Origin of the sequence: Rhodococcus sp. WS3 (assembly GCF_003797085.1) — a bacterium.
GTDB lineage: Bacteria > Actinomycetota > Actinomycetes > Mycobacteriales > Mycobacteriaceae > Rhodococcus_F > Rhodococcus_F globerula.
The window spans coordinates 801,194-916,536 of the sequence record NZ_RKMA01000003.1 but is presented as its reverse complement, the minus strand read 5'-3'; the positions used below and the strand labels follow the sequence as shown (position 1 = coordinate 916,536).

Genomic DNA, 115,343 nt, shown 5'->3' with positions numbered 1-115,343 from the left:
CGATGCACTGCTGCTCGTCGTCGACCCCCCAATGCAGTGGCTGATCGGCGATCGCTTCACCTTCTGCCAACAGATCGGCGTACTGCCCGGTGACGATTCCGGTGGGAACCTCCGGGTACGGGACGGTGGAGTCCGGGATCTCGATGATCTCGCGCAGGCTCTGCACGTTTGTTTTCGACGACGCGACGGAACCGACGAACTCGGAGTCTACGAACAGGATCGTGGTTCCCGAGTGATCGAGAATGTACTCGAGTTCAGGTCCGGCGAGGCGCGAGTTGAGGGCGATCAGGATTCCGCCGGCCAGAGGCACGGCAAAATGCGCAAACAGCATTTCGGGAATGTTCGGCGCCAGGTAAGCGATGCGATCGCCGGGCTGGATACGGTCCCGCAAAACACGTGCCAGAGCGGCTACCTCGTCGCCGAACTCGCGGTAGGTGTACGTCCGATCACCGTGAATGACGGCGGTGCGATCTGGGAACACCGACGCGCTGCGTTCGAGAAAGCGCAGCGGGCTGAGCGGGGTGTTGTTGGCTGTGAGTGCGGCGGGTGCAGACACGGGTTCCTCCGAGGTTCGCGTGGTCGGACGTTGCAGCTCACCCGTCACGGTGAATGTGATCGGCGCTACAAACGCTCGTGTTGGACGATATTGGGCTAGCCCACCAGCCGCTACCCTACGAAGTGGGTATCCGCGTTTTCCCGACCAGGAGTGCACGTGAACAGGGTTTTAAGGCCGAGCGACGACGACGCGTTGCGGGCGGCGCTGCGCCGGCTGCAGCCGCAGACGGAACTGCCGGTCCTGTTCGGTGGGGGAGTGAGCGGCAACTCCTTGACCATCACCAGCTACGTCGGGACGCACAGCACTCTGCTGCGCAACCTCGAGATCAACGCGGCATGCGGACTCGGTGGGCGGGCTATCGCCGAGCAGCGCACAGCTGTGGTGCAGGACTACGCCAATTCGTCTCAGATCACCCACGACTACGACTACGAGGTCGGCACCGAGCGAATCGAATCGTTGATGGCGGTTCCCGTGGTCGTTCGAGGGAAAACCCGCGGCGCGCTCTATGGCGGACTGCGCGCCAACCTGCCGATCGGAGATGTTGTTGCAGACAAGATGATGCGTGCGTCGTACTCGTTGGCACGCGAAATCGAGATCCGCGACGAGGTTGATCGTCGTGTCGCGATGATCGACACTGCTGCGGTGGAACAGGTTTCGAGCCGCGAGGCAAAAATATCGGAGACGTTGACGGAAAGTTTCCTCGCGTTGGGTGAGATCGCGGCAGGTCTGCAGGACGAGAAACTCAGTGCGCAGGTTCACGCCGTCGAGGCAAAACTTCGGGCCTTGACGGCGCCTGCAGAGATCGCGAGTGCGATAGTGCTGTCGCCGCGTGAAACGGACGTGATGAGGTACGTCGCGTTGGGGCTGCGCAACGCCGAAATCGCGGAGCACCTGTCCTTGAGCGTCGAAACCGTCAAGACGTACATGCGCAATCTCATGGCCAAACTCGATGTGCGAAGTCGTCATGAGGCGGTTGTCGAAGCTCGTCGTCACGGTCTGATTCTGTGATCACTCACAAATAGAGGTGCAAAGATACCGGCATGGGGCGTCGCATCATTCTGAATACCGAACGGCTGACGTTGACGACTTGGTTCCCGTCCGACTTCGAGGACCTCGCTGCGCTACACGCTGATGCCCTGACCATGCGGTTCATCGGGTACGGACGACCAGATACTCGGGACGAGGCGCAGTCGCGGCTGGACGGGTATCTCGATGAACAGAGAACTCGGGGTTGGACCAAGTGGCGCGTGGAGAACCACGGCGGCGACATGATCGGTCGGGCGGGTTTCGGTGAGTTCGACTCGAGTCGCGAACTGGCGTACGCCTTTCGGCGAGATCAGTGGGGGAATGGTCTCGCTACTGAGGTTGCCTCGGCGTTGGTGGACTGGCACTTCGAATATCCGGCGTTCGACCTGCCGTCGCGTAGCCTGTGCGCGCATGTAGAGGCCGGACATCGAGCGAGTATGCGGGTGCTCGAGAAGGTTGGCTTCGATTTTGTGGACATGCGCGAGTACAAGGGTGTTACCTGTGCGTTCTTTCAGTTTCCCGTCGTAGTGCTGCCCGGGCCGGCCGGGAAATCCGACGCGTAGCCGATCTGGGACGTGAAAGTTATTTTCGGCCTTCACGAACCCTTACCGGCGATGGCCTGCTTGATTGCGATCCGCCATCGCGCTTGTCCCGGTAAGCGGAATCCTCGAGACCCGCCGCCGTTGTGGTTGATATGACGGACCTCACAATCGCACAAGCAGCACACGAGTGATGAGGGCATCGATGCAGGATTTGTTCGACAACAGTGACATGACGGGCCTGGCCGGGGCGATTCGCAAGGGGGACGTATCCGCCAAGGAGGTCCTGGAGTTCAGCCTTGACCGGCTCGACGAGCGGAACCCGGCCGTCAATGCAGTGATCAGCGAGCGCCGCGACGAAGCTCGGAACGAGGTCGCTGCCGGTCTTCCCGAAGGCCCACTGCAGGGTGTGCCGTTCGTGATCAAGGACCTCGGACTTGATGTCGCGGGTCTGCCGAGTACCAACGGATCTCGTTTGTTCGCCGATGCTGTGGCGCAGGAGGATTCGACGCTCGTCGAGCGATACCGTCGTGCGGGTCTGGTGATTGTCGGTAAGACGAACACTCCGGAGTTCGGCAAGAATGCGAGTACCGAACCTGCACTGTTCGGCCCCACCCGCAACCCGTATGCACTCGATCGCTCACCCGGTGGGTCGTCGGGAGGCACGGCTGTAGCTGTTGCGGTGGGAATCGTGCCCGCGGGCCATGCCAGTGACGGCGGCGGCTCGATCCGCATCCCGGCGTCTGCGTGCGGCCTGGTTGGTCTCAAGCCGAGCCGTGGTCGTACCCCGACGGCGCCGGCACGAACTCTGTTTGCGTCGCCGATGGGTGTTCACCACGCGCTTACTCGCAGTGTGCGCGACACCGCTCTGCTCCTCGATCTTTCCGCTGGACCCACTGTGGGCGATCCGTACGTGATCCTGGCGCCGAAGCGGCCGTACGTCGAGGAAGTGGGCGCGGATCCCGGACGCTTGCGGATTGCTCTGAGCAACGCGCTACCGGACGGCACGCCGGTGGACCCGGAGTGTGCGGCCGTCACCTCGAGCGTCGCCGGTCTGCTCGAAGAACTCGGCCACCATGTTTCCGAAGGCGCCCCGGACTTTCCGCTCGATGCACTGACTTCCGGGCTTTCCGTGTTGATGGGCATACCGATGACCATCGAGGTCGATGCACGACTCGAGGCCGTGAACCGCGCAATCCGCGACGACGACCTCGAACCGATGGCTCGGATGATCTACGACCGCGCGAAGTCCGAAACCGCGACCAACGTAGTCAAGGCGCTGCAGGAACTCGAGCGAGCAGCGCAGGTGATCGGTGCGTTCTTCGTCGATCACGACCTGTTGCTGACCCCGACGATGGCTCGCCCGGCCGCTCCGCTTGGTCTCCTCGATACGGCAAATCCCATGTCGATCTGGGAGCACTCGGCCGGATACAGCGGATTGACCAGTCCGTTCAACAGCTCTGGTCAGCCGGCGATTTCGTTGCCGATGGGTCATGACTCGGCCGGTGTGCCTATCGGCGTCCAGTTGGTTGCCGCCTTCGGGCGCGAAGATGTGCTGATTCAGGTTGCGTCGCAACTCGAAACGGCGCGCCCGTGGTCCATCGCTCCGGTGTGGCCGCCGACCCAGGGATAACAGTGCGCAGTAGCGGTCCGGCGGTGGTTTCATGCCCGCTGCCGGGCCGCTTTGTCGTGTGTGGAGGCGTTCGACAAGCCCGTGGAAATTCAAAAAGTATTTCTAATCGAAATATCGCATATCGAACGACTTTTCTGCGTAGTATCCACAATGAGCGGTGGTGAGTAGTTGCGTCGGTGTGGAGCGAACAGGCTCCGATCCACACGGACGGGGCCGCCCAGCGCGATCGAACTGCGTTGTCACAGAAATGGATCAAGGATGGTCGTTCAACCGGACATGGCATATCGGCGCTCTCTGGCCGTGGCAGAACTGACAGGCCCGGGGCAGTTGTTCGAGGTGGCTGAAGAACCCGTGCGCGGGCACGTCATGCCGGTGTTCAAGAATCGTGCGCACACGCTCCGTGAGCTTCTGGCGGCGTCGGTCGAGCACGGCGACACCGAGTATCTGGTGTGCGACGAACTGCGGATTACCTTCACCGATCACTTCGCTCGTGTGGCATCACTGGCAGAGGAGTTGCGAAGCGCGTATTCGATCGGCAAGGGCGACCGCGTGGCGATTCTGTCTGCGAACAACGCACAGTGGATCATCACCTTCTGGGCGGCGACGTCCCTCGGGGCGATAGCGGTCGGGATGAACTCGATGTGGTCGGCTCCCGAGATCGACTACGGCATGCAGCATTCCACTCCGAAACTTGTTGTCGCCGATGCAAAACGACGAGAACTGCTCGGTGAGGTCGGCGTGCCGGTGCTGTCCACCGAAATCGACGTACCTCGCTTGTCCACACTGCATGCCGATGCAGCACTGTCGACCTGCGCCATCAACGAGGACGACCCTGCCGTCATCCTGTACACCAGTGGCACAACCGGGCGGCCGAAAGGTGCGACGCACTCGCACCGGAACATCATCACGGCAAACGACTTTCACCGATTCAACGATGCCTTGGCAACGCATTTCGGAAACCCACCCGCGAACCGTCGGTTTCTGCTGTCGAATCCACTGTTCCACATCGCGTCACTGCACAACCTTGCCGTGCCACGATTGTCGATCGGGGACACCGCAGTCATCTACAGCGGGCGATTCGAGATCGAACGCGTGCTGCGATTGATCGAGCGCGAGCGGGTCACCAACTGGGGTGCTGTGCCGACCATGGCGAATCGCCTTGTTTCACATGGTGATCTGTCTCGATACGATCTATCCTCGCTCAAGACGATGTCACTGGGATCGGCGCCGTCGTCAACCGCTCTGAAGGAGAAGGTTCGCGAACTGCTGCCGGTGGCGGGGCGTTCGTTGGGGACGACGTACGGGCTCACCGAGTCGTCGACCGGAGCCACCTTGGCGACAGCCGCCGATCTGGAGGAGTACCCGGATTCCGTGGGCCGCCCCGTCGTCACGATGAGCGTCGAGATCCGGGACGACAACGGTCATCGACTCCCGGACGGTTACGAGGGTGAGATCTGCCTGCGCGGACCGCACGTGATGGTGGGCTACTGGAACAACGATGCGGCGACGGCCGCCGCGCTCGACGATGAAGGATGGCTGCGTACAGGCGATTTGGGATTCATGGCCGATGGTCACCTCCGCGTCAGCAGTCGTAGATCGGACTTGATTCTGCGTGGTGGGGAGAACGTCTACCCCGTCGAAGTGGAGAACGTCCTGAGCGAGCACCCGTCGGTGCAGGAATGCGCGGTGATCGGAATTCCCCACGCGGACTACGGCGAAGAAGTGGCCGCAATTGTTGTGGTCGAGGAGCCGGGATCCGTCTCGGAGGCAGAGTTGCTCGGGTACGTGCGGGAGCGTCTCGCTAAGTACAAGGTGCCTTCCCGATGGCGACTGACCACAGAACCGTTGCCGCGCAATGCAACCGGAAAGGTCGTGCGTAAACAACTCGACGTTGACGGCGAACCGGCGATAGTCTCGGAGAATCGTCACGCGTGGACTTCGCTGCTGACGGCACTCGACGAGCGTCGTCGGGCTGCACAGGAGATGGGTGGCCCCGACAAGCTACTGCGGTACCGGCGGTTCGGGCGCGTTGATGCGCGCGAACGAGTATCGAAGTTCCTGGACGAGGATACATTTCAGGAAATCGGCGTACTGGCCGGCGACGCGTCGATCCCGTCCGACGCCTTCGTTGCGGGGTCCGGACTTGTCGACGGCCGTCCGGTGCTGGTCGGTTCGGAGGATTTCACGGTTGCCGGCGGATCCATCGGAACGGCAGCGGCCACCAAGCGCGCCCGGATCGCAGAACTTGCCAAGCGCGAGCGCACTCCACTGGTGATGATGCTCGAAGGTGCCGGGCACAGGGCAACCAACGCACTGCACCCACACCGGCCGGCGCCCAACGATCTGCAGGCAATGGCCGAGCTTGCCGGATTGGTCCCGACGGTTTCGATTGTGTGCGGACCCTCGGCTGGGCACGGAGCTCTTGCTGCACCGATGTCGGATTTTGTCATCATGGTCAAAGACCACGGCGCGATGTTCACAGCCGGCCCGCCGCTGGTGGAGGCGTCGCTCGCCGAGAAGGTGACAAAGGAAGACCTCGGCGGTAGCGCCGTGCACGCTGAAGTGAGCGGAATCGCCGACAATGTTGCGGCGGATGTAGACTCGGCGCTCGAGTTGACGCGTAAATACCTGTCCTATTTCCCGTCGAACGCGTGGAGTCGCGCGCCACTGGCGGATCCTGACACTTCGGTTGCGGCGCCGCGCTCCCTCGATTCTCTTCTCGACGTAGTTCCGCCGAATCCTCGTATCCCGTACGACATGCACGACGTGTTGTCCGTGATGGTGGACGAGGGCACCCTGTTCGAGCTGCAACCGCAGCACGGTTCTTCTGTCATCACAGTGCTGGCAAGGATGGGTGGCCGGGTCGTCGCCGTTGTCGCCAATCAGCCACTGGTGCTTGCCGGTGCGTTGGATGTGGCCGCGGCGGAAAAGGCATGCCGGTTCATCGAGATGACCGGAGCTTTCCATATCCCGTTGATCTTCCTGGCCGACAACCCGGGAGTTCTTGCGGGAAGTAAGTCCGAACGGGACGGCATACTGCGGGCGAGCGCTCGAATGTTCGCGGCGCAGCATCGGTCCACCGTGCCGAAAATGCATGTGACAGTGCGCAAAGCCTTCGGATTCGGGGGCTCGGTCATGGGTCAGAATGCTTTCGACAATCAAACCGTGTCGTTGTCGTTCCCGGGAGGGATGCTGGGAGGTATTCCGGCTGCCGTGGGTGGGAGCACCTCGAAGGCGGACGAGCGGACACAGCGTGCATTGATCGAGAACGAGGCTGCAGGTCCGTGGCGTCTGGCAAGTTCGGTGACGTACGACGACGTCATCGATCCACGCGAACTACGCAACGCGCTGCTCGGTGCGCTGAGGCTGTCGAGTGGGCGAGATGCGGAGCCGGTTGCCCCGGTGGTGCACACCGGATACTTGCCCTAGTGAAATCCGACGTGCCACCGGGCTTTCGGACCAGATTCGGAGCTCGACTGCGGATTCCGCTGATCGCCGCACCCATGCTGAGAGTGAGCGGGCCGGACCTCGTGTCGGCAGCCTGCGCGGCGGGCGTCGTCGGCGCCTTTCCGACGGCAAACGCGCGCACGGCAGAGGAACTCGATTCGTGGCTGGCGACATTTGATCGTGCCAATGAGGAGAGCGGCGGAGAACTGGCACCGTACTGCCCCAATCTGATCATGAGAGCGCCGCGACTGGCAGACGACGTTGAGTGCTTGGTTCGCCGCCGAGTGGAAATGGTCATCGCGAGCGTAGGCTCACCGGCCCCGATCATCGGACCGCTCCACGATATCGGCGCTGCGGTCTTTGCCGACGTCGGCACGCTTCGTCATGCCGAAAAGGCAGTTGAAGCCGGTGCGGACGGACTCGTGCTGCTCTCGGCCGGAGCGGGTGGGCAGACGGGGTGGATGAACCCGTTTGCCTTCATCCGTGGTGTCCGTGAGTTCTTCGACGGCACAGTGATTCTCGCGGGCGGAATCTCCGACGGGCAGGCGTTGTGGGCTGCCGAGGTGGCAGGCTTCGACGCGGCGTACATGGGCACACGTTTCATCGCGAGCGACGAGAGTTCGGCGTCGGCGCAGTACAAGGACATGTTGGTCGAGAGCACGATGGATGACGTGGTGTTGACCAACGCTTTCACCGGACTGCGGACGAACATGCTTGCTCCGTCCATCAGAGCGCAGGGGCTTGATCCCGACACACTGAACGAGCAGATCTCCGTGAAAGAATCGGCCGAGCTGTTCGGACCGGGGTCATCAGAACCGGGGCCGAGAAGGTGGACCGACGTCTGGAGTGCGGGCCATTCGGTGTCGGGAGTGAAACGACGCAGCCCCCTTTCGGAAGTAGTTCGCGAAACAGTCGCAGAGTACGAGGACGCCCGAGCGAGAACACGTTCGGTGCTGGAGCAACGACGAGCAGCGAACGCAGACTCCTGAGCAGACGTTTTTCGATAGTCACCTTCCCGGTGATCGGGACAAGGATGGATAACTCCTGTGCAGGTTGCCATTGTCAAAACTAGTTCCGAAAAAACGTATACCTAATAGACATATCCGGGTTAGTCTGCCTGTGAGCCGAAGAGACCGTGTGCGTGGGGTTTCTCGCCGACTTTGATCTATCTCGAGAGGGAATTCGATGAGCGGAAAATGGAACGGCAAAGGCAAAATTGCCGCAGTGTCGCTGGTGGCTGCCTTGGCCGTCGCGGGATGCGGCGGGGGCGGCGGCACCAGCACTGCAGGCGGCTCCACTGCATCGGCCGCAGATATCGACCGAGCGGCCGTACTTCGCGTCACCGCGTCTGCACCGACCAGAAACCTCGATCCGTACCTCCAGACCAGCTACGGCGGTTGGGGCTACCTGACTCCGATGTTCGATCGCTTGACCATGGTGGACAAGGAGGGAAATCTTGTTCCGGGACTTGCGGAGTCGTGGGAGTTTTCCTCTGACGGAGGGTATCTCGAGCTGAAGTTGCGAGACGACGTCTCGTTCCACGACGGCACCAAGTTCGACGCCGCCGCCCTCGCCGCGAACGTCCAGCGTGGAAAGACGATGGCAGGCAGCACTGTTGTCGCCGCGCTCGACGACATTACGTCCGTCGATGTTGTCGACCCGACTACTGCCCGGCTGAACCTGACCAAGGGTTCCGGTGTGGAGCTACCCGGGCTGTTCAGCACCAATGTCGGCATGATGGTCAGCCCCAAGACCATAGAAGCCGGCACGGACATCCGAAACGATCCGGGCCAGAGCGGATCCGGACCGTACACCGTCACCAACTACGTACCCGAGGAATCTCTCGAGGTTACTCGTGCACAGGGCGACTACTGGGATCCAGCGGCCGGACTGCTCGGTGGAATCAGCTTCAAGACCATGCCGGACGCGACAACGCGTTTGAACGGAATGCAGACCGCCGCCACCGATATCAGCTGGGTGAGCTCGGCCAACGAGATCGTTCAGGCGCAGTCGCTCGCGGACCGCAACGTGCTGGGTATCGACAAGGTGAAGTTCCGCAATGTGCTTGGTGTCTTCATGCGAGCACGTGACGACCTCGCGAAACCCGAAGTGCGCCAGGCTGTTGCACACGCCATCGATCCCGAGGCCATCAGCGCGCTCTTCTCGGGAACCTGCACCCCGTACCGACAGATGTATCCGGAATCGAGTTGGGCGGCCGACCCGTCGTACCAGTACCCGTACACCTTCGACGTGGACAAGGCCAAGAGCCTGGTCTCCAGTGCCGGTGGAGCCAAGATCACACTGACATTCGGTGCCGGAACAAATACCGAAAAGCCTGCCAACGTTATTCAGTCCTCGCTGGCAGCAGCAGGATTCGAGGCGGAGCTCAATCCCGTTCCGAATACCCAGAACGAGCCCGGCTACATCGCCGGCACCTTCCAGTCGATGGTGTCGAACAGCTTCAGCCCCAAGGTAGACCCCGCTGAGACCGTCAATACCTTTGTCGTGGGTCCCTACGACTTCGGTAACGGCAATCCCGAGATCGCCGCACTGGCGACAAAGGCTGCCAACCCGACGTTGTCGCAGGACGAGCGGGCCGGGCTGTACCACGAGATCTGGTCGAAGACACTGGCCGAGGCCATGTTCGTCCCGATCTGCAATCAGACGAACGCGACGATCTTCAGTGACAAGGTAGTCAACGCCGACAACATCCCGTGGGTTGACACCGGAATCTTCGATCTGCGCTACGTCGGAATGACCAAGTAGCACTGCAGATTCAGAAATCTTGCTGATAGACCGATCTGCTTCGCAGGTGATGCGACAAAGAATTCACGCAGACGCATCACCTGCGAAGGGGAACCGCCGACAAGACCGGCTGTAAGCGCCGGTGAGGGGTGCTTATGTTGCGTTACGCGGGGCGACGGCTGCTGGCGGCGGTGCCGCTGTTGTTGATTGTGCCTTTGATGATTTTTCTGTTGATCGATTTGGCGCCGGGGGATCCGGCTGCGATTCTTGCCGGCGATGATCCGACTCCGGAGCGGTTGGCCGAAATCCGGTCGACACTTCACTTGGACGACAACATCTTTCTGCGGTACGTCCGGTGGGTGGGCGGTGTTCTGCAGGGTGATCTGGGTACGTCGTTTCTGTCGAATCAGTCGGTGACGGAGCTGATTTTCCGCCGGATGGCGACGACGTTGTCGCTGGTTGTTTTTGCGATGGTGCTTGCGGTGACGATCGGGTTGATCTTGGGTGTTGTCGCCTCGCTTCGTCCCGGCGGAATTGTCGATCGTCTGGTGAATGTGGTGGCGTCGATTGCGATCGCGATTCCCGCGTTCTGGTTCGGTCTGGTGCTGGTGTCGGTGTTCGCAGTGACCAATCAGATCTTCCCGGCCTTCGGGTATGCGCCACTCTCAGACGGGTTTGTGCCGTGGATTCAGCACCTCATTTTGCCGGGTACTGCGTTGGCGTTGTTGCCTGCGGCGGAGGTGACGTTGCAGCTGCGGTCGTCGCTGGGGCAGGTACTCAAGAGCGACTACATCCTCAACGCGGAGGCGAAGGGTCTCGGGCGCGGACGTGTCGTGTTCAAGCATGGACTCAAGAACGCGTGCATCCCGGTGGTCACGGTGCTCGGTTTCCGTGTCGCGGAAGTGTTGGGCGGGGCGGTGACCATCGAAATCATCTACAGCATGCCGGGGTTGGGCTCCCTGGCCGTGAACAGTGTCCAGAACCACGATATTCCGGTGTTGCTCGGGTTTGTCCTGTTCACCACCGTGGTGGTGGTGCTGGTGAACCTGCTTGTCGACATTTCCTACGGCTACTTCAACCCTAAGGTTCGCGCATGACTGATCCGAAGGTAGTGACCACATCCGAGACGGCGGAGCGGCCTGCGAGGGGCCAAGGCTTGAAGGCTGTTCTGCGTAAGCCTGTGACGATGGTCGCGGGTATTTTCATCCTGCTTCTGGTGATCATGGCGGTGTTCGCTCCAATTCTGGCGCCGCACGATCCGTACGTGCAGGACCTGGTCAACCGATTGCAGCCGCCGAGTGCAAATCATCTGCTCGGCACAGATGATTACGGCCGAGATGTGTTGAGCCGGTTGATCTACGGCGCGCGGATTTCGTTGACGGCGTCGTTGCAGGCGGTGAGTGTGGCGCTGATCCTGGGACTTCCACTCGGTGTCATCGCCGGTTATCGCGGCGGCTGGGTCGATTCGCTGATCACCCGGGTGATGGATGCGTTGATGTCGGCTCCGTCACTGGTGCTGGCGATCACGATCGTCGCGGTCCTCGGTTCGGGAATCACCAACGCGATGCTCGCCATCGGTTTGGTCATGGCGCCCAGGTTTTTCCGGGTTGCGCGGGCGTCGACGATGGATGTGCGGCACGAGACGTACATCGAGGCCGCAATCGCGTTGGGCTGCCGTCCGGGCAGAACCATTATCAGGCATATCCTTCCGAACGTGATGCCGCCGGTGGTGCTGGTCATCTCCGTCTCTCTCGGTGCTGCGGTTGCGGCGGAAGCGAGCCTGAGTTTCCTCGGCCTCGGGGCGAAGGCTCCGGCGGCGAGTTGGGGTTCGATGCTCAGCACCGCGGCGTCGAATATGCAGTTGGCGCCGTACCTGGTGTGGCCTCCCGGCGTGATGATTTTCTTGACGGTCCTGTCCTTCACCTATCTGGGCGACGGTGTTCGCCGATCTTTGCTACGGAGTCGTAATGGTGACAATGACTGATCTGATGCGTAAAGAGCAGTTCGATGCGAGCACTGAACCACTGTTGCGGGTTCGGGATCTGACCATCGAATTCCCCAGCGGTGGAGGCGGTTGGCAGACGACGGTCGAAGGTGTCTCGTTCGACGTCGGTGCCGGCGAGTCGGTGGCGTTGGTCGGTGAGTCCGGATCAGGCAAGACGGTGTCCTCGCTTGCGGTGATGGGTTTGACGCAGGCTACCGGCGGCCGGATTTCGCGGGGTTCCATCGAATTCGACGGTCGTGATCTGACGAAGGTTCCGGAACGGGAGTGGCGCAAGCTCCGCGGTACCGGGATGGGCATGATTTTTCAGCAGCCTATTCGCAGTCTCAATCCGGCCTACACGGTAGGTGATCAGATCGCTGAATCCGTGCGCAAGCACTTGGGTTTGAGCCGCAAGGAAGCAATGGCTCGGGCGGTGGAGATGCTCGAGTTGGTGCAGATTCCCCGGGCGAAGGAGCGGGTAGGCGATTATCCGCACGCGTTCAGTGGTGGCATGTGTCAGCGTGTGATGATCGCGATGGTGATGGCATGCAATCCGCGGTTGCTGATCGCGGACGAGCCGACCACTGCGCTGGATGTGACGGTGCAGGAGAAGATCCTCGATCTGTTGCGGGATTTGCAGGAGCAGACCGGTGTGGCGTTGCTGTTCGTCAGTCACGATCTTGCGGTGGTGGCGGAATTGTGTCAGCGGGTGGTGGTGATGTATGCCGGTGAGATCGCGGAAAACGCTGCGGCAGAAGAAGTGTTCTTCCGTCCCCAGCATCCGTACACGTCGGGTTTGCTGGCTTCGATTCCTCAGCCGGGACTGAATGCGGATCGTCGGCTGCATGCGATCCCGGGCGGGATTCCCGCGGCGGCCGATTGGCCGACAGGATGCCGGTTCTCGCCGCGGTGCCCGCATGTGGCGCCGGGACTGTGCGATGTGGAGCATCCTGCGATGGCGCAGGTTCCGACCGGAGAGGCGCGATGCCTGCGTGTGCAGGACCTCGATCTGCAGGGAGTGAGTGTGCGATGAGTCTTCTCGAAGTGAAGAACGTGTCGAAGTCGTTTGCATCGGGCCGCGATTTTCTGGGCCGTCGCACCAAGTGGTCGCATGCGGTCAAGGACGTCAGTTTCAGTCTCGAAGCCGGTGAATGTCTTGCCGTGGTCGGGGAGTCGGGTGCTGGTAAGTCGACGGTGGGCCGGATTGCCTTGCGGTTGATCGAGCCGGATACCGGTTCGATCACGTTCGATGGCGTTGACGTGCGAGCCGCAAAACCTGCCGAGTTGCGTTCGATGCGCCGCGGTATGCAGATGATTTTCCAGGATCCGCACAGTTCTCTCAATCCGCGGATGACCGTTGTTGATGCTGTGGTGGAACCGCTGATCGTGCATACCGACATGGGTCGGGGTGAGCGTGAGAAGTTGGCGACGGCGATGTTGGACAAGGTGGGGATCGGTTCGCGTTATTTCGGCCGGTATCCGGCGGAGCTTTCCGGTGGTCAGCTTCAGCGTGTTGCTATTGCTCGGGCGTTGACGTTGAATCCGAAGATGATCGTCTGTGATGAACCTGTTGCTGCGCTGGATGTTTCGGTGCGTGCTCAGGTGCTGAACTTGTTGCGGGATCTGCAGGAGGAGTTGGGTCTTGCGTATCTGTTCGTGTGTCATGATTTGGCGTTGATCGAAGTGATCGCCGATCGTGTGCTGGTGATGGCGCGCGGTGAGGTTGTGGAAAGTGGGTCGGTGGAGGACATCTTCCGTCGCCCGCAGCAGGAGTACACCCGAACATTGCTCGACGCTATTCCGGTACCCGTTCCACGATCTGTCCGTGGGCAGGAATTCGAGGGCGTCCGAGCCGAACCTGTCAGTTGAGGAGAATTCGATGACATCGGCACCGATGGCAGTGGCACCCGCACAGTCTCGAACCATATTGCGTACCACGGAGTCCGGCGACTTCCTGATGAGTGACTATCTAGGTGAGCACTCCGACGGTTCGGCAACCGGGGGCTTTCAGGCGTATCTTGTCGGCCAGAAGGCGGAAAAGCTTCGGCCCCACTATCACGAGGTGGATCAGTTTCAGGTAGTTCTCGACGGCAGTGGACGCCTCGGTAGGCACGCCATCGGCGCGGGCACTGTGCATTACAGCGATGCGTACACGGTGTACGGGCCGATCTTCGCCGACGCTCCCGACGGTCTGTCGTACTTCACCCTTCGGCTCGACCCCGCCGCTGGATTGAACTACATGCCGGAATCACGCGTCAAAGGTGAGACGCGAGCCGGCGAACATTTCACCTGTGCGATCGACGACGCCGCAGGAGAGACGGGAAAGCTGGATCTACTGGCCCGTACCAGACGTGGCGCCGCAGCATTCGGTGTTGCGCTCGACCTCGGTGGGGTATTGACCGCCGATGCACTCGCTGAATGTGTGGGTCGGGGGTATGCAGTTGTGTTGTCCGGCAGTGTTGCGTTCGGCGACCGTACATTGCCGTCGGGAAGTCTCATTCCGTTCGTGTCTGCTGTTGCACTGGAGGGGCTTTCGGGACAGTCCGATCGCACGAACCTGGCCCTGGTTGTCTTCGCGACGCTGAGTGAGCCCACTCAGTAGGAGCCGCCGAGTTGATCCGCCGCCGATCGGAGCAGCTCGCCGTACCGCGCGAAGTACTCCTCGGTGAGTCGAGTCGCCGGCCCACTGATCACGATCGCAGCCAGTGGCGATCCCGACGCATCCAGCACCGCTGCGGCGAGGCTGGTTGATCCTTGCTGGACGGCTTCCTCGCTTGCGGCCCATCCACGCCTGCGGATCTCCTGGTACTCGGCATCTGCGAGGAGGAGATCGGGCTGACCCGAGCTGTTCATGCGTTCTTCCTGCGACTGGTACGCGTGGATGACCCGTCCCGCTGCACTTGTCTCGGGTACGTGTATCTCCCCGGGCTTCAGGCCTGTCCGAACCATGTGGGTACCTTCAACCACCCCGAGGACGATCATGTGTTCTTCCTCCGCGACAGCGAGATGTACTGTCTCGCCGGTTGTATCCCGAATCTTGGTCATGACGGGTTGTGCTCGGGCAGCCAGCGACGAGCCGTTGTAGACCTGTCCGGCTACGACAACACAACGGGTGGAGAGCTCCCAGCGGGGTGGAGCCTCGCCGACAGGGTGGATCCATTGCGCTTCATGGAGGGTTGCCAGGGTGCGTTGCATGGCGCTTTTGTCGACCTCGAGTAGCCGTGAAAGCGCGGTCAAGCCGATTGGCTGATGGGCAGCAATGGCTTCGATGACGCGGAGTCCGCGCGTGAGTCCACTGATTGTCTTGACTGCGATCTGAATCACCCCTACTCTGATTAAAGAATTGATACACAGTATCACATAGAGATACTTGCCGTGAAGGCGATCTTCCTGAAAGTTCGCACTTTCCTTCCCGCTGGCGGTCCAGTGCACTACCGAGAGGTTGCTGTGAAGAAGTTCAAACCCAGTGTCGATCAATTGATCCCGAACCTGACGCCGGCGGAGGAGATAGTTCTGCTTGCACGCGCCCTGTGGGCGGAGGGATACCGGGATCATCTCGCCGGGCATATCACGTACAACCTCGGTGACGGCACCATGCTGTGCAACCCGTGGCTGCTCACCTGGGAGGAGATCCTCCCCGCCGACATCATTCGCATCGACATCGACGGCAATGTCCTACAGGGTGATTGGCCTGTCCCACTGGGAATTCCTCTGCACCTTGCGCTTCACCGAGCACGTCCCGATGTCGGCATTGCGCTACACAATCATTCGGAGTTCGGAACGGTCTGGGCTGATCTGGGCGAGGTTCCACCCGCTTACGATCAGAGTTCCAGCCTCGGCGGCGGCGAGGTAGTGCTGGTCGACGAGTACGACGGCGGCGTCGACAACATGGAGGCAGCCGAGGCCGCGATCCGGTCGATCGGGCCCGCTGATCGCGCACTCCTGGCAGGACATGGCGTTTTTGTCACCGGAAGTACCGCCGCAGCAGTCTATTTGCGGGCGGTCGCTCTCGAACAACGTTGTAAGAATGCCTGGATGATCCGGGTGGCCGGTGGACCGGAGAAGACAGCTCTGCCCGACTGGTGGCTCGATCGAATGGCCGGTAGTGACGGAAACAGCTACCACGGCTTCTGGGAGGCTGCGGTGCGCGCTGCGTTGCGCTCGGATCCTGAACTGGCCGAGAGCCTTCAGGCCTCCCAATGAACAACCAAGGCTCTGCGGCCATCAGCCACTCCGGAACGGATACCCATGGATTTTGAACTAGACGCAGATCAGCGAGCGTGGCGAGAGGAGATACGCACGTTCCTTCGCGACAATGTCACACCGGAACTGCGCGCGGAGATGGCCGAGCACGATCTCGAGTTCATCGGCGGCGAGCTCACGGCCTTTCGCCGGAAGATCGGGGCAAAAGGGTGGTTCGGGCTCAATTGGCCCAAGGAGTTCGGTGGGCTTGGTCTCGGTGCGGTGTATCAGCATCTTCTGGTCAGCGAATTCGAGTACTGGGGCGTGCCGGGACCGGACTTGACCGTTACGTCGGTGGCTCCGATGATCATGCGCCACGGCACGCAACAGAACCGGGAAGAATTCCTGCCGCCCATTGCACGCGGTGAACTGACCTGCGCCGTCGGTTATTCCGAACCCAATGCCGGAACAGACCTTGCGAGTCTGAAAACCCGGGCGGTGCGTGAGGGTGACGAGTGGGTGATCAACGGTTCCAAGATCTGGAACAGTATGGCGCAGCGCGTCACTCACGAATGGCTGTGTGTTCGCACCAATACCGAGGTGCCCAAACACAAGGGTATCTCGGTGATCATCGTGCCGATCGACGCTCCCGGTGTTGTGATTCGTCCGATCACCGCGTGGTCCGGATATCGAACCAACGAGACGTTCTTCGACAACGTCCGTGTTCCAGCGACCAACCTGATCGGTGAAGTCGACAAGGGATGGAAGTACATCACCGGTGCACTGGATCTCGAACGTGGTGCCCTCACGAATGCAGGCGACCTGCGCAGAGCCGTCGACGATCTGTTGATTCTCGCGCGGGAGATCCGAGAAGACGGAACACGTCCGCTCGACAACGCAGATGTACGACGCAAGCTCGCTCAGTTGGATGCGGATGTCGAACTCGCGCAGCTCATGGGATTCGAGGCGTCGTCGCTGCTGGAAAGTGGAACCATTCCGTCGGTGCTCGTCAGCGTCGAGAAGATTTTCTCCAGTGAACTCAGACAACGGATTGCCGATGTCGGCACGGCGATGCTCGGTCCGGCAGGTTTGATCGCGGGATCGGACCCTCACGCAGTGATGGCAGGAAAATTCGAGCGACTGTACCGCGCCGCGCCACTGCTGCGATTCGGTGCCGGAGCCAACGAAGTTCTGCGAGATGTTATCGCCCAGCGCGGGCACTCTCTACCGAGTTACGGACGCTGACATGATTCCGACCTTCCTTGACGGCGTAGGAGTTTGCCGATGAAACTTGTTGCTAACCAAGACCAACTCGATCTGCAGGCAATGTCGGCTGCCGTCCTGGCCAAACAATGCCCGATCAGTGTGGTACGAGAACTGGCAGAGCCGATGTCCGAAAGCAGCCCGGACAAACTGATGACGGCGCTTGCCGAGGTTGGTGTACTTGGCCTGGCGATCGATGAAGAATACGGCGGCGGTGGAGCCAGCCTGTACGAACTCGGTGTGTTCTTTCGGGAGGCCGGTCGGGTTCTCTGCCCGTCGATTGTCTACAGCACACTGCAATTCGGTATTGCCGTCGGGCGACTGGCTACGTCGGAACAACGCAGGCGTTATCTGCCTGCGCTGGCCGAAGGTCGCCTTCGCGCCGGCGTTGCCGCCTGGAATCCCGGGGACGCCGGCGATATTCGACCCACTCTGACCGCAACACCAGCTCCGGGTGGGTGGCTGCTCAACGGAACCCTGCCATTTGCCGTGAACGCCTCGATGTCCGACGTGGTTCTCGTGACCGCTCGCACATCGGTGTTTGCCGAACCGGAACGGTTGATCTGCGCCTTCGTCGAGCCGACAGCCGAAGGTTGGAATGCCGTCCCATTGTCGAACATGTCCGGAGAGAGGCTATCTCGCGTCGAACTTGTCGACGTGTTCGCCTCGGACGCGGCCGTTTCTCTCGGGGGCAGCGGAAATGGGCTGAGCGCCGACGATCTTCGGTGGGTCGCCAATGCGGCAGTGGCGCTTCAATGCATGGAGATGGCAGGCGGCGGCGCCGCAGTTCTGGATCGCACTGTCGACTACATTGCCCAGCGCGAGCAGTTCGGGCGTCCGATCGGTAGTTTCCAAGCCGCACAACACATTGTCGCGGACATGCACATCGCGCTCGAAGGTGCCCGCTTGGCTGCCGCGCACGCGGTGTGGTGGGTGGCTCGCGGTGAATCCGCCACCCGTGCGGTCGCGATTGCAAAAATGCAGTGCAACGAGGCCTACAAGCGTGCGACCCTGGATGCACATCAATTGCACGGTGGTATGGGATACGTCCTCGAGACTGATTTGCACCTGTGGTCTGAGCGGGCGAAGGTCACGGAAATCCGATACGGCACAGCAGATATTGCGGCGGGTTGGCTGCAGAAGGAGCTGAACCTTGCCTAGCGAAGCGAAACCCGGACCGCGGCAGGCACTTCAGGATCTTCGGATCGTGGATTTGTCGAGGTGGGTGGCAGGAGAATACGCAACAAAGATGTTCGCAGATTTTGGTGCGGACGTTGTCAAAGTCGAAAAGCCGGAGACGGGCAGCTTGACGCGGGCGTGGGGACCGTTCCCCGGCGACGTTCCGAACGTCGAGCGAAGCGCACTCTTCCTGCATCTGAACACCAACAAGAAATCGCTTGTCCTCGACTTGACCTCGGATTCCGATCGGGAGGTTCTCCTGAACCTCGTGGACACGGCGGACGCGGTGGTGGAGTCCTTCCGTCCCGGCCAGCTGGAGAAATTGGGCCTGGGACCGGAAGTGCTGCACGCGCGCAACCCATCGCTGGTGATCACGCGGATCAGTGCTTTCGGCCAGACCGGACCGTACCGGGATCGTGAAGCGAGCGGCCTGGTCCTTCAGGCTGCCGGTGGCCCGATGAACGCAACTGGTGCGGCTGATCGTGCGCCGTTGCGTAAACCGGGAATGCTCGAGCACTACACGATCGGCCGTACCGCCGGCGAAGCCACGATGGCGGGAATCTTCAGCGCCAAGCGCACAGGAGAAGGTTCCGTGATCGACGTGTCCGGGCAGGAGGTTCTGCTCGCCGGCGCCGACCGGCGAGCGTCGTACCTCGTTTCGGCAGCGTATTCCGGCATGAATGCTCCACGCGGAGTGCGAAGCCCGCACCGGCACGGCGCGACGTTCACCGGACCGTTCCGGGCCAAGGACGGATTTGTGATGCTGTACGTGACCAATCAGGCTTTCTGGAATCGGTTGGTCGACATAGTCGGCGAGCACGACGACGCGTTCCATACGCGGTACCACGGGCGCGAGACGATCATGGGAAGGGATCGTGACGAGTTCATGGAATATGTCACCGAGTGGTTCGCGCAGCGGCCCAAAGTCGCCATCATGGAACAGTGCGAGGCGGCACGTATTCCCGTCACGGCGTATCTCGACGTCTCGGAATTGTTGAGTCACGATCACTTTCGTAGCCGAGGCGCATTTGTCAGCGGTACACATCCGGTTGCGGGCACGTTGGAGTACACGGGTGCGCCGTGGCGGATGGCCAATGGGTACCAGTTGCGTCATACCGCACCAACTCTCGACCAGCACGGCCCACAGATCCGTGAGTCACTGACACAAACAGGGGAGCGAGTATGAGTTATCCGCTCGAAGGGATTCGTGTTGTCGACCTGACGGTTGTGTGGTCCGGCCCCGGAGCGACAGCGATGCTGGGGGACTTGGGCGCAGAAGTGATACGTGTGGAGGGGAACAACCGCGTCAGCCGACAAGTTTCGGCAAAGACAACGAAGGAATCGATCGCGCAGACCGGGTATCACGGCGGCACCTATCCGGAGAAGGATCCCGGCGAGCGACCGTACGACCGCACAGCTCTCTTCAACTGGCATTCCCGGAACAAACTGTCGGCGTGCATGAATCTCGATACCGCTGAGGGACACGCAGCTGTGATCGAACTGATCAAAGTCAGTGATGTTCTGGTGGAGAACAATTCCAACGGAACTCTCGAGAAGTTGGGGCTTGGGCACGAGCGTTTGCTCGCACTCAACCCTCGATTGATCGTCGCTCGCATGCCACCCCTCGGAATGGCCGGACCGATGAGTGACTATCTCGGTTACGGCCCCAATTTCAACTCGCTGGTGGGGATTGCCGCGATGGACGGTTACGAGGGTGAGGAAGCCGACTCGGCCGGCGAGAACTACCACATGGACGAGGCAGCTCCGGCAGGTTTGGCCTTTGCGGTGATGGCCGCGCTGTTGGACCGCGAGCACACCGGCGTTGGGGGACTTGTCGAGTTTGCGCAGGCGGAGAACGTCATGGCGGAGATCGGGGAGTTCGTGCTCGACGCGCAGGTGAACGGGAGAGTTCCGGAGATCCTCGGCAACTCCGATCCTCATGTGCTACAGGATGTTTACCTCAGTGCGGATGAGGATCGGTGGGTGGCGATATCCGTTCGCAGCGATCGCGAGTGGACGGCATTGGCCTCGGTAATCGGCGGGGACGAACTTGCCGAAATGGGCGCCGATACAGTCGCCAGACGGACAAACTCCGCGTCGATCAGGGATCGAATTGCGAGGTGGGCCCGCTCGATGTCGGCTTCCGAGGTTGTTTCGGTGTTGCAGGAGTGTGCCGTTCCCGCAGGTGAAGTGATGAGCGAAACCGGATTGCTCGAAGACCGTCATCTGCGCGAGCGTGACTGGTTCCAGGAGCGGTCACATCCGTCGGTGGGAACCTATCGGTATCCAGGACATCCCTGGCGGGTAGAGGGATTCGATCTGGCATTCGGACGGGTACTCCCAGGGTTCGGTGAAGACAACGAGTACGTCTACAAGAAGATCCTCGGCTATTCCGATGAGAAGTATGCCGAACTCGAGAATTCCGGACTGGTCACCGACCATCAAATAGCGTGAGAGAGAAAGAACATGACTGAAAACGTAGCCGTGATTCCGGATTCGGAATCTCTGATCCCCGACAGTGTTGCCGAGCGTGTCGGGGAGGTGGTCTCCCAGGCGAGCGGAGCTGTGGTCGCGCGGGACTGGCAACGGTGGGCTGTGGCCGTCGGCGAAACCAACCCGGTGTACTTCGACAGCAAGTATGCCCGTGAGCACGGCTATCGCGATATTGTCGCTCCGCCGCTGTATTTGCAGTACGCGATTCTCGGGGTGACGCCGATACCGGAACTTCGGGTAGACGGCTCATCCGGTGCTGCCTCCGGGAATCTTGTTTTCCCGTTGTGCCCCAAGCGAATGGCAGGTGGCGAGAACACTACCTTTCTTCGGTCGGCCTACGACGGAGATGTGATCACCAGTGTGCGCGTCGTGGATTCGGTGGTTGAGAAGCGCGGTCGGTCCGGCCGATTCGTCCTGGTGACGTGGAAGACCACGTATACCAATCAGAACGACGAGGTTGTTGCCGAAGCGACCACCTCGATGATCGCCCGACCGTAGCGCGAGGAGTTGAAAGTTATGTCAACACAAGTATATTTCGATGATATCAACACCGGCGACACGATTCCGGTGTTGGCTGTCAGTGTCACTGCACTGCAGATGTTCCTCTTCAGCGCAGCGACGTACAACGGGCACCGCATTCACTACGACCGGAGTTGGGCTGTCGACGTCGAGGGCTATCAGGACGTCGTTGTACAGGGCCCGCTTCAGGCGGCGCTTCTGGCGCGCGTTGTCACCGACTGGATCGGTGGCGGGGGATCGTTGGTGAACTTCTCGGCCTCGAACCGGGCTGTGGCCTTTCCCGGCGAGCCGTTGGAATTCACGGGGACAGTGACCGGTAAACGCGACGAGAACGGTAGAGCGCTGGTCGATTTGGAACTTGCCGGAGTGCGGGGTGGTGAGGTGCTGATGCCGGGAACGGCCACCGTGCTGCTGCCACGCCGTGACAGTGCTGTCTCCGCCGGAGCGTCCTGATGGCGGGACTGCGCGGTGAGGCCGCCATCGTCGGGTTCTGTGAATTGCCCGCCCAGCGCAAGCAGACCCGTCCTGAGTTGTTCACCATCGAGCAGTGGGCAATGCTCTCGAAGCTGGCAATCGAGGATGCGGGTCTGAAGGCGTCGCAGATCAATGGTCTTGTCACGCATGGTATTGCGGAATCCGATATGTTTGCCCCGGCCACGTTGTCCGAGTATCTCGGGATTCCCTTGAACTTCGGTGAGCGAGTAGACCTCGGCGGCGCAACGGCGGCAGGGATGGTGTGGCGAGCTGCCGCAGCCGTCGAACTCGGTATCTGCGACGCGGTACTGGTCATTGTTCCTGGGTCGTTCATGACACCGAAGTCGCAGATTCAGCCCGCTGTGGATCCAGGGTATCTCGGTGCCTCGAGTGGCAAGTTCGGTTCTCCTCAAGCCGAATTCGAAATTCCGTACGGTAATCTCGGCCAGAACGCGCCGTACGCCCAGATCGCTCGGCGGTATGCGTCGGAATTCGGGTACGACGACCGTGCCACCGCCAAGATCGCGGTGGACCAGCGAACCAACGCCTGCAGTACTCCCGGTGCGGTGTTCCATGGAAAGCCGATCACGATCGACGACGTTCTGGCGAGTCCGATGATCGCCGATCCCATTCGGATGCTCGAGGTTGTGATGCGGGTGCAAGGTGGAGCAGGCATTGTCGTGGCGAACGCTGACATCGCGCGTCGCGGTCGCAACAGGCCGGTCTGGGTCAAGGGGTTTGGCGAACACCTGTCGTTCAAGACACCGACCTATGCAGAAGACATGGTGCGCACCCCGATTGCGAAGGCTGCGGACACGGCATTCGACATGGCGGGTATCTCACGCTCGGCAATCGATGTCGCGTCGATCTACGACTGTTACACGATCACGGTGGTGATGAGCCTCGAAGATGCGGGCTTCTGTGAGAAGGGGAAGGGTATGGAGTTCGTGTCGTCGAGAGACCTGACCTTCCGAGGGGACTTCCCGTTGAATACCGCCGGCGGCCAATTATCCTACGGGCAAGCAGGAATGGCGGGCGGGATGCACCACGTATGCGACGGCGTACGTCAGGTGATGGGCCGATCCGGGGCGGCGCAGGTTGCCGACTGCAATACCGCTTTCGTGACCGGGAACGGCGGCATCATGAGTGAGCAAGTCGCACTGATACTCCAGGGAGATTAGGGATGTCGAACGAAAAGCCGTTTCCGGAACCGACGCCGGTGTCCGCACCGTTCTGGAATGCTTTGCGAGAAAGCAAGATAAAGATTCAGTACTCGCCGTCATCGGACGAATTTGTCTTCTATCCGAGATTGCTGGCTCCGCGCACGTTGGCCGACGACCTCGAGTGGCGTGAAATCAGTGGATTGGGCACGCTCTACACCTATACGGTGGCTGACCGTCCCACAGCACCGCCGTGGTCGGATGCGTTGCCGCAGATGTTGGCGGTGGTGCAGTGGGACGAGGGGCCGCGGTTCAGTACCGAACTGGTCGATGTCGGCGATCTGGAACTGACTGTCGGTATGCGCGTAGAACCCGTGTTCTGCGACTATCCGGATCGAGACATCACGCTGCTGAGATACCGCCCTGTATCGCACTGCTGAGATATCGGCCTCGAGCGCTCTGACACCTTCAGTATCAGAGCGATACGAGCATTAGTCTTCGTGTTTGCGGAGCTCGTCCGGGGTACGGGGTTCAGGCTTCTTCCGGCGTGCTTTGCCGGCGCTGGATTTGTCGGATCCGAGTCGAGAAATGTTCTCCAACATCCAGTTTGCGCGGTCACGCTCTGATTCGTAGTACATCTCGGACCATCGCAGCACCAGTTCGGGATATGCCCATCCAGCTTCTTCGGACGCGCCTTCGGCGTCGGCAATTGCGCGGATGCGCATCTTCTCGGACTGGTCGCGATGTTCGGTGAGTGCCGATTGCAGTTTGTCAGGGTCGGCCAGATGGCCGAGCCACATCCTGAGCATTACGCCGTGTTTGAGCACTGCGGGTTCGACCGGCGATTCGTTTGCCCACGTCGCTACCGCGTCGGTTCCGGCCGGAGTGATCGCGTACAGGCGCTTACTCTTGACGTCGTTTGTGCTCACCACGCGGGACGTGGCAAAGCCGTGCGCCTCGAGATTACGCAGTTCGCTGTAGATCTGACTGTACGACGGTGCCCAGTAGAAGAATCGCAGGCTCCAGTCGGCCCATTTCTTGAGGTCGTAACCGGAGAGTTCGGATCCGAAGGACAGCAGACCCAGGACGGCCCAACTTGTCGGTCGCAGAGTGGGCGCGTCTGCAGGTGTTTTGTCCTTTGCCATAGTCGAAAGATTACCTGGCGGTAGACCTAAAGAGAGTATTTCGGTTAGAAATATGCTGGCAATATGTCGTAGAAGGTGCCTGTGAACAGCTGTCTGCGTGCCGCTCCCGTAGGACCACTGAGCGGGAGAGGCGTCAAGCCTACGTCGGCCGAGTGTTTCAATGCAGATATGCCGCGTGATCTTTTGGTATCGACGCTCGACGCGCTCTGTGTGGATTTGGCACACCGGTGCGGAGACCGGGTGGCATTGCTCGACGGCTGCCAGGAGATCACCTACGGCGAACTGACCGATCAGGCACTGCGAGTGGCCGCTGTTCTGGCAGATTCCGGTGTGCGACCGGGTGCACGGGTGGTCCTCAGCGGCCGGAATACCACCGACTGGGTCTGTATCGCACTCGGGATACTGTGCGCTGGGGCAACCGTTGTTCCGGTGGGCCACGGTGTCAGTGGTCCCGAATATTCACGGATCCTTGATGTCACCGAACCGGCGCTCGTAGTCGACCAACCACGGATCGCCGACATCATGGCAGCCGCCAGAACTACCGCCCCTCACCCGGATAGACCGGCAGCGGGGCCCGACGACATCGCGGTGATTCTCTCGACCTCCGGCTCGACCGGGGTGTCCAAGCAAGTTCCCATGACCCACGGACAGCTGTCGCGGTTGTACTCGGCAGTGGCAGACCGGCTCGAGCTGACCAGTGCGGATCGAGTGATCGGTGCCGTCCCGTTTGCACATTCGTTCGGTTTCAACGGTGTGCTGCTGACCGCAATGTGCGCCGGTGCCTCGGTGCGCGTCGTCGAACACTACGACAGAGCCGACCTTGCCGATGTGATCGTCCGTGACCGCGTCAGCGTGGTGATGGGGCCGCCGACCATCCTCTTCGATCTGGTCGGCAGTGGCCGCGACGACATCGGGTTGGTATGCAGAATGGCGGTGAGCGGCGGTTCCGAAGTACCGCTCGACCGCATGCGCGGAGCCTGCCGTGAACTCGGAATCGTGAATATGGTTGTCGGCTACGGGCTTACCGAAGCCTGTGGAACCGTCGCCATGGGCAGTATCACCGAAGGCGAATCGGGTTCGCTCGCGATGTTGACCCCCGTCGACGGACTCGAAATTCGGATTGTCGACGACTACGGCTATCCGCTTCCCCCCGACGAGGACGGCCACGTTCTCTGCTCCGGGTACAACATCATGCACGGATATCTGCGAGGGGTAGACGATCCGGAATCAACGCCCGACGACGCAGTAGACGGTGACGGTTGGTTGCGAACCGGCGACATCGGTTGGTCGGACGACGAGGGGCACCTGTATATCGTCTCGCGGGCAAAAGACACGGTGATCGTCAGCGGCTTCAACGTCTACCCGCAAGAAGTGGAGACGGTATTGATGGATCACCCGTTGATCCTCGAAGTCGCGGTGATCGGCGTGGCCGACCAACGGCAAGGCCAACGGCTGGTTGCCTGCATCATTCCGGTCCACGGATACTCCGTCGATTCCGAGGATCTGATCGATTTCTGCAAGGAACGGTTAAGTGCCTACAAGGTGCCGCGCATCTTTGTCGAGCTGGAGATGTTCCCGACAACGCACACCGGCAAACGATCACGAGAAGAACTACGCAAGCAGGTTTCGCAGAGATTGTGACCTGTCCGCACAGGTGTCAAGCTACGAAATGAATAGGCCACTGGCCGTTCACATCTGACACGTCTTTCCCTTGACTGCTCAGAAACTCGGCAAAATCCCGTTGACGTTCGGCGTGCCACTGTGCCTGATCGACCATGAGATCAAGATCGTTGATCTCCGGAAAACGCAGTGCTAGTTCTCGTGCCAGAGCTGCCGCGGCCATCGCGTCGGCCTCTGCCTCGTGCGCGGATTCGAGTGTAATTCCGTAGAACTCGCAGACCGCAGACAACGTTCGTTTTCCCTTGCGGAACTTGTCCATCGCGCGATCGATCACGTAGGGATCGACAACCAAGCCGGGAACCAGCGCCGGTTTGCCGATTCGTAGGCCTTCGGAGTGCATGACCGTGAGGTCGTAGGACGCGTTGAACGCAACAACCGAATGATCACGTGCCCACGAATTGTGGAGAGCCTCACGGATCTCCTCGTAGCCCTCGGCGTAGTCCTGACCGTGCTCAGCCGCATATTCGGTGGTGATGCCGTGAATAGCGATGGCACCGGCCGGAATATCGACGCCCGGGTCGAGTAACCACGTGCGCGTTTCCACACTCGAGCCATCCACGACGGCAACACACGCGCTGACGATCCGGGCTGTGGATGGATCGCGCCCCGTGGTCTCGAGGTCGAACGCGCAGATCGGGCGATCGGACCAGTTGTTCATCGGGGGCCTTTCGGTGTTCAAGTTCATGTCCGGTTCACTATGCACGCAGGCACCGACAAGAACTGGCCCGAACCCTCTCGACCTACATTAAGTCGGTCCCGACAGTAAATCGCTCCAGCACCTCCAGGTGCGGAGTCACACCGAAGCCCGGCCCTTGTGGCACAGCGATGTGCCCGTCCTCGATGACAAACGGTTCGGTGATGTCCTCGGCGTAGAACCGGTCCGATGCCGAAATATCGCCCGGTAACGTGAAGCCGTCCAACGCCGCAAGCGCCGTGTTGGCAGCGCGGCCGATTCCCGTCTCGAGCATTCCGCCGCACCACACCGCGACGCCGTGGGCTGATGCCAGGTCATGGATGCGTTTAGCCTCCAGATACCCGCCGACCCGACTCGGCTTGATGTTGATGACGGACGCAGCGCCCAGCGTGATCGCGTCCGCGGCATCCTTGGCGGATTCCACCGATTCGTCGAGGCAGATGGGCGTACTGAGCGCTGCGGCAAGTGCGGCGTGCTGCACCAGATCGTCCTCGGCCAGTGGCTGTTCGATGAGGAGCAGTGCAAATTCGTCCAGCCGGCGCAGTAATGGGGCGTCGACGAGGGTGTAGGCGGCATTGGCGTCGACCTGCAGGGGAACGTCGTAGCCGAATTCCTTGCGTACTGCGGCAACCGGTTCGACATCCCAGCCAGGTTTGATCTTCAGTTTGATGCGGACGTAGCCCTGCGACAGGTAGTTGCCGACGGTCCCGAGCAACTGGGGAATGCTGTCCTGGATGCCTACCGATACTCCGGAAGGCACCCGTGTGCGAGTGGCACCGAGGTAACGGGCGAACGACTGACCGCGTGCCCGCAACTCTGCGTCGAGGACAGCCATTTCGACAGTCGACTTCGCCATCCGGTGGCCGACGATACCGGCGAGCGCGTGGCCGACTGTTTCGGCGGACAGCGGGCCCGTCGACTGCGCCTGGCGAAGTACGGGAATCAGATAGTCGCGCAGAATCATTCGCGCACCTGCGGTGTACTCGGCGGAGTAGTACGGGTCGCTCAGCGCGCCGCACTCGCCCCATCCGGTGGTCTCGACCGGGCCGTTCGGGCCGTCAGCAGTGCCGGTTACCTTCATCACCAGCGTGTTGCGCTCGTACTGCGTGCTGAAGGACGTGGTGAACGGAGAGACCAGCGGTATGCGCAGCTCGCGCAGTTCTACGGATTCGATATGCATCGGTATGTCATTCTCCGGGTGTCGCTCGAGTTGTGGTGAACGTGTAGAAACCGCTGGGGTCGAAGCCGGTCGAGTGCCATTGCGGCGATGCCACGAGCGGCGCAAGATACTCACGAAGGGCATGCCGCCACACGAAGGCAGAGGCACGGTCGATCCTTCTCAGCTGCTCTATGTCCCTGGGTATTCCGACAGCGATGTCGGCGGCGTCGGGTGGGATCTGAATCATCCGCGGTTCGCCAGTTGCAGTGGGGTGGAGCACCTTCACAATATCGGTCAGGTTCGCGCTCGACCGCGGTCCGGGGGCGGAGCCGTTGAGGTTCCAGCTCACCAACATTCGATCAGTGGCATCACCGGAATTGATGCCGTCCGTCATCGAGCCGTAGAAGTTCGGAGTGTATTCGGAGGGCTCCGCGCCGAGGCGTTGGATGTTGAAGTACGCATTCCGTGCGACGAGGGGATCGAACGTCCACCGGATGGTGTGGACCCCGCGTTTCAGACACCAGTCCCGTTGATGAAACTTGAGTGTGCGGCCGATTCCCTGGCCGGCGAACTCGGGCAGTACTCCGGCGATATGTGAATGTAGAACCTCGCCGAAGGGTTCGACGAAAAAGCCGACACAACCGCCGATCAAACTGTCCTCGGCAAACACTCCGACCACGTAGTGGCCGCCGTGGTGGAGTGCGATGAGCATCGCAGTGCCGAAATGCGCAGGGCCCGGACTGGTGGCCCAGATCTTGTCGAAAACTGCGGAGAGTTCGTCGATTTCGTGGACGTCGACCAGTTCTCGGAACGTGATTGTCGGGCTACTCGACACGGGAAATACCTTCTGTCGTGATCGACCGGATCATGCCTGCCAGCAGTGCTGTTCTCGGTGCGATCGCGGATATACGTGCATGCTCGGTCTCGGCATGGGCGCCACCACCGACGCCGCCCAGGCCGTCGAGGGTGGGAATTCCGAGCCCGGCGGTGAAGTTCCCGTCCGAGGCGCCGCCGACGGCGATTCCTATGGGCGGAGTCAGATCATTGTGGAGCGCAACATGTTCCGCGAGCGCCAGCAGCGTCGCAGACATGGCCGCTTCCAGGGGTGGCCGGTTCACTCCACCCGATACCGTGATCGCCGCATCGGGATGGCGTGTGCACAGGCTTCTGATGTTCGAGTCCACGCGGTGCTGCTCGGCCGCACTGGTCGCGCGCACGTCGATGTCGACACATGCTTCGGCGGGAACGGTATTGGTTGTGGTTCCGGCCGAAAGCACTGTAGGTGTGACCGTGGTGCCCAGATCAGGGGCCGACATTGCAGCGATGGTGATGACCAGGTGAGCGAGCTCCACTGCGGCGTTGATGCCCTTTTCCGGCTCCAAGCCGGCATGAGCCGCGCGACCGGAGACCTGAATTCGATACAGTGACACACCTTTACGGGCAGTCTTGAGCTCGCCGTTGTCGCCGCCGGCTTCCAGGACGAGCACCGCCCCCGCTGCACATTCTTCGATCAACGAGCGCGAAGTGGGTGAGCCGATTTCTTCGTCCCCGGTGATCAGCAGTGTCACGCCGTCGAGCGCGTCGACGCTGTGTAACTCCCGGACCAGGGCAAGCGCGTGAATTGCCTGAACAACACCAAGTTTCATGTCGAGCCCGCCGGGACCCCGCAATGCGCCGTCGGTGACGGTTGCAGGCAGGCGCGCCAGGGTGCCGATCGGCCAGACCGTGTCGTGGTGTCCGAGAAGCATCAATTGTGGCGGTGACGTTCCGAAGTTGACCAGCAGATGGGTCCTGCCCTCGACCACAATGGACTCTGCCCGCGCGCCGAGTCGCTCGTGGACGAGGTCCGCGGTGGCCTTCGCGCTGCGGGTAACCGCGTCGAGGTCGTTTGACGGCGACTCGACTTCGATGAGCGTGAGGGCGTCGTCGATGATCTGGGGGAGGCGCTGTTCGGCGAGCTCCAGTAGTGCGGTCATTTCTCGCTCACCCGTGGGTATGCGCGGCTTCCGAAATGCAGCAACTGCGTACTCGCCTTGCCGGAGAACGTGATCCGAGACCAAGCCGACATCTGCGGCAGTCTGGTTGCAAAGACTCCTGGCCGAACTTCCAGCAGATCGAGATCCACCGATGTGGTGATCTCCTCGGAGCCGGACGGATTGGTGTGCTCGGTCCGGGTGACTTTCAGGGAGTTACCTTTTCGTTCGACCGCAAAATCGGTAGCCGCATCACGGAAGATGCCGCACAGCGTATCCAGTTCAGCGGCAGAGGATGTCGTGCGATTTTCGGCATCGCCAGGTGAGAACTCCGCCGTAGCTCTCACGCCGGCGATCGACTCCGCGACTTCGGCACGGATGTCACCCGACAGTGCGTCCATCGCTCCGCCGTTGGTCATGAGAACAAGTGCAACACCGCACGACGGAATGACATCCAAATATGCCTGCTGCCCGAGTGTCGCACCCTTGTGGCCGTGTACGGGCACCCCGTCCCAATCGTCGAGTAGCCAGGTCGTTCCCATTCCGTGGGCGGCGCTCGCGACGTCTCCGATGGGCATGTGCTGCTCGATCATGGCGAGATGCGTCGAGCGACGCAGGAGGACGGGATCGTCACGCATCGAATCTTGTGCGAACAATAGTAGATCTTCGGCGCTGGAAGTGATGAGGCCGGCCGGACCCATGGAGCGAGTGATCAGGAAGTGTGGTGTCGGCTCGGTCTTTTCGGCAACGTCGACGTGGCCGACTGCCGCAGAGTGCAGCGCCGTCTCCTCCGGCAAGGTGGTGGTGTGGCGCAGCTCGAGCGGCTCGAGTATTCGGTCCCGCAGCACTGCATCCCAGGTTTGCCCGCGCAGGACTTCGACGATGCGCCCGGCAATTGCAAATCCGGTATTGCAGTACGACCAGCCGGCGCCGGGCGGAAAGATCTGCACTACCGATTTCAGCTCTGCCACATAATGTTCCAGGCAGTCGTCGCCACGCCCGTTGTCGAGGAATACGTCACCGTCGATTCCGCTGGTATGGGTCAGCAGGTGACGCGTCGTGATCGACGTGCTTGCGGCTTCGTCGGCAACTGCGAAGTTCGGCAGGACTTTCCGGATCGGTGCATCGAGGTCGAGCTTTCCTTCCTCGACGAGTTGCATGATCAGGGTAGCTGTCCAGACCTTGCTGATCGACCCCATCTGGAACACCGTGTTCGGCGTGACGGCAACGCCCGTGCGGGTACTGACAACTCCGGACGAGACGACAGTGCGCTGGAATCCGCTGCGCGTGGTCGTCAGAATCCCCAGCGATGCTCCGGGGACACCGTACTTCGTGGTGAGTGTGTCGAGTCGGTACTGCCAGTAGTCTCGATCGACACTGCGGCGTGTGGGGTACGGCGACAGGTGCCGCTCGATCCAGTCGACAAGGCGGGCAGCGTAATCGACCCGGTGTGACGGCCGGCCCGTGAGGACAAATGCATGTGACGCGTCGGGATAGACCACAAGTTCGGTGTCAACACCGGCCAGACGGAGTCCACCGAACCACTGTTCCGCCTGGTTGACCGGGCACAGGACGTCGCTACCGCCGTGGAGGACAAGTGTTGGGGTCGTCACCTTCGCGACACGGCGAATCGGCGCGAGTTCATCTGCCCGCGAAGTGAACTGATCGAATTCGAGCGTCTGCAGAAGAATGCCTGCGTCGGAAGCGCCCACGATGTGTGCCAAGTCGCAGACGAGCCCACCGGCAACCGCAACGGCAAATCTATCCGTGGTTGACGTCAGCGCGGCTGTCATGAATCCGCCGTAGCTGTAGCCGACAACCGCCAGTTGAGCTGGATCGGCAACGCCCTCGGCGATCAGAGTGTCGATCGGTTCGAGGAGATCAGCGCGGTCAGCCTCCCCCCACGCGTCGTGAACGCCGTCGAAGAAGGAATTCCCGTAGCCGTCGCTACCGCGAGGGTTGATCATCAGGATCGTGTAGCCACGGCTGACCAGTGCGCCGTGATACGGATTCATCAACGACGGCGTTCCGGTCCACGCATTGTGCGGGCCGCCGTGAACGTCGAGAACCAGCGGGCCTGCGCCACTGACGTTCGGATCGCGCAGTATCCAGGCCTGAACGCGGGCGCCGTCGCTGATGTCGAACCAGCGCTCGGTGGCTTCCGGAAACTCGATGTGCTGTGTTGTCGTCGAATTCAGATCGGTGACGTGATCGACGTCGAGGGTGTCTACATCGACAGTAGCGATTTCGGCGAAGGACGTTGCCGTGGTCAAAGCAACGACAGCGTGGCGTCCGGAAACGGCGAGTCCGGAGATCACAGTTTGGCCGCCGGTCAGAAGTGGCTTGACAGAACCTGTTTCGAGATCGAGACGGTGAAGCTCCGTGGAGCCGTGGTGTCGAATGCAGAAGACGATGGTGCCGTCCTCGGTGAAAGCCGGTGCGGCGCCCGGGTATCCGGTACCACCGGGCATCACATTGCGATCGAGATCGGCGGTGAGGCTGCGATCGGCAACCCGTCGGTCGCGATGGAGCAGTAGTAACTCGTTGTTGTGGATTGCCGGGACGTGCCAGCCGACAGCGACCACAGCGGTGGCGTCGGACGTCCACAGCAGCGGGCCAACCACGCCGGTTGCCTTTCCCAACATACTTGGAGGGGAACGGAGTTCGGTGACCGAGATGATCCATGCCGAGGTAGCCATGGTCACGTCGGTGTCGTCGTCCATCGCTGCGGTGAAGGCCAGTTCCCGCCCATCGGGGCTGTACACGTGGTGGGATGCGTCCCAGTCGCCATCAGTCAGACACCGAGACGCGCCGTCGGTGAGGTCGAGTTCGAAGAGGTGCGCCCGTATGTTCGCGCGGATACCCGATCCGTCGACCTTGTAGTTGAGCCGACGGGTGACGAGGGGACGAGTGGACGTCGATACCGCGCGGTCGACGGAGGCGACAAAGGCAATCCGGCCACCGTCCGGCGAGAACACGGGCGCTCCGGCGCCGAGTGGGAATTGTGCCGAGGTAGTCAGCTGCTTCGGCACACCGCCGGCCGCGTCGACCGTCCACAGTTGCGGAATGCCCGCGGAATCGGGTCGGACGAATATCAACTGCGTCGAGCCTGGTCGCCACGCCGGCGACGTGTCGGAGGGGCCGGCCGTGAGCTGCACCGCTGGGGAAGCCAACCAGATCGAGTGAGCAGTGGTGTCGTCGTCGAGGTGTGATTCGGTACGTACATAGGCGATTCGGCCCGATGTGGAGACGGCGATGTCGGACGGTGTCACCACAGAGGTGTAGTCCTCGATGGTTGCCGCACGCCGGCCAGGTGTCTTCGGTGTTGTCGGTGTTGTCGGTGTTGACGGTGTTGTCATCGGAACATCGGCTCCCCGAGTTGTGGAACGGCGGACAGGAGTGTGGCGGTGTACTCCTCACGAGGAGAATCGATCACGTCGAGTACCGGGCCGTGCTCGACGATTTCACCTCCGAACATCACCGCAACGTGGTCGCAGACATACCGGATGACGGCAAGGTTGTGGCTGACGAACAGGACAGTGAGCCCGAGCTGCCGCTGTAGGTCCATCAACAGATTGAGGACAGAACCCTGCACGGAAACATCCAGTGCAGAAGTGATTTCATCAGCGAGCAGCACTGACGGCGCAGCGGCGAGCGCTCGGGCCAGGGCAACGCGTTGTCTCTGACCGCCCGACAATGAAGCCGGGTAGTCGTGAGCTTTTTCAGGCGGCAGGCTGACCGTGGTGAGAAGCCTCGCGACTTCGGCGGCCCGCTCTCCTCGACCGCGTCGTGCCCGGTCACGTCGCTCGGTGGCGCGAAGGGCCTCGGCAAGGGACTGGCCGATGGTCATTCTGGGGTCGAGGCACGAATACGGATCCTGGAAGACCATCTGAATACGGTGGCGTAGTAGTGCATTTGCACCGCGCGCGTGAGCGACGTCGACACCGTCCAGCAGGATCGAACCCGAACTGGGCTCGGCCAGTCCTACGGCTGCACGTGCCAGAGTGGACTTGCCGGAACCGGATTCACCGACGAGGCCGACTACCGATCCCGACGGGATGACGAGGCTGACGTTCTTGACGGCGTGGAATCGCCGGGAACCACTGCCCAGGTGAACGTTGACCTCACGAAATTCCATATTGCTCATCGCATCTCCTCGGCGAGCGACATCAGATCGTCCAACTCGACGTCGACGGCGCTTCCGGAACCCTGTGCCTGCCACGCTTCGTCGACTGTGGCCAGTGGCTTGTCACGATCGGTGGTCATGGTGGGAACCGCGGCAAGAAGTGCCTTGGTATACGGATGCTGTGCGCGTCCGCCGATCAGGTCGTCTACGGCGATGTCCTCGACTATCTCGCCGGCGAACATGACCAGTACCCGTGTACAGATTCCCGTGATGACAGCCATGTCGTGGGAGATCAGGAGGATGGCGGCGCCGGTTTCCTCGCGGACGTTGTGCAACAGCCCGAGAACCTCCCGTTGCACGGTGACATCGAGGGCGGTGGTGGGTTCGTCGGCGATGATCAGTGCCGGTGTTCCCATCAGACCCATCGCGATCATGGCACGCTGACGCATGCCGCCCGAGAATTCGTGTGGATACTGTTGTGCGCGCCGCTCGGCATCGGGGATCTTGACTGCAGTCAAGCGGTCGACCGCCGCCTTCTTGGCTTCGGACTTGCTCATTCCTTCGTGAAGCCAACCGATCTCGGCAACCTGATATCCGACTTTGAGAGACGGATTCATCGACGACATCGGATCCTGGAACACCATTGCCAGACGAGTGCCGAGCTGGCGGGCGACGGTGCGTGACGATCCGTTGTCCGGTCGTACCCCGTCCTTCATCAACACGGTGCCGTCGAACTCGATCAGACCGGCATCGACCACGGTGGGGTGGTCGGTGAGTTGTGCGATTGCCATGCAACTCAGCGACTTTCCGGATCCTGATTCGCCGACAATGCCGACGGTCTCGCCGCGTCCTACGGTGAAGCTGATGTTGTTGACAGGTCGACGCCATTCACCGTTCCCGGGGACGGCGACCGACAGGTTCCGAACGGTGAGCACGGCATCATCTGTTTCCGGTATCGAATCCGACGCCGCGCCGCTGGCGTTGAGTGGCGTCCACTTCGGGAGGGCGCGGGTGAGCGGACTGCGCACGCCTGCGCCGCGAGCGATGGCTTCGCCGACCAACGTGAAGGTCAGACCGGCAAGAACCACGGCAATCCCAGGAGCCAGCGCGGTAGCGGGGTTCACGAAGATCTTGGACAGGCCTTCGTTGAGCATCCGCCCCCAGTCGAACGAGGGTGGCTGAATGCCCAACCCGAGGAAGGACAGGCCGGCAAAGACGACCAGACCGGTTCCCACAGCGATGGTGGCGTTGACGATGAGAGGTTCACGGATATTCGGGAGGATGTGACGGAAGAGCAAGCCAGGTTTGGTGATCCCGAGGATTCGGGCCGCATCGATGAAGTCGCGTCCGTTCACCGACGACGCGAGTGCGTAGGTCAGACGTGCAAACGCCGGCGCGATCGCGAGACCGATCGCGATCACCGCACTTCCTGCACCCTGCCCGAAGATGATCAGGAGGAAAATGGCCAGGAGCAATCCGGGGAAGGCAATCGCAAAGTTGAGGAATGCCACGACGATTCGGCCGATCCATCGAGGAGCGAGTGTGGGGAGTGTGCCGAGGGCGATCCCGAGTGTGACGCCGAGGCTTACAGCTCCGAGAGCCATGGCGACAGACAAGCGGGCTGCCGTCATGGTTCGGGCGAAGACGTCGCGTCCGCCGGCGTCGGTGCCGAAGAGGTGTTCGGAACTTGGACCTTGTGAGAGGGCGCGCGGATTGCCGGCAACTGCGGCGTCACCCCAGATGATCGGTCCGAATATCACCAAGGCGATCAGGGCAACGAGAGCGCTGGCAGCCAGGATTCCGAGTGGAGTACGCAGAGTTGCAACGATCCAGTGTCGTTGAGTGGTTGTCGGTGAGCTGCTCAACTCAGTTCTCCCGGATCGTGGATCGTGGGTCGATGAGCGCAAGCACCACGTCGACGATGAAGTTGACCAGTAGGACGATGCTGCCGTAGACCACAACCAGGGTCTGAGCGAGGGGGTAGTCCTTCTCGGTGATGGACTTGACCAGCGCCAAACCCATTCCCGGCCAAGCAAAAATGCTCTCGACGAGTACCGTGCCCGCGATCAGGCCACCCAGGAGCAGCCCGGCGAGGGTCAACGTCGAGGTGAGCAGATTGGGCATCGCGTGGCGGAAGTACAGACGCGCCATCGGCATTCGTTTCGCGCGAGCGGTCCGGATGTAGTCCATGTCCAAGACCCCGAGTGCCTCGGCGCGAACGATGCGAGACATGGAGGCCGTAGCTCCGATCGACATCGCGGCAACCGGAAGAATGTAGGTTTCGATGCCGCCTCGTCCCGCAACCGGCAGGATCGGGAACGTGACGGCAAAGAGGTAGACCAGGGCTGTACCGAACATGAACTCGGGAACGACGGCAAGAGCGCCTGACGTTGCCGTGTAACCGATCTCGACTCCGCGTCGGCGCCCGCCTCGCGTCAGGGCCGCGAAGGCGAGCCCGATCGGAATTGCCAGCACCAGCACGGTGATGACGGTGAGGACGGCAAGTTCGAGGGTGGCGGGCAAGCGTGAACCGATCACCTCGAGGACCGGAGTCCTCAATGTGATCGAATCGCCGGGATCCCCCGTCAGTAACCCGCCGATGAATCGAAAGTACTGCTGCCACAAAGGAAGGTCGTAGCCAAGCGCAGACCTCGTCGACTCCACGAGTTCGACGGGTGCGTTCATCCCCAACGCCAACCGAACCGGATCGCCCGGAATCAGTTGGAGCATCAGAAAGGCAGCCGTCACCAGTGCCCAGAGGGAAATCACGAAGGTGCCGAAACGACGTAAGAGGTACGCCGGCCAGCTGTTTGCGTCGAATCGTTTTGTTCGAACTATCGGCGCCGAAACGGATTTCACGGCTTCACGCATTGCGCTCATGGCTGTCTTTTCGAGGTGTCGGGAATGAGGAGGCAGGCGCTACTCACGGGCAGCGGCCGGGACTCGATGAGTCTCCCGGCCGCTGATACCGCTTACTGGTAGAGCCGCAGGGCGGAACCGACGTACGTGCGACCGAACGCGAGACCGGCGTTCTTGAAGTACACAGTCGTGAGCTTGTCTGCGAACGGCACCGCCGACACGGACTTGATGATCTGCGATTCTGCGTCAGCCCACGCTGCACAGGCGTCGTCGCCGACCAATCCTGATGCCTTGGCGGCTGCCGCGTCGTACTCGGGGTTGGAGATCGAGGAGAAGTTGAGTCCCTCGGCAGGCGCCGGTCCGGACAGGAACGGAACCAGCATGCTCGGCAATGCCACGTTGATCGGCTCCCACGCGACGTCCCACGCGGTGTTGTCCTTGCCACTGAGCAGTACGTCGACGATCTTGTTGGAATCGCCGCCGGTGATCACGACGGTTGCGCCGAGTTCTGACCATGCCTGTTGGGCGAGGTCGGCTGCAGCGTTTGTCGAATCGCCGAAAGTCTCGTAGGTGAGGCGGATGTTCAGCGGAGCGCCGTCCTTGCTTCGCTTCCCATCGGAGCCGGCTGTCCATCCGGCGGCGTCGAGGGTTGCCTTTGCGGCACTGAGATCGAAGTCGGGAAGGTTACCCTCGATCGAGTTGTATGTACATGCGCGCGGTTCGACGGACACCATGCTGGTCGAACGCTCGCCTCGGCCGCCGGTGAACACCTCGGTCAAGTCGTCGAGGTTGAGTGCCTGCACAAGGGCTTTACGTACGGCCGGGTCGCTGGTCGGGTTTCCAGCGATGTGGTTGAAGAACATCTCACCGCCCGGCGACGGGCGTTTCACGGTGGTCAGGTTTGCCGAGTCGAGTCGATCCTGATCCGGTCCGGAAACCTCGGCAGCATTCAGATCGCCGGCCAGGAGTTGATTCGTGGAGGTACTGGCGTTGGTGACGATTGTGGCGACCACGTCCTTCGGCACACCCGCCGTCGACGATGTTGTGTCATCCGGACCCCAGCTGTAACCGTCGCGGCGAGTGTACGAGTAGTGATCATTTGCCACGGCCTCGGTCATCGTGAACATGCCGGAACCGATCGTGGCCTTGTTCGCGGCCGTCGGATCGTCGAGTCCGGCGTCGCACATGATCGGTACGCGAGCCAGATTCAGCATGAGGAACGGCGACGGTTCCGGGGTGGACACGGTGACGGTCCGCGCTGCGACATCGGCTGTGGCACTCGCGGTTTTCGGGACGTAGACACCGCGAAGTGCAGATCCCTTGGATTCGTCGGTGATGAAGCTGATGTTATCGGCGACGGTCTGAGCCGTGAGCGCAGATCCGTCGGAGCAGGTGACGCCGTCACGAATCGTGAACTCGACCGAAGTCGGTGTCTCGGTCCATTTCTCGGCGAGCCAGGGCTGGGTGACGCCAGTCTCGGGGTTGGGGTAGACGAGATTGTCGTAGCTCAGCCGCGCCAGTTCGTGTGCGGGCGTCGCAGCTGTCATGAGTGGGTTGAGCGCTCCGGGATCCGCGCCCAGCGCAAGCGTGAAGGTGCCGTCGGTAGCGGGTTCACCACCACCGTCACCTGAACCTGATGCGTTGCCCGAAGAACACGCGGACAGCAGAAGAACCGCGCCGGTTCCGGCAGCGAGTAGTGCGTAGGACCGTTGTTTCATGGTGCCTCCGAGAATGAAAGCCTGACCCGAGCGAAACCACGTGCAGCGGGCGCGGAATGAATGACGACCGCTTGATCCTGTCGCACCGAGAGGATCAGGGCATCGTCGTCTTCTACGAAAATTCGGAGGGTTCTTGTAGTGACCTACGAAGGATTCGGATAAAACAGACGAATCTGGAGCATTAGGCTGAAACGCGTCTCCGCGTCATTGAGGTCGATTCCGGCAATTCCGGCAAGCTTCTTGAGTCGATAGCGAAACGTGTTCACATGGACGTGGATCAGAGCCGCCGCGGCGGGAATGTCACCGAACGTGTCGAGCCACGCCCGAAGAGTCTCCACGAGGTTGATGTCGTGTTCGCTGTCGTACTTCTGTAGTAACGCGAGCGGCCCGGACGGTTTCTCGTTCTCGTCGGCCAATGCATCGGACAAACGAAGCAACAGTGAATCGATCGGCACATCTGCGGCCCGGGCGACATTGCGGAGTGTGGAATTCCAACTCGATCGCAGAACCCGCAGAGCGCGGTCGGCCTCACCCCGTGATGTCTCCAACGATCGCGCGCCGGTCACTGTCGTCCCGATCCCGATGACAACAGATCTCTGGGATCGACTCCGGTCGGCGAACTCGGACGCGATGTGCCGTATGTAGTCGTCGTCGGTCTGTTTCCGGGTGTGCGGGACGACGGCGTAGACCGTGCCGCCGATCGGAGCCGCAATCGACATCGGAAATGATTGGTGCAGAAAAGTATTGAACGACGAGGCGAGATTGTCGACGTCGGCTTCGGCGTCCACCGGCACATCCGTATTGGATCGGAAGGCAGCGGCAAGCACTGTCGCCTTGGCGCGTCCGTATCCGAGTCTCTCGGCGGCCGCTTTGGCCGCAGTTCCACCGTCGAGCAACGTGATTACCTCACTACGACGCAGTCGCTTGGCAGAATCGGCCGCAAGCCTGGCACGGAGCATGCTCATCGCAGCTACGGTGGCGGCTTCGACCAGTGCTTTGACCTGCACATCGTTGGGCTCTTCGTCCACTATCACCCAGATCGATCCGAGAATCTGCGTTGCCGCATGGATTCTCATGCCGACCCGGGGTCTGACGCCGGGCCCGATGCTGGGCAGGAAGACCGGCAGGGCAGATCCGTAGATCCGATTGAAGACACCCAAGGACCGGAGCTGGTCGGAATAGTGCTGCGGCACTTGGTGACCGAGAACGCTCTGTTTGCGGGCCTCGTCGCCGCGCGCCTGATCCGCCGAGAATGCGAGGATGCGGCTGGACGGATTCTCGATCGTGACAGGACCGTTCATCACGTGTGCGATCGAATTGGCAAGATCGAACAGATCGGCTTCGGCGGTCGACGTCTGATCACCGCGAGTTCCGGATTCCAGGATCTCGTTGATCAAGGATGCGCTCTGGAGCCAGCTCGCATCCTTGATCATGCCGAGTAGTGCGATGTCGGCGTCGTCGAGCGCCAGAGCAACGTCGTCGACGATGTTCAGTGGCTCTTTGACGATCAGCGCTGCGGCGCCGGCGGCACCGTATTCCCTTATCGCCGTGGCGATGTCGACGGTGCCGACAAGGCCGGCGCCGAGAACGACAGCGCCGGCGCTGCCGCGGACCGACTGCGGGCCCTCGTGCAGGACTACATGGCTGAACGTGCGGGCGCTGGTGACGCGACTACCGCCGCGCAGGAACGTCATACCGAGTCTGTCGACGATGTCGACTATCGATACTCCGCTGCTCGTACGCACGATCACACTCTACGGGCAGGGAGGTCGCTCAGGCTGAAGGTTGCTCGGCCACTGCTTTCCCTACGAAACGGTGGGTCTGATCGAATGCAGCGGCTACCTGGATCGAGTTGGTCATGTCACTGATTTCAGCCCAGCGTTCGGCGACCACCTCGGGCGAGAGCGCCTCCTGCGGGATGTAGACGCCCTGCGACTCCTCCATCCGGGCGATCGCGAACACGCCGGCGCCGGCGCTGAGGATCGTCTTGGTTGGTGCGTCCTCGGAGACCATGAACAGCGCGCCCGGTGAGATCGACTCGGGAGCAAGGAGTGCAAGGGTCTTCTCGTCGAGCAGGTCCTCGGTCATGCGGGTAGCCGCTGTCGGGGCAAGTGAGTTCACTCGAATGCCCTTGCGCTCACCTTCGATGGACAACACGTTCATCAAACCGACGACGCCCGACTTGGCGGCGCCGTAGTTGGCCTGGCCGAAGTTGCCGTAGATGCCCGACGCGGATGTGGTCATGAGAATACGGCCGTAGTTCTGCTCGACCATGTGCGGCCAGACAGCCTTGGACACGATGACCGAACCCATGAGGTGAACGTCGATGACCTTGCGGAAGTCGTCCAAGTCGGCCTTGATGAACGACTTGTCGCGCAGGATGCCGGCGTTGTTGATGAGGATGTCGACGCGCCCCCACTTCTCGATAGCAGCGGCGACCATGGCGGCAACTGCGTCGGCGTCGGTGATGTCGCAGTGATCTGCAAGCGCTTCGCCGCCAAGAGTCTCGATTTCGGCTACTACCTTCGCGGCTGCGGTATCGGCGCCGCCACTGCCGTTGACGGATCCGCCCATGTCATTGACCACAACGCGTGCGCCGCGAGCGGCGAGCGCCATGGCGTGAGCTCGGCCGAGACCGCCGCCTGCGCCCGTGATGATCGCGACCTTGCCTGAGAAATCCAATGACATGGGAAAAACCTCTCTGATCTGGGATACTACTGAGTATTACTATGTCAAAGTGTGGAAACAAGTCAAGGCAGTGAAGGGTGAACGATGAGTGCTGACGCACCTGATATGCGCTCGGTGATCATCGAGACCGCGGCAGACGCATTTGCGGCAGACGGATATGCCGCCACGACCATTGACGACCTCGCCGATCGCGTCGGCGCCACCAAGGGTCTTGTCTACTACCATTTTCGGTCGAAATTCGATATCTACCTGGCTATTTTCGAGCAGGGTATGAGCAGGCTCAGAGCGGAAGTCGACGGAGAAGTGGCGGCGGGCGGCACCGGATTGGTCAAGCTCGCGGCGATGTCGCGGGCGCATCTGATCAATCTCATGACGCACCTCGGACATCATCATGCAATCCACCAGGGCGTGCGGGGGCAGATGAGTTCGGCGCTCAAGCCGCGCCAGCAGCAGGCGCTCGTCGAACTCAACGCTCTGCGCTTGGACTACGAGAAGCTTTTCGAACAGGTGATGATCGAAGGAGTCGCAGACGGTTCGATCCGCGCCTCGTCACCGCGCATGGCGGCAAGGGTTCTGCTCAGTAGCCTTAACGGTATCGATCTCTGGTATCGCCGTCGCGAGGGCCAGTCGGTCGCCGAAACCGAGGCGCTGGCAGACGAGATCGTCGAACTCCTGATCGGCGGGTTGCGCGCGGAACACTAGCGCGGCGCCAGACTGTCCGTAGAACTGACTGTCGTGGCAGACAGTCTGTCGGTTGTCGCAGCTCTCGCCGCACCCCAAGGTTCTCTTATGGCAATTACCGAGGGTGTAACCGGCGAGCAGACCGGGGTGGATCGCGAGTACGGAGATCGCGTACTTGCCGTCGAACCTGGCGGAAACGAGTTCATTCCCGACGAGGATCGCCACGGCACCCCTGGTCAGCTGTTCTGGACGTGGATGTCCCCGAACCTCGAATTCGCCACGGTCTTCATCGGAGTTCTCTCCGTATCCGTATTCGGGATGACGTTCTGGCAGGCGACGCTCGGACTGGTCGTCGGAACCGCTCTCGGTGCGGCCGCGCACTTCGTGCTGTCGGCACGCGGACCGTTGCACGGTGTGCCGCAAATGGTGCTCGGCCGATTGGGTTTCGGATACCGAGGTAACGCTCTGCCGTCGGCGTTCATGTCGATCATGTGCGGCGTCGGATGGTTTGCAACCAACAGTGTCAGCGGCGCTTTTGCGCTCAACACCCTGACCGGATTGCCGCCGGTGCCTTCACTGTTGGTGATCGTCGTCATCCAGACCGTGTTCGCTTTCTTCGGGCACAACCTGGTTCAGGCTTTCGAGCGATATGCGTTTCCCGTACTTGCCGTGATCTTTGCCATCACTGCGATTGTCATTCTGACAAAAGCCAATCCAGGTGCGCCGGCGATCGAGGGCGGCGTCGGTGGACTCGGCGGTTTCCTCCTTACCGTGGGCACCGCGTTCGGGTACGCCGCCGGGTGGACGCCCTATGCCGCTGATTACACGCGCTACCTTCCGGCGTCGGTCTCGACATTCCGAACAGGTCTGTTCGCGTCGGCCGGACTGTTTGTCTCCTGCGTGGCACTGTCGGTGGTCGGTGCGGCATCGGTCACGATCGGCGCGCCGTCGTCGGATAACCCCGCCGACGCGTTCACATCCAATCTTCCTTCGGCACTTGCCAATCTGACGCTACTGGCCATCGCGCTCGGTGCCGTCGCCGCGAATGCGCTCAATGTCTACTCCGGCTCGATGGCCTTTGTGACCATCGGATTGAAACTCCCGGTGAAAACGCAGCGAGCCATGGTCGCGATGGTTTTCGGAGTTGTCGGATTCCTGGTTGCGTGGTGGGCACTCGCCGACGCAGCAGCAAGCTACGAAGCTTTCCTCCTTGTCGTCGCCTACTGGATCGGTCCGTGGCTCGGCATCATGTTCGCCGACCAATACCTGCGCCGCGGGCAGCGCATCGACAATCTCCTCTACGACCCGGAACACACCAACGGGGGTGGATTCTCAGCTTTCGTGATCGCACTCCTCACCTCGGTTCTGCTGTTCTCCAACCAAGAGAAGTTTGTCGGGTACGTCGTACGGTCAGTCCCCGAGCTGGGCGACATTACGTTCTTCGTGGGATTTGTCATCGCGGGCGGGCTTTACCTCCTCGTCAACGGTTCGAAGATCTCGCGCGACAAGCCGGTGAGCGCACAGCGCTAGAAGCAGAGTCGCGTACATCGACGGCGTCGACGGGTCGTATCCGAGTAGCGCCCGGATACGGTCGAGTCGCTGATAGAGCGATTGCCGGCCCAGGTGCAGCGCAGCCGCCGAACGTGTTGCGCTGCAACCATGACGGAGATGAACCTCGAGTGTTCTGGTGAGATCACTCGAATGGGTGTCGTCCCAGGAAATCAGGGGAGCGACGACGGCAACCATCCGCTCCCGAACGTCCACCGGCAACTGGTCCACCGCGAGTTCCGGGGCCAGTTCACGAGTGGTTGTCACCACGCGCCCGGCGAGCCAGGTCCGACGAGCCGACGTCGCAAGGCGAAGCCCTGATCGGGCAGCATGAAGTGCCGCACTGACCTCGGACGGAGTGAACGCACACGGGTCTCCGATCACCACCGTGACTCCGTCGGTGATGTTGGACGACAGGGATGTTCCGAATGCCGCACTCACGGCACCGACAGCATCGATCGTCTTGGCCGGCACTGCAACAAGACCGAACGTGCTGGCATGTACTTCGGCTCCCAAGTTCGGTTGGCCGAGGAGTTTGGCCGCGGAATCGAGGAGGCGAGTGGCGATTCGCGAACCAGGGGAGTCGATCGCGATCGCAACGACGCGGTGGCCGGGAGTGGGATGGAACCCAGCGGCCGCGGATCTGACGCGAAGGTCGATCTGCCGTACGTCGGTGCGCTCCAGCAGATCCGACACGAGAGTAGCGGCCGCCCGCTGGGGACGACCGGTTAGGTTTCCCGAATAGGTCAGTGCCAGCCCCAATGAACCGGCTGAGCGTTGCAACAGCCCGTGCAACGTTGCCGGATTCAGTGTCGAACCAGGCCCGGCCGTCAGAGTCCCCCAGGCTCCGTCTCTGGAATGGATAGCGGCAGTGGCAGTTCCGGCGTCAGCGGCACGCCAGGCGGACCGATCGTCGTCGACGCCATGTGCTGCGACGAGGGCGCCACTGCCGCTTGTCACGATCAAAGGGCACCCCGTTACGTCACTGATGCGCTCGAGCAGAGTGGCCACACCACTGCCCGCCATCAACTCGAGTTCGAGCACGCGAGCGAGATCATTTCCCAGGCGCAGCACAGCGACTTCACGCGAAATGATTTCGGTATTTGCGTTCTGACACAGTTCGATGAAAGGGACAACAGTCCGGAGTGCGATCAGCGGCATTCCCATGATCGCCGCTTCCTCGATCATGTCCGACGGAATCGCGTCGAAGGTTCGGCCGAGTTCTACGGCAACTCCGGCGACGTTTCGGTTCCCGACCTCTCGCAGATAGTGCCGCCTGGTCCCCGGATCGACCCCGGACAGACCCAAGCCGGTGGTGAGCAACAACTCGTCCCCGGACAGCAACGGGCTGATCTCGTAGATCTCGCTCGAATGGACCCAGCGGACCACACGGCCCAACTGACTGCCACCGGCCAGAACCTGTGGATCGGCCCCACGGAACTGGTTGTCGAGTAGCTCGCGCACGGTCAGAGACATCGGTTCGGCGTTCCTCACTCTGGGCGACAGTATGTCCACCATAAGGGCGGCTCGTTACAACAATGTGTCAGTTGTGGATGTAGTCCGAACAGCAGAAAGTAGAGGGATGTCGACGACTGTGACGAGCGCTTCCCGCGCTCTCGACCCCCAGACAATGTTGCAGGCAGCGATATCCGAGGCCGAACTCGGCCGCAGTGAGGGCGGAATTCCCATCGGTGCGGCACTCTTCGCGTCTGACGGCACCCTTCTCGGTAGTGGACGAAACCGTCGAGTCCAGCACGACGATCCGTCGGTGCACGGTGAAACCGACGCCTTTCGTGCGGCCGGAAGGCAACGTGACTACCGGCAGACCATCATGGTCACCACGCTCTCGCCGTGCTGGTACTGCAGCGGGCTCGTGCGTCAGTTCAACATCGGATCCGTGATCGTCGGTGAAAGCGTGACATTTACCGGTGGGCACGAGTGGCTCCGCGAAAACGGGGTGTCTGTCACCGTTCTGCGAGATCAACACTGCATCGATTTGATGACCGAGTTCATCGAAACAAACCCGGCACTGTGGAACGAAGACATCGGAGTAGCGGAATGAAGGCTGTATCGACCGTGGATATTTCCCTCTGGCGGGCGGGCGGTCCGGGCGCTGAAGCTGTCGCGCGTGAGGTGGACGAAGGGCTGCAACGTGCGGGCTTCCTTCTCGTGCGCGGGCATGGGATCACCCGCGAACTTGCCGCAGACGTGCGAGCCGCGGCCCGGAAGTTCTTTGCGCTACCCGAGTCGACCAAAGCAAAGTACGCCGCAATAGTCGGTGAACGCGGATGGATCGGCCCGGGGATGGAGGCCAACGGCTACTCGGAGGGAACCGAGACCCCGCCGGATCTCAAGGAGACCTTTGCGATCGGGGCTGAAACTCGGACGGGCGATCCGCTGGTCGACGACGTCTGGTTTCTCTCCAACGTCTGGCCGCGCGAGGTTGCCGAGCTACACGAACTCTTGACCGTCTACACCGCGCAGATGCGTCGACTGTCGGACGATTTGCTGGAGATGTTCGCAGCTGCACTGGGTTTGGCGAACAACCCGTTCGACGGGCTTGCCGACCTCCCCACGTGGACGTGCAACATCAACCATTACCCACCGATGAGCGTCGTGGGTGAGCCTGAGCCGGGACAGTTCCGCATCGGTCCGCACACAGACTTCGGAACGGTGACAGTTCTCGATCGTGAGCTCGGATCCGGTGGACTGCAGGTGTACACGGACGAAGGCGGATGGGAAGACGCCCCGTACGACGCGGAAGCGTTGACGGTAAACATCGGAGACCTCCTCGAGTACTGGAGTGGGAAACGCTGGCCGTCGGGCCGGCACCGTGTACTTCCTCCCCAGTCGGACGCTCCGGAGGAAGATCTGGTCTCGCTCATCTACTTCTACGAACTCAATCACGATGCGGTAGTCACCCCGTTGGAGTTGCCGATCGGGAGAGTCTCCGGCCTGGAACCCGTCGTGTCGGCCGACTTCATCAAACTCAGGCTGGACGCGATCACTCTCTAACTGGCGAAAATCCTTGGTTTGTCCCGTTCTCGGAAGAGGGGTAATGTGTGGGCGTCGTGCGCCGTCCGAGCGCATGGCGAACGAGCAGTAATTCAGGGAAGAGGAGGTGTGGCTTGTAATGCGTGGCCAACCTCCGAGTACCAACTGAAGCTGTAGACCGCCCGGGTCGCCGGGTATTTTGCTGCAGCTTCATCGTGTGTTCATCGGCCTCTGCTTCGCTGTGAAGCGCGCCTTGGCCGTTCACTCTTCCTTGAAAGCTGTTGCAGCATGTCTGAATTCAAGTCCCGCCGGTCGTCCTTCCCGCGTCGCTCGGCAGGTTTCGGTGATAGTCGAACCGGTCACACGCCCGTCGCCCGCACCGTCGTGAAGGCCGCAACGACCGATGCGATTGCGCCTGTGGAAGCCACGGTCGTGAATAGTGGTGTGTACCGCGACGGAGCTCGGATCGCGTCGCCGTCCACCCTCGCCGAAGCGTTGTCGTGCCTGCCGGATTCGCAGTCGATGGCATGGATTGGGCTGTACCGTCCCGACGACACTCAATTGTACGCTGCAGCACAGCATTTCGACCTTCACGAGTTGGCTGTCGAAGACGCGATTGCCGCACATCAACGTCCCAAGCTCGAGCGATACGGTGAGACACTCTTTGTCGTGTTGCGCGCTGCGCGCTATCGCGACGAGACCGAACGCGTCGAATTCGGTGAACTGCATGTGTTCTGCGGTCCCAACTTCGTTCTTACTGTCCGCCACAGTGAATCACCGGATCTCACGGCCGTGCGAACCAGAATGGAGAACGATCCCGATCTCCTCCGTCTGGGGACCGAAGCTGTTCTCTACGCAATCCTCGACGCCGTCGTCGACGGCTATGCGCCGGTTGTCGCCGGCCTGCAGAACGACATCGACGAGATCGAGACCGAGGTATTCAGCGGCGATCCCGGAGTGTCGCGTCGTATCTACGAATTGACCCGTGAAGTGATCGAATTCCAGAGAGCCACACGGCCGTTGCTCGGCATGCTGCGTGGGCTGTCGGCAGGATTCGACAAATACCACACGGACGAAGAACTGCAGCGCTATCTTCGCGATGTCACCGACCACGCGACAACAGTGGTCGAGCAGGCCGACGGGTTCCGTCAACTGTTGGGAAACATCCTGACCGTCAATGCAACCTTGGTATCGCAGAATCAGAACGAGGAAATGCGAAATCTCACGCAGGCGAGTTACGCGCAGAACGAGGAGATCAAGAAAGTGTCGGCCTGGGCGGCAATTCTCTTTGCCCCGACACTGATCGGAACTGTGTACGGCATGAACTTCGACGACATCCCGGAACTTCACTGGCAGTTGGGCTATCCGTTTGCGCTCTCGATGATGGTGCTGACGTGTGGAAGTCTCTACACGATTTTCAAGCGGCGAGGCTGGCTCTGACCGTGCGCCTTTATCAACCGCGGGCGGTTGATAAAGGCGCACAACAGGTTAGAGCGTTGCCGTGCAAACGGTGAACTTGCGTTCGGCGTGCTCGAATCCCGAATCTGCTTCGGAACCACAATCTTCGATGGACGTCGAACCCTGGAGGATTTCGATTACCTGGACTACGTCGCTTCCCGAATCGGCGCAGTCGATACGGGCCGGCTCGTCGTCGAGGCCACCCGGTCCTAGATCCATGCATCCGCCGACGACCCAGTCGATGTCGAGACAGACCGCGCCCTGTTCCTGGCCGAGCAGAGTCTCGTAGTAGGTCTGATCGATGTCGGACGCGCACTCATCCGACGTGGGGGCTTTGGCGACAACCTTGTAGTTGGATTCGTCGCTGCCGCACACGGCGTGGTCGATTTCGGCGTCGTTCGTGGTGCCGCCGATCTTGACGCAGTCGCCGATGTTCACGTCGATATCCACGTCGCCGCCCGCGTCGGTGCCCTCTTGGCCGTCGATCTTCGAGGTGGTGGTGCTCGCTGACGTGGTGGTCGAATCTGCCACGGTGGATGATGATTCCGCGATGGCTTTAGGCTCGACGTCAGATCCGCACCCAGTGGCGAAAATGGCGATTGCAGACGTCGCGATCAGTGCTGTGCACAGCCGTCCGACGATTCCGGACATTCAAGTCTCCCTTGCTGATCTTGGATTATTCGGGCTCTATTCCACTTCACTGCTAGTCGAATAGCGAATCGGGCTGTCAGTATGAGTGGGTGGACCTCCCTCAGATGCCGCCGCTCGCCCCGATGTTGGCGAAGGCCGCTACGACAGTGCCGGTACAACCCGAATCCGACCAGCCGACGTGGTCGTACGAACCGAAATGGGATGGCTTTCGGTCGATAATCTTCCGCGACGGGGACGAGGTAGTCCTCGGTTCACGCGGAGGAAAAGACCTGGCTCGGTACTTCCCCGAAATCGTCGAAGCGGTGAAGGCGGAACTGCCGGACAAATGTGTGGTGGACGGCGAGCTTGTCGTGCCCCGGGAAGTGAACGGCGTGACGCGGCTGAGTTGGGAAGCGCTGTCCGAGCGCATCCACCCCGCAGCCAGTCGAGTGACGCTGCTCGCCGAACAGACACCAGCGCAATTTGTCGGATTCGACCTGTTGGCGTTGGGAGATCGGGACGTAGCCTCCGAAGATTTCACCGTTCGACGCGCATTGCTGGTCGACACGATCGGCGGCGGTCCGAGCTGTCATGTCACAGCTGCAACTTTCGACAGCGGTGAGGCGATGCGGTGGTTCGAGATGTTCGAAGGCGCTGGTCTTGACGGTGTGATCGCCAAGAAGCTGGTCGGCCCCTACCTGCCGAACAAGCGCGAGATGATCAAGGTCAAGCACGCCAGAACCGCGGATGTCGTACTGCTCGGATACCGTCCGCACAAGAGTCAACCGGGTATCGGTTCGATGCTGCTGGGTTTGTTCGACGGCTCCGATTTGAAGATGGTCGGTGGCGCTTCGGCATTCACCGCGGCGCGGCGAATCGAGTTGCTGGAAGAACTCGAACCACTACGCGTCGGTGACGACGTGGTGGCGGAAGGCGAGGCAAGTCGATGGAAGTCGGCGGCCGATCGCTCGTGGGTCCCGCTCCGCCCGGAGCGGGTATTGGAAGTGGCGTACGACCAAATGGAAGGGGAACGCTTCCGGCACGCAGCGCGCTTTCTGCGGTGGCGTCCGGATCGGGTTCCCGACGAGTGCACGTTCGATCAGTTGGAGGTTCCGGTGCGGTACGACTTCGCGGATGTCCTTGCAGGTGGTGTGTGATGGCCAGTCCGGCAGTGGAACTGGATGTCGACGGAATCGCGGTCCGTCTCTCCAGCCCCGACAAGATCTACTATCCGCAATTGGGCACCGACGGCGGGACCAAGCGTCATCTTGTGGAGTACTACCGCACAGTGGCGTTGCAGGGCGCCGCGGTGGCCGCCCTGAAGGATCGACCGACACACCTGCAACGCTTTCCCGACGGTATCGAGGGCGAAGAGGTCTACCAGAAACGATTGCCGGCAAAACGACCTGAACATGTCGAATCCTGTGAGGTGACGTTTCCGTCCGGGCGCAAGGCCGACGTCCTCCGAGTGCAGAACGCTGCCAACATCGTGTGGGCGGCAAACCTCGGAACCATCACGTTTCATCCGTGGGCAGTGCGCTGCCCGGACACCGATCATCCCGACGAATTGCGGATCGATCTTGATCCGCAGCCCGGAACCGGTTTTGCGGAGGCCGTCGCGATCGCCGACGAGGTACTGCGTCCACTTCTCTCGGAACTGGGCCTGGAAGGGTTCCCCAAGACGTCCGGTGGACGGGGCCTGCACGTCTACATTCCGCTCGCGCCGCGTTGGGATTTCATCGAGGTTCGACACGCGGGAATTGCACTGGCTCGTGAAGTCGAACGACGCAGCGGCGATCGGGCGACAACGGCCTGGTGGAAGGAAGAACGTGGTGAGCGGATCTTCATCGACTTCAACCAAAATGCCAGGGACAGAACGATTGCCGCGGCCTATTCTGCGCGCAAAACTCCGATTGCAACCGTGTCTACGCCGGTGACGTGGGACGAACTGCGCGACGTACACCCCGACGACTGCACTATCGCGACGGTCCCGAATCTGCTCGCCGACCGCGGTGATCCCATGGCAGCGATGCACGAGAAGGCCTTTGAACTCGATGTTCTCCTGGAAATGTTCGAGAAGGACATCGCAGCAGGATTGGGAGACCTCCCATATCCGCCCAACTACCCCAAAATGCCGGGTGAACCGAAACGGGTACAACCGAGTCGCGATCGAGATCGGAAGCAGACAGAAACCGAGTAGCGTCTGAATCGGACAAATCCGAGACTCGCGAGTGCATTGTGAGGTTGAAATGGATCACCGGGGCGCACGGGTTACAGGATTGATAGTGGGCGGCGGGATAATCGCAGTTCTGAGCATTGTCGGCGCTACTTCGCAGGCGTCGGCCGCAACATTGGACTGCTCTGCGAGAGGGCTCGATCAGACTCTGGTGGACGGGTCGTCGGCGTGCCGGGCGGTTGCCGATGCGGGCAGTTCCGCCATCTCGCATGTCGAAGGTGACGGAGTAGGGGCCGCAGACTCGCGCGACGGCGGCACGTCTGCTGGGCTTGCGATGTTCGGTGGCGTCGCGGCCGCGGAAACTCGCGGTGGAATGCTTGCTGCCGTTGCTTTCGGGCGGGATTCGTTAGCTCTCGGGCGCACCGCATCGCCGTTTGCGGTCGTCCTGGCAGGCCCAGGCGGTCGCGCTGCTGTCGGTGATGCCGACGTTGGCGCAATCTGCGCCGGGGGTCCTGCGCTGGTTTTCAATATCGCGACTGCTCAGGGATGTTTCAGCGATGGAATTTCGACCTGGACGCTGCCGTGACGGTGCCCCGCACTACAGTTCACTTCGTGACACCGGTCACAAAGATGTAAAGCTGTGGTGGGTCGATCAGGGCAGCTGCCGTGATCAAACGGGGATCGGAGGACGCGATGACTGCAAACGCACGGCGCGGTTCACTCGTACACACAGAGGTGCCGGCGCGGACCGAACTGTACGTCGATCGTCGATTCCTGCCACTGGCAGACCGGTTCTTTGCGATGTACCGGCAACCGCAGCAAGGCGGCGGCGCTTTGGTTGCGTACCAGGACGGCGAGAAAGTTCTCGACATCTGGGCCGGATATGCCGACCGTGACCGCCGCTGGGACCACGACACCATCTCACTCTCGTTCTCTACGGGCAAGGGTGTGGCCAGTACCGTCGTACATCGTTTGGCTGAGCGTGGATTGATCGATTACGACGCGCCGGTCGCGCAGTACTGGCCCGAGTTCGGTGCCGCTGGCAAAGACAAGATCACCGTTTCTGACTTGATGACGCATCGCGCCGGCCTGCACAAGGTGCGTGGATTGATGCGCAATCCGCTCGATCTCATGGACTACGACGCAGTTGTTGCCGCACTGGCTGCGAGCAAGCCGGATCCGCGCCGGCTGAAGGGCCCCGGATATCACGCGGTGACATACGGATGGTTGGTCGCCGAATTGGTTGCACGGGTGACGGGACTGCCCTTCACGGACGTCGTCGAGGCGGAGATCGCGAAGCCGCTCGGTGTCGACGAATTCTGGTTCCGCGTACCCATCTCTGAGCGGACGCGTATCGCGAAGCTGTTTCCGCACATCAATCCAGCGGGTCTCAACTGGGCGTTTGCGTCTACGGTTCTCTCTCATGTCGGCCCTACTCGCGGTCTGGCCGAGGCTGCGATGCCCGACGGATTCGACGTGATGGTTCGTAATCCGGCGGTGCATGACACAGTGATGCCCGGTTGGAACGGAGTCTTCAGCGCGCGGGCGCTGGCGAGGATGTATGCGGCAATCGCCAACGGCGGCATGCTCGACGGAAAGCGGTTCCTGAAAGAGTCGACCATCGATCAGATGGCGACCATTCAAACGCGAGAACGTGACTACGTACTCGCGGTTCGGCCCAATTGGGCGCTGGGTTACCACCCGCCGATCATCGCGGCACGGCGTCAACCGCGAAATGCCATCGGACACTACGGCGTCGGTGGTTCGGGCGCGTATGCCGACCTCGACAGCGGCTTGTCGTTGGGTTTCACGACCAACCGATTGGGTAGTGCCGTAACAGCACTTGGCGACCTTCGTCTCGCCAGGCTGGGAGCCGAAGCACAGGAGCTCGCGCGTCGGGGATAACGAGTGAGGTGAAAATGGTCGTAGATCTTGCGGCAACAACACGATTTCTGGCCGGCAACGGCCGGATACTCGACCGTCACCGGTTGAATTTAGTTCTGGGGCAAGGTGATCGAGATGCTGCATTGGCGGCGGTCGACGGCTACCGAAATCCCGACGGCGGATACGGCTGGGGTCTCGAGCCGGACCTGCGTTCGCCAGGTAGCCAACCCGGTGGAGCACTGCATGCGTTCGAGGTTTTTGCCGATGTCGCCGCGGTGACCCCGCGGGCCCTGGAATTGTGTGACTGGCTGCAGACGGTATCGACCGTCGACGGTGGTCTGCCCTTTGCTCTTCCGATTTCCGAACCGGCTGGGTGCGCATCGTTCTGGGTCGACGCGGATCCATCGGAATCGTCGTTGCAGATCACGGCCATCGTGTGCGCCACGGCGTTGCGGGTAGCCGAATTCGATTCCGCAGTGGCCAAACATCCCTGGCTCGATTCGGCGGTTCGGTTCTGCCTGGGTGCGATCGAGCGTGCCGAGACGTTGAGTGCTCTCGAATTGGCATTTGCGTTGCAGTTCCTCGATGCGGCGAACGAGGTCCGGTTGGTGGCAAAACTCGGTGCGCTCATTCCTCCGGACGGATTGGTGCACGTGGACGGGGGAGCTGTCGACGAGTACATGCGTCCGCTCGATTTCTCGCCGTCTCCTTCAGGCCCGACCCGCACGCTGTTCAGTGCGGAAGTGATCGAGGAGGAACTGTCCGCATTGGCGGCGAGGCAGTGCAAGGACGGCGGATGGATGGTGGATTTCGACAGTTACTCACCCGCCGCCGCACTTGAATGGCGTGGTCATGCCACGGTTTCGGCAGTTGCCCTGTTGAAACGCAATGGCGAGATCTGACATCCGTTCTCGCGTCAAATCGGACAAGTTATAGTCTGGAAAGTAGATGTGATTGTTTGATTCATGGATAGGGGAGAGCTAATGGCGTATGTGATCACGCAGCCGTGCTGTAACGACGCCTCATGTGTGGACGTGTGCCCGGTCAACTGCATTCATCCGACGCCTGACGAAGCCCAGTTCGCCACCACCGAAATGCTCTACATCGACCCGGACACCTGCATCGACTGCGGTGCGTGTGTGGATGAGTGCCCGGTCGATGCCATCTACTCCGACAACGAACTTGCTGAAGCCGACGCGCCGTACCTCGAGATGAACGCGTCGTACTTCGAGAAGCATCCGATGGGGCCGGACTGGCCGGAGCCGATCACCATGGCCAAGATCGCTCCCGAGTTGGGGACGCTGCGGGTCGCCATCGTCGGTTCAGGGCCGGCGGCGTGTTACGCGGCGATGGAACTGGCCGGCAAGCCGCGGGTCGAGGTCGACATTTTCGATCGCCTACCGACGCCGTACGGGTTGGTCCGAGCAGGCGTGGCTCCCGATCATCCGGGTACCAAGGGCGTCACCGACCAGTTCCGCGCTGTCGTGTCGAAGAAGACGGTGCACTGCCACTTCAATGTCGAGGTGGGCAATCATATTTCGCATACCGAACTGCTCGAGCATCATCATGCGGTGATCTACGCGGTAGGTGCGGCAGGTGATCGCAAGCTCGATATCCCGGGCGAAGATCTTCCGGGAAGCCATGCTGCAACCGAATTCGTGGCCTGGTACAACGGTCATCCGAGTTACGCCGATCGCAGTTTCGATCTGTCCGGGGAGCGGGCCGTCATCGTCGGCAACGGCAACGTTGCACTCGACGTCGCCCGCATCCTCGTCACCGACCCGGAGGTTCTGGCCAAGACAGACCTTGCGGATCATGCCCTCGAAGCGTTGCGCAACAGCAATATTCGTGAAGTGGTGATTCTCGGTCGTCGAGGTCCGGCGCAGGCCGCGTACACCAACCCCGAATTGCTGGCGCTGGGCCAGATGGCGGATGTGGACGTCATTGTGGATCCGGTGGAGGCAGAACTCGACGATTCGAGTCGGGCTTTTGTCGAGAGCGACGCCGCAGAGCCGTCGGTGTTACTCAAGGTGAAGCAGGCCCAGGAATTTGCCTCGCGCACAGCCGATCCCACACGTAAGCGCATAGTTCTGCGATTCCTCACCTCCCCGGTCGAGATCCTCGGCGACGGCAGTGTCGAGCAGGTTCGCATCGTGAAGAACCAACTGGTCGCAACACCCACCGGTCAACTGTCCGCACGGCCCACCGAGGAAACCGAGGCCCTCGACACCGGACTGGTATTGCGTTCGGTCGGTTATCGAGGAACGCCCGTCGCGGACCTACCGTTCGACGATGCTCGAGGCGTGATCCCCAACGAGAACGGCCGCGTGATCGATCCGGAATCGGGGATGCCCATGCCCGGCGTCTACGCTGCGGGGTGGATCAAGCGTGGCCCGACCGGTGTGATCGGCACGAACAAGTACTGCTCGGCTGAAACCGTGTCCATGATTTTTGACGACTTCGCAGCTGGGCGCCTTGCAACGCCAAGTGCGGAAGCGGAGAAGTTGACGGTACTTCTGGCCGACAGGTCACCGGATCAGGTGGACTACCAAGGTTGGCAGCGGATCGACAAGGCCGAGCGCGCATCCGGGGCGGCTGTCGGTCGTCCGCGAACCAAGCTCATTTCGATCGAATCGATGCTTGCGGCCGCTCGCGAGGAAAGCTAGCGGAGATCGTTCAACCTACGTGCTCGGTGAGAGACCACTGTCCCGAACCCTGCAGTTCGAGTTGGCGATTGTGAAAGACGTTGAGCGTGCTGCGGTGTCCCACGCTGACCATAATGCTGTCGGGCAGTTCGCTGCGCAGCATGCGGTAGAGCGTGTACTCGAGGCCTTCGTCGATCGCGGATGTCGCTTCGTCGAGGAACACGGTGCGGGGCTTGGCCAGAACTACCCGGGCGAACGCCAGTCGCTGTTGTTCGCCCGGAGAGAGGATTCGGGTCCAATCGGCTACTTCGTCGAGACGGTCGGTCAAATGCGGAAGATGCACCTGGTCAAGTACCGCTCGGAGCCTGCTGTCCTTGGCGATCGAACGATCCGGATACGCCAGTCCCGTACGCAACGACCCCAGCGGCAGGTACGGGCGCTGGGAAAGGAAAAGCGACCTACCCACCGGCCGGGTAACCGAACCGTCCGCGTAAGGCCACAGTTGTGCGATGCTTCGCAGCAAGGTGGTCTTACCGCTTCCCGACGCACCTTTGACGAGCAGGGCGTCGCCGTGATCGAGTGTCAGATCCAGCTCGGCGATCAAAGTCTCTCCGGAAGGCTTGCATACGTGGAGTTTTCGGATGACAAGCTGATCTCCGGCGTCTGAAACGTCGAGCGTCGGTAGTGCCCGGGCTCGCTTGTCGGCGTCGGCGAGGCCGGTCAAGCGTATGAGGGTGGCGCGAAAGCTCGCGAAATCGGCGTACGACTCACGGAAGAACGACAAAGATTCGTGGACTTGGCCGAACGCCTGCGCGGTTTGCATGACGTCGCCGAAAGTGACCTGTCCCTTGAACAACCGAGAGCCCTGCACCAAGAACGGGAAGATGACTGCGGTCTGGTTCACGGCGAGATTGAAGCCACTGAACTTCAGCGTCCGGAACACGATGGCCCACATGTTGCGGATCACCGCAGCGAAGCGTGTTGCGAGCGTGCGACGTTCGACGTCCTCGCCGCGATAGAACGCGATACTTTCGCCATACTCCCGCAATCGCACCAAGGCATAGCGAAAGGTCGCGCCGAGCTTCTCGTTCAGGAAGTTCAACATGATCAGCGGTCGGCCGATCCAGAATGCCAGCGCGGTGGTCACCAATACGTAGATGTAGACCAGGAAGATCATCGCGCGCGGAATCTCGGTACCGAAAATGGTCAGGGGTCCGGAGAGATTCCACAGGATCGCGGTAAAGCTCACTATCGACACCATCGCGGTGACCGCACCCATCGACAACGTGCGGGAATAGGTCACGAACGAGGTGATATCGGTCTGGATGCGCTGATCCGGATTGTCGATCGGGTTATGCAGGAACTCGCCGCGGTAGTACGCAAGACCGTCGAGCCAATCGTCGGTCAGGGTGTTGTTGAGCCAGATGCGCCACTTGATGTCGAGGGCCTGGCCGACGAAGTACGTGAGGAGCGAACTCACGACGTGGATGACCGCCAGGACGGCGAACACTCTGAGATAGTGCCAGAACCCGGCTTCGTCGAGGTTCTGAATCGTGTCGTAGAAATCCTTGTACCAGTAGGAGAACAACACCGTCACGCGCACAGCCCACACCGTGAGCAGCAGCAGTACTGCAAGAATCAGTATTGGAACGGGGCTGCGCCTGGGGTTGAAGTACGGCCAGGCCATCCGTCGAAACTGGCTGCCCCAGGCAGTGAAGCGGGCCAGCAGAATTGCCGTGATCGCGAGGGCGGCGGCGGTGATCGTATAAGCCTTCGCCAGCCACAGCGCACTGTCCGGAACTGCGGTGCTCCAGTTCACGTGCACCTCCGTCGCAGAACGGAAAAGGCGATCCCGTCGGGTACGGAAGCTGAAAAGCGGATTCACCGAAGTGGACGCCGCCAAACCTGGAACACCGTGCTCCCTGAGCGTTGACAGCTACGGTTCAGCGAACCTTCGTATTGCTGGATTTCTCGTTTTATGTGTTAATTACAAGGGAATTGTGCGGTTTGCTCCGAATGGCGCGTTGGCGTCGATGCCAGGCGGGTATCGACGCCAGCCTCGCATGACCAGCAAATGCACGTTGTCGAAGGAAAGTAGTGAGATGGTCAGCAAGCGAGTGCGTCGGACATCCCGGATAGCTGTAGCGGTTGTCGGAGTAGTGGCTGCAGGCCTCACATTTGCCGGACCGGCAGCGGCTTTCCCGCTCTTTCCCGGTGGTCCGGAGATTCCAGTACCCGTCGTCGCCGGTGTTGCCGGCCTTGATCCGGCGCTCCCGGGTTTCATGGGCACGGCGGATCAGATTCCCGCCCCGGTTCCCAACTTCTCGGCACCGTCGGTCAACCCGTCCAACGGTGAGCGTGTCGGAATCGCTCAGCCGATCATCATTCGTTTCAACGAATCGATCGACGACCGCGCCACCGCGGAACGTGCAATTCGCGTCACCACCAATCCGCCGGTCGAGGGAAACTTCTACTGGATCAACAACAGCCAGGTGCGGTGGAAGCCGACGCAGTTCTGGCCCGCGAACATCGCGGTGACCGTCGACGCCGGGGATTCGCATTCCACGTTCAACATCGGCGATGCGCTCGTCACGGTTGCGGACGACAACACGAAGCAGATCACCATCACTCGCAACGGTGAAGTGGTGCGCACCATGCCGACGTCGTTCGGCAAGCCGGGCCACGAAACCCCCAACGGCACGTACATCGTCGGTGAGCAACTGCGTGACATGTACATGGATTCGTCCACCTACGGCGTTCCGATCGATTCACCCGAGGGCTACCGGACCTACGTCGAATACGCGTCACGAATTTCCTACAGTGGAATCTTCGTCCACGCGGCACCGTGGTCCGTTGCGCAACAGGGATTCACCAACGTGAGCCATGGCTGCCTCAACGTCAGTACCGAGAACGCCAAGTGGTTCTTCGAGAACGCAGGCAAGGGCGACCCCGTGATCGTGCAGAACACTGCCGGTGGAATCCTCAGCGGCGCCGACGGACTGGGTGACTGGAACCGCTAGAAGCGCCTTACAGTTCTGGGCATGACCGTTGCTCGTTCGCTTCTGCTGTTCGTTCTTGCCGCCGTACTCGAAATCGGTGGAGCCTGGCTGGTGTGGCAGGGAATTCGCGAGAACAAAGGCTGGATCTGGGTCGGCCTCGGCGTGATCTCACTCGGCCTGTACGGGCTGGTCGCGACGATGCAGCCCGACGCGAACTTCGGTCGAATCCTGGCCGCGTACGGCGGCATATTTGTCGCTGGATCCTTGCTGTGGGCAGTGGTGATGGACGGCTTCCGCCCTGACCGTTTCGATATCGCCGGCGCGCTGATCTGCCTGGTCGGGGTTGGCGTGATCATGTATGCGCGGTAGGGCCTTCGGCCCTGTGCGCCTTTTTGGTAGCGACCACTACCAAAAAGGCGCACAGGGGCTTACCGCTAAGCCTTCGCCCGAACCACCAGAACAGTGCCGGGGAACTCGGCTGCAAGTTCGCGGCGAGCGTGCTTGATGCACGCGGTGCCGTAGCCCTTCTTCCGTGCCTGCGGAGCGATCCAGATCGCGACGTTCACTTCCTGATCGGTGAGCTCACCGAAAACCAGGCCGACACTCTTCGGGGTATCAGGCGAAAGATCCTCGGCGACAAACCAAGCCGCGCTTTCGTCGTCGATCCGCCCCAAGCCTGCAGCGCGCTCCGATTCGACGCGATCCGAAGCCCACGGAGCGCCGCCGTCGTCGAACTGCTCCGTGGAGCGTTCTGCGAACAGTGCGGCATCGTCGGTGCTGTCGGTGAACGGGCGCAGGTTGAAGTTCGCGCCGCTGCTTGCGGGGCGATCCACGGCGGTCCATTCCAAGGTGGCGTCGAGGTTCTCGAGTTCGCCCTGGATACGGTCGCGTGCCGCCTTGGTCAGTGCGCTGAACTTGAGGCCCAACACGGCTTCCGCGTTGGACTCCGACGTCCCGAGCAGTTCTGCAACCGTCGCGACTGCTGCCTGATGATCGGCGCTGTCGACAACGGCGTCCAGGACCTCGTGTCGGCGTTCCAAGGCGCGAACAAGTGCGGCGGTGAGCTCGCGACGGTCCAGGATCTGATCTTGAATGTGCGTCGTCATAAATGCGACTCCTTGCTGTTCGAGGCTACGTTGTTCGAGGCTACAAACGATTGCCGTGCGGACCGTACTGGTCAATAGTGCTCCACCTTGCACGTTATGGCACGTGTTCAGCCTGTGGTGCGGCGGACGAGCCGTTCGTAGCGCTGACGTGCAGCCTGGGTGCTGCCGAGCCCGAGTCCGAACGCGATGTCCTGCCACGTCATTCCGCGTTTGCGTGCGAGCGCGAGGAAGAGCGCTTCGTCCTGGTCCATTTCGGCGCGAGCCTTGGGGATGAGACTCAAGGCGGCCATGATGTCGGCGTCGTCGACGTCCGGTTCACCGGGTTCGCGTGTGCTGCTGCCCGCGGCGAGGCCGCCGACGACGCGGATCGCGCCGTACGGTTCGAGCATGTGGGGGAGGGATTGCCTGGCGCGTTGGCCCTCTGTTGATCCGTGGCGTTCGTTGATGCGAAAGAGCCCGGCGTACTCGCGATGTGCGCGCTCACGGCCGGGCTCGATCGGTCGAAATGGGTCATCGGTCATGCTTTTCAGGTTTGCACGATCCGTTGGCAATGTAAACACTTCGTTGTAAACAAGTTGTTCACTTGTTTGCGAGCGGCTCACAGACGACGACCGGGATAACCCGATCCGTCCAGGCTTGGTAATTGTCGAAGTCTGCGTACATCGCGACCAGTTTGGGCCAGAGTCGGGCGCGTTCCTCGTCTGTGGCGACACGAGCTTTCATCGACTGCACGCGCGACTTGATCTGGACGGTCACCACAGGATCGGCCTTGACGTTGAGGTACCACATCGGGTTCTTCGGCAGACCGCCTTGTGACGCCACCAGAATCACGTTGTCGTCGTCCTCGAGAAAAAGCAGCGGACTGATCCGTTCCTCGCCCGACTTTCGGCCAGTGGTTGTGAGCAGGCAGATCGGCAGCCCGCGTGGAAACGCGCTGCCGACCCGCCACTTGCTGCCCAGCATTCCGTCGGTCGCCCGATACATCGCGACGTTGGCTTTCGACATCCACTTGATGATCGTGACTGTCACCGGAGCGTCGAGTCCCTTGGGTTTAGCTGGGGGAGTACTCATGTCAGATGCGCTCGATGATCGTGCCGGTTGCCAGTGCGCCGCCCGCGCACATCGTGATCAACGCAGTCGAACCGTCGCGCCGCTCGAGTTCGTGCAGAGCCGTCGTGATCAGCCGCGAACCGGTGCTGCCGACCGGATGGCCGAGTGCAAGCGCGCCGCCGTTGACGTTGACGTTGTCGAAATCCGGTCCGTGAACCTGCGCCCAGGACAGTGCAACCGAAGCGAAGGCCTCGTTGACCTCGAACAGATCGAGATCGCCGATCTTCATGCCGCTCTTCTCGAGTACGCGGGTCGTGGCCTGAACCGGACCGTCGAGGTGGAACTCGGGTTCGGATCCGACGAGGGCCTGCGCGACGATGCGGGCGCGTGGCTTCAAGCCGAGAGCGCGGGCCTTGTCCTCGTCCATGAGCAGGACGGCAGCTGCACCGTCGGAGATCTGCGAAGACGTTCCGGCAGTGTGGATTGCGCCCTCCATGACCGGCTTCAACCGAGCCAGGGACTCGGCCGTCGTGTCACGCAGACCCTGATCGCGATTGACCAGCTTGGTCTCGCCGGTCAGGTTGCCTTCCTTGTCGACCTGGGGTGCGGACAGTTCGAGCACCTCGCGGTCGAAGCGGCCTTCTTCCCAGGCCTGCTTGGCGAGGGCCTGGGAGCGGACGCCGAGAGCTTCGAGGTCCTCACGGGTCAGTCCGCGGCGACGTGCGATGCGCTCGGCGGCTCCGAACTGGTCGGGCATGTCGATGTCCCAGGTGGCGGGACGGCGTGGTCCGGCGAGAGTTCCGACATTGGCCCCAAGCGGGACCTGGCTCATCGCTTCGATGCCGCAGGCGATTCCGGCGTCGATCGCGCCGGTGGAGATCAAGCCGGCGATCAGATGATTGGCCTGCTGAGCGGATCCACACTGGCAGTCGACGGTTGTGGCACCGGTCTGCCATGGCAGTCCGGCGTGCAGCCATGCGGTGCGGGTGATGTTGTTGGACTGTGCGCCGGCTTGGGTGACGCAGCCGCCGATCACCTGCTCGATCAACATCGGGTCGATTCCCGAGCGATCGAGAAGACCCTTCTGAGCAGCTCCGAGAATTTCGGCAGCGTGCAGGCCGGCGAGCCAGCCTCCACGCTTACCGATCGGTGTGCGGACGGCCTCGACGATTACTGGTGTGCCCACGGTGGGTTCCTTTCCTTGTATTGAAAAAGTAGAACAAGTTCTTAGCAAGAAGCAAGAGGTGTCTACTGTTTCCTTTCCTAGTAAGCAGGCTTGTGTTTCAATGTAAGTAGAACGTGTTCCACATTACGGATGGTCATCACCTCGGTGATGAAAAGGCTCATGGCAGGAGACATCAGTGGCACAGCCCGCAATCCCCAAGGGGATCGACTTCACGGACCCCGACATCTACGCAGAGCGGATGCCTTTCGAGGAATTTGCTCAGCTGCGTAAGACCGCTCCCGTGTGGTGGAATCCGCAGCCGCCGGAGATCGGCGGGTTCCAGGACGAGGGCTACTGGGTGGTCACTCGGCATGAAGAGGTCAAGGACGTCTCGCAGCGCAGTGACATCTTCTCGACCCACGAGAACACCGCGATCCCGCGTTTTGCCGACGACATCCCGCGTGAGAACGTCGAAATGCAGCGATTCATCCTGATCAACAAGGATGCTCCCGAGCACACCAAACTCCGCAAGCTGATTTCGCGCGGGTTCACGCCGCGAGCGATCAACAGCCTGCGCGACGAACTGACCGAGCGTGCCGAGCAGATCGTGAAGACCGCTGCCGAGAGTGGTGCCGGAGACTTCGTCACTCAGGTGGCGTCGGAACTTCCGTTGCAGGCGATTGCCGAGCTTCTCGGTGTGCCGCAGGAAGACCGTATGAAGCTCTTCGACTGGTCCAACCAGATGACGTCGTACGACGACCCGGAGTTCGACATCGATCCGCAGGCCGCGTCGATGGAGATTCTCGGGTACGCGTACCAGATGGCGGATCAGCGCAAGAAGTGTCCCGCCGATGACATCGTCACCAAGCTCATCGAAGCTGACATCGACGGAAATGAGCTCTCCCCTGAGGAATTCGGCTTCTTCGTGATCCTTCTTGCGGTCGCGGGAAACGAGACCACTCGCAATGCGATCACACATGGCATGGTGGCGTTCCTGGACAATCCCGACCAGTGGGAGCTGTACAAGAAGGAGCGTCCCAAGACGGCTGCCGACGAGATCGTTCGTTGGGCCACGCCGGTCACGTCCTTCCAGCGCACCGCTCTCGAGGACACCGAGCTCGGTGGACAGCAGATCAAGAAGGGTGATCGCGTCGTGATGATGTACGCGTCGGCCAACTTCGATGAAGACGTCTTCGAGAACCCGACGAAGTTCGACATCATGCGCGACCCCAATCCGCACCTCGGATTCGGCGGCACCGGTGCGCACTACTGCGTCGGCGCGAATCTGGCTCGCCTCGAAATCGACTTGATCTTCAACGCGATCGCCGATCATCTTCCCGACATCAGCCGGCTCGGAGATCCTCGTCGTCTGCGCTCGGGCTGGCTCAACGGCATCAAAGAGTTTCAGGTTGATTACAAGACCGGCGGCTGTCCGGTCAAACACTGAACCAGCCCTATACTGAGAGGGTAACCGGCAGGTAAGTATGTGTATGTAGGTATGTGTACGGAATCGAAGGTTGGCGCTGCGCTTTCGACTGCACAGAACTACAGTTGACGTTCTGAGGAGCCACTAGCTGGCTACTTGGAACTACGGTGGCGTCTGTGGGATCCCTCATCTCCCGCAGGCGCCACCGTTTGTAGTTCCGGGGGCGGGTTGTTTCAGCCCCCGTACGGTTTTGTGATGGCTTCCAGGAAGTGCCCCGACGGGTCGAGGAAGTAGACACCGCGCCCACCGTCATTGGTGTTGAAGCCGGTGCTCGATTTCCGCGGATCGGCCCAATGATCGAGTCTCAGATCGAGTATCCGCTGGTAGATTCCGTCGAAGTCGTTCTCGGATACCAGGAATGCGTAGTGCTGCGGTGAAATCTCAGCGCCTTCGTCGACCTGCGCGTAGTCCAGCATTACTCCGTGCTCGAGTTCGACGGAGAGGAAGTATCCGGCCGGCACAGGATCCGGAAGACCGAACATGTGAGTGAAGAACCACGCAGACTCTTGTCGGTCTTTTGCGGCGATGATGGTGTGATTGAACGAAATGGTCATTGAAGAACCCTTGGGGTACGACGCCTCCATGCCTGGCGCAGTCCGCCATCGACACGCGACGATAAGAACCAGGAAACCATTTTCGTGAATCCGACGCAACAGTGAGGGCTCCGGTCAATATGACCGGAGCCCTCACTTGATCGTTTTGTTCGGTCAGGCTTTGCGAGCTGTTTTCATGGCGCGCTCCACTTCCCAGAATGCGCGAAGTGACTGGATTTTGCCCTCGTCGTTGACGCGGTAGACAAACACGCCTTCCGCATCGACGACCATGCCACCAACCGTGCTCCGAATCTTCCCGATGTTGACGTTCTCGTTACCGCACACCAGGGAATCGTCGATGAGGAATTCGAGCGACTCCGTCGTGGCGATCGTCATGTCGTAGAACTTGGAAATGGCTTCGCGGCCGTGATGGCCTTTGCCCTCGGGATCGAAGCCCGACGGGCCGACGGGATCTTCGACCCAGCCGTCCTCGGCAAAGAGATCCAGCCAGGCTTCCTTGTTCTTCCCACTTGCCGCTGCCCGCGATGCATTGCCCGCTACACGGGCGGGATGTTCGGTGGTCATCGTTTCCCTCACTGAATGTATTTCTCGGCGAACCTGCGCATGGAATCCTGTTTTGCCTCGAGTGGTGCGTCGAAGCCGATGCCGTCGAAAACCCAAGGAACCGTGATGATGTCGGTGACACCGGCGTCCTCGAGTTCGGCGTAGCCGTCTTTTCCGAACCGGTCGACGCATACGGTCTGGATCTCGTACGGTTCGTTCTCCTTGCCGTACTCGGCGCGCAGTTCGCGCAGTCTGGCGATGACGCCGACCAGATCGTCGAACTTGATCATCGCCGACGTCCAGCCGTCACCCACCCGCGCCGCGCGCTTGAGAGCAACCTCGGTGTGGCCACCGACGTAGAACGGAACCGGTTTGGTGGGAGTCGGACTCATCTGTAGGCGATCGAAATCGAAGAACTCGCCGTGGTACTCGACCATACCGCCGCCGAGGATCAGCTTGATGACGTCGATCATCTCGTCTACCCGGGCACCGCGACGCTCGTAGGGAGCCCCACACCACTCGAATTCTTCCGGAGCCCAGCCGATTCCGACGCCGAAGCCGAAACGGTTGTTCGTCAAAGCGGCGACGGACCCCACTTGGCGGGCGAGGAGCACCGGATTACGGCTACCCAGCTTCAGTACCTGCGTGTAGAACTCGATTTTTTCGGTGACAGCGCCCATCGCGGCGGCGGCGATCAGCGGATCGACCCAGGGGGTTTCGGCAGTCCACATCCGAGACCCGTCCGGCGTGTACGGGTAGTCCGCCGTCTGGGTTTCCATGAAGAACAGTGAATCCGGCAATGCAATGGACGTAAAGCCGCACTCTTCAGCGGTTTTGGCGATACCGGGCAGCTGATCCAAGGGGTTCATCGCAACCCCGACGGTGTACTTCATTCTCGACTTCTCCCTGATCGACGGTTGGCGTGTTTACGTGGTGGGGCGTTCGGAGCCGACGACCCACATCGCGAAGTACTGTGAGCCACCGCCGTACGCGTGACCGAGGGCCTTGCGTGCATCGGCTACCTGGTGGTCGCCTGCCCTGCGCATTACCTGCATCGCGGATTCGGCAAACCGAATCATGCCGGACGCGCCGATCGGGTTGGACGAGAGAACCCCGCCCGACGGATTGACGGGGAGCTTGCCGCCGATAGCTGTTTCGCCGGCTTCGGTGAGCTTCCAGCCCTGTCCTTCCTCGGCAAATCCGAGGTTCTCGAGCCACATCGGTTCGAACCAGGAGAACGGCACATAGATTTCGGCGCAGTCGATCTCGCTGAGCGGATCCGTGATTCCGGCGGCCTTCCAGAGCGCTGCCGCAGCATCGCGTCCGGCCTGGGGGTTGACCTGGTCGCGACCCGCGTAGGTTGTCGGCTCGGTGCGCATCGCCGTTGCATGAATCCACGCGACGGTACGGCCTCGAGCCTCGACCTCGGCGGCGGCCTCTTCGTTGCCGATCACCAGCGCGCACGCGCCGTCAGAGGACGGGCACGTCTCGTCGTAGCGAATGGGATCCCACAGCATTTGTGACGCCTGAACGGATTCGACGGTGATATCGGGCTGCTTGAGGTGCGCGTACGGGTTGATGCTGCCGTTGAGACGGTCTTTTGCGGCAACAATGGCACCGATGTGCGAGGGTGCCCCCGAGCGACGGATATACGAACGGACGTGCGGCGCAAAGTAACCGCCGGCCCCGGCGCCGACCGGCATGTTGAAGGGAATCGGCGTGGACAGTGCCCACATCGCATTCGACTCCGACTGCTTCTCCCACGAAACCGTCAGAACCCGTTTGTGAACTCCGGATTTGACGAGGCTCGATGCCACGATCGCTGTCGAACCACCGACAGACCCGGCAGTGTGGACACGAAGCAACGGTTTCCCGTTGGCGCCGAGAGCATCCGACATGGCGAGTTCCGGCATCATCGATCCCTCGAACAAGTCGGGGGCCTTGCCGATCACCACGGCGTCGATGTCGTCCCAGCCGACATGTGCGTCGAGCATCGCGGCGTCGATCGCTTCGCGGACCAAGCCGGCCATCGACACGTCGTGACGCTTTGCGACGTAATGAGTCTGGCCGGTGCCGAGCACGGCCGCGAGTTGTGGCGTTCCGGCCATCAGTTCCGTCCCTCCAATACTGCTACCAGGTTCTGTTGCAGCACTGGGCCGCTGGTTGCATGGGCCAGTGCGCGATTCGCCTGGCCTCCCCAAATTGCCTGCGCTGCGTAACCGATACGTTCGAGACCACCCGCAAACATCGGGTTGCCGCTCAGTGGGCCACCAGACGGGTTGATCGTCGTTGCATCCGTGAGACCGATTGCCTCTTTGAGGATCAGTTCCTGATGGCTGAACGGTGCGTGGAGTTCGGCGATGTCGATGTTGCTGACATCGCCGCCCGTAGCAGCCTTCGCGGCGGATGCCGTCGACGGTGATGTCGTGAGATCACGTGCTCCGAGGTTCGGAGAGTCGATGCGGTGTTCGATGCCGGAAATCCAGGCCGGGCGCTCGCACAGGTCACGAGCGCGGGTGCCGGATGCCAGAACGATAGCGGCTGCTCCGTCGGTAATGGGCGCACAATCGTGGGCGCGCAACGGATCTGCGAGGAAGGGACTGGCAAGCAAAGCCTCGATATCGACCTCGCCGGCGAGCTGCGCGTTGGGATTGCTCATCGCGTGACGACGGCTACGAGCGGTTACCTCGGCCATATCCTCGTGCGTCCACTTGCCTGCGTCGATACCGAGTCGTGCCTGCAGTCCGGCAATGGATACCGAGTCGGGCCACAGTGGCGCAACAAGATAAGGATCGAGTTGCATGGTGAGGATTTTGCGCAGGTGTCCTGCGGACGACTTGCCGAAGCCGTACACGAGTGCGGTATCGACCTCACCCGTCAAGATCTTGATCCAGGCCTCGTAGAACGCCCAGGCCGCGTCCATCTCGACGTGGGACTCGTTGATGGGCGGAACGGCACCGATGGAGTCGATAGCCGAGATGAAGGAAAACGATCGTCCGGCAAGATAATCGGAAGATCCCGAGCACCAGAAACCGATATCGGATTTGGTGATTCCCAGGTCTTTGTACAGTTGCTGGAAACAGGGGACCAGCATTTCGACGCCGTTGGTGGTGCCGTGGGTCTCGCGTACGTGCGGGGCTTGTGCAAAGCCCACCACTGCGATGTCTGCAGAAGTCATGTCAGAAGCCCTCACAGGTGGTGTTGGAAGGTGGAGTACTCGGCGTCGGGTTCACCGGTCGGCCTGAAGTATTCGATGTTTTCGAGCGTGTAACCCCACTCCTCGCGTGGCTTCCACTTGGCCTCGACGCGCATCCCCATGCGCACGTCGGCCGCGTCGCATTCCAAGATCAGATGCAGGAACGGAATGTCCGCGCCATCGAGCAGCACGTAAGCCGCGACGTACGGGGGCTTGATCCGCTGGCCGAGAAACGGAACGTTGACGATGCAGAACGTCGTGACAGTGCCCTTGTCCGGTAGTTCGATCTGTTCCTTCGTCGGAAATCCGTTGGTGGGGTTGGCACCGCGCGGGGGGATGTAGACCTTGTCGCCCGGGCCGCTACGTCCGCCGATGAGTTTGCCCTCGGCGAGCCCGCGGAGGTAGAAGCTCTCCTCAGCCGACGCGGAGTGCATGAAGTTCAAGTCGATAGGCGTCGTGATCATTGTGACTGGATCCGCGCTCGAATCGACTGAGGCGATACCATTTTCGCTTTCGCCAGGCTCGAAGCACTCGATGTCCGTGATCTGACCGACTCGCTCCGACGCCCACCGAGCGCGCACTCGCATACCGGTGCTGATTGCGCTGGGGGAGTCGACGTCGACCGCGTGAAGCATTGCGGTGTCTGCGCCGTCGAGCTTGATGAGGGCCCACGCGAACGGCTTCGTGAGCGGCTGCCCGTCGATCGGTTCCGGCATCCACGACCAACTCACGACGGTTCCGCCGTCGGACACTCCGACGAAGTCTGTGAGTGGTTCGGCGGTATCCGGATCGAATTCGGGTGGCGGCACAAAAACTCGACCGTTCGACCCGCGCGCCCCGATCACCTTGCGATCACGCAAGGCAGTTACGAATGCGCCGATGGTCGGCCCCGTCGATCTGGTGTAGTCGAAATGGAGATTCAGTGGTGCGCTCAGTGGCTTTTCGGCCACCCCGCTCTTTCCGATGGTCACAAGATCGAGTAGAACAGGTTCTAGAGATTGTGGCAAGGGTCACTTCTGATCACCGGAGACGTGGAGGCGCAAGATGAAGCTTGGGTTGCAACTCGGATACTGGGGCGCACAGCCCCCCACGAACGCTCCGGAACTGATCGAAGCAGCCGAGAACGCGGGCTTCGATTCGGTCTTCGCCGCGGAGTCCTGGGGGTCCGACGCTTTCACGCCACTCGCCTGGTGGGGATCGCGAACAGAGAACCTTCGGTTGGGCACGTCCGTCGTCCAGATCTCTGCACGCACGCCCACCAGTTGCGCAATGCACGCGCTCACACTCGATCATCTCAGTGGTGGTCGGACCATCCTGGGGCTCGGCGTATCCGGGCCGCAGGTTGTCGAAGGGTGGTACGGGCAACCGTTCGAAAAGCCGCTCGCGCGCACCCGTGAATACGTGGACATCATCCGCCAGGTCCTCGCTCGCGAAAAACCCGTCGCCAGCTCCGGACCGCACTACCCGCTGCCGTACAACGGGCCCGGAAGTTCGGGTCTTGGCAAGCCGCTCAAGGCGATTACGCATCCATTGCGCGCCGACATCCCCATTTGGCTCGGCGCCGAAGGACCCAAGAATGTTGCCCTCGCCGGCGAAATCGCCGACGGTTGGCTAGCCATCTACTACACCCCGAGGCTCGCACCGATGTACAACAAGTGGCTTGACGAAGGATTCGCGCGCGCCGGAGCGCGTCGTAGCCGTGAAGACTTCGAGGTAGCTGCCACCTGCCAGGTCATCGTCACGGACGATCGCGCAGCAGCCATCGCCAAGCTCAAACCCATGACAGCCCTCTACGTGGGCGGAATGGGCGCACCGGAGTTGAACTTTCACGCCCAGGTCTACAAGCGCATGGGTTACGAGAAGGAGGTCGACGAGATCGGCCGGCTCTTCATGTCCGGTCGCAAGGAAGAAGCTGCGGCGGTCGTCCCCGACGAAATGGTCACCGAGACCATGATCATCGGCAACCTCGACGAAGTTCGGGCCGGCGTGAAGCGCTGGGAAGAGGCCGGCGTCACGATGCTCCTCGTGACCTGTCGCGACGCCGATCATGTGCGGGAATTGGCGGCAGCGGTGCGGGGCTGACATTTTTTGAGCGAACGTACCTTTCAGCGCATCTGAGGCGATCAACGCCACTTTCGCACCGCGAAAGTTATCCACAGGTGCCGGTAAAACCCCAGGTCGCCGTCGATGGTGAGGGTGACTTGTGCGTCATGCTGCACTCATGCGTCGAGGCGAGTGGGGGCGGGACCCCGATGAGATTTACCGAGCCAGCACGAGCGGAGTAATCCGAGTGTCGGAGTTGGCGAGACTACGAGTGTCGAACTCAGCCGTTCACGGCAGATGCCGAGCCGGCGGGCCGTGGCAACGGATACTTCCCGGGGTCATCATGCTCGGAAACGGGCAGCCGACCCCACGGCAGCGGGCGGTAGCCGCGCTGATGTTCAGTGGCGCCGACGCGATGCTCACGGGTCGGTCCGCATTGGCAGAGTACGGATATCGCAGCAATTCGGGTGACGTGCAGGTTCTGATACCGATCCATCGACGTGCGCAGTCGGTCGGATTTGTGGTGGCGGAGCGCACTATTCGGCTACCTGAACCAGAGACGCGGAGCGGCCTGCGTTGTGCGCCGCTTCCGCGTTCACTGCTCGACGCGGCCCGGCGATGTAGGGGCATCGGTCCTACTCGGGCGCTGATTGCGGAGGTCATTCAACGAGGTGATGCGTCGGTGCGTGAACTCGCCAAGGAACTCGATGCGGGAAGTTGTCGTGGGTCCGCCCTTCCTCGGGCAGTGTTGCGTGAGGTGAACGCCAATCTGCATTCCGTCCCGGAAATCGAGGCGCGCGAATTGTGGAAGCGAAGTGGTCTGCCCGACATGTTGTTCAACCAAGAGATACGCGACGCGGACGGAAAATTCATCGCGATTCCGGATGGATGGATCGACTCCGTCGCATTCGCGTGGGACATCGATTCGTTGGAGTGGCACTTGTCGCCGACGGACTACAAACGCACGGTCGAGCGTCGGACGCGGATGCAAAACGCCGGAATTATCGTGCTTCCCACGGTGCCGAGCGCGCTGCGCACCGACCCTGAACGTGTCATCGACGACCTCAAGAGACATTTTGCGCTTGCTTGCTCTCGTCCGCGACCACAAGTGTCCGCCGTCATGAACTGATCAGAATCAGCATAAGCGGGACGAAGTGGACCGAAACAGACCAAGCGAACGTACCTTTCGTCGCCTTGGATGCGCCGAAAGGTACGTTCGCTCGAAAAGGGGAGTGGGAGGAGCCTCAGACTCCCTTGAACTTGGGCGCCCGCTTCTCGCCGAAGGCTCGGGGGCCTTCCTTTGCGTCCGCGCTCATGAAGACCTTCATGCCCAGCTCCGCGTCGATGCGGAAGGCTTCTTCCTCGTGCATGCCCTCGGTGTCGCGGATGGTCTTGAGGATCGCCTGGACTGCGAGAGGTCCGTTGGCGGAGATGAGGTCGGCAAGTTCGAGTGCCTTGTCGAGAGCCTGACCGTCCGGGACGACGTGGCCGATGAGACCGATTTCCTTGGCTTCCGGGGCTTTGATGTGGCGTCCGGTGAGCAGAATATCCGCGGCGATGGTGTACGGAATCTGTCGGACCAGGCGCACTGCTGAACCGCCGAGCGGAAAGAGTCCCCACTTGGCTTCGGACACTCCGAATTTGGCGCTTTCGCCGGCAACACGGATGTCGGTGCCTTGCAGGATTTCGGTTCCGCCGGCGATGGCGGCGCCTTCGACGGCTGCGATGAGGGGCTTGGTGAGCCGTCGGCCTTTGAGGAGACCTTCGATTTTGGACATGTCGACGCCGCCGCCGGCAAAGGCGTCTCCCGGGGGTTTGGCGGACATGTTCTTGAGGTCGGCGCCGGCGCAGAAATCGCCCCCGGCTCCGGTGAGGACGGCGACGCGGATGTCTGGGTCGTTGTCGACCTGATCCCAGGCGTCGACCATGATCGCCATCATGTCGCCGGTGATGGCGTTCTTCCGCTCGGGGCGATTCATGGTGATGATCAGGACGTGACCGCGTTTCTCCACGAGGCAGTGCGGTGCAGTTTCCGAAGTGTCGGATTTTTCGGTCGTCGTAGAGGACACTGATGGCTCCTGGGGCGTCTGTGAGCTGGCTCTCAAATTGGGTCTTGCCAGAAAAGGTAACACGTTCTACTTTGAAGGGCGTGGCCCTTAACATCGCAGACTTCGTAGAGCACTCGATCGACCTCGTTCCGGACCGGGTTGCACTGGTCTCCGATGATCGGGAGGTGACGTACGCGCAACTCGAGGACCGCGCCAACAGGCTCGGTCACTACCTGCGCGAACATGGCGTGAAGCCGGGTGACAAGGTCGGCATCTACTGCCGCAATGTCATCGAGGCAATCGAGGCCATGGTCGCGATCTTCAAGATCCGGGCGGTGATGGTCAACATCAACTACCGCTACGTCGAGAACGAGTTGCAATACATCTTCGACAATTCGGACATGGTTGCGCTGGTCGCCGAGCGTCGATACGCAGACAAGATCAAGAACGTTCTCCCGAACGCGCCCCTCGTCAAGTCGGTTGTCGTCATCGAAGACGGCACCGACGGCGACTACTCGTCGTTCGGCATCGAGTACGAAGCCGCACTGGCGCAGAGTTCGGGCGAGCGCGATTTCGAGGATCGCAGCAACGACGACATCTTCATGCTCTACACCGGCGGCACGACGGGTAGCCCGAAGGGCGTCATGTGGCGCCACGAAGACTGGTGGCGCGTGCTCGGTGGTGGCATCAACTTCGTCACCGGAGTTGCGGTCGAGGACGAGTACGAGATGGCGAAGGTCGGCGCCGCCAACCCGAGCATGGTTCGCTATCCGATTCCTCCGATGATCCACGGCGGCTCGCAGTCGGCGGTGTTCCACAGTCTCTTCGGCGGCGGAACCTGTTTGATGCACCCTGAGTTCGACGCCCACGAGGTGTGGCAGAACATCGACAAGCACAAGGTCAACCTCATCTTCATCACCGGCGACGCGATGGCTCGACCGATGCTCGACGCGTTGATAGCCGGAAACCCGGAAACGGGTGAGCCTTACGATCTTTCGTCGCTGTACGTCATGGCAAGCAGCGCGGCGCTCTTCTCGCCGAGCATTCAGGAGCAGTTCCTGGAGCTGCTGCCCAACCGTCTGCTCACGGACTCCATCGGAGCGTCGGAGACCGGCTTCGGCGGCTTGGCGGTTCTCTCCAAGGGGCAGAAGCACACTGGCGGTCCGACGGTCAAGATCGACGCCTCCACAACGGTTCTCGGCGACGACGGCAACGAGGTCGAACCGGGATCGGGTCAGCGCGGCATGCTTGCGCGCAGGGGCAACATCCCGCTCGGTTACTACAAGGACGAGGTCAAGACGGCCGAGACGTTCCGCACCATCAATGGTGTTCGGTACTCGATTCCCGGCGACTACGCGCAGGTCGAAGCCGACGGCACGGTCACGATGCTCGGACGTGGTTCGGTATCCATCAACAGCGGCGGCGAGAAGGTGTACCCGGAAGAGGTCGAAGGCGCGTTGAAGGCGCACCCCGACATCTTCGACGTGCTGGTGGTCGGTGTCCCGGACGAGCGTTTCGGGCAACGAGTTGCCGCGGTGGTTCAGGTTCGTGAAGGTACGTCTCCGACGCTGCACGACATCGCCACAGCAGCACGCAAAGAGATTGCCGGATACAAGGTTCCGCGCAGCGTGTGGTTTGTCGACCAGATCAAGCGCAACCCGGCAGGCAAGCCGGACTACCGGTGGGCGAAGGCCGAAACAGAATCCCGTGAGGCCGACGACCACAACGGCAACGGTGCTCCCGAGGCAAACAGTGCAGAGAGCGTGGAAGCCTGATGCGATCCGATCTTGCCGACAAGTTCGGTATCGAATACCCGATCTTCGGATTCACGCCGTCGGAGCACGTAGCGGCTGCGATCTCTCGCGCCGGTGGACTCGGAGTCCTGGGTTGCGTGCGATTCAACGATCCCGAAGAACTCGAAGCTGCCCTGACCTGGATGGACGAGAACACCGACGGTAAGCCGTACGGCGTCGACATCGTCATGCCCGCAAAGGTTCCCACCGAGGGCGGCGCGATCGATCTCGACAAGTTGATCCCGGCCGAGCACCGCGCGTTTGTCGATCGCACCCTCGACGAGCTCGGTGTGCCGCCGTTGTCCGACGACGTCGAACATGCCACTGGTGTGTTGGGCTGGCTGCACTCCGTTGCCCGCTCGCACGTCGATGTTGCTCTGGGGCATCGAATTGCCTTGATCGCCAATGCTCTTGGTTCACCGCCGAAAGATGTCATCGATCAGGCTCATGCAAAGGGGGTCCCGGTCGCGGCGCTGGCCGGTGCTGTCGAACATGCCCGTCGTCATGTGGAGAACGGCGTCGACATCGTGATCGCCCAGGGCTACGAAGCCGGCGGGCATACCGGTGAGATCGCCTCCATGGTGCTGGTTCCCGAAATCGTCGACGCCCTCGGTGACTCTGCGGCCGTGTTGGCTGCCGGCGGAATCGGAAGCGGTCGACAGGTGGCTGCAGCTCTTGCGCTCGGTGCGTCCGGAGTGTGGATGGGTTCGTACTGGCTCACCACGTCGGAGTACAAACTGGGCAGCGCGTCAGGGGAGGGGCCGTCGGCAATTCAACGTGCATTGCTGAAAGCGACGTCGGCGGACACCGTTCGGTCCCGGATCTATTCGGGCAAGCCGGCGCGGTTGCTCAAGACGAAGTGGACCGAAGCGTGGTCGAAGCCCGGCGCACCCGACGCGTTGCCGATGCCGTTGCAGAATCTTCTGGTCAGTGATGCGCACCAACGTATTTCGGCGTCGGAGAATCCTGACGTCGTCGCAATGCCGGTCGGTCAGATCGTGGGGCGGATGAACGAGATCCGTCCGGTCGCCGAGGTTATGGCGGAGTTGGTTTCCGGATTCGAAGATGCGCGTGCGCGTCTCGACTCCATGAAATAGCAGCTCCATGAAATAGCAGACAGAGCAAAAGGCTCTCGGCCACAGTGGCCGAGAGCCTTTTGTTGTTTCAGCCCGCCAAGTCGTCCGGTCCGACGTTGTCGGCCAGCCATTCTCCGCGACTGAGCACGCCGCCGTCGTCTCGACGACGGGCGATCACGAAAATGACCAGGGCAGCGGCGGCGACCAACGCGAGGATGCGCGATGGCGTCAGGTTCGGATTCTTCATACTTGTAATTTTGCCGCAAGATCTGTCGGCATGGGAGATACCGTGTCGAAGATCAATGCTGCCTTGAATGTCCTAGGTCGATGTGTTCGCGTGCAGGTTTCCGATCCGCTGTCGTAGACCACCGAAATGCACGTCGAGAGTGTGCGCAGCTTCGATGGCATCGCCGGTACGAATAGCGTCGAGAATTGCGCGATGCTTCGACGCTATATCGACGAGCGGTGTATCCGAATGCCCGATTGCCTGCTGGATTTCGCTGTACACCTGCCAGAAGACATCCATCAATTGTGCAAGCACCTGATTGTCGAGCGGTGAATACAACCGGCTGTGGAAAGTCGCATCGATATCGGAGAAATTCTTTCCGGCTGCTGCGCGGACTTCCATCCCTGTGACGAGTTCGTCGAGAGCGTCGTGGTCCTCGGTGGTCATCTCTGCCATTGCGGCGCCGATCAGACCGGTTTCGAGAGCCTGACGGATATCGACCAATTCCATCGCTTCGTGGCCGGTGCCCTGAAGTGACAATCTGCCCCGGAACGTCAGGCCGTCGGCCAGAGCGTCGAAGTTACTCGGAGCGACGAACATTCCGAAACCGTGCCGGATTTCGACGACGCCCAAGGCCTGCAGAACCTTGAGAGCCTCGCGCAGAGTGTTCCTGCCGATTCCCAGTTCTTCGGAGAGTTCCGCCTCGGTGGGCATCGGATCACCGGGGGAGAGCCGACGATCCAGGATCAGGTTCATGATGTCTGATTGAAGTGCGCGCATGCGGTTCTGCGCGCTGAAACGAGCACGCGGTGTGCCACTCCGAACAGACATCGATTCCCCTTTTCCGAATTGAACGTCCTTCATCCTATGTCCGCTTGTCGACTCCATCGGGTATCACGCATCCACGGTGCGTTGCAGCAGGCTTGGGGCCGCGCCGAGCAGTTTTGCGGTGTAGGCGTCTGACGGGTTGTCGAACACTTCCTGCGCTGTTCCCTGTTCAACGATCCGCCCGGCATTCATCACGACAATGCTGTCGGAGACGTAGCGAACGGTCTGGATATCGTGCGAGATGAAGACCATTCCCAGCCCGAGTCGTGCCTTGATGTCGCTGAGCAAATTCAGGATCTGCGCGCGCACCGACACGTCGAGCGCGGATGTCGGCTCGTCGGCGACGATCACGTCCGGTTCGAGTGCCAGAGCACGGGCGATGGCAACGCGCTGGCGCTGTCCGCCCGAGATCTGACTCGGGATGACTTCGAGCGCGGATTGGGGAAGCCCGACCAGTCCGACCAGTTCGCGGACCCGAGCAGAGCGGGTGGAACGATTCCCGATGCCGTGTACGTCGAGTGGATCGGTGAGGATGTCGGCCACCGTCATTCGCGCATTGAGCGCGGTGGCCGGGTCCTGGAACACGATGGAGATAGCGCGCCCGAATTCCTTGCGGACCGACGCCGATCGGGTCAGAGCACTCTGTCCACGAAAGACGACGTCGCCCGACGTCGGCTTCTGCAGTCCGACCATGACCTTCGCGAGCGTCGACTTGCCGCAACCGGACTCGCCCACGATGCCGATCGTCGTCCCTCGTCGCACGGCGATACTGACATCGTTGACGGCGTGCACGGTTCCGGGTTTGAACAACGATCCCGAACGAGTCTTGTGGACGACGTGAATGTTCTTCAGTTCCAGGATGGGTGTTTCGGCTGTGGTCATCGCACGCTCTCCAATTCCGATTCTGCGGATACGGGTGCCGCGGACTGGTTGGCGAACCAGTGCTCGGTCCCGCCGATCCGAACCATCTCGGGCTTTCGGTGGGGATCGGAATCCGGACGCAGGGAACGTTCGGCAAAACGGTCACCGGTGGCGAAGCTGCCGGGCGACGGCACGGTTCCCTGGATCTGGTGGAGCCGCGGAGCCTCGTCCTCGATGGAGAGAACGGCGCCGAGGAGGCCCTGGGTGTATTCGTGACGCGGATCGATGAGCAGATCGCTGGTGGGCGCAGACTCGACGACCTGACCGGCGTACATCACCGTGATCTTGTGGGCGAGCGAAGCAACGAGTGCAAGATCGTGGCTCACGAAAACCATCGCAAAGCCGAGCTTTTCCCGCAGATCGTTGAGCAGGTCCACAACCTGAGCCTGGACGGTGACGTCGAGAGCAGTGGTGGGCTCGTCGGCGACGATCAGGCGCGGGCTACGCGTGAGCGACATCGCGATGAGGACGCGCTGGCGTTGACCACCCGACAACTCGTGCGGGTAGCTGGCAAGCGTGCGAACCGGGTCGAGTCCGACAAGTTCGAGAAGTTCCTCGGCGGTACGTGTTCCGCCTCTTTTGGTGAGCTGCTTGAACTGGGCGCGGATCAACATTGCCGGGTTCAGGGAGCTGAGTGCGTCCTGGTAGATCATGGCCATGTCGTGTCCGCGAAGCTTGTTTCGTTCCCGGTTGTTCAGTTCGAGGACGTTGACGCCGTCGAAGAGGATCTCACCGGTCACCACTGCGGTCTTGGGCAGCAGGCCCATGATCGCCAGTGACGTCAGCGACTTGCCACAGCCTGATTCGCCGACCAGAGCCATCGTCTCGTTCGGACGGACCGTGAAGCTGACGTTGTCGACGATTGCGGTGTCGCCGTAGCGTTCCGGGAAACGGATCGTCAGATTGCGTACCTCGAGCAGTGGAGCGGCGTCGCCTTCGTAGACAAGACGATCGGTGCGTGTCCGTTCGGTTTCCGCCAGGATTTTCAGGTGCGTTTCGAGTGGCGTCGGCGCGACGACCGGTTTCAGCGCCTTGGTGACAATGACACTCGAGTCGGCGAAGTCATCACTGACAACCAGTGATTCGGCGTCTCGCGCGGCCTCTTCTTCCAGGATGAGCTCGTTGGACGTTTCCTCCGCAGCGGCGGTGCTGGCTGATTCGAGAGCTGTCTTCTTGGTCTTCTTCAGGCTCGGATCAGCCATCGCGTCGGTGAGACCCTCGGCGAGGACGTTCAGGGAGAGCACGGTCAGAAGAATCAGCAGACCGGGGAACACCGTTGCCCACCAACCACCGAGCAGGACCATGTTCTTGCCGTCGGCGATTACCGATCCCCACGACGGGTCCGGTGGTCGCACGCCCGCGCCGATGAACGACAGGCTGGCTTCGAGCACGATGGCGTCGGCAACCATGACCGTGCAGAACACGAGAACAGGGGCAGCGCAGTTGGTGACGACGTGCTTGACGACGATGTGGGAAGTGCTTGCCCCGATGACTTTTTCAGCGGCGACGTAATCCTCGCCGTACTGGGCGAGCACGTTGGCGCGAACGACACGCGCAACCATCGGGGTGTAGAGGAAGGCGATGGTGACGATGAGGACGGGGATCGAACCGCCGAACGCTGCAACGAGGACGGCTGCGAGCGCGATGCCCGGGAACGCCATGACGACGTCGAGCACACGCATGATGGTCTCGTCGACGGACTTTCGGCTGGTTGCGGCCACCGAACCGATGAGGGCGCCGGCGCACAGTGCCAGGAAGGTGGACCCGAGGCCGATAGTCAGTGACCAGCGTCCGCCGTAAAGCAAGCGGCTGAACAGATCTCGGCCGAGACTGTCCTGGCCGAACCAGTGTTCCGCGCTGGGGCCGGACGTACCCACAGCTTGTTCGAGCGGGCTGTACTGCGTGATGAGCGGTGCGAACAGGCAGGCGAGGACGATGATCGCGAGGACGGCCATCGAGAGCCAGGCGGAGAGGGGAAACCGTGAAAAGGTGATACCGGGACGCGAAAGCTTCTCGGTGAGTTTTCTTCTCATCATGCTGCGCTCCGAAGTCGTGGATTGACAAGCAGGTAGAGGATGTCGACCGCGAGGTTGACGACGACGAAACCGACTGCGATGACGATGACAACACCCTGGACAACTGCGGGGTCGCCGTTGGTGACGCCGTTGATCATGAGCTGACCCATGCCGGGAAGGCCGAAGATCTGCTCGATGACAACGGCGCCACCCAAGAGATACCCGACGCGCAGACCCAGAACGGTGAGCGGGTTGATCAGCGCGTTACGCAACACGTTTCGCCCGATCACCACGGGGTAGGGCAGGCCGCTTCCGATGGCCGTGCGGACGTAATCCTTGTCCAATTCCTCGACCATGGACGTGCGGATGATGCGGGTGAGTTGAGCCGCGACGGGGAGTGACAGAGACAAGGCGGGGAGCGCCATGTACCACAGCCAGTCCGTGACCGAGTCGGCCGGATTGACGTAGCCGCCGGTGGGGAACCACCCGAGTTTGACAGCTAGATACTGAATCATGAGCAGCGCCAACCAGAATGACGGTGCGGCGACGCCGGCGAGTGAAACCACCCGGATGACCTGATCTGGCCAACGATCACGGAACAGGGCGCTGGTGACACCGAAGATCAGTGAGAGCACGATGGCGATCACCAGGCCCAGAACAGTGAGTTGAATCGTCAGCGGCAGTGCCGTGGAGATCGAATCCAGTACCGGGGTACCGGAAATCAGGCTGTCACCCATGTTCCCACTGAGGAGATCGGTGACGAAGTGGACGTACTGCAGCGGCAGTGGGTCGAGCAGTCCGTTCTCTTCCTTGAACTGCTGCAACTGTTCTGCCGTCGGGTTACCACCGTTGAACGCCGCCGTTGCGGGATCGGTGGGCGCGAACTGCATCACGATGAAAACAAACGCGATGATGCCGAGGATCAGGGGGATCAGTATCAGTAATCGCCTGATCAGCATGGGGAGGACTCTGGCCATCGGGGGATCTCTCAGTTGACGGGAAATTGCCGCGCGCGGGCGATCAGGCCGGCTTTGCCGCAAGCAGGTTGACGCCGGGGTACGGCAGCGGGGTGACGTCGGTGATCTTCTGCGGATCCCACGCGGTCACCAGTTCCTGATGCAGAACCGGGTAGTAGACCGCGTTTTCGGCGATCTGGTTCAGGTACGACTGCACGAGGGTGCTGCGCTTGGCGGGGTCCGTCTCGCGAGTTGCCTCGTCCATCGTGGCGTAGATCTTCTGAGCCTGCGGCGTATCGTCCCACTTGGCGTACGTCTTGGTCCACAGGCCGCCCTTGCTGTACGTGTAGCGAACGAGAAGGTCGACGTCGGATCCGAAAGCCTGCGGGTTGGACGTGCCGGCCGCGATCTGGAACTTCTGGCCACTGTTGAGCTTGCTGACCATCGCACTGGTGTCCTGCGGCTCGAGCGTGGTGTTGAATCCGACTGCGTCCCAGGACTCTTTGATCGTTGGGAGGCAATCGGCGAGCCAGCTGACGTTGGTGGAGAGCAACGTGAGGTCGAGTCCGCTGACGCCGGCGGCAGCGAGGAGCGAGCGTGCCTTGTCCGGATCGTACGAGTAGACGGTGGACGCGCGCGAGTAGTCGGGATTGCGCTCGTACAGGTAGCTCGTGGCCGGAGCGGCCTTGCCGCCCAGGGCGATCTCGATCATCTTCGGAGTGTTGAGCGCGTAGAACATCGCCTGGCGAACGCGGACGTCGTCGAACGGTGCCTGCGTCGTGTCGAAGAGCAGGTACATCAGGTTCATGCCCGGATTGCCCTCGACGGTACGTCCACCGGACGTCAGCGTCGGGACGTTCGCAACGGGGATGTTGTCGGCGAGCTGAGCGCCGGCATTGTTGCCCGACACTCGTGCGATACGCGAGGACGTGTCGACGATGGACAGCCAGTTCATGGTCGAGAAGTTGGCCGGACGCGGGCCGTTGTACGCGGGGAAGGCCTCGAATGCCGTGTTGCTCTTGGGAGTATGGCTGGTCACCTTGTACGGACCGGAGCCGACCACGAGCGCGCCGGACTTGGCTTCGTCCCAGTGACCGTCGAAGACATGCTTGGGCATGATCTTGGCAATCGAAAGGCGTTGAGCGGCAGCGCTGAACGGGTAGTTGAAGTTGAGCGTCACGGTCTGATCGTCGACCTTGGTGACGGACTGCAACCAGGAAGAGAAGAAGGCGCGGATCAGCACGTTCTGCTGGGGATCGAGAATGCGCTCGAAGCTGAAGACAACGTCGTCCGAGGTGACCGGGGTGCCGTCGTGCCAGGTGGCGCCGTCGCGGATCTGCATGGTCCAGCTCGACGCGGTGGCGTCGGTGGGAACAGTCTTCGCCAGCGCGGCATACGTCTCACCGGTGGCCGGATCGTTCTCGAGCAGGCCTTCGTACACGTGGTTGACCGCGGCCATCAGGAAGCCGGATGCGGTCTGCATCGGATCGAAACTCTGGTCGTTTCCGTAACCGATGGCAGTGGTGAGGTCGCCCGTGGACGAGGAGCCGCCCACGACCGAGGTCGACGAGGGGCCGCCGCCGCACGCTGCGAGTGTTGCGGTGATACCTGCAGCTGCTCCGAGCAGGCCGGTGTACCGGAACAGGTCCCGGCGGGTGATGGCGGAGCTCAGCGGTCGTTGGTTCTTCAAGGCGGCCTCCAAGGCGGGGAGCGGGACATCTCGGGTGGGATAGGGGATGTCCTATGTTCGACGTCCGATGTTGCGTAACCTACATTGTGGATCAGAACGCGTCTAGAGAGTCGTGAGAACTCGCGGGGAGAAATTTCGTATTTCGGCGAGTTTCATTCACCATTTAGTGCTCTCACCTGCATAGATGAAGACTGTGTTACCGACCTCGAATTGACGGTCGATCACACTGGCCGTATAACATAGGACATCCCTTATCCAATCTTTGGAGACTTCATGACCCGATACAAAGTCGGCGTGGTCGGTTGCGGATTCTTCGGTAGTTCACTCGCACGCGAGTTTGCTGCCCATCCACGTTTCGAACTCACGATGCTCTGCGACCGAGATATAGCGCGGGCGACGGAAGCCGCGGGAGAATTCGGTGCGACCCCCACCAACGATCACGGTGCGGTGGCGGCTGACGCGACGATCGACCTTGTTGTAGTCGCGACGCCCAATCACACCCATGCGGAACCGGCACTTGCCGCACTGACACAGGGCAAGGCAGTGTTCGTGGAGAAGCCACTCGCAGTCGAGCTCTCCGAAGCTCGCGGCATGATCGAGTGCGCCGACACCAACGGTTCGACGCTCATGGTCGGACACATCATGCGGATGATGCCGGGTGTGCGAGCCCTGGCCGCGTCGGTCCGGTCCGGAGACATCGGTGACGTCAATGCCATCGAGACATCGAGGTCCCGGTGGATAGACACCGCCGGCGCGGACCCACAGTGGTGGAAGCTCGACAAGAGTCAGACCGGCGGCGAACTCACTCACGAGATTCACGAACTGGATTTGATGTGCTGGCTCGGCGGTGACGTCGACGGCGTGTCGAGCACCGCGACACCGGACGACGGATTCCGGACGACGGTCGTGAAGTTCGCCAACGGCGCGGTAGGCACCCACACGATCTCGACCCGCTCGCACACGTCGTCGTGGGATCTGACGGTCAACGGATCGGACGGCGCGCTTCGGGCGGATTTCCGTACCGGAGTTGTGCAGCGCTTCACCGGAGGTCAGGTTGTCGAATCCTGGCCCATCTTCGACGACGCGGACGAGAATCAGTCCTTGATCGACTCGGCAACCAAGACGCAGAAGTACAACTCCGGCGGCGGGGCGTCGTCGGTGTGGATGCAGGCCGCGATCCGCCACGAAATCGACGAGATCGCACGGGTTCTCGATTCCGGCGCCGAATCGCCCCTCACGGCGGACACCGACCGAGCGCTGGTCGTGGCGCAGCAGGTGCGTCTCGGACAAGCCGAGCCCGCGGACATTCGAGCTGCGCGATGAGCGTCCGCGTTGCCGTGATCGGCAGCGGCGGAATCGCGCGGGACCACGTACGTTCGCTCGCCGGCCTGCCGACAGTGGAGGTCGCCTACGTAGTCGGTAGTGACTTGAACCGGGCTGCATCGGTGGCTGCCCTCGCACCGGGCGCGCAGGCGAGCACCGACCTGGACCGAGTTCTGGCAGATCCGTCGATCACGGCTGTCAACGTCGTCGGGGCAACTCCGGATCATGCGCCGGTGACGATTGCAGCAGGCCGTGCGGGAAAGCATGTCCACGTGGAGAAGCCGGCCGCGCTGAGCGTCGCCGACTTCGACGCCATGGTTGCAGCGACCGAAGGCAACGGTACGTCGTTGATGGTCGGTCAGACCGTGCGGTTCCAGCCGTCGATCACCTCGATCGGCGCTTCCGTCGCGCAGGGCGCTATCGGGGATCCCCGCTTGATCCATTTGAGTTGGTACACCGGCCACGTCTGGCCGGGCGGCTGGCGCGGGTGGCAACACGACAAGGAACGCTCCGGTGGGCATCCCGTTCACAACGGAACGCACGCACTCGATCTGGTGACCTGGCTGATCGACCGCAAGCCGATTCGCGTGTTCGCTCGCAGCTTTCCGACGTTTGCCGCCGGCATGCCCGTTCATGACAGCTTCCATCTGACCGTCCGCTTCGAGGACGGTTCCTTGGCGTTGATCGAGTTGGCGTACGCGCTGCCACAATCGGGAAAGATGGTGCGTCGCATCGTCGTCTCGGGCACGCAGGGCACTCTCGCGCACGACACGGGCGATGATCCGGGGCTCATGTCCGACACCACCAACGCGCCGCCGTCGTCGATCGAAGACGCCATGACGCATCAGATGCGCCACTGGATCGGCACTCTTGACGGTTCTCAGACGCCGTTGGTCAAGAACTGGCAGGTGCGCGCGGCGCTCGCCACAGCCGTCGCCGCGCAACAATCGCTTGATACCGGGCGCGCCGTTGCAATCGGAGGGCAGCAATGACCAGCACTGGTTCGATCCGTGTCGGATTCATCAGCGGCGTAAGGCATGCCGGGTCCTACGCGGACTTGTTGCGAGCCGACCCCCGCGTGCACCTGGTCGGTGTCGCCGACGAATCATCGGTGCCCGACTGGATCCGCGAAGACGGAATGAAGATGGCCGCTGCCGCCGACATCGCGTGGATCGACGACCTCGGTGAGCTTCTCGACCCCGACCGGATCGATCTGGCAGTGATCTGCAGCGAACCGACTCGGCATGCGAGGCTCGCTATAGCTGCCTTGAACGCGGGACTTGATGTCCTCGTGGACAAGCCGGTGGGAATCGACGAGACAGAAGCCGCGGCGGTTCAGGAAGCAGCTGAGGCAAACGGGCGCATCTGCACCGTAGTAAACCGCACGCATTCACCCGCCCTGCGGAGACTGCGCCGCTGGATCGACGCGGGAAACCTCGGACTTCCACGCCACGTGGACATCGAGTTCCTCGCCAGCGGAACACATTTTGCGACATCCGTGGAACGGCCGGAGTTAGTTGTCGACCCGGCACTGTCCGGCGGGGGAGAAGTTGTGAACTTCCTTGGATACGCCGCCGACTACCTCCGTTACCTCACCGGACTCGACGTCACCGAGGTGTACGCGGAGACAAGCACGTTGTACGGCGGCGCACACGAGAAGTTCGGTGTGGAAGACACCGCGCTCATTTCACTCGCGCTGGCACACGGCGTCACTGCGACCGTCACAGTCGGAAGAATCCCCGCAGCACCAGGTTTCGGTGCCAATACCGCAACGGTTCGAGTCCTCGGATCGCACGGTTACGCCAGTTCGGACGACGACAAACCAGCGCTCATGCAGTTCGGTGCTTCCGGTGATGTCACCGCACTACCCATCGGGGGTTTCGGATCCGACAATGCGGTGTCGAGCTTCCTCGCTCACCTACTCGATCGACTGCCGAACCGGATCAACCCCGATTACTCGGTTGCCGACGCTCGCGCATCGATGCGCGTGATCGACGCCGCCTACCGGTCCGCCGCGTGCGGGCAGCCGGTTTCCGTGTGATCAACCTTCAAGTGTTTTGCCCCGCAATTTAATCCGATAATCAACGTACGGAGACCCCATGAGCACGGACACCACGACCTTCAGCGGAATTGTTCCTCCGATCGTCACACCCTTGACCATTGACGGTGACGTCGACACGAAGTCGCTCGAGCGCCTCCTGTCGATGCAGATCGAGGCGGGCGTCGACGGCCTGTTCATCCTCGGTTCCTCGGGCGAGGTCGGCTACCTGACCGACGCTCAGCGCGCCCAGGTTGTGCAGACGGCCATCGGACATGTCGGCGGCCAGTTGCCGGTGTTGGTCGGTGTCAACGACATGACGACGAACCGCGTCATCGCCGTTGCCGAGCAGGCACGTGAGGCCGGTGCAGACGCCATCGTCGCGACAGCTCCCTTCTACGCGATCACCAACGCCGAAGAGACGGCCACGCACTTCCGCTCCATCCATGCGGCAGTGGACCTTCCGCTGTTTGCCTACGACGTTCCGGTCCGTGTTCACAGCAAGCTTTCCACCGCAATGCTGGTCGAGCTCGGCCGCGAAGGTGTCATTGCCGGTGTCAAGGATTCGAGCGGCGACGACGTCAGCTTCCGCATGCTGCTGCGTCAGTCCGTCGGTCTGGAGAACTTTGCCGTCTTCACCGGCCACGAGGTTGTAGTCGACGGCTGCCTGCTCATGGGTGCATCAGGTGCGGTGCCCGGCCTGGCAAACGTCGATCCCCACGGCTACGTCCGGTTGTGGCGCGCCGCGCAGGCCGGCGACTGGGCTGCCGCCAAGGTCGAGCAGGACCGGCTCACGGATCTCTTCTCCATCGTCGACGCGCCGACGCCGGGCCGCGTCAGTGCAGGTGCTGCCGGATTGGGCGCCTTCAAGACTGCACTGGCTCTGCGCGGTGTCATCTCGGGCAACACGATGTGCGCTCCGATGCTGTCTCTCGACGAGTCCGAGGCCGCAACCATCAAGGTCATTCTCGAACGCGCCGGACTGATCTGACGATGACGCACGGGCAGGAGCGTTGGATCGGTGTCGACATCGGGGGCACCAAAGTAGCTGCAGCCGTGGTTACCTCTTCAGGTGAAGTACTGGAATCCGTTCGCGCAGCAACACCGGCGGCGGGCCGAGATGCGGTGCTCGACACTACAGCTGCACTGATCGACCAGTTACGCGTCACACACACCGTTGACGGAATCGGTGTTGGTGCACCGGGAATCGTCGATCGGTCCAGTGGTCGAGTGGTGTTCGCTTCCGACATCCTGCCCGGGTGGATGGGCGCAGAGGTGCGCAGTGAGCTCGAAGCGCGTACGTCGCTGCCGGTGACCGTGGACAACGACGTGCGAGTTATGGCACACGGGGAGAACATGATCGGTGCCGGCCACGGTCGGAGTTCCGTGTTGTTCGTCTCGATCGGCACCGGCATCGGTGGCGCGCTGTCCATCGGCGGTCAACTCCGTCATGGCGCTCACGGCACGGCAGGCGAACTGGCACATCTGCTCGTTCCCGCGGCCGGGGCCATCGGCTGTGGCTGCGGCCGCACCGATCACCTCGAAGCGGTTGCCTCCGGACCCGCCATGGCTGCCGAGTATGCCGCCAGGGCTGGTGTTCCCGTGCAGCCTCTGCAGAAGGTGGTTGCACTGATGCACTCGGGTGACCCGATTGCCCGCGCAGTGATCACCGATGCGGGTGAACTACTCGGCCGGGTTCTGGCCGGAGTGGCAACGGCCTTCGATCCCGAGGTGATCGTGATCGGCGGCGGCGCCGCTCAGATCGGAGCAGATCTGCTGTCGCCCTTGATGTCGGCATTCCGCGTCGAAGCGATGAAGCCGATCGCCGAGACCGCCATTCTCCCGGCACGGTTGGGCACCGACGCACCATTGGTGGGCGCCGGACTGCTTGCCGCCGCAACACGAACAGAGGTATCACGATGACACTCGACGAGTTACTGAAGATCATCAGCGGAAAGCTGGTCGTCTCGTGCCAGGCTGGCCATGGGCACGCGCTGCGTGACACGGCAACAATCGAGCGGATGGCCAGGGCTGCCGTCGACGGCGGCGCTGCCGCGATTCGCTGCGGCGGAGTGGGCGGAACACCCGACGTCGCCGCTGTCGCCGCTGCTGTGACGGTGCCGGTGATCGGTCTGACGAAGATCGGATCCTCCGGGGTGTTCATCACTCCGACACGAGAATCAGCGTTGGACGTTGTCGACGCCGGTGCGCAAATCGTTGCAGCCGACGCGACATTGCGCCAACGCCCGGACGGATTGACATTCGCGGATACCGTCGAGGCAGTCCATGCGCGAGGCGCTCTGGTGATGGCTGATTGTGGAACGCTCGAAGATGGCATTGCGGCCGCAGAGGCCGGTGCCGACATCATCTCGAGTACCCTTGCCGGTTACACCGAGAACAGTCGACGGCTCAGTGGTCCCGATCTGGAGCTGATCTCGGAACTGAGGAACGCACTTCCCGATGCAGTGCTGATCGCGGAAGGTCGCTACCACAGCCCGGAGCATGCAGCGCAGGCGATTGCGCTTGGTGCGGATTCGGTAGTGGTGGGTACCGCGATCACCGATCCAGCCTTCATTACCGCGACGTTCGCCAAGGCGATCGCGGGCGCTCGGAGCGATGGTCGATGACGGCTGAGCGTCGCAGAGTCGAAGCACTGCTGAAAGATTCGTCCACACCGATCCGGTGGGTGTTCACCGGCGACAGCATCACGCAGGGTTTGGCTCACACAAACGGGCAGCGCAGCTACGTCGAACACTTTGCGGAACGCATCCGTGGCGAGATGTCGTTGTTCAATCACATTGTGATCAACACCGGCGTGAGCGGTAACCGCTCGTCCGACGTCCGTGACGGATTTGCCCATCGCATCGAGATCTTCGAGCCGTCGGTGGTGCTGATCATGCTCGGCACCAACGACGCTCTCGGCGGCGGCGTCGATCTCGAACGATTCCGGGAAGACCTGTCCGACATCATCTTCCGCTCACGTGCGCTCGGTGCCGTTCCGATTCTGCAGACGCCGCCGCCCATCGACGTCCCGAACGCGCCGACGCGATCCGCGCTGATCGACTACGTCGAGATGACCCGCCAGGTTGCCGCGTCGACGCGCGCGATCTTCATCGATCACTACGAGCAGTGGTTCGCGGATTCACCTGAGGGTCCGCCGCCGTCACTCTTGGCTGATGCGTTCCATCCGAACGAGAACGGGCACTATGTGCTCGCGGACGCGGTACTTCGCGAGTTGGGGATCGCCGACATGGACAGTTCTGTTGCAACACAGGTGATGTCGTGATCCTGCGTGGAAAGCTGATCACCGGAGGCCGCATGCTGGCCGACGGAGTTGTCGAGACGTCCGGTGATCGAGTGGTGTGGGCCGGGCCTGCGTCGGAGCGGACGGACCAACTCCCGGAACCTGCTGATCCGGGCACGACGATCATTCCCGGTCTCGTGGACGTGCACTGCCATGGGGCCGGCGGATTCGGTTTCCCGGAAGCCGATCGCGACGGTTCCACCGCAGCGGCGGATCACCACCGACACAACGGAACAACCTCGGTGATCGGGTCGTTGGTGTCGGCGCCGCCGAATGTCTTGCATCGCCGCATCGAATTGCTGGCGTCGCTTGTGGAGCGCGGCACGCTCGCCGGAATCCATCTGGAAGGTCCGTTCCTGTCGGTACTGCGTTGTGGTGCACAGGATCCTGCAAGCATTCTCGATGGCGATCCAGCCCTGCTCGAGTCGCTGTTGGCTGCCGGGCGCGGTCACATCCGTTCGATGACCATCGCACCCGAGACCGCGCATTTTGCCGAACTGTCGACCATGCTGACCGAGAACGGCGTAGTGGTCAGCATCGGTCACACCGACGCGTCCAATCCCACCGCCACCCGCTCGATCGCGCATTCCGCTCAGGCACCGCTCAGTGCCACACACCTTTTCAACGGAATGGCGCCTATGCACCACCGTGAGCCTGGCACAGTGGCTGCCTGCCTGGCGGCCGCAGCCCGTGGCCAGATGGTGGTCGAGTTGGTCGGCGACGGTGTCCATCTGGCCGATGAAACTGTCTCCACGGTGTTCGATCTTGTCGGCCCACATCAGATTGCTCTGGTCTCCGACGCCATGGCGGCAGCAGGTATGCCGGATGGGCGGTACCCGCTCGGTCCACTCGACGTGGACGTTGTCGACGGAGTGGCCCGACTTGCCGGACAAGGCGACACTGCTATAGCCGGCGGTACCAGCAGACTGATGGACATCGTGCGGCGGACGGTGCTCGATGCCGGCGTTGATCTGCTCTCGGCGGTCACCGCCGCAACTGCAACTCCCGCTGCGCTGTTGGGACTGACCGGGATTGTCGGCGACCTCGTCCCGGGATGCCGCGCCGATCTTGTCGTTACCGACAAAAAACTTTTGCCCCGAGCAGTCATGGCTTCGGGAAACTGGCTTACGAACACCATGGAAAGCTGAGGGGAAGAACTCCGATGGAAATTGTCATCGTCAACGACGCGGATACAGCCGGCACGGTTGTCGCCGATATCTTCGACCACGCAGTACGCTCCGGCGCACGAACTTTGGGCTTGGCAACTGGATCGTCGCCGCTCTCCGTCTACCGCGAACTTGCGAGGCGCCACCGCGAGGAAGGCTTGAGTTTTGCCGGCCTGCAGGCTTTTCTGCTCGACGAGTACGTCGGCCTCCCGGATGGACACCCCGAGTCCTATGCGCAGGTAATCCGGACCGAGCTGGTCAATCACCTTGACCTCGACAGTGCTCGCGTGTTCAGTCCGAACGGAACTACCGGAGACCCGTTCGGCGCCGCCGCGGCCTACGATCGCGCGATCGCCGCCAACGGTCCGGTGGATGTACAACTCCTCGGCATCGGGGCAAACGGCCACATCGGATTCAACGAGCCGACGTCGTCGCTGACCTCACGCACACGGGTGAAAACGTTGACCGAACAGACCCGGATAGACAACGCACGATTCTTCGAGAGCCTCGACGACGTTCCGCGCCACGTCATCACCCAGGGTCTCGGAACGATCTGCGACGCAGGGCATCTTGTGATGATCGCAACCGGAGAACACAAGGCAGACGCGATCGCCGCAGCGGTCGAAGGACCCCTCGCCGCGGTCTGTCCCGCATCGGTTCTTCAATTGCACCCACACGCAACAGTTGTCGTCGACGAAGCCGCGGCGTCGAAGCTTCAGCTCACCGAGTTCTACAAGACGGTGTCAGCGCACAAGCCGCTCGCGCAACACTACTGAGCCGACGTCGCACCTTCACTGTGCTCCGACCGTGACTTTCTCGAGAGTGAGCGCCCGCTCCGGTGTGAGCAACTGGAATTCGGCCTCACCGCGTTGACGGATCCAGACCGGATCGCTGGTATTCCAGCGCTCCGCGCTCTGGGTGCGGGTGACAACTTTGAAGGTTGCGGTCCGGGGAAATTCGCTGCAGACCCGGATGAGTGTGGGCTTCTGCTTCGGACCCAGCTCAGGACGTGAATCTATGTATGCGGCAACCGCTTCGGGATCGAAGTTGCTGACATCACCTACCGGGATGACCGACGCCATCACTCGGTCGCCGACATCGCTGTCCGGGACTGCGTAGACGGACACCTGCGCAAAGCCGGGGTAGGCGGTCAGCGCGCGTTCGATGGGGGCGGCGCCGATGTTCTCGCCGTCGACGCGCAGCCACCCGGAACTGCGGCCCGCGAAGTAGACGTATCCGTCGGCGTCGGCGTACGCGAGGTCGCCGGTCCAGTACTGACCGTTGCGCATACGTTCGGCGTCGGCTTCGGGGTTCTTGTAGTACCCGGCGAAGGCTCCCGGACCGGTCACGTTGACCATTTCGCCGGTTGCCTCGTCTGCGTTGACGATCCGGCCATCTGCGTCGAATTCTGCAGGCGGGCAGGGAGCTCCGGTTTCGGGGTGAAGAATCTTCACGCCTTCGGGGAGCAGTCCCAGAGTGCCGGCGCGGGGGACAGGTGCTGCGCCGATGGACACTCCACCCTCGGTGGAACCGAAACCGTCGATGACGCGCGCGCCGAAGCGACGGACAAACGTGGCGACTGCGGGAGCGGCACCCTCGTTGCCGTACATGATCTTCAGAGTGTTGTCGTGATCGTCGGGCTGCTCGGGTGTCGCGGCGATGAAGGAAAGCGGTTTGCCGACGTAGTTGGAGTAGGTGATGCCGTACTTGCGGACGTCAGGGAGGAATCCCGAAGCGGAGAACTTGCGACGCATGGCAATTGCGCACTTGCGGTGCAACGCGATTGCCCACGCTGCCATGATCGCGTTGGAATGGAACATCGGCATTGCCATGTAGATGACATCGCTCGGCCCGAGTTCGAATCGATCGCCGAGCATGATCGCGGGATCTGCGATCTTGGAGTGCGTGCAACGAACAGCCTTGGGATCGCCGCTGGTCCCAGAGGTGAAGATGAGCATCATCAGGTCGTCGGGAGAGACTGCGCAGGCGTTGTGCGGGGAACGGGCGAAGGGCGCCAACAGTTCCGCCCACTCCGGCGAGTCGACGTTGATTACCCGAACGTCGCCGAGGTCGACCCCGTCGAGAAGGTGCGCCTGACTGTTCTCGGTGAAGATGATCTGGCAGTCGGCCAATGCGATATCTCGAGCCAGCGCCGGCCCCCGCCTTGTTGTGTTGAGTCCGGCCAGCACCGTGCCGGAGAAGGCCGCGGCGCCCAACATCAGTGAGAACTCCGGAATGTTCTCCATCAACAAACCGAAGTGTCGTGGACGCTCGTGGTCGAGCACAGCATCGAGCATCGCGGCGCGGTCGAACGAGGCCTGGATATGCTCGCGCCAGGTGATGACCTGGTCCTCGAATCGGATGCCGTACGAGTCGATCTCACTGACTTCGAGGAGCAGATCTGAAACGGTGGGGCTCTCACTCATAATTGCATCATTACCGATTCGTCGAGGACCAGGTCCGGGTATTCCGCTTGGTGGGACTCCGCTTAATGAGACAAGCTCATGCGGGCTCGTCAGCGAGTTCCTTACCGAGACTGCGCAGCAGATCGGTGGTGTTGCCGAGCAGGAATTCGTGACGCTTGGCAGCGAGGAAGTACCGGTGGATCGGGTGATCCTCGTCCAATCCGACGCCGCCGTGGACGTGGACGGCGGTGTGTGCGACGCGATGGCCGGCGTCGGCTGCCCAGAACTTCGCGGTCTTGACGGACTCGCTGGCAGGGAGAGATTCGCTCAGCTGCCAGGCCGCTGCCCAGAGAGTCAGACGCACTCCCTTGACGTCGATGTACCCGTCGGCCAGTCGTTGAGCCACAGCCTGGAAGCTGCCGATCGGGCGACCGAACTGGACTCGCTCGCGCGCGTATTCCGCGGTCAATTTCAGGGCCTGATCGAGTACACCGTATTGGTATGCGCTGGAACCGAGTCGGGCACGTTCGACGATCCATTCGCTGATCTCGGAGCCCCGAGCCACCGAGCCGAGCACCCGGTCGTCCGGTAGTTGGACCGCATCGAGATCGACCTGGCCTGCGCTGCCGAAGTCGACTATCGACTGCCTTGTGACACTGACACCGACGTCGCCCGGCTGCACCAGGAACACGACAACACCGTCGTCGGTGCTTGCGGGGACCAGGAAGAGGTCGGCTATCGGTGCGCTGTCGACCACGATCTTCGTGCCGGTCAGCTCCCAACCGGTTTCCGTTCGGTTCGCACGCGTGAACGGGAGAGCCGGATTGTCGCCCCATTCTTCGGACAGCGCTGCTGTCAGGATCTTCTCGCCGCGTGCTGCGGGCGCAGCCCAGTCGGCGCGCTGGGTGTCGTCGCCGAATTCCGCGATCGCGGCGGCGGACGACACGATGGACGTCAGATACGGCACCGGCGCAACAGCCCGGCCCAATTCGACAAGAATGCTGCACTGCTCGAGCACACCAAATCCGTCTCCGCCCACCGATTCCGGCAAGGCTGCGCTGAGAACGCCGGACGATGCGAGCGCCGCCCACAGTGTGCGGTCGGTGCGGTCCTGCGCTGCGTCGAGTTCACGGAGGCGGTCGTTGGTGACCAGTTCGGTGACAATTCCGCGGGTGAGGCCGGCCAGATCGTTCTGGGCCTCGGTGAAGGTGAAATCCATGTCGCGAGGTGTCCTTATCGCTTTGAGGGCGGCAAGCCCAGGGCCGTCATACCGATGATGTCGCGCTGCACTTCGTTTGTGCCGCCGCCGAACGTCAGGATCAACGAGGAACGGTGCATCCGTTCGATTCGTCCACGTAGGACCGCGCCGGGGGAGTTCTGCCGGATGACGGCCGACGTTCCGAGGATTTCCATCAGCAATCGGTAAGCCTCGGTGGCGAATTCGGTGCCGAACACCTTATTGGCCGACGCCGCTTCCGGGCCAGGAGCGTGATCGGTGGTCGACGCGATTTCCCAGTTCATCAGTTTCAGGTACTCGGCCTTGGCATGAACCCGCGCCAGGTTGATCTGCACCCATTCCTGATCGATCATGCGTCGGCCGTCGGGAAGCTTGGTGTTCTGGGCCCACTCGCGGACCTCGCGCTGCGCCGTCAGAATCGGACCGGCCGAGGTAAGCGCAACACGTTCGTGATTGAGCTGATTGGTGATCAGGCCCCAGCCGCCGTGTTCCTCACCGACGATCGACGACGCCGGAACACGCACATCCTGGTAGTAGGTGGCGCTGGTGTCCGGTCCGGCCATGGTGTGCACCGGCGTGTAGGAGAATCCTTCGGCGGTGGTGGGGACGATCAGCATGCTGATTCCCTTGTGCTTCTTGGCTTCCGGATCGGTGCGGCAGGCGAGCCAGATGTAGTCCGCGTACTGGATGAGGCTTGTCCACATCTTCTGGCCGTTGATGATGTAGTCGTCGCCGTCCTTGACGGCGGATGTGCGCAGCGATGCCAGGTCGGTTCCGGCTCCGGGCTCGGAATACCCGATGGCAAAATGCAGTTCGCCGCGCGAGATCTTCGGCAAGAAGAACGCCTTCTGCTCCTCGGTGCCGAAATGCATGATTGTCGGGGCCACGGAGTTGATGGTCAGGAAGGGCACCGGCGCTCCGGCGATCGCAGCTTCGTCGGTGAAGATCAGCTGGTCCATGGCGGATCGTTCCTGCCCGCCGTACTCCTTGGGCCAGCCGAGCGTGAGCCAGCCGTCCTGGCCCATCTGTGCCACAACTTCGCGGTAGACGTTTCCTTCGCCGTACTCGCCGGTGGTGGCTGCGAGGGCTTCCCGGCGTGCCGGGGTCATCAGTTGAGCAAAGTACGCGCGCAACTCCTCCTGAAGCGCTTGTTGCTCAGGTGTGTAGGTGATGTGCATGGTTGCCTCTCGAAGTAGAGATACAAATCGACTATCTGGCACAGGTTCTATAGGCAGGTTCTCCGGGCGTGGCACGCACGTGGGCGAATCCAGGCACTCGTTTCTGCTACTTTTCCGAATCATTGCACACGAGGTGGAACAGGTTCTAGTGTTATGGCAGGAACGGTGCGGAGCGCAGCCCTGCGATGCCCGTTTCTCCACTAGTCTGTGGCGCCCAAATGTGTGAGTAGAGAAGAGGAATACCCATGGAGGTCAGGGTTGATCTGGACCGTTGTGAGGCCAACGGAGTCTGCGTCGGTATCGCCCCCGATATTTTCGACCTCGACGACAACGAGGAGTTGGTGATCAGTTCGGCGCGTCCACCGGAGGATCGCTGGGAGGATGTTCGTTCCGCGATCGCCCAGTGCCCACGCGCCGCATTGACGGAACATCCGTGAGGGCTATTGCCCAAAACAGGAACACGTTCTAAAGTTGCGAAGTCGTGAGGCCCGACAGGCTCCGCCGAGACGGTCGGGTTCACGATCGCACAGAACTGGGAGAACGCGTCGATGAATGCTGTGAAGAGCGAGGACACCAGTCTCGAAGGCAAGGTCGCCATCGTGACCGGTGCCGGATCGGGACTCGGAAAGTTCGAGGCCATCGCCCTGGCGAAAGCCGGCGCGTCGGTGGTTGTCAACGATCTGGCGCCGAACGAGGCCGTCGAAGCAACTCTCGACGAGATTCGTAGCCTGGGCGCCAAGGTCGAATTTGTTGCCGGCAATGTCGGCGAACGTTCCACGGCGGACGCGCTCATGGAGAAGGCGCAAGGCCAGTTCGGCAGTGTCGACATCGTAGTCAACAACGCCGGAGTCGTCCGCGATCGGATGCTGTTCAACATGTCCGACGAAGACTGGGATCTGGTACTCGAAGTCCATCTGCGTGGACATTTTCTGTTGTGCCGCAACGCCGCTGCGTATTGGCGCACCAAGTCGAAGGAAGCCGGCGCGCCGGTATACGGGCGCATCGTCAATACGTCGTCCGAAGCGGGATTGCTGGGGCCGGAAGGTCAGCCGAATTACGGTGCCGCCAAAGCGGGCATCACGGCGCTGACTCTCTCCGCCGCTCGCGGGTTGTCTCGATACGGGGTGCGCGCCAATGCCATCTGCCCACGGGCACGGACGTCGATGACCGAGGGTGTTTTCGGTGACGCGCCGGACGAGGGCATCGATCCGCTCTCACCCGAGCATGTGGCCTCGTTGGTGTCGTATCTGGCATCGCCGGCAGCAGACGCAGTCAACGGTCAGGTCTTTATCGTCTACGGCCCCATGGTCGCGCTGATGGCGGCGCCCGTGGTGGAGCGGCGGTTCGACGCCGACGGGGCGGCCTGGTCGCCCGAGTCGTTGTCCGTCGCGATCGGTGATTACTTTGCCGACCGGGATCCCGCCACGATGTTCTCGGCTTCTGCAGCTCTTCGGGAGTTGGGCTGACGCGAGTTGCTGCCGGCTTGCCCACGACACGAAACTCAAATTCACAGATATCGCCGTTGTCGTCGTGTTTTTTGGTAGAAAGAGCATGGTCACATGTCCGAATGACTGATTTGTCGCGAATACGAGACTGTCGGTCTTCAAAAAAGTGGACTGTGTTCTAATTTCGCGCGTCATGGGCAGGGTGGTAGAACCCGCGAACGGAGCGCGCGTTTTCTGATTGTTGACGGCATCGCCGATGTTGATCATCCACCAAAAGTATTAACTTGCATGATATTTCGATCATTTGTCCGCAAATGGCGGACAGTATGAGGTGTGTTCGATGCAGGGTTTCCCGGTCGTGAAATTTGGCTATTCCCGGTGATATGCGCCCGTTTTTGACAGGTGAACACGTTCTAGTTAATATGACCTGAGTCACAAGCTGTCGGGGGCTGGACTATGCAAACAGACAGTGTTGCGGCAACAAGAGACGAGGAGGACGGATGGTAGACCTCGTCGAGGTGCCATTACGGGCGGTCGGTGGCTTCTTTCAGATGTCAGCGGAAACCTTGCGGGCAGTCTTTTCTCGTCCCTTCCAGCGTCAGGAATTCATCGATCAGGCCTGGTTCGTAGCCCGGGTCTCGATGGTCCCCACCGTGCTGGTCGCCATCCCGTTCACCGTGCTCGTCAGCTTCACCATCAACATCCTGTTGCGGGAGATCGGCGCTGCCGACCTCAGCGGTGCGGGAGCCGCGCTCGGCACCGTCACACAGGTCGGCCCCATCGTGACAGTCCTCATCGTCGCCGGCGCCGGCGCCACCGCAATCTGCGCGGACCTCTCCGCCCGTACCATCCGCGAAGAAATCGACGCGATGAGAGTGCTCGGCATCAATCCGATCCAGCGGCTTGTTGTGCCTCGGGTGCTTGCGTCCACCGGAGTGGCCCTGCTGCTCAACGGCCTGGTCATTACCATCGGCATCCTCGGCGGTTTTGTGTTCTCGGTATTCATCCAGGACGTCAACCCCGGAGCATTTGTCAACGGCATCACCTTGCTGACCGGATTCGGCGAGCTGATGCTCTCGATGGTCAAGGCTGGACTCTTCGGCATGATCGCCGGACTTGTCGCCTCGTATCTCGGGCTCAACGTCAAGGGCGGCGCCAAGAGCGTCGGCGACGCCGTCAACCAGACCGTCGTGTTCGCCTTCATGGCGCTGTTCGTCGTCAATGTGCTCATCACCACCATCGGTATCAAGTTGACGGCCGGATGAGGCGCACGGCGAGCAGGAGAACTGTGACACACCACGACGGACGGGAGGCGTACTGATGGCATTGGCAGCAGCAGGGCGTTTCCCGCGAACTCGGCGGCAGATTCGATCCGTCTCTCGCGGCGTCGACAGCATCGGTGATCAGGCACTGTTCTTCGCGAAAGCAATCGGACACGCACCAAAGGCTTTGATGCGTTATCCACGCGAGACACTTCGCTTGATCGCCGAGATCAGCATGGGAACCGGAGCACTGGCCGTCATCGGTGGCACCGTCGTGATCGTCGGCTTCCTGACTCTCTTCACCGGAGCCACCATCGCCGTGCAGGGCTACAGCTCGCTCGGAAACATCGGCGTCGAGGCACTGACGGGATTCTTCGCAGCGTTCATCAACGTTCGTATCGCCGCACCCGTCATCGCGGGAATCGGTTTGGCCGCCACCATCGGTGCCGGCTCCACCGCGCAACTCGGAGCGATGCGTGTGTCGGAGGAGATCGACGCCCTGGAGACGATGGCCATCCCGTCCATCCCGTATCTGGTCAGCACCCGTGTCATGGCCGGCATGATCGCCATCATCCCGTTGTACTCGCTGGCAGTGATTGCGTCGTTCATGGCCAGCCGTTTTGCGACGGTGTACCTGTACAACCAGTCCGGCGGTGTGTACGACCATTACTTCACAACCTTTCTGATACCCACGGACATATTGTGGTCGTTTGCGCAAGCGATAGTCATGGCCCTAGCGGTCATGTTGATTCACACCTACTACGGCTTCAACGCGACCGGTGGCCCGGTCGGCGTCGGCGTCTCCGTGGGTAATGCGGTGCGCGCCTCACTGATTGCGGTTGTCACCGTCACCCTGCTCATCTCACTCGCCATTTACGGTGGGTCCGGCAACTTCAACTTGTCGGGATAGGGGACGGAGAGAATGACAGTTCCCAGGTGGCACAAGAAACTTGCCGCGGCCGGTTTGATCCTCGGACTCGCGGCAATCGTGGCCGTCGCACTCACCATGTTTGCGGGCGGCTTCACCGAGAGCACCCCCATCACCGTGATGTCCGCTCGCGCCGGTCTTGTCATGGAACCGGACGCCAAGGTGAAATTGCGCGGCGTGCAGGTGGGCAGCGTCGAATCGATTTCCCTCGACGGAGATCAAGCGAGTCTGCAACTGGCGATGTATCCCGACCAGATGTCGAAGATTCCGTCCAACGCCGGCGTGGAGATCAAGTCCACCACCGTCTTCGGAGCCAAGTACGTCAACATCGTCATCCCGGACGATCCGTCGACACAGCCCATTCAAGAAGGTGCGGTCATTACCTCCGACAGCGTGACCGTCGAGTTCAACAGTGTGTTCGAACATCTTTCGGAGGTACTGGCCCAGGTCGAGCCGGAAAAGCTGAACGCAACACTCGGTGCTATTTCGACGGCACTCAACGGCCGCGGCGAAGCACTCGGCGAGGTTCTCGAATTGGGCGACACCTACTTGCAGAAGATGAATCCCACGCTGCCGCAACTGCAAGAGGATCTGGCGAGCGCGGCCACGGTCACCAACCTGTACGCGGACGTGGCACCGGACCTACTGCGCATCCTCGACAACGCAACCACTACAAGTGGTTCCATCGTGGCCGAGCAGGCCAACCTGGATCTGCTGTTGCTCAACATCACCGGCCTCGCCAACACCGGTAACGCCTTGCTGACCGACAACGAGCAGGACCTCACCACGTCCCTGGACACCCTGACGGCAACCACGACGCTGCTCGAGGAATACTCACCCGGTCTGACGTGCTTCCTCGTCGGATTGAACGACGGGCGCATCAAATTCGAGCCCATGGCCGGCACCGGTGACAAAGCGGCCTTGATGCTCAGTGCGAGCTTCATGTGGGGTGCAAAGGCGTACACCAATCCGGAGTCCCTTCCCAAGGTTGCCGCATCGGGCGGCCCGAATTGTTACGGCTTCCCCACCTTCGATCCGAAGGTCGACGGTAAGGCCCCGTTTGCGGTCACCAACACCGGAAACGTGCCGTTCGTGCCCAACACGGAGTTCGAGGTGACGGTTCCGACGATCTTCCAGTTCCTCTTCGGGGACTCTTACGAACAGGACGGGGAGTGATGAGACCGACAACGGTAAAGCTCTTGATCTTCACACTCGTCATGTCGGTGATTTTTGCCGGACTGGCCATCGTGTTCAGTCAGGTGCGATTCAGCAGTAGCAACGGTTTTCACGCCACGTTCGCCGATGTTTCCGGTCTGAAGTCCGGCGACAAGGTGCGGATCGCCGGTGTTCCGGTCGGATCCGTGACGGGCGTGTCCATCGATGATTCCAACCAGGCTGAAGTCAGCTTCGACGTCGATACCCAGTACTCGTTGATGAAGAGCACCAAAGCGACGGTCCGCTACGAGAACCTGGTCGGCGATCGCTACATGGAGCTACTGGAAGGCACCGGTTCGACCGAATCTTTGTCGTCCGGCGGTTCGATTCCGGTTGATCAGACATCGCCCGCTCTGGACCTGGATCTGTTGCTCGGTGGTTTCAAGCCGCTCCTGCGCGCGCTGGATCCTCAGCAAGTCAACGATCTGTCAGGAGCGCTGCTTCATGTCCTGCAAGGCCAGGGCGGAACTCTGGTTTCTCTTCTGGGAAACACCAATTCGTTCACCAATACGCTCGCGGATCGCGACCAGTTGATCGGTGACGTGATCACCAATCTCAACGACGTTCTCGGGACGATCAATGACAAGGGCGATCAGTTCTCCACCACGATCGATCAACTCCAGCAGTTGGTGAGTGGTCTGGCGCAGGACAGCGGTCCGATCGCAAATTCGATCACCGAAATCGCGGGTGCAACAGGGGATCTTGCGGCGCTACTGGGAGCTACCCGTCCGGACATTCAGACGTTGATCGGTGAAACCAACCGCACGATGACACAACTCGATCTGGGCAAGGAAGACATCAACACCGCACTCGCGCGTCTGCCCTCGGACTACCAGAAGCTGATCCGCGTCGGAACCTACGGTTCGTTCTTCCAGTTCTATCTGTGCGCCAACACCTTCAAATTCTCCGGCCCTGACGGAACCACGATCGTCCTGCCCACGGCAGTACAGACCACGGGAAGGTGCGCGAAGACACAATGAGTCCTGCCCGTGAACGAAATCCCGTACAGATCGGCGTCGTCGGTCTGGTCCTGGCTGTCGCGACGGTCGGTGCCACACTGCAATACGATCAGCTCCAGTTCCTGTCCGGCGGTATCCGGCACTCCGCTTACTTCGCCGACGCAGGCGGTTTGGTTGCCGGTGACAACGTGACGCTGGCAGGCGTCAACGTCGGCAAGGTCAGCGAGGTCGAACTCGACGATCAAAGCGTGCTGGTCACCTTCACCGTCCAGGACGGCATTGCACTCGGAGAACAGACGTCAGCCGACATCAAGACGAATACCGTGCTTGGCCGCAAGTCGCTGGCCGTTCGGTCCGAGGGGCCGGGGCTGTTGCGCACCGGTACGCCGATCCCCTTGGAACGCACCAACTCTCCGTACTCACTCAACGAAGCACTCGGGGATCTCGGTACCACCGCGGCGGAACTCGACACAGAACAGATCAACGATTCTCTCAACGCGATCTCGGATACGCTTGCCGACACCCCGCCGGAGTTGCGGGGAGCCCTCGACGGCATGACTCGGCTCTCGCAGAGCATCAACGCGCGAGACGAAAGTTTGCTCCAATTGCTCTCGCGCGCTGAGGATGTCACCAAGATTCTCGCGGATCGCAGCGGGCAGATCGACTCTCTGCTGGTGGACGGAAACAAGCTGTTCGGTGAGCTGAGCTTGCGCCGTGACGCGATCAGTGAGCTGATCGTCAACACCTCAGCGGTATCACGTCAGCTCTCGGGGTTGGTTGTGGAGAACGAGGCCCAGATGGGTCCCACCCTCGAGAAGCTGAATTCTGTTGCCGAGGTTCTTCAGAACAACAAGGACAACATCTCCGGCGCGCTCGACGGCCTCGGCCCGTACATCACGGCACTCGGCGAGACCGTGGCAAGCGGACCGTTCTTCGACGCCTTCATCATCAACATTCTTCCCAGTAACTGGTGGAAGACCCTGGTGGACAGCAGCGTTGATCCCGAACAAATTCCGTCGGATCTCGAGGACTTCTTTCCCGGGATTCCGCCGACGATCAGGGGGCCAGGAGAATGACCGACACAACAGCCTCCACCGGCTCGCGTAATAAGTGGGTACTGATCGGCGCTGCGGCGCTGGTCGTGCTACTCGTCGCGGCCGCGGCTTACCTTCTGATTCCGGGACTGGGCAAGACCAAGATCTCCGCCCACTTCGTGTCCACGACGGGACTGTACGAAGGCGACGTCGTCCGCGTACTCGGCGTCAACGTCGGCAAGGTCACGAAGATCGAGCCTCGAGATCAGGACACCTACGTCGAGATGGCTGTCGACCGCGGCGTCGACGTACCAGCGGACGCTCAGGCTCTCATCGTCGCGCAGAGCCTCGTTTCTGCGCGGTTCGTTCAGCTGACCCCGGTGTATTCCGGTGGTGACCAGATGCCAGACGGTGGCGTTATTCCGATCGAACGCACCGCGGTCCCGGTCGAGTGGGACGAGATCAAAACGGAACTTGCCAAACTCTCCGAGGCACTAGGCCCGGAAGGTATCGACGACGAAGGTTCATTGGGACGCTTCATCAATACGCTCGGCGACAACCTCGAGGGCAACGGAAAATCCATTCGGATGACGTTGCGCGAGTTGTCCGCCACCATGCACACACTGTCTGAAGGCCGGACGGATCTCTTCTCCACCATCCGTAACCTGCAGGCGTTTGTCACCGCGCTGTCCTCGAGCAACGAGCAGATCGTGCAATTCAGCGGACATCTCGCTTCGGTCAGCAGTGTTCTCGCAAGCAGCTCCGACGAATTGGGCACGGCCCTCAGCGATCTCGACCTCGCGGTGGGTGACGTCCAGCGGTTTGTCAACGACAATCAGGCAGCTCTGAGTGAATCGGTGGCGCGGTTGGCCGACGCGACCCAGGTCCTGACCGACAAGCGCCCCGAGATCGAACAGGTGCTCCACTCGGGCCCGACATCGCTGGCCAACTTCTACCAGATCTACAAGCCGGCGCAGGGCAGCATGACCGGTGCAATTGCACTGAGTAACTTCAAGAATCCGATTCAGTGGATCTGCGGATCCATTCAAGCCATCGATACCGGTCCAGCTGAGAGAAGTGCCGACCTGTGTAAGGAGTATCTCGGCCCGGTGCTCAGCACGCTCATCATGAATTACCCGGGATTCCTCTTCAACCCGGTCTCCGGAGTCCAGGCCTTCCCGGACCAGATCGTGTACACGGAGCCCGGTTTGGAAGCGGCGGCAAGTCCGGGTCAGGCCGCGTCGGCCCCGCAGGCGGCAGCAGATCCGTTGAACGGCGTGCCGATGCCGTCCGTGCCCAAGGACCTCACCGAACTCTTCAACATGGGGGGAGGCAACTGATGCGCGCCAGAGGTAAAGCAGTAGTGGTGACGTTAGCCGTCGGCGTTGCTCTCGGCGCCAGTGGTTGTGAATGGAACGGGCTGAACTCCGTGCCGATGCCCGGCACCCAGGGCCGAGGCGAGGGGTCGTACGAGGTTCAGATCGAGATGCCCAATGTCACAACCCTGTCGCAGAATTCACCTGTCCGGGTGGACGACGTGGCCGTGGGGAGCGTCTCCAATATCGAGGTCCAGGGCTGGCATGCTCTGGTGACGGTGTCGCTCAACCCCGAGGTCGAGTTGCCCGCCAACGCGACCGCGAAGATCGGGCAGACCAGTTTGCTCGGATCGCAGCACATCGAACTGGCTCCGCCGGTCGAGGAGGCGCCGGAGGGGCGTCTCGAGGCCGGCGACGTCATTCCCCTCGAACGAGCGGGTGCCTACCCGACCACCGAGCAGACGCTGTCTTCGTTGTCCGTCGTACTGAACGGTGGCGGACTAGCACAGGTGCAGGACATCACCACGGAATTGAACGCGGCACTCATCGGGCGAGAGGATGCTGTTCGCGACTTGCTCCCGCAACTCGATCAGCTCGTCGGAAGCCTCGACAAGCAACGCGGAGACATCATTTCGGCGATGGAAGGTATCGACCGGCTGTCGTACACCGTCGAGGCGCAACGTGACACTCTGAACAAGGCGCTCGACGGAATCCCCCCGGCACTGGACATCCTGGTGGCACAACGTCAGGACATCACCAACGCGTTGACGTCCCTCGGCGGCCTGAGTGAGGTGGCCAGTCGCGTCATCAACGAAAGCGGCGAGGATTTTGCCACCAATGTTCGGTCGCTGTCGCCAACTCTGAAAGCACTTGCCGATTCCGGTAATGCGCTGACGCAGGTGCTCGGGGTTCTGCTCACGTTCCCGTTCCCGCAAAACGGAATCGACAACGTCATTCGAGGCGATTACGCCAACCTGGCCATGACCATCGACTTGACGCTGCCGCGACTCGACGCGAACTTCCTCACCGGTACACCGCTGGCAGGTTCCCTAGGGGGCCCGGAAGGTGTTCTCGGCACGCAAGCGGGGCTGGGCGGGCAGGCAGGCAACCCGTTGAGTGATCCACTCAGGCCGGCAGCAGCTCCGGCTCCCGCAGCTCCGGCTCCGGCAGCAGAGGCTCCCGCGGCGGACCCGAACACCATCACGATCCCGGGACTTCCGCCGATCACCATTCCAGGACTTCCTCAGGGGGCACCAGCACCATGATGCTCACAAAGTTCGTCCGCATCCAGCTTGTCATCTTCGCGGTATTGACCGTCATCGGTCTGGTCGTGATGGCAACACAATACGTACGTGTTCCAGCGATGATCGGGATCGGACGCTACGCCGTCACCGTCGAATTACCGTCCACCGGTGGTTTGTACAAGAACTCCAATGTGACGTACCGCGGCCAGAGCGTCGGCGTCGTGAAGGCCGTCGAGTTGTCGCAAACCGGTGTGAACGCCCAGTTGTCCATGGACAGCGGAGTCGAGATTCCGGCTGACGTCGACGCCGTGGTCAAAAGCGTGTCCGCGATCGGCGAGCAGTTTGTCGATCTGATCCCGCACACCGACTCCTCCGGTGCCATCGTCGTATCCGGTCATCTGGAGAACGGCTCCGTCATACCGGTTGACCGCAGTTCCGTGCCCCAGGATGTCGGCGCGTTACTCGATCAGGCAGATCTGTTGCTGCAGAGCATCTCCGACACAAAACTCAAGACCGTCATCGACGAATCCTTCAAGGCGTTCAACGGTGCGGGACCGGATCTGCAGAAGCTGATCGACTCGGCTCGCCTGTTCGTCGAAGAAGCGAACAACAACTCCGACGCCACCAAGACGCTGATCGAGCAGGCCGGACCGCTGCTCGACACCCAGATTGTCAGCAGCGACGCTATCCGTTCGTGGACAAGCGATCTGGTGACCTTCACAGACCAGTTGCGAGCCAGTGACCCGGATCTGCGGGCGATTATCCAGAAGGGCCCGGCAGCGGCGTCCGAGGCCAATGCACTTCTCCAGGATCTTCAACCCACATTGCCGATTCTCTTGGCGAACCTGGTGTCCGTCGGTGAGGTCGGGGTGTTGTACAACAACGCAATCGAGCAGATCCTTGTCATCTACCCACCGCTGTCCGCAGCGCTCGTTACGGTCGCCGGCTCCGGAAACCCCGCGGATGGCGCCTTGGTCGACTTCCACCTCGAAGTCAACGATCCGCCGCCGTGCACCACAGGATTCCTCCCCGCCGAGGAGTGGCGCAGTCCCGCAGACGAATCACCGATCGCAACTCCGTCGGATCTGTTCTGCCGCATAGCCCAGGACTCGCCGATCGCCGTGCGCGGAGCACGCAACCTGCCCTGCGCCGAATTCCCGGGGCGCCGCGCCGCGACAGTGGAACAGTGCCGGACCGGTTACGAGCCCCTGGGTACCAATCCGCAGACCGGGCCGCCGCAACCGATCACCGCGACCCCCAGTTCCTATGCGTCGGAACCTGGCGTCACCGCACGTCGGTACGATCCGACTACAGGCACGTACATAGGACCCGACGGGAGGACGTACTCGCAGCCGAAACTCGGTGCCGGCGGAGACATCAGTCTCGAAGAGTTCATGAAGGGTCAGCAAGGTTGATGAACGAAGAAGAACCCAAGCAGCGGGTGCGCCGTCGCGCGTCCCGGAGCGCCGGACCGACCGGCGCCGATACAGACGCAGCGTCGACGGTAGTTTCCAGTGAAACGGCAGTGCCCAGTGAAAAGCCAGTGCCCAGTGAAAAGCCAGTGCCCAGTGAGAAACCGGTTGAACAACCTGTCGCACTGACCAAAACCGAAGCGAGTGTCAGTGCACCGAAGTCGCAGGCTGAAGAGCCGAAGGCACCTGCGGCGGTGTTACCGGATTCCGAGGGTTCGGCTCCGGCAACAAAGCCACCGAAGTCCCGGAAGTTGGTCGGCGGGATAGTCCTGGCATCCATTGTCGCGCTGGTGTTTGCGGTGGTGTCTGTACTGCTCTTGGTGGATCGCAGTAAGGCCTCCAGCGCTGAGGAAGAACGGTCTGCATATATCGCCGGTGCGCGGACCACAGCGCTCAACCTGACGACTCTGCATTCGGAGACTGCGGGCGCCGATCTCGACAAGTTCTTGGCCGGCACCACCGAGGAATTTCAATCGCAACTCGACGGACGTAAGGACTCGTTTGTCGACGTTCTCGGACAGGTAGGCGTCCAGACGGACGGCGAGATCCTCGAAGCCGGGTTGGAAAAGATCGACGGCGATTGTGGAACCTCGCTCGTCGCGGTGCGTGCAATGCAGAAAAACGCGGAGCAACCCGAGCCCGAGGAACGCAACTATCGCCTGCGAATCACCATGTGCGATACCGACGGGCAGCTCCTTGCCTCGAATGTGGAGTTTGTGCCATGACCCCGGAGACGACAGACCCAGCAACTACAGCTACAGGCGCGACGTCCGCGCGCGTGTCACCATTGACCATCGTCTTGTGCGTGATCAGCGCGCTGGCGATTGCACTGGCAGGCTTGTCGGCGTATCTGTACTTCGGTCCGGACGGAACTCGGGATCTGGCGGCCACGGACAACACCAGAGAAGAAGTGGTGCAAGTGTCCTCGGACCAGGCAGTCGCGATGTTCCAGTACGACCACAACAATGTCGATCAGCAATTGCACTCGGCAACAGAAGGATTGACCGGCGATTTCCAGAATCAGTTCACCGAGTTGATCGAGTCGGTCATCATTCCCGGCGCGCAGGAGAAGGCGCTGACCGTCCAGGTTGTCGTACAGGGCGCGGCAGTTCTCGATGCCGCACCGGATACCGCCACCACGATGCTCTTCCTCAATCAGATTACGACGTCGAAGGATTCGCCGGAGGCAGTCGCCAGTGGCAGCCGCGTCAAGATGGGGCTGGAGAAGCAGGATGGTCGCTGGTTGGTGAATAGCGTTCAGCCGTTCTGATCGACACATGCTCGACATGAAACAACCCGGCCGAGGGAGTCCCCTCGGCCGGGTTGTTTCATGCCGGCGTACTCAGTTGTTGTCGTCGATTTCGTGGTTCTCGTCCGGTGCGATCAGTGCCGGCCCCGCAGCGCCGCCGTGCGCGAGAGCGTCGAGGAACGAGTGAGCCCAACGGTCCACGTCATGAGTGAGTACCTGACGGCGCAGGGCGCGCATGTGGCGTCGTCCGTCTTCCTTCGGCTGGTTCAGTGCTTCCACCATGGAGTCCTTGACGTCGTCGAGGTCATGGGGGTTGCACAGGAATGCCTGACGCAATTCTGCTGCCGCACCGGTGAATTCGCTGAGCAGTAGAGCGCCGCCCAGGTCGCTGCGGCACGCTACGTATTCCTTGGCAACCAGGTTCATGCCGTCGCGAAGTGGGGTGACCAACATGAGGTCGGCGGCAACAAAAAACGCAATGAGTTCGTCGCGGTCGACCGGTCGGTGGATGTAGTGGACAACAGGGCGGCCGACTTCACTGAACTCGCCGTTGATGCGGGAGACCATCTGCTCGATGTCGCCGCGCATCTGGACGTAGCTTTCGACGCGCTCGCGGCTGGGAGTTGCCAACTGGATCATGACGGTATCGGCGGGATCTATCCGTCCGTCGATGAGTAGTTCGTGCAGTGCGTTCAACCGGACGTCGATGCCCTTGGTGTAATCGAGGCGGTCGACGCCGAGCATGATCTTCTTGGGGTTGCCGATTTCTTTGCGAATCTGCTTGGCGCGGTCGCGAATTGCCTTGGAGCGTGATCGCTCGTCGAGCTTGCCGGAGTCGATGGAGATGGGGAACGCGCCGACGCGGACGGTGCGGAAACCCACCTGCACAACACCAAGTTTGGAGCGGACGCCGACGTTGCCGCGTGAAGTTTGTTGTCCCGCAAGCCGCCTGGCGAGGAAGAGGAAGTTCTGTGCGCCGCCGGGAAGGTGGAAACCGATGAGGTCGGCGCCGAGGAGGCCTTCGATGATCTCGGTTCGCCACGGCATCTGCATGAACAGTTCGACCGGCGGGAACGGAATGTGCAGGAAGAACCCGATGGTGAGGTCGGGGCGCAGCATCCGCAGCATCTTCGGTACGAGTTGAAGTTGGTAGTCCTGGATCCAGACCGTCGCGCCGTGGGCCGCAGCCTTGGCGGTGGCTTCGGCGAAGCGGCGGTTGATCTCGACGTACGCGTTCCACCATTCGCGGTGGTACTCGGGCTTGACGATGACGTCGTGATAGAGCGGCCAGAGCGTGGCGTTGGAGAAGCCTTCGTAGTATTCGTTGATCTCGGTGGCGCTGAGCGGTACCGGGTACAGCTCCAGTCCGTCTTCGACAATGGGGTCCATGTCGGCGTCGGCAACACCGGCCCAGCCGACCCACGCACCTTGCTTGCTACGCAAGATCGGTTCGAGAGCGGTGACCAAACCACCGGGACTGCGCTTCCATCTTGTGGAACCGTCTGGCAACCGCTCCAGGTCGACGGGCAGGCGGTTCGCTACTACGACGAACTCGGCCTGCCCGGACACGGTCTTCTCTGCGGAGAGAGCAACTGCGTCGTCAGAGGGGATTGAGCTGGCCGATTCCGGACTGACAGACACGTGGTTCCTTCTCGTTAGGTATAGGTGAGAGACTCGATCGAGATTCAGTCGAGCTTGCTGACGGGGCTGATTCCGAGCATCGAGAGCAGCATCCTGCACTCGTCGGCGTCTTCCGCGTACGCAGCGACAACGCGCTGTGCCATACGGGCGGTTTCCTCGGCTACGGTCTCGATTTCCTCGTCCGGGATCTCGACTTCGGCTTCGACGGTCGTCTTCTCAGACATCATGTTCCTCTCGTGCTTGCCTGCACGGCGCAAGCAATGGTTCCGCAAGCAATGGTTCTACAGCGACTCTATGAGAACTGGGCACGTCAACGCTAGTTGCTCATGCATTAGGGTCGACTTACTTCTGTGTCTACCGGACATTCTCGTCCCTATCAATGCTTGGAGTTCCATGAGCACGACCCAGGTGAGTGAAGCCGTCGATTCGGGTGAATCAGGCGCAGGTAAAAGCAGTGGGGCTGCGATTTTGCGTCGAGTTCTCGTGCGTAATCGGGGACCGCTGGCCATCGGCACCGTTCTGGTGTGCCTGCATCAACTCGCCGAAACCGCGGTGCCGATTTCGATCGGTGTCATCATCGATCGGGCAATCGAGACTTCGGACACCACCACGCTCGTCGTGTCGATCTGTGCGCTCGGTGCGTTGTTTCTCGTGCTCACCGCAGCCTGGCGGTTCGGTGCTCGGTTCATCGTGACGGCGATGCAGCAGGAGGCACACAGATTGCGCCTCGAAGTGGCACACCGCGTTCTCGACCCGCGAGGTGTACACACGAACCTGCGATCCGGCGAATTGCTCACGGTATCGACGTCCGACGCGGAACAGGCGTCCTGGATAGCCGACATCGTGCCGCGGGCAGCAGCGGCACTGACCGCCGCGGTGGCGTCGGCTGTCGCGTTGCTGTGGATCGACGTCACGCTGGGGCTGGCGGTGTTGATCGGCACCCCGGTCATTCTCGGTCTACTGCAACTGTCGGCGCCGCTGATCACGTCCCGCGCGACGGGGAAGCAGGCGTCGATCGCCCGGGCATCGGCAATGGCAACGGACTTGGTGAGTGGACTGCGGCCGCTCCGCGGCATCGGCGCGGAGAAGTCGGCGTCCGATCGCTATCGCGGTGCAAGTCGCGAAGCCCTCGCATCTGCGGTCCACACGGCAAAGGCCACTGCGATCTACACCGGTGTGTCGGCGACGGTCAGCGCTTTGCTTGCTGTGGGGATCGCCGGTTGTGCCGGCTACTTCGCATTGCAGGGCCGAATCTCGGTGGGGGAGTTGATCACCGTGGTCGGACTGGCGCAGTTCTTTCTCGAACCGCTCGGCCTGCTTGCTTCTCTCCCCGGATATTTTGCGGTTGCCCGCGCGTCGTCCGATCGGTTGGCGTTGGTGCTCGACGCCGATCCGATCCTGACCCCGGGCTCGGTGACCGAGACACCGGGCTACGATCTGACTCTCGAAGGGCTGCAATTCCGTTCACTCGGCGGCGTCGATCTGCACTGCGACGCCGGCGAATTGTTGGGGGTCGTGGCGTACCAACCGCAGGACGCCGAGGCGCTGGCCACGGTGCTGTCCGGGCAACCGGGCGCACACGAGTACCGAGGTTCTGTGCGGATCGGCGGAATTTCGCTGCAGGACATGGACTTGGCACTGGCCAGGCGCACCGTGCTGGTGGAACCGCACCTGACCGATCTGTTCGGGGGTTCGCTTGGCTCCAATCTCGCAGCTGGCGCAGGCGATGCGCAGTCCTCGGATCTGGGGGAGGTGCTGGCTGCCTCGGCCGCCGCCGATGTCGTCGACTCCCATCCCCATGGACTCGACCTCGAGGTCACCGACCGCGGAGCCAGCCTGTCCGGCGGTCAACGGCAACGGGTCGCGCTGGCACGCGCGTTGCTCACGAAGGCGCCCGTGCTGGTGCTGCATGATCCGACAACCGCGGTGGACGCGGTAACGGAAGCGTCGATTGCGGCAGGCATCGCGGAATTGCGCCACAGCGGAACAGCGCTGCACACCACGATCCTGATCACGAGCAGCCCGGCGTTGCTGGCGGCAACGGATCGTGTGGTCGTTCTGGATCGGGGAGTAGTAGTGGCACAGGGGACGCATGCCGAACTCGCTCACCACGACACCGACTATCGAGGGGCGGTTCTGCGATGACCGGGAAAGAGACACGCGAACTGCTGCCGATCGCGGGCGGGCGCGAAACCTGGCAGTGGTTGAGGTCGGAGTTGGTGCAGCGGAAGCTGCAGAGTTTTCTTGTTGTGGCGGTGTCGGCCGCAGCGGCCGCGATGGCGTTGGTACCGATCTATGTGTTCGGTGTCCTGGTCGATCGGGTTCGTGAGGGTGCTCCCACGTCGACAATTCTGACGGTGGTGGCGATCATCGCGTCGGCGGCCGTCGTTGGTGGTGTTTTCACGGGATACGCGTCGTATCTGGTCAAGAGGCTGGGTGAGAACATCCTCGCGGATCTACGCGAGCGCACCGTCGACCGGGCACTGCGGTTGCCTGTGCCGACGCTGGAGAAGGTCGGTAAGGGTGATCTGCTTTCTCGCGTCGGCGATGACGTTGCCGTGATCGCCAAGGCAGTCTCCGAGGTGATTCCGAACCTGATCGGAGCCGTTCTGCTGGTCGCGCTCAGCATGGTGACCATGCTCGGTCTGGACTGGCGTCTGGGACTGGCCGGTCTGGTGGCGCTCCCGATGTACGCGATGGCGCTGAAGTGGTACCTGCCACGATCGGCGCCGATCTATGCGGCCGAGCGTGTGGCGATGGGTGCACGTTCGCAGGCATTGATCAGCAGCGTGCAAGGTGTCCGGACGGTGCGGGCCTACAGCCTGGAGAAGGAGCACCTCGGACGGATCGACGACGCGTCGGCGAAGGCCCGCGATCTTGCGGTGGGAGTGTTCGGCCTGTTCACCAGGTTCGCCGGGCGCGGGAACCGGGCCGAGTTCGTGGGCCTGTCCATGATCCTTGTTGTCGGGTTCCTGCTGGTGCGCGACGACATCGTGACTGTCGGCCAGACCACAACGGCAGCATTGCTGTTCCACCGCCTGTTCAATCCGATCGGTTCGCTTCTCTACACCTTCGACGAAGTGCAGTCGGCGGGCGCGAGCCTCGCACGCCTTGTGGGTGTCGTGGATATCCCGGAACCCGACCGCGCCGACATCGACGTGGCCGAACCTCACGATCGCTCACTGACATTGCGGGACATCAGGCACAGCTACGACGGCCGCGAGGTTCTCCACGGCGTCAGTCTCACTCTGGCCGCGGGGGAGCGGGTGGCGCTGGTCGGCTCGACCGGTGCCGGGAAGTCGACGGTGGCGGCGATCGCCGCCGGATCGTGGGCACCGACGTCGGGAAGCGTGCTGATCGGTGGTGTTGCGTTGGCCGGCGTCGCTGACCTACGACGCCACATCGGCATTGTCAGTCAGGAAGTGCACGTATTTGCCGGCTCGCTGATCGAGGACCTGCGTCTCGCAGCGCCCGAAGCGTCCGAGGAGGACGTGATGTCGGCGCTGAAGACCGTCGGGGCGTCTGCGTGGGTGGCGGCCTTGAGTGACGGTCTTGCAACCGTTGTCGGCGAAGGTGGGCACGAGATGACGGCGTCGCAGGCACAACAGTTGGCGTTGGCCCGGTTGGTTTTGGCCGACCCGGCTGTTGCGGTGCTGGACGAGGCGACGGCGGAGGCCGGAAGTGCTGGTGCCCGCGAATTGGAGGCAGCTGCTGATGCGGCGACGGCCGGGCGGACCACTCTTGTTGTCGCTCACCGACTTACGCAAGCGGCGGCAGCGGACCGGGTGATCGTGCTCGAGCACGGACGGATCGTGGAGGAGGGGCCGCACCTCGAGCTGGTGGCTGCGGGCGGGCGGTACGCGCACCTGTGGACAGCATGGGAAGGTCGCGAGACGCGATAGTGTTGCCGCAAGCGGGGGAGCTTCGGTCAACCCGAAATCAGGCTGAGAAATGCAGCGGCAGAACACGAGGAGGAAGGCAGCTATGACGGTCGCCACTATCAACGGAATCCCGATCAATTACCAGGTCAAAGGTGATGGGGATCTGGTGGTGCTCATCATGGGTACTGGAAGTCCTGGGCGGGTGTGGGATCTTCACCAGACCCCCGCACTCGTTGCGGCGGGGTACCGCGTCTGCACCTTCGACAACCGTGGAATCGCGCCGTCCGGTGAGAGCGTCAGCGGTATCACGATGCCGGACATGGTTGCCGACACCGCAGGATTGATCGAGCATCTCGGTGGCGGCCCTGCGTACGTGATCGGAACGTCGATGGGTGCCCGAGTGGCTCAGGAACTCACGTTGGCCCGTCCGGACCTGGTCCGCAAGGCAGTGTTCCTCGCCGGCCATGCTCGGATGGATCACTTCCAGCAGACGCTGTCCGAGGGGGAGCGCGAGTTGGTCGACAGTGGCGTCGAGTTGCCCGCAAAGTATCGAGCGGCAGTAACAGCAGTGATGAACCTGTCGCCCACTACTTTGGCTGACGAGCGCTCAGCCCGGGACTGGCTGGACATTTTCGAATTCTCCGGTGGCACAACAGCACCCGGCGTTCGAGCTCAGCTGAACATGGATCGCTCGTTCGATCGCCGTAGTGAGTACCGGGCGATCATGCGTCCCTGCCTGTCCGTTGCCTTCGCCGATGACCGGATGATTCCGCCCTTCCTTTCCCGCGAGGTTGCAGACTGCATCGCTACCGCGACGTACGAAGAGATCCCGGACACCGGTCACTACGGTTACCTCGAGCGACCGGATGCCGTGAACAAGGTGCTGATCGACTTCCTGGCCGGATAACCGCTCAGGCCAGTGCGAGGAACAGTTTCTCGAGTTCGGCTTCGGTAAGAGGGTCCTTGCCTTCGGCACCGGTCATGCATTCACGCAGACCGGAGGCAACGATCTTGAAGCCTGCCCGGTCGAGTGCCTTCGAGACCGCGGCCAATTGGGTGACTACGTCCTTGCAGTCACGGCCGCTCTCGATCATCGTGATCACTCCGGCGAGCTGGCCGTGAGCGCGGCGCAGTCTGTTCAATACGAGCGCAATGCTCTCTTCGTCGCCGGTCATCGTGGCCCTTTCTCGAATGTTCGTACTCGGACGAGAGTACCCCGGGGGGCATGGCGGCCGATCGTGAAGGATTCTGCTCGCGCAGCGAACAGAATCCTTCACGATCGAAGCCTCAGAGTGCGCTGATTGCGGCGCGTAGTTTGGTGGCCGCCTCGGTCGCGACCGCCTCGAGTCCGCTTTCGTCGGAAACCTGCACCATGACATCCGGATTCATGGCCTCGACGTAGAACGAATCTTCGGCCGACGTGTCTTCGCGAACCACGACATTGCACGGCAGCAGTAGACCGATTTGGCGATCGACCCCAACGGCGCGGTGCGCGAGCTGTGGATTGCAGGCACCCAGGATCAGGTACTTCTCCATGTCTTCACCGAGTTTGGCCTTGAGGGTTGCTTGCATGTCGATTTCGGTGAGGATGCCGAAACCTTGATCCGATAGGGCTCCGCGAGTGCGGGCCACGACGTCGTCGAATGTTCCGCTGACCTTGGTGCCAAGAGCGATATCCATGGGAGTTCTCCTTCTGTCGTCTTCAATTCAGCATACCCCTAGGGGTATCTGGTAAACAGTGATGTCGGGTACATGATCTAGCCGTGCGAGAAGCTGATCTTCGGCAGAACCCCGCGCAGCCACGTGGGTGACCACCACGCCGCCTTGCCGGTCAGGCGCAGCGCAACCGGAAGAAGAACCAGGCGGACGAGGACGGCGTCGAGTACGACCGCGACGCCGAGGATGATTCCCATCTCCTTCGGCGGCAAGGGGTCTGCCAACGCGAAGGTGAAGAATACGGCCACCATCACGGCAGCCGCTGCTGCGATCACTCGGCCGGAGTGCGCCAGTCCGTCGATATGAGCGATCTTGGGATCGCCGGTTCGCTCGTAGTGTTCCTTGGCGCTCGAGAGGAGGAAGACGGTGTAGTCCATCGCAATCGCAAAGATCATCGCGAAGAAGAACACCGGACCCCACCCGTTCAAGAAGCCTTGAGGTTCGAAGCCGAGCAGGCCGGATCCGTGGCCGTCCTGAAATATCAGCTTCGCGACACCGAATGCCGCGCCGGTGGACAGCAGACTCACCAGCGTGCCGATGACGGCGATGAGCGGTGCCTGCAGTGCGATCAGCAGTAGGGCGAATCCGAGTGTCAGAATCACGGCAATCACGATCGGCAGGTAGTCGTTCAATGCTTGCTGAAGATCGAGATTCTCGGCTGGGGCGCCCCCGACACGCGCAGATTCGGGTAGTCGCTCTCGCAGGTCGGCGAGGATGCTCTCCATCGCGGGATCTGACGGGTCGACGCTCGGAACCGCCTGCAGCATAACCAGATCAGAACCATCTGCCGAGGGTTGTGCCGGAGTGAGCATCGCTATGCCGTCGACGGATTCGGCAACGCGTGCTGTCCCTTCTGCGTCCTCGGCGGTCGTGACAATTTGCAGCATTCCGGGAGCGCCGTCACCGAACTGCTGCTGTACCAATTCGTATCCCTGGCGGACCGGAGCGTCCTCGGGAACCACCGCGATGGACGGCATGGCCACTTTCAGTCCGAAGACGGGGATGATGAGCGCAATCAGAATCAGTAGTGCACCGATGCCGAACGGCCAGGGATGCCGGTGCAGCAGTGACGCCCACGACGCGAACAGTGGGGAACGGTGTTGCTGGCGCCGCGCGTACGGGAGTGAGCCGGCGTTGACCTTTGCACCGATTGTGCCGAGCACTGCAGGGAGCAGGGTCAGCGTTGCAGCGAGAACGAAGATCACTGCGAGCATGATTCCCACCGCCATCGTGCGCACTGCGGGTGCGGGAACGATCAGAACCGCCGTGAGGCTGACGAGGACTGTCAGGCCGGAGAGAACGACGGCTTTGCCTGCGGTGTCCATTGTTTCGGCAACAGCGGCTCGGGGGTCGGGGTTCTTTCGTAGCGCGTCGCGGAATCTGGCAACGAGGAACAGGGCGTAGTCGATGCCGAGTGCAAGGGCAAACATCATCGCGAAGTTCATGGCCCACACCGAGATCGGCGTGATCTCGTTGAGAATCACCAGTCCGCCGGCCGACGCGACGAGACCTGCGAGGGTCAAAAGCAGTGGCAATCCGGCTGCGACCAGGGAACCGAAAGCCAGCACCATGATCGCGAGAGTGACTGGCCACGACATCATTTCGGCCTTGATCATGGCTTCGTGATTGGCCTTGTTGAAATCGCTCCACAACGCCGACGCGCCGGTCGGGTACACCTCGATCTCGTTGGTCGAGAGGTCGGAGAGTTTTCCTCCGAGTTGGTCGATGGCGCTCACCATGTCGTCTGTACTCGCGTTGGCGCCGGCAATCAGGATGCCGGTGTGTCCGTCGGGGCTGATCGTCATGCCGGGTTGTGGTGCGACAACGTCACCGAATCGACTGTCTTCGGCGAACAGTGCCGTTGCGCGGGCGAGGGTGTCCTGCAACTCCGGATCGCTGATCTGCTGCGAATCCGAATGCACGACAACCTGGACTGCGGCCGAGGAATTTCCGCCGAAATGCTGCTCTGCCAACTCCCGGACCTGTACCGATTCCGACCCGTTCGCTTGCCAACCTGCGCCGGCCAATGACGTGAAGACACTTGGTGCTGCGGCGCCAAGTGCCACGAGGGCGATCAACCAGATGCCGATAACCCAGCGGGTATGCGTGGCCATGGTGCGTCCGAGTCGGGCGAGTGCTCCGTCGCGTGCGCCCTGGTCGGGTGGCGCCGAATCGGCGCTTGTTGCGGTCGTCATTCCAACTCCTGATACGGGTGGGGGTATTTGCGAATTGCTTTCATGTATACCCCTGGGGGTATCTTGTTGTCACATCTCGGACCATGAGAAGTGCGGTACCGATGTCGGCTTAGGCTGTCGGCGGAGAGCGGCTGAGGCGTCGATTTCGGCCGGAAGATGAAGACACTCGTTCGGAAAGTGAG

General features: G+C 61.5%; 105 protein-coding genes and 1 pseudogene (1 of these 106 cut by a window edge). 64 read left to right on the top strand and 42 right to left on the bottom strand.

Annotated elements, in window-relative coordinates; genetic code table 11:
• On the bottom strand, window positions 1-556 hold the 5' end (the start) of the coding sequence (locus EEB13_RS25465) for an acyl--CoA ligase family protein (protein ID WP_141486530.1). Its footprint begins 1,049 nt before the window's first position; the window shows 556 of its 1,605 coding nt (coding positions 1-556); its start codon is at window positions 554-556; its stop codon lies beyond the left edge, outside the window.
• Between the two features lie 156 nt (window positions 557-712).
• Between EEB13_RS25465 and EEB13_RS25460 the strand changes: the two genes are divergently transcribed.
• From EEB13_RS25460 to EEB13_RS25405, 12 genes and pseudogenes are all read left to right on the top strand, one after another.
• Window positions 713-1,564: a LuxR C-terminal-related transcriptional regulator gene (locus tag EEB13_RS25460; RefSeq protein ID WP_141486529.1), complete on the top strand. Its 852-nt coding sequence runs from the start codon at window positions 713-715 to the stop codon at window positions 1,562-1,564.
• A 32-nt stretch (window positions 1,565-1,596) separates the two neighbouring features.
• A complete protein-coding gene (locus EEB13_RS25455) occupies window positions 1,597-2,145 on the top strand; it encodes a GNAT family N-acetyltransferase (protein WP_141486528.1) in 549 nt (182 codons plus the stop codon).
• 181 nt (window positions 2,146-2,326) lie between these two features.
• Entirely contained in the window at window positions 2,327-3,754 is a 1,428-nt protein-coding gene (locus EEB13_RS25450) for an amidase (protein ID WP_141486527.1), read from the top strand.
• A 258-nt stretch (window positions 3,755-4,012) separates the two neighbouring features.
• Window positions 4,013-5,647: pseudogene (locus EEB13_RS25445) on the top strand (class I adenylate-forming enzyme family protein); the annotation flags it as partial.
• A gap of 90 nt (window positions 5,648-5,737) precedes the next feature.
• Window positions 5,738-7,183 carry an acyl-CoA carboxylase subunit beta gene (locus EEB13_RS25440; RefSeq protein WP_141486713.1) on the top strand — a complete coding sequence of 482 codons (1,446 nt, stop codon included), beginning with the start codon at window positions 5,738-5,740 and terminating at the stop codon, window positions 7,181-7,183.
• On the top strand, window positions 7,183-8,190 hold the full coding sequence (locus EEB13_RS25435) for an NAD(P)H-dependent flavin oxidoreductase (RefSeq protein WP_261984646.1): 1,008 nt from the start codon (window positions 7,183-7,185) through the stop codon (window positions 8,188-8,190). The genes EEB13_RS25440 and EEB13_RS25435 overlap by 1 nt, the downstream gene beginning before the upstream one ends.
• 196 nt (window positions 8,191-8,386) lie before the next feature.
• A complete protein-coding gene (locus EEB13_RS25430) occupies window positions 8,387-9,967 on the top strand; it encodes an ABC transporter substrate-binding protein (RefSeq protein WP_141486526.1) in 1,581 nt (526 codons plus the stop codon).
• 134 nt (window positions 9,968-10,101) lie between these two features.
• Window positions 10,102-11,043: an ABC transporter permease gene (locus EEB13_RS25425; RefSeq protein ID WP_033232363.1), complete on the top strand. Its 942-nt coding sequence runs from the start codon at window positions 10,102-10,104 to the stop codon at window positions 11,041-11,043.
• Window positions 11,040-11,930, top strand: coding sequence for an ABC transporter permease (locus EEB13_RS25420; protein WP_080711646.1), 891 nt, complete (start codon window positions 11,040-11,042; stop codon window positions 11,928-11,930). Before EEB13_RS25425 ends, EEB13_RS25420 begins: the two co-directional genes overlap by 4 nt.
• A complete protein-coding gene (locus EEB13_RS25415; RefSeq protein WP_033232362.1) occupies window positions 11,914-12,963 on the top strand; it encodes an ABC transporter ATP-binding protein in 1,050 nt (349 codons plus the stop codon). Before EEB13_RS25420 ends, EEB13_RS25415 begins: the two co-directional genes overlap by 17 nt.
• Window positions 12,960-13,799, top strand: coding sequence for an ATP-binding cassette domain-containing protein (locus tag EEB13_RS25410; protein WP_051730357.1), 840 nt, complete (start codon window positions 12,960-12,962; stop codon window positions 13,797-13,799). Before EEB13_RS25415 ends, EEB13_RS25410 begins: the two co-directional genes overlap by 4 nt.
• 10 nt (window positions 13,800-13,809) lie before the next feature.
• Window positions 13,810-14,532 carry a hypothetical protein gene (locus EEB13_RS25405; RefSeq protein WP_141486525.1) on the top strand — a complete coding sequence of 241 codons (723 nt, stop codon included), beginning with the start codon at window positions 13,810-13,812 and terminating at the stop codon, window positions 14,530-14,532.
• Here the strand turns inward: EEB13_RS25405 and EEB13_RS25400 are convergent.
• Window positions 14,526-15,254 carry an IclR family transcriptional regulator gene (locus EEB13_RS25400; RefSeq protein WP_141486524.1) on the bottom strand — a complete coding sequence of 243 codons (729 nt, stop codon included), beginning with the start codon at window positions 15,252-15,254 and terminating at the stop codon, window positions 14,526-14,528. The two genes, EEB13_RS25405 and EEB13_RS25400, sit on opposite strands and share 7 nt — an antisense overlap.
• 123 nt (window positions 15,255-15,377) lie before the next feature.
• Between EEB13_RS25400 and EEB13_RS25395 the strand changes: the two genes are divergently transcribed.
• From EEB13_RS25395 to EEB13_RS25355, 9 genes are read left to right on the top strand one after another with little or no spacing between them, the layout of a single operon-like run.
• Window positions 15,378-16,133 (top strand): class II aldolase/adducin family protein, encoded by a 756-nt coding sequence (locus EEB13_RS25395; protein ID WP_141486523.1) that lies wholly within the window; start codon window positions 15,378-15,380, stop codon window positions 16,131-16,133.
• A 45-nt stretch (window positions 16,134-16,178) separates the two neighbouring features.
• Window positions 16,179-17,357, top strand: a complete 1,179-nt coding sequence (locus EEB13_RS25390) for an acyl-CoA dehydrogenase family protein (RefSeq protein WP_033232361.1) — start codon at window positions 16,179-16,181, stop codon at window positions 17,355-17,357.
• Window positions 17,358-17,396: 39 nt separating this feature from the next.
• Window positions 17,397-18,536 carry an acyl-CoA dehydrogenase family protein gene (locus EEB13_RS25385; RefSeq protein ID WP_033232360.1) on the top strand — a complete coding sequence of 380 codons (1,140 nt, stop codon included), beginning with the start codon at window positions 17,397-17,399 and terminating at the stop codon, window positions 18,534-18,536.
• Window positions 18,529-19,740 carry a CaiB/BaiF CoA transferase family protein gene (locus tag EEB13_RS25380; protein WP_141486522.1) on the top strand — a complete coding sequence of 404 codons (1,212 nt, stop codon included), beginning with the start codon at window positions 18,529-18,531 and terminating at the stop codon, window positions 19,738-19,740. The genes EEB13_RS25385 and EEB13_RS25380 overlap by 8 nt, the downstream gene beginning before the upstream one ends.
• Window positions 19,737-21,008, top strand: coding sequence for a CaiB/BaiF CoA transferase family protein (locus tag EEB13_RS25375; protein ID WP_141486521.1), 1,272 nt, complete (start codon window positions 19,737-19,739; stop codon window positions 21,006-21,008). The genes EEB13_RS25380 and EEB13_RS25375 overlap by 4 nt, the downstream gene beginning before the upstream one ends.
• 12 nt (window positions 21,009-21,020) lie before the next feature.
• Complete coding sequence (locus EEB13_RS25370; protein WP_141486520.1) at window positions 21,021-21,545, top strand: MaoC family dehydratase N-terminal domain-containing protein; 525 nt, start codon at window positions 21,021-21,023, stop codon at window positions 21,543-21,545.
• 18 nt (window positions 21,546-21,563) lie between these two features.
• A complete protein-coding gene (locus EEB13_RS25365; RefSeq protein ID WP_033232356.1) occupies window positions 21,564-22,019 on the top strand; it encodes a MaoC/PaaZ C-terminal domain-containing protein in 456 nt (151 codons plus the stop codon).
• Entirely contained in the window at window positions 22,019-23,221 is a 1,203-nt protein-coding gene (locus EEB13_RS25360; RefSeq protein ID WP_033232354.1) for a thiolase family protein, read from the top strand. The genes EEB13_RS25365 and EEB13_RS25360 overlap by 1 nt, the downstream gene beginning before the upstream one ends.
• A 2-nt stretch (window positions 23,222-23,223) precedes the next feature.
• A complete protein-coding gene (locus EEB13_RS25355) occupies window positions 23,224-23,640 on the top strand; it encodes a Zn-ribbon domain-containing OB-fold protein (RefSeq protein WP_116102305.1) in 417 nt (138 codons plus the stop codon).
• A 51-nt stretch (window positions 23,641-23,691) separates the two neighbouring features.
• On the opposite strand, the gene EEB13_RS25350 is transcribed toward EEB13_RS25355, so the two are convergent.
• A complete protein-coding gene (locus EEB13_RS25350; protein WP_141486519.1) occupies window positions 23,692-24,345 on the bottom strand; it encodes a PadR family transcriptional regulator in 654 nt (217 codons plus the stop codon).
• 168 nt (window positions 24,346-24,513) lie between these two features.
• Between EEB13_RS25350 and EEB13_RS25345 the strand changes: the two genes are divergently transcribed.
• Complete coding sequence (locus EEB13_RS25345; protein WP_033232349.1) at window positions 24,514-25,986, top strand: class I adenylate-forming enzyme family protein; 1,473 nt, start codon at window positions 24,514-24,516, stop codon at window positions 25,984-25,986.
• A gap of 16 nt (window positions 25,987-26,002) precedes the next feature.
• Here the strand turns inward: EEB13_RS25345 and EEB13_RS25340 are convergent, their stop codons facing one another.
• The 11 genes from EEB13_RS25340 to EEB13_RS25290 form a co-directional block, all read right to left on the bottom strand.
• Window positions 26,003-26,683, bottom strand: a complete 681-nt coding sequence (locus EEB13_RS25340) for a 3'-5' exonuclease (RefSeq protein ID WP_033232348.1) — start codon at window positions 26,681-26,683, stop codon at window positions 26,003-26,005.
• 82 nt (window positions 26,684-26,765) lie between these two features.
• Window positions 26,766-27,899 (bottom strand): o-succinylbenzoate synthase, encoded by a 1,134-nt coding sequence (gene menC, locus EEB13_RS25335; RefSeq protein WP_141486518.1) that lies wholly within the window; start codon window positions 27,897-27,899, stop codon window positions 26,766-26,768.
• Between the two features lie 7 nt (window positions 27,900-27,906).
• The gene (locus tag EEB13_RS25330) at window positions 27,907-28,713 is read right to left on the bottom strand and encodes a GNAT family N-acetyltransferase (RefSeq protein WP_141486517.1); all 807 of its coding nucleotides are present in this window, start codon (window positions 28,711-28,713) and stop codon (window positions 27,907-27,909) included.
• Window positions 28,703-29,854, bottom strand: coding sequence for a M20 family metallopeptidase (locus EEB13_RS25325; protein WP_141486516.1), 1,152 nt, complete (start codon window positions 29,852-29,854; stop codon window positions 28,703-28,705). Before EEB13_RS25325 ends, EEB13_RS25330 begins: the two co-directional genes overlap by 11 nt.
• Window positions 29,851-33,210: a serine hydrolase gene (locus EEB13_RS25320; protein ID WP_141486515.1), complete on the bottom strand. Its 3,360-nt coding sequence runs from the start codon at window positions 33,208-33,210 to the stop codon at window positions 29,851-29,853. The genes EEB13_RS25325 and EEB13_RS25320 overlap by 4 nt, the downstream gene beginning before the upstream one ends.
• On the bottom strand, window positions 33,207-33,998 hold the full coding sequence (locus tag EEB13_RS25315; RefSeq protein WP_095888255.1) for an ABC transporter ATP-binding protein: 792 nt from the start codon (window positions 33,996-33,998) through the stop codon (window positions 33,207-33,209). The genes EEB13_RS25320 and EEB13_RS25315 overlap by 4 nt, the downstream gene beginning before the upstream one ends.
• A complete protein-coding gene (locus EEB13_RS25310; protein WP_242484466.1) occupies window positions 33,995-35,842 on the bottom strand; it encodes a dipeptide/oligopeptide/nickel ABC transporter permease/ATP-binding protein in 1,848 nt (615 codons plus the stop codon). The genes EEB13_RS25315 and EEB13_RS25310 overlap by 4 nt, the downstream gene beginning before the upstream one ends.
• Before the next feature lies 1 nt (window position 35,843).
• Window positions 35,844-36,857: an ABC transporter permease gene (locus EEB13_RS25305; RefSeq protein ID WP_242484465.1), complete on the bottom strand. Its 1,014-nt coding sequence runs from the start codon at window positions 36,855-36,857 to the stop codon at window positions 35,844-35,846.
• A gap of 92 nt (window positions 36,858-36,949) precedes the next feature.
• Window positions 36,950-38,554, bottom strand: coding sequence for an ABC transporter substrate-binding protein (locus EEB13_RS25300; RefSeq protein ID WP_141486514.1), 1,605 nt, complete (start codon window positions 38,552-38,554; stop codon window positions 36,950-36,952).
• Between the two features lie 143 nt (window positions 38,555-38,697).
• Window positions 38,698-40,299 carry a helix-turn-helix domain-containing protein gene (locus EEB13_RS25295; RefSeq protein ID WP_141486513.1) on the bottom strand — a complete coding sequence of 534 codons (1,602 nt, stop codon included), beginning with the start codon at window positions 40,297-40,299 and terminating at the stop codon, window positions 38,698-38,700.
• A 28-nt stretch (window positions 40,300-40,327) separates the two neighbouring features.
• Window positions 40,328-41,242 (bottom strand): SDR family NAD(P)-dependent oxidoreductase, encoded by a 915-nt coding sequence (locus EEB13_RS25290; RefSeq protein WP_033232345.1) that lies wholly within the window; start codon window positions 41,240-41,242, stop codon window positions 40,328-40,330.
• 84 nt (window positions 41,243-41,326) lie between these two features.
• Here EEB13_RS25290 and EEB13_RS25285 point away from each other — a divergent pair, with 84 nt between their 5' ends.
• Together EEB13_RS25285 and EEB13_RS25280 are read left to right on the top strand one after the other, a co-directional pair.
• Complete coding sequence (locus tag EEB13_RS25285; protein ID WP_141486512.1) at window positions 41,327-41,944, top strand: TetR/AcrR family transcriptional regulator; 618 nt, start codon at window positions 41,327-41,329, stop codon at window positions 41,942-41,944.
• Window positions 41,945-42,031: 87 nt separating this feature from the next.
• Window positions 42,032-43,453 (top strand): purine-cytosine permease family protein, encoded by a 1,422-nt coding sequence (locus tag EEB13_RS25280; protein WP_141486710.1) that lies wholly within the window; start codon window positions 42,032-42,034, stop codon window positions 43,451-43,453.
• Here the strand turns inward: EEB13_RS25280 and EEB13_RS25275 are convergent.
• Entirely contained in the window at window positions 43,334-44,965 is a 1,632-nt protein-coding gene (locus tag EEB13_RS25275) for a PucR family transcriptional regulator (RefSeq protein ID WP_257013427.1), read from the bottom strand. The genes EEB13_RS25280 and EEB13_RS25275 overlap by 120 nt on opposite strands.
• An 88-nt stretch (window positions 44,966-45,053) precedes the next feature.
• Between EEB13_RS25275 and EEB13_RS25270 the strand changes: the two genes are divergently transcribed.
• The 3 genes from EEB13_RS25270 (at window position 45,054) to EEB13_RS25260 (ending at window position 47,905) form a co-directional block, all read left to right on the top strand.
• On the top strand, window positions 45,054-45,533 hold the full coding sequence (locus EEB13_RS25270; RefSeq protein WP_033232343.1) for a nucleoside deaminase: 480 nt from the start codon (window positions 45,054-45,056) through the stop codon (window positions 45,531-45,533).
• Window positions 45,530-46,486 carry an isopenicillin N synthase family dioxygenase gene (locus EEB13_RS25265; protein ID WP_141486510.1) on the top strand — a complete coding sequence of 319 codons (957 nt, stop codon included), beginning with the start codon at window positions 45,530-45,532 and terminating at the stop codon, window positions 46,484-46,486. The genes EEB13_RS25270 and EEB13_RS25265 overlap by 4 nt, the downstream gene beginning before the upstream one ends.
• A 267-nt stretch (window positions 46,487-46,753) precedes the next feature.
• Window positions 46,754-47,905, top strand: a complete 1,152-nt coding sequence (locus EEB13_RS25260) for a magnesium and cobalt transport protein CorA (RefSeq protein ID WP_045068640.1) — start codon at window positions 46,754-46,756, stop codon at window positions 47,903-47,905.
• 48 nt (window positions 47,906-47,953) lie between these two features.
• Here EEB13_RS25260 and EEB13_RS25255 read toward each other — a convergent pair whose 3' ends face one another.
• Complete coding sequence (locus tag EEB13_RS25255; protein WP_092806276.1) at window positions 47,954-48,574, bottom strand: hypothetical protein; 621 nt, start codon at window positions 48,572-48,574, stop codon at window positions 47,954-47,956.
• Window positions 48,575-48,663: 89 nt separating this feature from the next.
• Here EEB13_RS25255 and EEB13_RS25250 point away from each other — a divergent pair, with 89 nt between their 5' ends.
• The 6 genes from EEB13_RS25250 (at window position 48,664) to EEB13_RS25225 (ending at window position 55,279) form a co-directional block, all read left to right on the top strand.
• Window positions 48,664-49,710 carry an ATP-dependent DNA ligase gene (locus EEB13_RS25250; RefSeq protein ID WP_033232338.1) on the top strand — a complete coding sequence of 349 codons (1,047 nt, stop codon included), beginning with the start codon at window positions 48,664-48,666 and terminating at the stop codon, window positions 49,708-49,710.
• A complete protein-coding gene (gene ligD, locus EEB13_RS25245) occupies window positions 49,710-50,753 on the top strand; it encodes a non-homologous end-joining DNA ligase (RefSeq protein WP_033232336.1) in 1,044 nt (347 codons plus the stop codon). The genes EEB13_RS25250 and ligD overlap by 1 nt, the downstream gene beginning before the upstream one ends.
• Before the next feature lie 49 nt (window positions 50,754-50,802).
• The gene (locus EEB13_RS25240; RefSeq protein ID WP_315985037.1) at window positions 50,803-51,315 is read left to right on the top strand and encodes a DUF6764 family protein; all 513 of its coding nucleotides are present in this window, start codon (window positions 50,803-50,805) and stop codon (window positions 51,313-51,315) included.
• 107 nt (window positions 51,316-51,422) lie between these two features.
• The gene (locus EEB13_RS25235; protein ID WP_141486509.1) at window positions 51,423-52,634 is read left to right on the top strand and encodes a serine hydrolase domain-containing protein; all 1,212 of its coding nucleotides are present in this window, start codon (window positions 51,423-51,425) and stop codon (window positions 52,632-52,634) included.
• Between the two features lie 14 nt (window positions 52,635-52,648).
• Window positions 52,649-53,515, top strand: coding sequence for a hypothetical protein (locus EEB13_RS25230; protein WP_141486708.1), 867 nt, complete (start codon window positions 52,649-52,651; stop codon window positions 53,513-53,515).
• 81 nt (window positions 53,516-53,596) lie between these two features.
• The gene (locus tag EEB13_RS25225; protein WP_141486508.1) at window positions 53,597-55,279 is read left to right on the top strand and encodes an FAD-dependent oxidoreductase; all 1,683 of its coding nucleotides are present in this window, start codon (window positions 53,597-53,599) and stop codon (window positions 55,277-55,279) included.
• Between the two features lie 10 nt (window positions 55,280-55,289).
• Here EEB13_RS25225 and EEB13_RS25220 read toward each other — a convergent pair whose 3' ends face one another.
• Entirely contained in the window at window positions 55,290-57,077 is a 1,788-nt protein-coding gene (locus EEB13_RS25220) for an ABC transporter ATP-binding protein/permease (RefSeq protein WP_141486507.1), read from the bottom strand.
• A 283-nt stretch (window positions 57,078-57,360) separates the two neighbouring features.
• On the opposite strand from EEB13_RS25220, the gene EEB13_RS25215 reads away from it, so the two are divergent.
• A complete protein-coding gene (locus EEB13_RS25215) occupies window positions 57,361-58,278 on the top strand; it encodes an Ig-like domain-containing protein (RefSeq protein ID WP_141486506.1) in 918 nt (305 codons plus the stop codon).
• Window positions 58,279-58,299: 21 nt separating this feature from the next.
• Window positions 58,300-58,626: a YnfA family protein gene (locus EEB13_RS25210; protein ID WP_033232329.1), complete on the top strand. Its 327-nt coding sequence runs from the start codon at window positions 58,300-58,302 to the stop codon at window positions 58,624-58,626.
• A gap of 65 nt (window positions 58,627-58,691) precedes the next feature.
• Here the strand turns inward: EEB13_RS25210 and EEB13_RS25205 are convergent, their stop codons facing one another.
• The 4 genes from EEB13_RS25205 to EEB13_RS25190 form a co-directional block, all read right to left on the bottom strand.
• A complete protein-coding gene (locus EEB13_RS25205) occupies window positions 58,692-59,363 on the bottom strand; it encodes a GNAT family N-acetyltransferase (protein WP_141486505.1) in 672 nt (223 codons plus the stop codon).
• A 107-nt stretch (window positions 59,364-59,470) separates the two neighbouring features.
• A complete protein-coding gene (locus EEB13_RS25200) occupies window positions 59,471-59,884 on the bottom strand; it encodes a hypothetical protein (RefSeq protein WP_033232327.1) in 414 nt (137 codons plus the stop codon).
• A 58-nt stretch (window positions 59,885-59,942) separates the two neighbouring features.
• Window positions 59,943-60,434 carry a nitroreductase family deazaflavin-dependent oxidoreductase gene (locus EEB13_RS25195; RefSeq protein ID WP_033232325.1) on the bottom strand — a complete coding sequence of 164 codons (492 nt, stop codon included), beginning with the start codon at window positions 60,432-60,434 and terminating at the stop codon, window positions 59,943-59,945.
• A 1-nt stretch (window position 60,435) separates the two neighbouring features.
• Window positions 60,436-61,599, bottom strand: a complete 1,164-nt coding sequence (locus EEB13_RS25190) for a steroid 3-ketoacyl-CoA thiolase (protein WP_045068661.1) — start codon at window positions 61,597-61,599, stop codon at window positions 60,436-60,438.
• Window positions 61,600-61,774: 175 nt separating this feature from the next.
• Here EEB13_RS25190 and EEB13_RS25185 point away from each other — a divergent pair, with 175 nt between their 5' ends.
• Window positions 61,775-63,025 carry a cytochrome P450 gene (locus EEB13_RS25185; RefSeq protein ID WP_116102293.1) on the top strand — a complete coding sequence of 417 codons (1,251 nt, stop codon included), beginning with the start codon at window positions 61,775-61,777 and terminating at the stop codon, window positions 63,023-63,025.
• 212 nt (window positions 63,026-63,237) lie between these two features.
• Here the strand turns inward: EEB13_RS25185 and EEB13_RS25180 are convergent, their stop codons facing one another.
• The 6 genes from EEB13_RS25180 to EEB13_RS25155 all read right to left on the bottom strand — a co-directional run bounded on the left by EEB13_RS25180 (window position 63,238) and on the right by EEB13_RS25155 (window position 68,328).
• On the bottom strand, window positions 63,238-63,618 hold the full coding sequence (locus EEB13_RS25180; RefSeq protein WP_172935812.1) for a VOC family protein: 381 nt from the start codon (window positions 63,616-63,618) through the stop codon (window positions 63,238-63,240).
• Window positions 63,619-63,771: 153 nt separating this feature from the next.
• On the bottom strand, window positions 63,772-64,182 hold the full coding sequence (locus tag EEB13_RS25175) for a nuclear transport factor 2 family protein (RefSeq protein WP_033232322.1): 411 nt from the start codon (window positions 64,180-64,182) through the stop codon (window positions 63,772-63,774).
• An 8-nt stretch (window positions 64,183-64,190) separates the two neighbouring features.
• Complete coding sequence (locus tag EEB13_RS25170) at window positions 64,191-65,054, bottom strand: TIGR03619 family F420-dependent LLM class oxidoreductase (RefSeq protein WP_033232321.1); 864 nt, start codon at window positions 65,052-65,054, stop codon at window positions 64,191-64,193.
• Between the two features lie 33 nt (window positions 65,055-65,087).
• Window positions 65,088-66,269, bottom strand: a complete 1,182-nt coding sequence (locus EEB13_RS25165) for a thiolase domain-containing protein (RefSeq protein ID WP_033232320.1) — start codon at window positions 66,267-66,269, stop codon at window positions 65,088-65,090.
• The gene (locus EEB13_RS25160) at window positions 66,269-67,339 is read right to left on the bottom strand and encodes a thiolase domain-containing protein (protein ID WP_033232319.1); all 1,071 of its coding nucleotides are present in this window, start codon (window positions 67,337-67,339) and stop codon (window positions 66,269-66,271) included. Before EEB13_RS25160 ends, EEB13_RS25165 begins: the two co-directional genes overlap by 1 nt.
• An 11-nt stretch (window positions 67,340-67,350) precedes the next feature.
• Window positions 67,351-68,328 (bottom strand): Zn-ribbon domain-containing OB-fold protein, encoded by a 978-nt coding sequence (locus tag EEB13_RS25155; protein ID WP_187328623.1) that lies wholly within the window; start codon window positions 68,326-68,328, stop codon window positions 67,351-67,353.
• 73 nt (window positions 68,329-68,401) lie between these two features.
• Between EEB13_RS25155 and EEB13_RS25150 the strand changes: the two genes are divergently transcribed.
• Both EEB13_RS25150 and EEB13_RS25145 read left to right on the top strand, forming a co-directional pair.
• Window positions 68,402-69,439, top strand: a complete 1,038-nt coding sequence (locus EEB13_RS25150; RefSeq protein WP_045068664.1) for an LLM class F420-dependent oxidoreductase — start codon at window positions 68,402-68,404, stop codon at window positions 69,437-69,439.
• A 139-nt stretch (window positions 69,440-69,578) separates the two neighbouring features.
• Window positions 69,579-70,529 (top strand): hypothetical protein, encoded by a 951-nt coding sequence (locus EEB13_RS25145; RefSeq protein WP_045069691.1) that lies wholly within the window; start codon window positions 69,579-69,581, stop codon window positions 70,527-70,529.
• 115 nt (window positions 70,530-70,644) lie between these two features.
• Here the strand turns inward: EEB13_RS25145 and EEB13_RS25140 are convergent, their stop codons facing one another.
• Window positions 70,645-71,469 carry a crotonase/enoyl-CoA hydratase family protein gene (locus EEB13_RS25140; protein ID WP_033232316.1) on the bottom strand — a complete coding sequence of 275 codons (825 nt, stop codon included), beginning with the start codon at window positions 71,467-71,469 and terminating at the stop codon, window positions 70,645-70,647.
• Between the two features lie 80 nt (window positions 71,470-71,549).
• Between EEB13_RS25140 and EEB13_RS25135 the strand changes: the two genes are divergently transcribed.
• Together EEB13_RS25135 and EEB13_RS25130 are read left to right on the top strand one after the other, a co-directional pair.
• Window positions 71,550-73,223 (top strand): acyl-CoA synthetase, encoded by a 1,674-nt coding sequence (locus tag EEB13_RS25135; protein ID WP_045068668.1) that lies wholly within the window; start codon window positions 71,550-71,552, stop codon window positions 73,221-73,223.
• Window positions 73,223-74,338 (top strand): NAD(P)H-dependent flavin oxidoreductase, encoded by a 1,116-nt coding sequence (locus tag EEB13_RS25130; protein WP_033232313.1) that lies wholly within the window; start codon window positions 73,223-73,225, stop codon window positions 74,336-74,338. Before EEB13_RS25135 ends, EEB13_RS25130 begins: the two co-directional genes overlap by 1 nt.
• A gap of 67 nt (window positions 74,339-74,405) precedes the next feature.
• Here the strand turns inward: EEB13_RS25130 and EEB13_RS31660 are convergent, their stop codons facing one another.
• The 6 genes from EEB13_RS31660 to EEB13_RS25105 form a co-directional block, all read right to left on the bottom strand.
• Window positions 74,406-74,564 carry a hypothetical protein gene (locus tag EEB13_RS31660; protein WP_165826328.1) on the bottom strand — a complete coding sequence of 53 codons (159 nt, stop codon included), beginning with the start codon at window positions 74,562-74,564 and terminating at the stop codon, window positions 74,406-74,408.
• A 72-nt stretch (window positions 74,565-74,636) separates the two neighbouring features.
• Window positions 74,637-75,374 (bottom strand): FadR/GntR family transcriptional regulator, encoded by a 738-nt coding sequence (locus EEB13_RS25125; protein WP_141486504.1) that lies wholly within the window; start codon window positions 75,372-75,374, stop codon window positions 74,637-74,639.
• 63 nt (window positions 75,375-75,437) lie between these two features.
• Entirely contained in the window at window positions 75,438-76,253 is an 816-nt protein-coding gene (locus EEB13_RS25120) for an ABC transporter ATP-binding protein (protein ID WP_033232312.1), read from the bottom strand.
• Window positions 76,250-78,325, bottom strand: coding sequence for a dipeptide/oligopeptide/nickel ABC transporter permease/ATP-binding protein (locus EEB13_RS25115; protein WP_033232614.1), 2,076 nt, complete (start codon window positions 78,323-78,325; stop codon window positions 76,250-76,252). The genes EEB13_RS25120 and EEB13_RS25115 overlap by 4 nt, the downstream gene beginning before the upstream one ends.
• The gene (locus EEB13_RS25110; protein WP_033232310.1) at window positions 78,325-79,284 is read right to left on the bottom strand and encodes an ABC transporter permease; all 960 of its coding nucleotides are present in this window, start codon (window positions 79,282-79,284) and stop codon (window positions 78,325-78,327) included. Before EEB13_RS25110 ends, EEB13_RS25115 begins: the two co-directional genes overlap by 1 nt.
• 43 nt (window positions 79,285-79,327) lie before the next feature.
• Window positions 79,328-80,953: an ABC transporter substrate-binding protein gene (locus EEB13_RS25105; protein WP_141486503.1), complete on the bottom strand. Its 1,626-nt coding sequence runs from the start codon at window positions 80,951-80,953 to the stop codon at window positions 79,328-79,330.
• A gap of 273 nt (window positions 80,954-81,226) precedes the next feature.
• Between EEB13_RS25105 and EEB13_RS25100 the strand changes: the two genes are divergently transcribed.
• Genes EEB13_RS25100 through nagB form a run of 9 tightly spaced genes read left to right on the top strand, consistent with a single transcriptional unit; the run spans window position 81,227 to window position 89,560 of the window.
• Complete coding sequence (locus EEB13_RS25100) at window positions 81,227-82,276, top strand: Gfo/Idh/MocA family protein (protein WP_141486502.1); 1,050 nt, start codon at window positions 81,227-81,229, stop codon at window positions 82,274-82,276.
• On the top strand, window positions 82,273-83,268 hold the full coding sequence (locus EEB13_RS25095; RefSeq protein ID WP_045068674.1) for a Gfo/Idh/MocA family protein: 996 nt from the start codon (window positions 82,273-82,275) through the stop codon (window positions 83,266-83,268). The genes EEB13_RS25100 and EEB13_RS25095 overlap by 4 nt, the downstream gene beginning before the upstream one ends.
• Complete coding sequence (locus EEB13_RS25090) at window positions 83,265-84,317, top strand: Gfo/Idh/MocA family protein (protein WP_033232307.1); 1,053 nt, start codon at window positions 83,265-83,267, stop codon at window positions 84,315-84,317. Before EEB13_RS25095 ends, EEB13_RS25090 begins: the two co-directional genes overlap by 4 nt.
• 58 nt (window positions 84,318-84,375) lie before the next feature.
• A complete protein-coding gene (locus tag EEB13_RS25085) occupies window positions 84,376-85,305 on the top strand; it encodes a dihydrodipicolinate synthase family protein (protein ID WP_141486501.1) in 930 nt (309 codons plus the stop codon).
• Between the two features lie 2 nt (window positions 85,306-85,307).
• Window positions 85,308-86,237, top strand: a complete 930-nt coding sequence (locus EEB13_RS25080; RefSeq protein ID WP_141486500.1) for an ROK family protein — start codon at window positions 85,308-85,310, stop codon at window positions 86,235-86,237.
• The gene (locus EEB13_RS25075; RefSeq protein ID WP_033232303.1) at window positions 86,234-86,941 is read left to right on the top strand and encodes an N-acetylmannosamine-6-phosphate 2-epimerase; all 708 of its coding nucleotides are present in this window, start codon (window positions 86,234-86,236) and stop codon (window positions 86,939-86,941) included. The genes EEB13_RS25080 and EEB13_RS25075 overlap by 4 nt, the downstream gene beginning before the upstream one ends.
• Window positions 86,938-87,600 (top strand): SGNH/GDSL hydrolase family protein, encoded by a 663-nt coding sequence (locus EEB13_RS25070; protein WP_095888271.1) that lies wholly within the window; start codon window positions 86,938-86,940, stop codon window positions 87,598-87,600. Before EEB13_RS25075 ends, EEB13_RS25070 begins: the two co-directional genes overlap by 4 nt.
• Complete coding sequence (locus tag EEB13_RS25065; RefSeq protein WP_261984644.1) at window positions 87,597-88,766, top strand: N-acetylglucosamine-6-phosphate deacetylase; 1,170 nt, start codon at window positions 87,597-87,599, stop codon at window positions 88,764-88,766. The genes EEB13_RS25070 and EEB13_RS25065 overlap by 4 nt, the downstream gene beginning before the upstream one ends.
• A 14-nt stretch (window positions 88,767-88,780) precedes the next feature.
• Entirely contained in the window at window positions 88,781-89,560 is a 780-nt protein-coding gene (gene nagB, locus EEB13_RS25060; RefSeq protein WP_033232300.1) for a glucosamine-6-phosphate deaminase, read from the top strand.
• 15 nt (window positions 89,561-89,575) lie between these two features.
• Here the strand turns inward: nagB and EEB13_RS25055 are convergent, their stop codons facing one another.
• The 3 genes from EEB13_RS25055 to EEB13_RS25045 all read right to left on the bottom strand — a co-directional run bounded on the left by EEB13_RS25055 (window position 89,576) and on the right by EEB13_RS25045 (window position 93,604).
• Window positions 89,576-91,210 carry a long-chain-fatty-acid--CoA ligase gene (locus EEB13_RS25055; RefSeq protein ID WP_141486499.1) on the bottom strand — a complete coding sequence of 545 codons (1,635 nt, stop codon included), beginning with the start codon at window positions 91,208-91,210 and terminating at the stop codon, window positions 89,576-89,578.
• 76 nt (window positions 91,211-91,286) lie between these two features.
• Window positions 91,287-92,408 (bottom strand): acyl-CoA dehydrogenase family protein, encoded by a 1,122-nt coding sequence (locus EEB13_RS25050; RefSeq protein ID WP_045068699.1) that lies wholly within the window; start codon window positions 92,406-92,408, stop codon window positions 91,287-91,289.
• A 14-nt stretch (window positions 92,409-92,422) separates the two neighbouring features.
• On the bottom strand, window positions 92,423-93,604 hold the full coding sequence (locus EEB13_RS25045) for an acyl-CoA dehydrogenase family protein (protein ID WP_045068700.1): 1,182 nt from the start codon (window positions 93,602-93,604) through the stop codon (window positions 92,423-92,425).
• A gap of 245 nt (window positions 93,605-93,849) precedes the next feature.
• Between EEB13_RS25045 and EEB13_RS25040 the strand changes: the two genes are divergently transcribed.
• From EEB13_RS25040 to EEB13_RS24985, 12 genes are all read left to right on the top strand, one after another.
• A complete protein-coding gene (locus EEB13_RS25040) occupies window positions 93,850-94,041 on the top strand; it encodes a ferredoxin (protein ID WP_033232296.1) in 192 nt (63 codons plus the stop codon).
• 111 nt (window positions 94,042-94,152) lie between these two features.
• Window positions 94,153-95,070 carry a 3-oxoacyl-ACP reductase gene (locus EEB13_RS25035; protein WP_045068701.1) on the top strand — a complete coding sequence of 306 codons (918 nt, stop codon included), beginning with the start codon at window positions 94,153-94,155 and terminating at the stop codon, window positions 95,068-95,070.
• Between the two features lie 479 nt (window positions 95,071-95,549).
• Window positions 95,550-96,314, top strand: a complete 765-nt coding sequence (locus EEB13_RS25030; protein WP_033232294.1) for an MlaE family ABC transporter permease — start codon at window positions 95,550-95,552, stop codon at window positions 96,312-96,314.
• A 55-nt stretch (window positions 96,315-96,369) separates the two neighbouring features.
• Window positions 96,370-97,221: an MlaE family ABC transporter permease gene (locus EEB13_RS25025; RefSeq protein ID WP_141486498.1), complete on the top strand. Its 852-nt coding sequence runs from the start codon at window positions 96,370-96,372 to the stop codon at window positions 97,219-97,221.
• A 12-nt stretch (window positions 97,222-97,233) separates the two neighbouring features.
• Window positions 97,234-98,415 (top strand): MCE family protein, encoded by a 1,182-nt coding sequence (locus tag EEB13_RS25020; RefSeq protein ID WP_033232292.1) that lies wholly within the window; start codon window positions 97,234-97,236, stop codon window positions 98,413-98,415.
• Complete coding sequence (locus tag EEB13_RS25015; protein ID WP_033232291.1) at window positions 98,415-99,434, top strand: MCE family protein; 1,020 nt, start codon at window positions 98,415-98,417, stop codon at window positions 99,432-99,434. Before EEB13_RS25020 ends, EEB13_RS25015 begins: the two co-directional genes overlap by 1 nt.
• On the top strand, window positions 99,431-100,489 hold the full coding sequence (locus EEB13_RS25010; RefSeq protein ID WP_033232289.1) for an MCE family protein: 1,059 nt from the start codon (window positions 99,431-99,433) through the stop codon (window positions 100,487-100,489). The genes EEB13_RS25015 and EEB13_RS25010 overlap by 4 nt, the downstream gene beginning before the upstream one ends.
• Window positions 100,486-101,787 (top strand): MCE family protein, encoded by a 1,302-nt coding sequence (locus EEB13_RS25005; RefSeq protein ID WP_141486497.1) that lies wholly within the window; start codon window positions 100,486-100,488, stop codon window positions 101,785-101,787. Before EEB13_RS25010 ends, EEB13_RS25005 begins: the two co-directional genes overlap by 4 nt.
• On the top strand, window positions 101,787-103,028 hold the full coding sequence (locus EEB13_RS25000; protein ID WP_033232286.1) for an MCE family protein: 1,242 nt from the start codon (window positions 101,787-101,789) through the stop codon (window positions 103,026-103,028). Before EEB13_RS25005 ends, EEB13_RS25000 begins: the two co-directional genes overlap by 1 nt.
• Window positions 103,025-104,422: an MCE family protein gene (locus tag EEB13_RS24995; RefSeq protein ID WP_033232285.1), complete on the top strand. Its 1,398-nt coding sequence runs from the start codon at window positions 103,025-103,027 to the stop codon at window positions 104,420-104,422. The genes EEB13_RS25000 and EEB13_RS24995 overlap by 4 nt, the downstream gene beginning before the upstream one ends.
• Window positions 104,422-105,204 (top strand): hypothetical protein, encoded by a 783-nt coding sequence (locus tag EEB13_RS24990; RefSeq protein WP_141486496.1) that lies wholly within the window; start codon window positions 104,422-104,424, stop codon window positions 105,202-105,204. Before EEB13_RS24995 ends, EEB13_RS24990 begins: the two co-directional genes overlap by 1 nt.
• Window positions 105,201-105,749: a twin-arginine translocation pathway signal gene (locus EEB13_RS24985; protein ID WP_033232284.1), complete on the top strand. Its 549-nt coding sequence runs from the start codon at window positions 105,201-105,203 to the stop codon at window positions 105,747-105,749. Before EEB13_RS24990 ends, EEB13_RS24985 begins: the two co-directional genes overlap by 4 nt.
• 72 nt (window positions 105,750-105,821) lie before the next feature.
• Here the strand turns inward: EEB13_RS24985 and EEB13_RS24980 are convergent, their stop codons facing one another.
• Entirely contained in the window at window positions 105,822-107,297 is a 1,476-nt protein-coding gene (locus EEB13_RS24980; protein ID WP_275586642.1) for a trehalose-6-phosphate synthase, read from the bottom strand.
• Between the two features lie 116 nt (window positions 107,298-107,413).
• On the bottom strand, window positions 107,414-107,593 hold the full coding sequence (locus EEB13_RS24975) for a hypothetical protein (RefSeq protein ID WP_371851322.1): 180 nt from the start codon (window positions 107,591-107,593) through the stop codon (window positions 107,414-107,416).
• Window positions 107,594-107,762: 169 nt separating this feature from the next.
• On the opposite strand from EEB13_RS24975, the gene EEB13_RS24970 reads away from it, so the two are divergent.
• The 3 genes from EEB13_RS24970 to EEB13_RS24960 all read left to right on the top strand — a co-directional run bounded on the left by EEB13_RS24970 (window position 107,763) and on the right by EEB13_RS24960 (window position 112,157).
• Complete coding sequence (locus EEB13_RS24970; protein WP_045068717.1) at window positions 107,763-109,514, top strand: ABC transporter ATP-binding protein; 1,752 nt, start codon at window positions 107,763-107,765, stop codon at window positions 109,512-109,514.
• Window positions 109,511-111,271 carry an ABC transporter ATP-binding protein gene (locus EEB13_RS24965; protein ID WP_033232281.1) on the top strand — a complete coding sequence of 587 codons (1,761 nt, stop codon included), beginning with the start codon at window positions 109,511-109,513 and terminating at the stop codon, window positions 111,269-111,271. The genes EEB13_RS24970 and EEB13_RS24965 overlap by 4 nt, the downstream gene beginning before the upstream one ends.
• An 82-nt stretch (window positions 111,272-111,353) precedes the next feature.
• On the top strand, window positions 111,354-112,157 hold the full coding sequence (locus EEB13_RS24960) for an alpha/beta fold hydrolase (RefSeq protein WP_045068722.1): 804 nt from the start codon (window positions 111,354-111,356) through the stop codon (window positions 112,155-112,157).
• 4 nt (window positions 112,158-112,161) lie between these two features.
• On the opposite strand, the gene EEB13_RS24955 is transcribed toward EEB13_RS24960, so the two are convergent.
• The 3 genes from EEB13_RS24955 to EEB13_RS24945 form a co-directional block, all read right to left on the bottom strand.
• Window positions 112,162-112,425, bottom strand: coding sequence for a metal-sensitive transcriptional regulator (locus EEB13_RS24955; protein WP_033232278.1), 264 nt, complete (start codon window positions 112,423-112,425; stop codon window positions 112,162-112,164).
• Between the two features lie 112 nt (window positions 112,426-112,537).
• Window positions 112,538-112,930: a DUF302 domain-containing protein gene (locus EEB13_RS24950; protein WP_095888281.1), complete on the bottom strand. Its 393-nt coding sequence runs from the start codon at window positions 112,928-112,930 to the stop codon at window positions 112,538-112,540.
• 77 nt (window positions 112,931-113,007) lie between these two features.
• Window positions 113,008-115,161: an MMPL family transporter gene (locus tag EEB13_RS24945; protein WP_141486495.1), complete on the bottom strand. Its 2,154-nt coding sequence runs from the start codon at window positions 115,159-115,161 to the stop codon at window positions 113,008-113,010.
• Between the last annotated feature and the right edge of the window lie 182 nt (window positions 115,162-115,343).

Bases quoted from the DNA above. Each gene is read 5' to 3' on its own strand.
- EEB13_RS25055 (WP_141486499.1), bottom strand. From the start codon at position 91,210: ATGAGTGAGAGCCCCACCGTTTCAGATCTGCTCCTCGAAGTCAGTGAG.
- EEB13_RS25260 (WP_045068640.1), top strand. From the start codon at position 46,754: ATGTCTGAATTCAAGTCCCGCCGGTCGTCCTTCCCGCGTCGCTCGGCA.
- nagB (WP_033232300.1), top strand. From the start codon at position 88,781: ATGGAAATTGTCATCGTCAACGACGCGGATACAGCCGGCACGGTTGTC.
- EEB13_RS25385 (WP_033232360.1), top strand. From the start codon at position 17,397: ATGAAACTTGTTGCTAACCAAGACCAACTCGATCTGCAGGCAATGTCG.
- EEB13_RS25010 (WP_033232289.1), top strand. From the start codon at position 99,431: ATGAGTCCTGCCCGTGAACGAAATCCCGTACAGATCGGCGTCGTCGGT.
- EEB13_RS25290 (WP_033232345.1), bottom strand. From the start codon at position 41,242: ATGTCATTGGATTTCTCAGGCAAGGTCGCGATCATCACGGGCGCAGGC.
- EEB13_RS25160 (WP_033232319.1), bottom strand. From the start codon at position 67,339: ATGACTTCTGCAGACATCGCAGTGGTGGGCTTTGCACAAGCCCCGCAC.
- EEB13_RS25350 (WP_141486519.1), bottom strand. From the start codon at position 24,345: ATGGCAAAGGACAAAACACCTGCAGACGCGCCCACTCTGCGACCGACA.
- EEB13_RS25430 (WP_141486526.1), top strand. From the start codon at position 8,387: ATGAGCGGAAAATGGAACGGCAAAGGCAAAATTGCCGCAGTGTCGCTG.
- EEB13_RS25440 (WP_141486713.1), top strand. From the start codon at position 5,738: ATGGGTGGCCCCGACAAGCTACTGCGGTACCGGCGGTTCGGGCGCGTT.
- EEB13_RS25345 (WP_033232349.1), top strand. From the start codon at position 24,514: ATGCCGCGTGATCTTTTGGTATCGACGCTCGACGCGCTCTGTGTGGAT.
- EEB13_RS25225 (WP_141486508.1), top strand. From the start codon at position 53,597: ATGGCGTATGTGATCACGCAGCCGTGCTGTAACGACGCCTCATGTGTG.
- EEB13_RS25030 (WP_033232294.1), top strand. From the start codon at position 95,550: ATGGTAGACCTCGTCGAGGTGCCATTACGGGCGGTCGGTGGCTTCTTT.
- EEB13_RS25040 (WP_033232296.1), top strand. From the start codon at position 93,850: ATGGAGGTCAGGGTTGATCTGGACCGTTGTGAGGCCAACGGAGTCTGC.
- EEB13_RS25100 (WP_141486502.1), top strand. From the start codon at position 81,227: ATGACCCGATACAAAGTCGGCGTGGTCGGTTGCGGATTCTTCGGTAGT.
- EEB13_RS25315 (WP_095888255.1), bottom strand. From the start codon at position 33,998: ATGAGCAATATGGAATTTCGTGAGGTCAACGTTCACCTGGGCAGTGGT.
- EEB13_RS25145 (WP_045069691.1), top strand. From the start codon at position 69,579: ATGCGTCGAGGCGAGTGGGGGCGGGACCCCGATGAGATTTACCGAGCC.
- menC (WP_141486518.1), bottom strand. From the start codon at position 27,899: ATGCATATCGAATCCGTAGAACTGCGCGAGCTGCGCATACCGCTGGTC.
- EEB13_RS24970 (WP_045068717.1), top strand. From the start codon at position 107,763: ATGAGCACGACCCAGGTGAGTGAAGCCGTCGATTCGGGTGAATCAGGC.
- EEB13_RS25200 (WP_033232327.1), bottom strand. From the start codon at position 59,884: ATGACCGATGACCCATTTCGACCGATCGAGCCCGGCCGTGAGCGCGCA.
- EEB13_RS24965 (WP_033232281.1), top strand. From the start codon at position 109,511: ATGACCGGGAAAGAGACACGCGAACTGCTGCCGATCGCGGGCGGGCGC.
- EEB13_RS25230 (WP_141486708.1), top strand. From the start codon at position 52,649: ATGGTCGTAGATCTTGCGGCAACAACACGATTTCTGGCCGGCAACGGC.
- EEB13_RS25195 (WP_033232325.1), bottom strand. From the start codon at position 60,434: ATGAGTACTCCCCCAGCTAAACCCAAGGGACTCGACGCTCCGGTGACA.
- EEB13_RS25045 (WP_045068700.1), bottom strand. From the start codon at position 93,604: ATGCACATCACCTACACACCTGAGCAACAAGCGCTTCAGGAGGAGTTG.
- EEB13_RS25120 (WP_033232312.1), bottom strand. From the start codon at position 76,253: ATGACCACAGCCGAAACACCCATCCTGGAACTGAAGAACATTCACGTC.
- EEB13_RS25415 (WP_033232362.1), top strand. From the start codon at position 11,914: ATGGTGACAATGACTGATCTGATGCGTAAAGAGCAGTTCGATGCGAGC.
- EEB13_RS25115 (WP_033232614.1), bottom strand. From the start codon at position 78,325: ATGAGAAGAAAACTCACCGAGAAGCTTTCGCGTCCCGGTATCACCTTT.
- EEB13_RS24990 (WP_141486496.1), top strand. From the start codon at position 104,422: ATGAACGAAGAAGAACCCAAGCAGCGGGTGCGCCGTCGCGCGTCCCGG.
- EEB13_RS25210 (WP_033232329.1), top strand. From the start codon at position 58,300: ATGACCGTTGCTCGTTCGCTTCTGCTGTTCGTTCTTGCCGCCGTACTC.
- EEB13_RS25270 (WP_033232343.1), top strand. From the start codon at position 45,054: ATGTCGACGACTGTGACGAGCGCTTCCCGCGCTCTCGACCCCCAGACA.
- EEB13_RS25165 (WP_033232320.1), bottom strand. From the start codon at position 66,269: ATGGCCGGAACGCCACAACTCGCGGCCGTGCTCGGCACCGGCCAGACT.
- EEB13_RS24950 (WP_095888281.1), bottom strand. From the start codon at position 112,930: ATGGATATCGCTCTTGGCACCAAGGTCAGCGGAACATTCGACGACGTC.
- EEB13_RS25070 (WP_095888271.1), top strand. From the start codon at position 86,938: ATGACGGCTGAGCGTCGCAGAGTCGAAGCACTGCTGAAAGATTCGTCC.
- EEB13_RS25355 (WP_116102305.1), top strand. From the start codon at position 23,224: ATGTCGAACGAAAAGCCGTTTCCGGAACCGACGCCGGTGTCCGCACCG.
- EEB13_RS25240 (WP_315985037.1), top strand. From the start codon at position 50,803: ATGGATCACCGGGGCGCACGGGTTACAGGATTGATAGTGGGCGGCGGG.
- EEB13_RS25360 (WP_033232354.1), top strand. From the start codon at position 22,019: ATGGCGGGACTGCGCGGTGAGGCCGCCATCGTCGGGTTCTGTGAATTG.
- EEB13_RS24945 (WP_141486495.1), bottom strand. From the start codon at position 115,161: ATGACGACCGCAACAAGCGCCGATTCGGCGCCACCCGACCAGGGCGCA.
- EEB13_RS25020 (WP_033232292.1), top strand. From the start codon at position 97,234: ATGACAGTTCCCAGGTGGCACAAGAAACTTGCCGCGGCCGGTTTGATC.
- EEB13_RS25370 (WP_141486520.1), top strand. From the start codon at position 21,021: ATGACTGAAAACGTAGCCGTGATTCCGGATTCGGAATCTCTGATCCCC.
- EEB13_RS25450 (WP_141486527.1), top strand. From the start codon at position 2,327: ATGCAGGATTTGTTCGACAACAGTGACATGACGGGCCTGGCCGGGGCG.
- EEB13_RS25180 (WP_172935812.1), bottom strand. From the start codon at position 63,618: ATGACCATTTCGTTCAATCACACCATCATCGCCGCAAAAGACCGACAA.
- EEB13_RS25095 (WP_045068674.1), top strand. From the start codon at position 82,273: ATGAGCGTCCGCGTTGCCGTGATCGGCAGCGGCGGAATCGCGCGGGAC.
- EEB13_RS25125 (WP_141486504.1), bottom strand. From the start codon at position 75,374: ATGTCTGTTCGGAGTGGCACACCGCGTGCTCGTTTCAGCGCGCAGAAC.
- EEB13_RS25340 (WP_033232348.1), bottom strand. From the start codon at position 26,683: ATGAACAACTGGTCCGATCGCCCGATCTGCGCGTTCGACCTCGAGACC.
- EEB13_RS25390 (WP_033232361.1), top strand. From the start codon at position 16,179: ATGGATTTTGAACTAGACGCAGATCAGCGAGCGTGGCGAGAGGAGATA.
- EEB13_RS25375 (WP_141486521.1), top strand. From the start codon at position 19,737: ATGAGTTATCCGCTCGAAGGGATTCGTGTTGTCGACCTGACGGTTGTG.
- EEB13_RS25420 (WP_080711646.1), top strand. From the start codon at position 11,040: ATGACTGATCCGAAGGTAGTGACCACATCCGAGACGGCGGAGCGGCCT.
- EEB13_RS25410 (WP_051730357.1), top strand. From the start codon at position 12,960: ATGAGTCTTCTCGAAGTGAAGAACGTGTCGAAGTCGTTTGCATCGGGC.
- EEB13_RS25005 (WP_141486497.1), top strand. From the start codon at position 100,486: ATGACCGACACAACAGCCTCCACCGGCTCGCGTAATAAGTGGGTACTG.
- EEB13_RS25455 (WP_141486528.1), top strand. From the start codon at position 1,597: ATGGGGCGTCGCATCATTCTGAATACCGAACGGCTGACGTTGACGACT.
- EEB13_RS25110 (WP_033232310.1), bottom strand. From the start codon at position 79,284: ATGGCCAGAGTCCTCCCCATGCTGATCAGGCGATTACTGATACTGATC.
- EEB13_RS24955 (WP_033232278.1), bottom strand. From the start codon at position 112,425: ATGACCGGCGACGAAGAGAGCATTGCGCTCGTATTGAACAGACTGCGC.
- EEB13_RS25320 (WP_141486515.1), bottom strand. From the start codon at position 33,210: ATGACAACACCGTCAACACCGACAACACCGACAACACCGAAGACACCT.
- EEB13_RS25405 (WP_141486525.1), top strand. From the start codon at position 13,810: ATGACATCGGCACCGATGGCAGTGGCACCCGCACAGTCTCGAACCATA.
- EEB13_RS25175 (WP_033232322.1), bottom strand. From the start codon at position 64,182: ATGACCACCGAACATCCCGCCCGTGTAGCGGGCAATGCATCGCGGGCA.
- EEB13_RS24995 (WP_033232285.1), top strand. From the start codon at position 103,025: ATGATGCTCACAAAGTTCGTCCGCATCCAGCTTGTCATCTTCGCGGTA.
- EEB13_RS25085 (WP_141486501.1), top strand. From the start codon at position 84,376: ATGAGCACGGACACCACGACCTTCAGCGGAATTGTTCCTCCGATCGTC.
- EEB13_RS25050 (WP_045068699.1), bottom strand. From the start codon at position 92,408: ATGGATTTCACCTTCACCGAGGCCCAGAACGATCTGGCCGGCCTCACC.
- EEB13_RS25280 (WP_141486710.1), top strand. From the start codon at position 42,032: ATGGCAATTACCGAGGGTGTAACCGGCGAGCAGACCGGGGTGGATCGC.
- EEB13_RS25365 (WP_033232356.1), top strand. From the start codon at position 21,564: ATGTCAACACAAGTATATTTCGATGATATCAACACCGGCGACACGATT.
- EEB13_RS25425 (WP_033232363.1), top strand. From the start codon at position 10,102: ATGTTGCGTTACGCGGGGCGACGGCTGCTGGCGGCGGTGCCGCTGTTG.
- EEB13_RS25075 (WP_033232303.1), top strand. From the start codon at position 86,234: ATGACACTCGACGAGTTACTGAAGATCATCAGCGGAAAGCTGGTCGTC.
- EEB13_RS25300 (WP_141486514.1), bottom strand. From the start codon at position 38,554: ATGAAACAACGGTCCTACGCACTACTCGCTGCCGGAACCGGCGCGGTT.
- EEB13_RS25015 (WP_033232291.1), top strand. From the start codon at position 98,415: ATGAGACCGACAACGGTAAAGCTCTTGATCTTCACACTCGTCATGTCG.
- EEB13_RS25000 (WP_033232286.1), top strand. From the start codon at position 101,787: ATGCGCGCCAGAGGTAAAGCAGTAGTGGTGACGTTAGCCGTCGGCGTT.
- EEB13_RS25305 (WP_242484465.1), bottom strand. From the start codon at position 36,857: ATGAGCGCAATGCGTGAAGCCGTGAAATCCGTTTCGGCGCCGATAGTT.
- EEB13_RS25325 (WP_141486516.1), bottom strand. From the start codon at position 29,854: ATGACCGCACTACTGGAGCTCGCCGAACAGCGCCTCCCCCAGATCATC.
- EEB13_RS25235 (WP_141486509.1), top strand. From the start codon at position 51,423: ATGACTGCAAACGCACGGCGCGGTTCACTCGTACACACAGAGGTGCCG.
- EEB13_RS25205 (WP_141486505.1), bottom strand. From the start codon at position 59,363: ATGACGACGCACATTCAAGATCAGATCCTGGACCGTCGCGAGCTCACC.
- EEB13_RS25170 (WP_033232321.1), bottom strand. From the start codon at position 65,054: ATGAAGTACACCGTCGGGGTTGCGATGAACCCCTTGGATCAGCTGCCC.
- EEB13_RS25215 (WP_141486506.1), top strand. From the start codon at position 57,361: ATGGTCAGCAAGCGAGTGCGTCGGACATCCCGGATAGCTGTAGCGGTT.
- EEB13_RS31660 (WP_165826328.1), bottom strand. From the start codon at position 74,564: ATGAAGAATCCGAACCTGACGCCATCGCGCATCCTCGCGTTGGTCGCC.
- EEB13_RS25025 (WP_141486498.1), top strand. From the start codon at position 96,370: ATGGCATTGGCAGCAGCAGGGCGTTTCCCGCGAACTCGGCGGCAGATT.
- EEB13_RS24975 (WP_371851322.1), bottom strand. From the start codon at position 107,593: ATGTCTGAGAAGACGACCGTCGAAGCCGAAGTCGAGATCCCGGACGAG.
- EEB13_RS25255 (WP_092806276.1), bottom strand. From the start codon at position 48,574: ATGTCCGGAATCGTCGGACGGCTGTGCACAGCACTGATCGCGACGTCT.
- EEB13_RS25265 (WP_141486510.1), top strand. From the start codon at position 45,530: ATGAAGGCTGTATCGACCGTGGATATTTCCCTCTGGCGGGCGGGCGGT.
- EEB13_RS25080 (WP_141486500.1), top strand. From the start codon at position 85,308: ATGACGCACGGGCAGGAGCGTTGGATCGGTGTCGACATCGGGGGCACC.
- EEB13_RS25130 (WP_033232313.1), top strand. From the start codon at position 73,223: ATGCGATCCGATCTTGCCGACAAGTTCGGTATCGAATACCCGATCTTC.
- EEB13_RS25090 (WP_033232307.1), top strand. From the start codon at position 83,265: ATGACCAGCACTGGTTCGATCCGTGTCGGATTCATCAGCGGCGTAAGG.
- EEB13_RS25150 (WP_045068664.1), top strand. From the start codon at position 68,402: ATGAAGCTTGGGTTGCAACTCGGATACTGGGGCGCACAGCCCCCCACG.
- EEB13_RS25285 (WP_141486512.1), top strand. From the start codon at position 41,327: ATGAGTGCTGACGCACCTGATATGCGCTCGGTGATCATCGAGACCGCG.
- ligD (WP_033232336.1), top strand. From the start codon at position 49,710: ATGGCCAGTCCGGCAGTGGAACTGGATGTCGACGGAATCGCGGTCCGT.
- EEB13_RS24960 (WP_045068722.1), top strand. From the start codon at position 111,354: ATGACGGTCGCCACTATCAACGGAATCCCGATCAATTACCAGGTCAAA.
- EEB13_RS25035 (WP_045068701.1), top strand. From the start codon at position 94,153: ATGAATGCTGTGAAGAGCGAGGACACCAGTCTCGAAGGCAAGGTCGCC.
- EEB13_RS24985 (WP_033232284.1), top strand. From the start codon at position 105,201: ATGACCCCGGAGACGACAGACCCAGCAACTACAGCTACAGGCGCGACG.